Source organism: Bradyrhizobium lablabi (assembly GCF_900141755.1).
Classification (GTDB): Bacteria; Pseudomonadota; Alphaproteobacteria; order Rhizobiales; family Xanthobacteraceae; genus Bradyrhizobium; species Bradyrhizobium lablabi_A.
Genome location: NZ_LT670844.1, coordinates 4,863,511 through 4,978,160 on the forward strand (window position 1 = coordinate 4,863,511; position 114,650 = coordinate 4,978,160).

Below are 114,650 nucleotides of genomic sequence, written 5' to 3' on the forward strand. Positions count from 1 at the left end.
CCCTCTCAATTAATAAAGTCCAATAAGATGTACTTAAATGATATCACGTTGAAGTAGGGACAGCTCGGGAGGCTGTGAACTACTGATGAGTTTAAAGGGCGGCACCTGAATCGGGGAATGAAGGGAAATGTCGGACACCTTAAAAGCAGCACTGATCGCACTTGTAGGTACGGCCATATTGGCTCCGTTAGTAGTTAGATGCCTCGCGTGGTTGGGGGAAAAGCGCTCTCAATTACTGGTAGTTTTGACCTGGAATCAAGCAGGGAAGTGCGACTATCTTGAAGCCATAACGAGCAAGCTGATCCTAGGCAGCAAAGAATTTCGGGAAGCTGCAAGTGTCGACGAAAGTAGGTGGAGGGATCTTAGGATATTTCGAACGTTCTTTTCCGCGCAGTCGTACATGCGGTTTGTTATTCTAAACAATAGCCGCAAGAAGTTGTCTCACCTAACCCTCTTTGACAATGAATGGAGCGACCTTTTTCAAATCGACCAGGGACCGACGATCTCTGTTGAGAGGGGGCAACCAATGGTGCTGGGTGATGTACAACCCGGGAGGGAAATCGTGCTGCACCTATGGTCGTCAAGCAATATCCCCGTTTGGAATCCGGATACCAGAAAGCGGTTTAAGTTCTCAGCTGATGAGTTAGATCGGGTAAAAATCAAAGAGCCCATGCAAGAATTTCTGAAAAGGAGATATCAGCATCGAATTTTGAAGTATTTAGCAATTAGCACCTGGGCGACCTTAGTCGGGTTAAGCGGGCTCGCGTACTTTGGTGGCGACATTCACATTGCTATCAAGTGGTAATAGAATGCATTGACTTTATTACGCGGCAACCGCGCTTATCACTATGTGGGTTCAGGCCGGAAAATCCGGAAGCACAGATCGATAATTCGCCGGACTTCTTCGGATATGAGGCGCGCCCGCTAAGCGGAAGGAGAACACCGTGAAACCGACCGGCCAGACCCTCATTCGTAAGACTATCGCCAGCGGCTTAATCGCGATGGCTTGTTTCGCGTTGACGCCGCGTACAATGGCCCAATCACTCTCGACTGAGGGCATCGTAAAGCTTGCCAACTCAAACATGGAATATTTCAGTCAAGGCAAAGGCGAAGCCATTGTGCTGCTTCCTGGCGGGACCTTGACCGTAGGTTACTTTGACGCCATGGCCACAGCACTCGCTGCGCAGGGGTATCGAGTGATCGGCGTCAACTTTCGCGGGTCCGGGAAAAGTACAGGGCCCAGCGAAGGGGTCACGCTCCAAACCAACGCCGATGATGTTGCCGGTGTCATAACGGCGCTCAATGTTAGTCCCGTTCATCTAGCCGGTAACGATTTTGGAAACCGCGTAGCCCGCATGCTCGCCGCGTCGCATCCGGAACTGGTGCACAGCGTCATCCTTATTGCGGCTGGTGGAAAAATCCAGCCGAAGCCCGAGGCTTCTCACGCGTTGGAGGTCATATTCAACCCGGCGTCCACGGAAGCGGAGGTCCTCTCCGAGATGAAGTATCTCGTGGCCAATGAGGCGGATGCCGCACGAGTGTGGAAAATCTTGAACGCTTCGCGTGACCCTAAGGCTGGTGCCATAGAAGAGGCGGCTGCAAAGGCGACGCCGCTTGCGGCGTGGTGGGCACCCCCGGGAAACACCAAATACTTGATCTTGCAAGGAGCGGACGACCAAATCGCTCCACCGGAGAACGGCGTTTTGCTTCAAAAGGAACTGGGGCCCCGTGCGACCGTAGTGAACGTACCCGGCGCGGCGCATCTGTTGCCGATCGAACTGCCAGCAGTCGCGGCATCTCACATCGTCGAGTTCGTTAAATCTGTTGGTAAGGCGCCCTGATAGCTCGGGCGATTGTGAAAACTGTCCGAAGTCTGTTCAGGGTCAATCGCGTCGTTTTGACCCTCCGCCGACTACTTCCGGTCTTCCCTCGTAAGCAGACATGCTCCGCCTCAACCTGACGGGCTGTAAACGGTTTGAACGCGGCGCTGGAGCGGTCTATAAAAAGCGTCTCGGGGTAATCCGCCGACATCACGATGACACAACGATGCGAAACTAAAATCAGGTCGAAAAACACGAGAAGTACCTGATTTTATTGAATAAGTTAGCGGTCGTAGTTCAATGGCAGAACGGCAGCTTCCCAAGCTGCATACGAGGGTTCGATTCCCTTCGCCCGCTCCAGGCCCCACCGGGTAGGGGCAGGCAGACCTGACCCCCGCTTTCGACGGCAGGGCCGGAAGGCTGTCATGCAATCCGGTGACACGGCCACGCTGATCCGGACAAGTGCATTTACCCGATCTTACAGACTTGTCCGTTAGGGTCCCCCGCGATCGCGGTATCTCCGCCGTTGCGGTGTGGTTAACAATGTTCAAGATTTACACGTGCATTGCCTACGCCCACGATTTGAGGCTGGTCGGTCTTGCGGCCCTGGTGTGCGTGCTGGCGTCATTTGCGGCGATCAACCTGCTTCGCCATGCCCAAAAATCCTCAGGTCAGACGCGGGGCATGTGGCTGGCCGTGTCCGCCATATCTACCGGCTTCGGCATTTTTGCAACGCACTTCATCGCGATGCTCGCATTCACGCCGGGAATCCCGAGCGGCTACAACGTTGTTTTAACCATGCTGTCGCTGGTGGCGGCGATCTTGCTGACCGGCGCAGGGCTCGCGGTGTCGCTGACGCCGAACTGGCGCCACGGGCCGTGGCTGGGCGGCGCCATCGTTGCCGGGGGCATCGCAGCGATGCACTACACCGGGATGGCCGCATTTGAAATCGAGGGCACCATCCTGTGGGATCCCGTGCTTGTCGTCACATCGATCGTGCTCGGCGCGGCAATCGGCGCGGTCGCACTTCCCGTCGGTCTTCATGGCAAGGAAGAGAAGTGGAAGATCGGCGGTGCCCTGCTGCTGACGCTGGCGATCTGCAGCCACCACTTCACCGCGATGGGCGCGGTGTCGATTATTCCCGATCCGACCATCGAGGTTTCGCCATCGGCACTTCCCGCTGGACTGCTTGCGATCGGGGTGGCGATCGCGAGCGTCGCCATTATCGCCCTGGCGCTGGCGGGCGTCGTGCTCGATATCCGCGATCAAAGGCGTTCGGAACTCGAGGTCGAGCGGATGCGCGATCTCGCCGATGCTTCGGTCGAGGGGCTTCTGGTTTGCGACGGAGAGGCGATCGTCTCGGTCAACACGAGTTTTGCGCATCTCGCCGGATTGCCGGCCGCCACGCTCGTCGGCGAAAAGCTCGAGTACTGCTTTCCGGACCAGGCCGCGCGCACTGAGCTATTGTCGGGATCGAACAAAACGGTTGAAACGGCGTTGCGCCATCTCGACGGCTCGACGACCCCGGTCGAATTGATCCTGCGGTCGATCGTTTACGCCGGACGGCCGCACCAGGTCATCGCGGTCCGCGACCTGAAGGCGCGCAAGGACGCCGAGCAGCATATCTATTTCCTGGCGCATCACGATGCGCTGACCTCGCTCCCGAACCGCAGCCATTTCAATGCGCGGATCGACCAGGAGATCGCGGCATTGACGGCGGGCAAAAGCCTCGCGGTGCTGTGTCTCGACCTCGACAAGTTCAAGGAAGTCAACGACCTGTTCGGACACACCACCGGCGACAAGGTGTTGCAGATGGTCGCTTCACGCGTCACCGCGGTGCTCGGTGAACGGCAGATGATGGCGCGTCTCGGGGGCGACGAGTTCGCCATCCTGATGCCTGATGTTGCAAATCCCGCCGCCGCCAGCCGGCTTGCCGAGACTATCCTGGAAGCGCTGCGCGCCTCGAGCGATGCCGCGGACACCCGCATCGCGACCTCTATCGGCATCGCGCTTTGTCCCGACGACGCGGCGGACCGTCACTCGCTTCTTACCCACGCCGATACCGCCCTCTACCGCGCCAAAAACGAGGGCCGCAACACCTATCGCTTCTTCGAGGCAAAAATGGGCGTCGAGGTTCGCGAGCGCCGATTGCTCGAGCACGATCTCCGTCATGCCATCGCGCGCGACGAGTTGCGGCTGGTGTATCAGCCGCAGAAGGTGGTCCTGAGCGACACCATCAGCGGCTTTGAGGCATTGCTGCGCTGGAGACACCCGACGCGCGGCGAAATCTCGCCGGCCGTTTTCATCCCGATCGCCGAGGAGACCGGCGCGATCCTGCAGATCGGGGACTGGGTGTTGCGAACCGCCTGCCGCGAGGCCGCCAGCTGGACGCAGCCGTTGAAGATTGCCGTCAACGTCTCGGCGGTGCAGCTCTACAACGCAAGCTTCGTCGGGGAATTGCACCAGATATTGCTCGACACCGGCCTGCCGCCACGCCGGCTGGAGATCGAGATCACCGAGACCGCGCTGGTTCGCGATTTCAACCGGGCGCTTGCCATGCTGCGGCAAATCAAGGCGATCGGTATCGCCATCGCGATGGATGATTTCGGCACCGGCTATTCGTCGCTGTCCAATTTGCGCGCGTTTCCGTTCGACCGGATCAAGATCGACGGCTCCTTCATCAAGTCCGTCAATTCCAACGGTCAGGCCGCGACCATCGTGCGGGCGGTATTGGGGCTTGGCCGTGGACTCGGCCTTCCCGTGATCGCCGAAGGCGTCGAGACCGCCGCTGAGCTGAAATTCCTGCAGGACGAGAGCTGTACCGAGGTGCAGGGATATTTGCTCGGCCGTCCGGCCGCAATCGGCAGCTTCCGCCACTACACTCACGGCGACGTCGCTTTGGACGAGAGCGACGATGTTACCATGCGGCCGGCGCAGCGCGCCTGAACCGGAAAATCGGGTACCATCTCACCCGTGGTGGGTGCGATGATGACGGTGCCAGCGCGGTTGCACATACGGCTCCACGGACGCATTGCCGCTCTGCCAGCCGCTGCGATAGGAGCCGGGGTAGGTGACGGGATTGCCGGGGCCGTAGTTTTGGCAATTCGCATTCGGGTAGTACTGCGCGCAATAGCCGGGTTCTTCGACAACGGGTTGCGCCAGCACCGGCGTGGCAAACGCAGCCGCGGCAACCGCGGCGGCGCCGATCAATGCGAATCTCATCTCTGTCTCCTGCATCGGTGTGAGCACAGAAGATGGGAACGCGTCTTCCGTTTCGCCAATTGGCTTTTGGCTCGCTCTTTGAAACGTGATAGCCGGTCCACCCGAGTTCACGCGAGTGAAATCGGCCCACCCGCGCGCAGCGGGCACCGCCGCCCCGGCATGACCGGGGCAGCCGCATCGCCGTTCGCCGTTCGTCATGCGCCCTGCGGCACCTGATCGAGAAATCCGGTGATGCTTCGGATCTTGCCATCCTGCACCACCGCGAAATCGGTGCCCTTGATCGGACTGTCCGCGCCCTCCGGTCCGAGGCCCCAGGAGAAGCGGACATGGTCGCCATATCCGTTGGGCTGGCCGAGCAGCGTAAAACGGAAATCCGGAAAGCGCTGCTGCACGTCCTCGATCAGCGCGTCGACGCCGTCATGGCCATCGCCTGACATCAGCGGGTCGATATATTTTGCGTCCTTGGTCCAGTGCTGGCTGAGGATCTCGCGCCGGCGGCTTGGCGTCCGCTCGTTCCACAGGTCGATATAGCGGCGGGCGACGATATTCATATCGGTCATGTCTCTCTCCTTCGATGTTAGCCGGATCGACCGGCTGACCGACTATCGAAGGTTCGCGCGGCGTGATCGATTACCTCTGAGGTCAAGGATTTCGTTTGTCGCCGTCACGGAAACTTGCGGAAAAATTCCCGCGCGGCCCGAATCCGCACATTTGGATGCCAACGCGGCCTATCTTTCCGCATCCGTTGCGCGTACGGTCGCTCTGTCGCAAGACGATGGCGCTGAAACTTAGAGCGGACTGCGGGCAGACCCGGGGGCAGTACCCGGCGCCTCCACCCTAGCAGCTTGAGCTTAAAGGTCTCATTTTCGATGAGATCGATTTTGTCGGAAGGCAAAATCCCTGGGCTGCTACGGCGGGGGCGAAACAGGATCGATGGTCGCGAAGAAGCTCTGAATTGTGCCCGGCATGATACCGCCGTTATCGGGTCAAAAACCTAAATGCAAACGATAACGTTGCATTGAACGAAGTGCGCCTCGCGGCGTAACCTGTTCGGGGTTGGTCCACCTGGCAACAGAACGGCCATCGCCGCGTCAACCCTCGGGTTGGCGCGGCTTTGTTTTGTGGCGATAGCAGCGCTCGTCACGATGATCGTGCAGCCCTCGATTTCCTATCCTACGGCCTTCGCCGCCGCCCTTCCCGCGTTGCGGCCCGAAAACAGGCAGCCGCCGAGAAACGTGCCTTCCAGCGAGCGGTAGCCGTGCATGCCGCCGCCGCCGAATCCTGCGGCTTCGCCGGCGGCATAAAGCCCCGGCATGATGTTGCCGTCGCTGCCGAACACGCGGGCGTCGAGATCGGTCTCGAAACCGCCGAGTGTCTTGCGGGTCAGGATGTTGAGCTTTACGGCGATCAGCGGGCCATGCGTGGAATCGAGAATCCGGTGCGGCTTTGCGGTGCGGATCAGGCGGTCGCCGATATATTTCCGCGCATTGTGGATGTTCATCACCTGCGCGTCCTTGACGTAAGGATTGGCGATCTCGCGGTCGCGCGCCTCGATCTGGGCCTTGAGATCGTCGAGCTTCAACAGATTGTCGCCGGCAAGCGCGTTCATGCCGGTGACCAGATCGGCAAGGTTGTCGCGCACCACAAAATCCGCGCCATGGCGTTTGAAGGCTTCGACCGGCGCCGGCGCGCCCTTGTTGGTGGCGCGGCGCGCGGTCATCAACCAACTCTTGCCGGTCAAATCCGGATTCTGCTCCGAGCCTGAAAGGGCAAATTCCTTCTTGATGATGCTCTGTGTCAGCACGAACCAGGAATAATCATAGCCGGTCGACATGATGTAATGCAGCTGGCCGAGCGTGTCGGAGCCGGGATAGAGCGGCGAGGGCAGCCGCTTGCCGTGGGCGTCGAACCACATCGACGACGGTCCCGGCAGGATGCGGATGCCGTGGCGCGGCCAGATCGGTGACCAGTTCCTCAATCCCTCGACATAGTGCCACATCCGGTCGCGGTTGATCAGCCGGGCGCCGGCTTCCTCCGTGATGCCGATCATCCGGCCGTCGACATGTTCGGGCACGCCGGAGATCATGTTCTTGGGCGCATCACCAAGACGCTTCGGCCAGTTCTGCCGGACCAGCTCATGATTGCCGCCGATGCCGCCGGAGGCAATGATCACGGCCTGGGCGCGCAACGAAAAACCGCCGATGATTTTGCGCGAAGAGCTTTTGCCCCGCGCGACGTTATCGGGCTCGAGGATCGAGCCGGTGATGCCGTCGACGGTGCCGCCTGTGATCGAGAGCGCATCGACACGGTGGCGGAATTTGAAACTCAGCACCCCACGCGCCTGCGCCTCGCGCGCCCGCCGCTCGAACGGCGCGACCACGCCCGGGCCGGTGCCCCAGGTGACATGGAACCGCGGCACCGAATTGCCGTGGCTCATCGCGTCATAACCGCCGCGTTCGGCCCAGCCGACCACCGGGAAAATACGGTGACCCATCGCGCGCAGCCATCCGCGCTTTTCGCCGGCCGCGAATGCCACATAGGCCTGCGCCCAGCGCCGCGGCCAAAGGTCTTCGTCGCGGTCAAACCCCGCCGAGCCCATCCAGTCCTGCAGCGCCAGCTCAAAACTGTCCTTGATGCCGAGCCGGCGCTGTTCCGGGCTGTCGACCAGAAACAAGCCGCCGAACGACCAGAAGGCCTGGCCGCCAAGGCTTTGTTCGCCTTCCTGCTCGACCACGATGACGCGTTTGCCGGCGTCGGCGATTTCGGTCGCGGCGACGAGGCCCGAAAGGCCCCCGCCGACCACGATTACGTCTGCATCGTCAGCCATCGTATTTCCCCCGGTCCCGAACCGATTGAAGACCGCGGCGTTTGCCGCGGTCAACGGCAAACGCTGCCTTGCGCGCCACTCCAACGCTTAAGGAAATATTAACTTGTTCCGCTTTGGGACTTTTCGCGCCAAGGTGCAGCGCGCCGGCAACACTCAATTTGAATTTGTTTTGAGCCATCGTTTGCATCTGGACAAAAACACATTCTCGCAACAGGCTGGCAACCATCTTGCATCACGCAGAATCGGGTTCGACAGGTTTCAACCGGGGCAGGACATGAAATTTGCGACGGGGTTGCTCGCGGCGGTTCTCTTTCTGGCAGGGGTTTCGGCCAGTCATGCGGTGGTCCGGATCGGCGAGGATCGCGGCGGTCGGATCGGCACCTACGTCGACAAATATCAGGGCCTGCGCAGTTCCGGCGAAACCGTCATCATCGACGGCCTGTGCGCCTCGGCCTGCACCATCGTGCTCGGCGCGGTTCCCCATGACAAGATCTGCGTAACCTCCAACGCCACTTTGGGATTCCACGCGGCGTGGGACTTTGGCGCCAATGGCCGCGCCATCACCAACCCCGAAGCCACGCAGATGCTGTATTCGATGTATCCCTCGCAGGTCCGGCGCTGGATCGCCGCGCGCGGCGGGTTGACCCCGCACATGATCTTCCTGCGGGGCAGGCAATTGATGAGCATGTACAAGCCCTGCTATCTCGATGCGCAGGCGTCCGCGCCGCGGTCGTCGCGCCGCGACCGCAATTCGCCTCAGCAGGACGTGATCAGCCCCGACGCGGGCGTGCTTGCCCGGCAGCCCGACTAGCTCTATCTGAATAGCACAAGCAGGTGAGCGGCAACGCCGCTTAACACTGTCGGTTCAGATGGTTGCCCATGGCCCAGCCTATTTCCACGCAGCAAGCGCCCGCCGTGCTGAGCTCGCGGAGGGTCGCGCCGGCGATCGTGGCGGGCGGAGCAGCTCTCGGCGCCGCCGTCCTGCTCGGTGCGCTGGCGCTCTGGTTCCATTATGGTACGGCGGTGTTCTTCGCGACGATCGCCTCAGGCATCTCCGCCTGCTTCTGATCCTGCAACAGGAAATCTTATGACAGATCGGATGATGGACCGGACCACCCGCCCGCTGGTCATCGTCGCGGCATTCTCCGGCAGCCTCTTGGTTGGACTGGTGCTGATCCTGTGGGCGCTCGGGGGATTGCGGCATGTCGCAGCCCCCGCCGCGATCGGCGGCCCATTTCAACTGACCGACCAGGCCGGCCAGACCGTGACCGACAAGAACCTGCAGGGCCGCCCGACCCTGATCTTCTTTGGCTTCACCCATTGCCCCGACGTCTGCCCGACCTCGCTGTTCGAGATTTCCCAGGTGCTCAAGGCGCTCGGCAAGGATGCCGACCGCGTCAACGCCTATTTCATCTCGGTCGATCCCGAGCGCGACACCACTTCGGCGATGAAGGATTATCTGTCGAGTTTTGACCCGCATCTGGAGGGCCTCACCGGCAATCCGGATGAGGTCGCGAAGGTGATTTCCGAATTCCGCGTCTATGCCCGAAAGGTGCCGCTGAAGGACGGCGACTACACCATGGACCACACCGCGCTGATCTACCTGATGGATCGCGACGGCAAGTTCGTCGCGCCCTTCAACCTCAAGCGCACGCCCGAGGAAGCCGCGGCCGATTTGAAGCGGTATCTTTGAGCGGGCGCGGCTACGTCGTTCTCCCCTCCCTCCACGCGCATCGCGCGTGGCGGGGAGGGGTCGGGGGTGGGGGTGGCTCCGCAACCTCGCTGCGCGCAGGAGAGCGAACGGAGAGACCCCCCACCCCCGACCCCTCCCCACCGCTTCGCGGGGGAGGGGAGAAGAAGAGCCGCAGTTTCGAGGCCGACAAACGATGCTCGCCTTATCGGGTGGATGGTCTATAAGGCCGTCGACTTCCAGACAAAACCGCCGGTAATGCGCCTATATTCACGCTCACAGCTCAACCTAAGATGGCTCCGGACCGTCCGCGCCGCGGCGGCATTGTCGCTTGGCGCGCTCGCTTGTGCGGCCCTTTCCGGCAGCGCGGCGTACGCGCAAAACATCGCAAAACCCGGCGCCGAGGCGGCGCCGCAAGCCGTTCCCGGCTTCTGGGACCCGAGGCGCCGCCCGGACCGGCCCGATCTGTCACGCATCTCGGTGATCAGGTTTCTGACCGAGACCGACTATCCGCCGTTCAATTTCACCGGCCCGGACGGCAATCCCGCCGGCTTCAATGTCGATCTGGCGCGGCAGCTTTGCGAGGAAATCAAAGTCACCTGCACCATCCAGATGCGCCGCTTCGAGACCTTGCTCGATGCGATCGCCAGCAACCGGGGTGACGCCATCATCGCTTCGCTCGCGGTGACGCCGCAGCTGCGCGCCCGCGTCGATTTCACCGATCCCTATTACCGGGCGCCGGCGCGGTTCGTGTCGCGGCGCGACGCCGTGATGCCGGAAATCCGCCCCGAATATCTCGAGGGCAAGAAAGTCGGCGCCGTCGCCGGCTCCGCGCATGAGGCGTATCTGAAGGCGATGTTCACCGACGCCGAACTGCATTCCTATCCCAATGACGACGCGCTGCGGCTGGCGCTTCGGCGCGGCGAGGTCGACTTCATCTTTGGCGATGCGATCTCGCTGGCGTTCTGGATCAACGGCACTGATTCCGGCGAATGCTGCGCGTTCTCGGGCGGGCCGTTTGTCGAGAGCCGCTATTTCGGCGAAGGCATCGGGATTGCCGTGCGCAAGGGCAACGATCTGTTGCGCCAGGCGCTGAACTGGGCGCTGTTCCGGGTCTGGGAAAAGGGTCGTTACACTGATTTATGGCTGCGCTATTTTTCGGTCAGCCCGTTTTAAATACTGTCGTCCCGGCCTTGAGCCGGGACCCATGACCCCAAATCTCAGCGGAGAGCAGGCCGCGGCCCCAGCCGAGCGTAGCGTTGACATCGGTGGTTATGGGTCCCTGCTTTCGCTGGGACGACGGCTGTAATTTTGCATTTGTTCGCGGAGACGTTTAGTTTCCGCGACCCGGAGAAAGCCATTTCGATGTCTACCAACGATCCCGCCAGTCCGAGCGATCTGCGCGCGCTCGCCGAACAGTCCAACGCCTGGCCATTCGAGCAGGCGAAGGCGATTGTCGCGCGGCTGAAAAAGAAGCCAAAGGACGAGGTGCTGTTCTCGACCGGCTACGGTCCCTCGGGCCTGCCGCATATCGGCACATTTGGCGAGGTCGCGCGCACCACCATGGTGCGCCACGCCTTTCGCGTGCTGACCGAAGACAAGATCAAGACCCGGCTGATCGCGTTCTCAGACGACATGGACGGCCTGCGCAAGGTGCCGGACAACGTGCCGAACAAGGAGATGCTGTCACAATATCTCGGCAAGCCGCTGACCACGGTGCCCGATCCGTTTCATACCCATCCGAGCTTCGGCGCGCACAACAATGCACGGCTGCGCGCGTTCCTCGACACCTTTGGGTTCGATTACGAATTCGCGAGCTCCACCGAATATTATAAGTCCGGCAAATTCGACGCGGCGCTGCTGCGCGTGCTGGAGCGGCTCGAGCAGGTGATGGCGATCATGCTGCCGTCCTTGCGCGAAGAGCGCGCGGCGAGCTATTCGCCGTTCCTGCCGATTTCTCCGCGCACCGGCGAGGTGCTCTATGTGCCGATCGTCGAGCACGATGTGAAGGCCGGCACGATCTCCTATGACGATCCCGACACCAAAGAGCGCATGACGCTGCCGGTCACCGGCGGGCATTGCAAATTGCAGTGGAAGCCGGATTGGGCGATGCGCTGGTACGCGCTCGGCATCGATTATGAAATGGCCGGCAAGGATTTGATCGACTCGGTAAAGCTGTCGGGCAAGATCTGCTCCGCGCTCGGCGGCCTGCCTCCGGAAGGATTCAATTACGAGCTGTTCCTCGACGACAAAGGTCAAAAAATTTCAAAATCGAAGGGCAACGGGCTGACCATCGACGAATGGCTGCGCTACGCGTCGCCGGAATCGCTGTCGCTGTTCATGTATCGTGAGCCGAAGTCGGCCAAGCGGCTGTACTTCGACGTGATCCCGCGCAATGTCGATGACTACCAGCAATTCCTCGAAGGCTTTCCACGCCAGGACGCGCGCCAGCAGCTCGGCAATCCGGTCTGGCACATCCATGCCGGCCATCCGCCGGTAGCCGACATGCCCGTGACGTTCCAGTTGCTATTGACGCTGGTGTCGTCGTCGAACGCGGAGAACGCCGCGACGCTCTGGGGTTTCATCGGGCGCTATCGTCCCGGCGTGACGCCGCAAACCCATCCCAAGTTAGATGCGATGGTCGGCTACGCCATCAACTATTATCGCGACTTTGTCGCGCCGACCAAAAAATTCCGCGAGCCGACCGAACCCGAGCGCGCCGCGCTGCAGGACCTTCGCGATGCGCTGTCGCAATTGCCGGCGAGTTCGACCGCGGAAGAAATCCAGAACGTGGTCTACGAAATCGGCCGCCGCGAGCCGTTTCTGGACGCGGTGAAGAAAGGCAAGGATGGCCGGCCCGGCGTCTCGCTCGACTGGTTCAACATGCTTTATCAGGTGCTGCTCGGTCAGGAAAAAGGCCCGCGGTTCGGTTCGTTCGTCGCGGTCTATGGGTTGCAAAATTCGGTCGCCATGATCGACGGCGCGCTGGCGCGGTCGGGGTAGCACTCTCCGTCGTCCCTGCGAACGCAGGGACCCATAACCACCGGCGCTCGTTGTTGCAAAGGGCGTCTCCCACATCGCGATATGGCAAGACCTCGCGGTATGGGTCCCTGCTTTCAGGGACGACGCTGGAGGGACTGGCCCACTCGGCAAATTGAGATGGGAGGCCCGCAGCAATTTCAGCCACGGCTGTTCGAGATTGCGCTACAATACCGAGCATCAAAACCGCTTAAGCCTCCGTTGAGGGGCCAACAACAGGGGAGCATACCCATGCAGTTCAGGGTTTCGCCGAAGACGCTGGAAGATTGCAGCGCTGAGGAATGGCAGGCGCGGCTTGATCTCGCGGCGGCGCATCGGCTCGCTTACATGCACGGTTTCAGCGAGGGCATTTTCAATCATCTGACCTTTGTGGTGCCGGGCCGCGGCGACCGTTACTACCAGATTCCGTTCGGCATGCATTGGTCGGAGGTGACGGCGTCCTCCTTCATGGAAGTCGGCATCGACGACGGCAAGGTCAAGCGCGGCGATGGCGACGTCGAACGCTCCTGCTATTGCATCCATGCGCCGATCCACAAGGCGCTGCCGCAGGCCAAGGCGGTGTTCCACACCCACATGCCCTATGCGAGCGCGCTGACGCGGCTGGAAGACCCGCGCATCAAGGAGATCGGCCAGACCGAGGTCGGGATGTCCGGCGAGATTGCCTATGACGATGAATATACCGGCCCGGCGCTCGATCCGTCTGAAGGCGCGCGGCTGGCAAAAGTCATCGGCGACAAGACCGTGTTGTTCATGGCCAATCACGGCATCTCGACGGTCGGCGAGACCGTCGCCGACGCCTATGACCGGCTCTATTACATCGAGCGCGCCGCGCAGGTTCAGATCTACGCGATGTGGACCGGGCAGCCGCTCAAGAAACTCCCCGAGCCCGTGGTCGAAAAGACCAAACGCGATATCGGCGGCAACAGCCTGTACAACGGACCAACGCCTGCGCAGCGCCACTTCGACGCGTTAAAGCGCATCCTCGACCGCAAGGAGCCGGATTACGCGACGTAGGTCTTATTGTCGTCGTCCCTGCGAAAGCAGGGACCCATAACCACAGGCGTGCGAAGCTTTGAAAAGCTGGGGCCGCCACTTCACGCAACAATTGCTATCGGTGGTTATGGGTCCCGGCTCGCGCGGAGCCTGTCATCGGGCGGCGCTTTGCGCCGACCCGTTGGCTTGGCCGGGACGACACCGAGGATGATCTACTGGCTCACCCACACAATCCTCGCGATCCACGCGACTTCACCGGCCGCCAAGGTGCGGTCGACATGGCTGGGATTGAGCGACTGCAGCTCCAGCGCCTTCGCGGTGCGGCGTTTTAGTTCCTTCACCATCACCTCGCCCGCTCGCGTCTTCACCACCACGCGGTCGCCGCGGCGGATCGGTGTGCCCGGCGATACCACGATGATGTCGCCGTCGCGAAAGGCCGGGCGCATCTGGTCGCCGGAAATTTCCAGCGCGTAGGCGTGCTCGTCATGGGCCGACGGCAACGCCACCTGGTCCCAGCCCTTGCCGCTCGGAAAACCGCTGTCGTCGAAAGTGCCGTCGCTTGCCGCCCGGGCGAAACTCAATCGCGGCACCGACTGCGCGGTCCGCGCGCCGTCGCCGATCAACTGCACAAAATGGTCGATCGAGCTGTTGGTGGCGGCCAGCGCCTTGGCGAGTGATTCGGTGGACGGCCAGCGTTCGCGGCCGTCGACGGTGATGCGCTTGGACTTGTTGAAGGTGGTGGGATCGAGGCCTGCGCGCTTGGCAAGGCCGGAGGGCGATAGGCCTGAGCGTTCGGCAAGCCGGTCCAGCGCGGTCCAGACCTGGCCGTGGGTCAACACGCGCTGGGCTTTTGGCTGCTTGGCCATCCGGTAATGCCGTCAAAAAGCTAGGAATTATTACCTCAATAAACCGGCTTTCGGCATCCACCGCAAGGGGCGAAGGCCGCCCTTGAAGTGCGCTGGTCGCGCCGATACGGTCGCTGGCCGATCCCGAGATTTCGGGAAAAGCCCAAGAGACTCAAAGCCCCAGCAGGACTCTGGATAAGTTGCGGAAAATCTACAAAATCTGTCCCGAGCCGGCCTGGCGCGAGGCCGAGCGGCAGGGGGTGTACCGCGGCAGCGCCGACGATGCGCGCGACGGTTTTATTCATTTTTCCGCGGCCTCGCAGGTGGCGGAGACGGCGCGCAAGCATTTTGCCGGCCAGACTGGGCTGTTGCTGATCGAGGTCGATGCCGATGCTTTGGGCGAGCGGCTGCGCTTCGAGCGCTCGCGCAACGATGAACTGTTTCCGCATCTCTATGGCGACCTCGATCCCGGCGCGGTGATCAGTGTGCGCGAGATGCGCGCGCGCTCCGACGGCACCCATGACATCCCGGAGCTTAAGCCGTGATCCGCGCCTTCGACGCCTTCTCTCTGCCGCTACTGCGCTGGTTCGATCCGGAAGACGCGCATCGCCTGGCGATCCAGGGCCTGAAATTACTGCCGCCGGTGCGGGCGCGGCCGGACGACGCAAAGCTGGCGGTGCGGGCGTTCGGGTTGAATTTCCCCAATCCGATCGGCATGGCCGCGGGTTTTGACAAGAGCGCGGAGGCCCCGGATGCGCTGTTGCGGCTCGGTTTCGGTTTCGTCGAAATCGGCACTGTGACGCCAAAACCGCAAACGGGAAATCCGCGGCCGCGGCTGTTTCGCCTCGAGCGCGACGAGGCCGTGATCAATCGCATGGGGTTCAACAATGACGGCGCCGCCGCCGTGCTGCGGCGCCTCGCCGGGCGCGCGCATCTGAAAGGCATCATCGGCGTCAATGTCGGGGCGAACAAGGATTCCGCCGACCGCGTCGCCGATTACGTGAAACTGATCGAGACCTTCGCACCGGTGGCGAGCTATTTCACCGTCAACGTCTCCTCGCCGAACACGCCGGGCCTGCGCAATCTGCAGCAGGCCGCGGCCCTCGACGATCTGCTTGCAAAAGTGATCGATGCGCGCGAACGCGTCCGGCAAAACGCCGGCGATTCGCCGGTGCTCTTAAAAATCGCGCCCGATCTCAGCCTCACCGAGCTCGACGACGTCGTTCATATCGCCCGCTCGCGCCGCGTCGACGGCATGATCGTCGCCAACACCACCACGATGCGGCCCTCGACCTTGCGCGAAGGGTTCCGCGCCAAGGAGCAGGGCGGTTTGTCGGGGCGCCCATTATTTCGACTGTCGACCCGAATGGTGGCCGAAACGTATGTCCGCGCCGAGGGCGCGTTTCCACTGGTAGGTGCCGGCGGCATCGATTCCGGCGGCGCGGCGCTGACCAAAATCCGCGCCGGCGCCAGCCTGATCCAGCTTTATTCGTCGCTGATCTACAAGGGGATTGGGCTGGTCGACGACATCAAGAACGATCTGGCGTCGACGCTGTTGCGCACCGGACGCGACTCGCTGTCCGAAATCGTCGGCGCCGACGCGGCGACGATCACGGCCGAGGACTGGCCGGTGTGATAGTTGATCCGTCCCAGGCGTTTGGATCACCTCTCCCCGCTTGCGGGGAGAGGCATAGGCCGCCCTTGGCGGCCGGTCCTTAGAAGAACGCCGAAGCGTAGCTTCGGCTATGTCGCATCGAAGACGCGATCCGGGTGAGGGGGACCCTCCGCGAGTCCGAGTATGCCGATAGAGCCCCTCACCCCGACCCTCTCCCCGCGAAGAGCAGGGAGAGGGAGAAGTGGTCCATTCCGCTTCAATCGGACTTTGTCACTTCTTAAACGAGGCCTTCAACAGCGCGGGATAGCGCAGCGCCTGCAACCCGCCGCGCGCGGCGTAGAGGGCGAGCATCGCGCCCCACAGGCCGGTATTGCCGAACGGGCGCAACGCGAGCCAGGCGGCCAGGAAAATTACCAGCGACAGCACCATCAGATTGCGCATGTCGCGCGCCCAGGTCGCGCCGATATAGATGCCGTCATAGGCAAAGGCGAACACGGCAAGCAGCGGCGCCAGCACCACGAACCACAAGACCTCACGCGCGCCGCGCCGGACCGCTTCGCTCGCGGTCATGATATCGATCAGGTTGGTGCCGAACAGCGCATATGTCGCGGCCACCGCGAGCGCAAAGCCGAACCCCCAGAACAGCACCAGGCGCACCGCCGACGCGAACCCGCTTTGGTCCCGCGCGCCATAGGTGCGGCCGCAGAGCTGCTCGGCGGCATTGGCAAGTCCGTCGAGGAAGAAGGCCGTGACCAGCAGGAAATTGTTGAGCACGGCGTTGGCCGCGAGCGTGACGTCGCCGGAGCGCGCGCCTTGCGCGGTGAAAAACAAAAACGCCGCGATCAGCGCGGCGGTGCGGATCATGATATCGCGGTTGACGGCGAGCATGCGCAACAGTTTTGCACGGTCGAGCAGCGCCGCGCGCGGCACAGGAGGCTGTCCGTAGGTGAGACGCCGCGCGATCAGCAAGCCCAGCACGAGCCCGGCCGCTTCCGCGACCACGGCCGCGATCGCGGCACCCGCGATGCCGGCGTTGAGCACCGATACCAGCAGCATGGTCGCCGCCACATTGATGAGGTTGATCGCGATCTGCACGCTCAGTGCCAGCTTTGCGCGCGCCTGTCCGATCAGCCAGCCGAGCACGACGTAATTGGCGAGCGCCAGCGGCGCCGACCAGATACGGATGACAAAATAGGTCTTTGCCGCGCGCGTAACCCCTTCGCTGCCGCCCATCGCTTGCAGCAGAACCGCGGCGAGGGGTATTTGCAAGACGATGAGGGTCGTCCCGATCAGCGCCGCAATGACAAGACCCCGGATCAGCAGCGCGCGCAATTCCTGCGTTTCGCCCGCGCCAAGCGCCTGCGCGGTGAAGGCAAGCGTGCCCATGCGCAGGAAGGCGAACAGCCAGAACAGGCAGTCGAAAATCACCGAGGCGATGGCGACGCCGCCAAGCAGCGTGGCGTCGCCGAGCCTCCCGATCGCGATCGTCGAGATGATGCCGATCAGCGGCGTTGTCAGGTTCGTGACCATCGCGGGCCCTGCGATGGCGAAGACCTGCGCGGTCGTAACCCGTTGTGGGGGAGCTAACACACCTTGCCTACGCGCGAACTAGATCACGATCCGACTGGGTCGGATCGTGATCTCATTTCTTTGTTTGAGCATGATCTTTCCGGAAAACCGGTACCCACTTTTCCGGATCATGCTCTATCTTCCGCGCGGCGCGCCGAACATCCGCATCAAGAGCCAGACCGGAAACACGATCACCGCGCCAAGCAGGAAGTAGCGCCACAGCCAGTTGACGGCGTCAAAGCCGAGATTCCACAGCCGCTGGAACAACAACCGGATGCTGTTGACGATATTCCAGGGATCGAAGCCGATCGCCGCGAGCACCACCCCGACCAGGATGGACAACAGGATCAGCCGAAACGCTACCGTCAGCGGCGAGCCGCCGAGAAAACGATAGAGGCCGTCATTGGCTGCCGGCAATTCCCTGGTCTCGTTTTGCATCGATCGTCTCCCGCGCGGACTGGCCCGCGCACTATAGTATGGCGGAGGGCAGATGGGGAACCCGTCCGTTGGCGTCAATGGCCGGTAGAACGTATTCCGATTGGGTCGAATCATGACCGCATCCCCCGGCCGCATGGTTCGAGACGCGCGGCGTTGCCGCGCTCCTCACCATGAGGGGTTAGACCTCATCCTGAGGAGCGGCCTCTTGGCCGCGTCTCGAAGGATGAAGCCACTGAAAGGCAAAAGGCCCTAGCTGCCAAATCAAACCACTCGCTCGGTTTTCAGCATCCGCTCCAGCGTTTCCAGCCGGTCGGCCTCGCGCGGCGGCTTGTCCCAGCGCAACCGGCTGATGCGCGGAAACCGCATCGCGACGCCGGATTTATGTCGCGAGGAGCGCTGCAAACCCTCGAAAGCCACTTCCAGCACCAGCCCCTGATCCGGCTCATGCACCACATGGCGGACGGGACCGAATTTTTCGGTGGTGTTGCGTCGGACAAAACGGTCGATCTGCAGCAGCTCCTCGTCGGTAAAGCCAAAATAGGCCTTGCCGACCGGCACCAGCTGCTCGCCATCATCGCCCGCTGTCCAGACGCCGAACGTATAATCCGAATAATACGACGAGCGCTTGCCGTGACCGCGCTGCGCGTACATCAGGACGGCGTCGATGATGTGCGGATCGCGCTTCCATTTCCACCATTGGCCTTTCGGGCGCCCCGGCAGATAGGGCGCATCGCGGCGCTTGAGCATCACGCCCTCGACGGCTTCGGCATCGTCGCCGGCGCTGGCGCCGGCCGGATTTTTCCGGGCCGATGTCAGCGCTTCCCAGCTGGCAAAAGCAATCGTCGGCGACAGGTCGATCCTCGCATCGTCGAGTTTTGTCACAAAAGCCTCGAGCCGCTTGCGGCGCTCGGCGAACGGTAGCGTGCGCAGATCGGCGTCGCCCTCGCCGAGCAGATCGTAGGCGCGCAGATGGATCGGATAATCCTTTGTCAGTTTCGGCGAGACCAGTTTGCGGTTCAGCCGCTGCTGCAGCACGTTGAAACTCTGCACCCTTCCGTCGCGGACCACCAGCAATTCGCCGTCGATGGCGCCGGGCAGATGTAATGACGGCAGCAGGTCCGGAAAACTCTTGGTGATGTCCTCGCCGCTGCGCGAATAAAGCCGGGCCTGCATGTTTCCGCGCTCGTCGCGGCCGCTCACCGCCTGCACACGGATGCCGTCCCATTTCCACTCCGCGATGAAATCGGCGGCGTTAAGACCCGTAAAATCCGCATCCTCGATCGCATGCGCCAGCATCACGGGGCGGAAGGGCGTGGGGTCGAGATTGACCGGTTTTTCGGCGCGGCCCTCGAGCCACGCGAACAGGTCGAGATAAGGCGGCGTAAGCCCCGGCCACATCAATTCGATTTCATGCGGGTCCTTGTCCCCAAGCTCGGCGGCCGCGGTTTTTGCCAGCCGCGCCGAAATGCCGATCCGCATCGCGCCGGTCACGAGTTTTAACAGCGCCCAGCGGCCGGTCTCATCGAGCTCGTCGAGCCAGCGCGCGAGTTGTCCCGGCAGTTCGGTCTTGCCGAGCGTGCGCAGGGTGGTGACGACTTCGGCGAGCGTCGGCGGCGGTGGGTTGTTGTGGCCAGCCACAGTGCGCTCCCCTCCCCCCGCGAGCGAAGCGAGTGGTGGGGAGGGAGCCTGCCCCGGACTTGATCCGGGGTCGGGGGTGGGGGGTCTCTCCGCGTGCTCTTCTGCTCGCAGCGAGGCTGCGGCGCCACCCCCCACCCCCGACCCCTCCCCACCGCTTCGCGGGGGGAGGGGAGAAGATTTCGGCCACATCAGCGCCACCGTCTCCGAGAGATCGCCGACATAATCATACGACAGCGCGAATAGCACGGGATCGGTGCGCGCCGCGATCAGGTCGCGGATCAGGGCCGGCTTTGCGTGCTTGAACGACAGCGCGCCGGTCAGCGCCGCGAGCGCGTAGCCGCGATCGGGATCCTCGACTTCGCGAAAATAGGCGGTCAAGAGCCGCAGCTTGTTGTTGCGGCCGGGCTCATAGGCGAGGCGGTCGAGCAGCTGCGCAAAGCGGTTCATGCCTCGGAATCCTCGCCCGGCGGCAATGTCTCGCCTTCATCCTCATCGCCATAGCCGACCAGATCGAGCGGTCGCGCGGCAAGACCCTTGGTCGTGCACCAACGCACCAGCGCGTCTTCCTGGCCGTGGGTGACCCAGATCTCGCCGGCGCCGGTGGCGTCGATCGTCGCGGTCAATCCGTCCCAATCGGCGTGATCCGAGATCACCAGCGGCAGTTCGACGCCGCCCTGGCGGGCGCGGGCGCGGACCCGCATCCAGCCAGACGCGAACGCGGTGACCGGGTCGGGGAATCGTCGCGTCCAGATATCGGCGGTCGCCGTCGGCGGCGCCAGCGTGATGGTGCCGGCGAGATCGGCCTTCTTCATGCCTTTGACGGCGCGCAGCTCGCCGAGCGCAACGCCGCGGCTCTCGTAATAACGCGTGATCTTTTCCATCGCCCCGTGCAGGTAGACCGGCGCGTCGTAGCCGGCCGCGCGCAACAGCGCGATCACGCGCTGCGCCTTGCCGAGCGAATAGGCGCCGACCAGATGCGCCCGCTCCGGAAACAGCGCCACCGAGTCCAGCAATTTCCTGACCTGAAGCGCCGCATCGCCGTGGCGGAACACCGGCAATCCAAAGGTGGCCTCGGTGATGAAGACGTCGCAGGGCACCATTTCGAACGGTACGCAGGTCGGGTCGGGTGCGTCCTTGTAATCGCCGGAGGCGACGATGCGCTTGTCCTGGCAGGTGACCGCGATCTGCGCCGAGCCCAGCACATGGCCCGCGGGGTGAAATGTTACGCTGACGTCGCCGAGTTTTATCTGTTCGCCATAGACAATCGCCTGCGTGCTTCCGGCGAAATTGTCGCCATAGCGCAGCCGCATCATGTCTAGCGTCTCTTGAGTGGCCAGCACCGCGTCATGGCCCGGCCGGGCGTGGTCGGAATGGCCGTGGGTGATCAGGGCACGCTCGACGGGGCGTACCGGATCGATATGGAAGCCGCCGGGCTTGCAGCAAAGGCCGGCGGCAACGGGCATCAGGATGTCTTGCGGACGCATGCCGTTTATATAGGCTGGCTCGAGGTTCGTTCGAGTCTTCCCCCCCCCGTCACTTTGCAGCCTGCAGTCAGTCCCTAAAGATGCCCGCGCGAATATTTCTGTCTTCCGGCGATCTAGTAGCCGACCGGCGGTTCGATTTTGCGCGCGACCTGCAGCTCAAGGGCGACCTCGTCGCCGCCGCCGATCTGTTGCTGCAGGCGATTGAGCTCGCGCCCGGCTTTGCCTCGGCCTGGTTCACGCTCGGCCAAATCCGCGAACAGCTCGGCGAGTCCGAGGCGGCGATCGCGGCCTATCGCAAAGCGGGCGAGGCCGATCCCGATGACAGGCACGGCGCCAGCCTGCGGCTGATGCGGCTCGGGGCCGAAAAATTGTCGGCGATGCCGCAGGCCTATGTGCGCACGCTGTTCGACCAATACGCGCCGAAATTCGAAACCGCCCTCGTCGACGATCTCGGCTATCGCGGCCCCGCGCTATTGTTCAAGGCAGTGCTGGCCGCGCGTCACGCGGTGCGCAAGCCGGCCTTCTTCAAGCGCGCCATCGATCTCGGCTGCGGCACTGGGCTAGCGGCCAGCGCCCTCGCCAGGGAAGTCGATCATTTCATCGGCGTCGATCTGTCGCCGCGCATGATCGAGAAGGCGCGCTCGACCGGGCTTTATGCCGAGCTTGAGGTCGCCGACATGCTGGAGGGCTTGCGCGGCAGGCGGGACGCCAGCACTGAGCTGATTCTGGCCGCCGACGCGATGGTTTATGTCGCCGATCTCGCGCCCGTGCTCTGCGAGGCGAAGCGCGTGCTGGTGCCGGGCGGCCTGCTGGCGTTCACGGCGGAAACCCATGATGGCGAGGGCGTCATGATCGGCGAGGGGCTGCGCTATGCGCACGGCGCCAATTACGTGCGTACATCGATCACGGATGCCGGGCTGACGCTGTCGCAACTCGAAGAGCTGTCGGCCCGCAATGAGGACAATGCGCCGGTGCCCGGGCTTGTCGTGGTCGCGGCCAAGACCTGAGAGCGGCAACTTCGCTATTGCCGAGGCGGCGGGAATGTAGATCAATGCATTCAAACAAGAACAATGCGCCATAGGGAGAAACAATGAACCATCTTCAAGCAAATTCCGTCGCGCGGGCAATTGCTGTTGTCGCGCTTGTTTGCACCGCCAGCGCTGCTTTCGCGGGCGAGAAGAAATACGATCCGGGCGCGAGCGACACCGAAATCAAAATAGGACAGACCGTGCCGCACAGCGGCCCGGGCTCGCTCTACGGCGTGCTCGGGCGGATCGGGGAAGCCTATTTCCAGATGCTGAACGACAAGGGCGGCATTAACGGGCGCAAGATCAAATTCCTCACCATGGATGATTCCTACAGCGCGCCGAAGGCGGTGGAAGCCACACGGCGGCTGGTGGAGCAGGAAGAGGTGCTGGCGCTGTACGGTTCGCTCGGCACCGCGCCGCAGACCGCCGTGCACAAATATCTCAATTCCAAGGGCGTACCGCAGCTTCTGCTCAACACCGGCGCGTCGAAATGGAACGATCCGAAAAACAACAAATGGACCATGGCAGGCCTGCCGCTCTATCCGACCGAGGCCCGCATCCTTGCCAAATATGTTTTGAGCGTGAAGCCGAACGCCAAAGTCGCGATCCTCTACCAGAACGATGATTTCGGCCGCGATTTTCTGGGGCCGTTCAAGAAGGTGCTGGCGGATGCCGGCGGCAACGCCAAGGTGATCGCGGAACAGACTTACGATCTCACCGATCCGACCGTCGATTCCCAGCTCATCAACCTCGCCAATTCGGGCGCTGACGTCTTCTACAATATCTCGACCGGCAAGGCGTCGTCGCAGTCGATCCGTAAAGTGGCGGAACTCGGCTGGAAGCCGTTGCAACTGCTGTCGGCCGGCTCGACCGGCCGCTCGATCCTCTCTGCCGCGGGTTTTGAAAATGCGGCCGGCATCGTGGCCATCCGCTACTCCAAGGATGCCGGAGTGTCGCGTTGGGAAAAGGACCCCGACGTGATGGCGTTCGAGGAATTGCGCAAGAAATATCTGCCGACCGTCGACCCCGACAACACCATCGCCTTCGCAGGCTATGGCCAGGCGGTGACCATGGCGGAAATCCTGCGCCGTTGCGGCGACGACCTCACGCGCGAGAACGTCCTGAAGCAGGCGTCGAACCTCAACGGCTTTCACTCGCCGTTTTTCCTGGACGGCATCACCTACAGCTATACGCCCGACGACTACACGCCGATGAAGACGCTCTATATCTCGATCTTCAACGGCAAGGACTGGGATATTTCCGACCAGCCGGTGACGGAATAAGGCTCTTCTCCCTCTCCCCGCTCTTCGCGGGGAGAGGGCCGGGGTGAGGGGCCGCCTCCGCAAATTCCGAAGATAAACGATCGCGGAGAGTCCCCCTCACCCGGATTGCTTCGCAACATAGCCGAAGCTTCGCTTCGGCGTACTTATCTGAGGACGGCCGCCGAAGGCGGCCTATGCCTCTCCCCGCAAGCGGGGCGAGGTAAGGCCAGCGCGCCGATTTGGTTGTGCCCCTCGACGAAACCGCCGCGACGGCATACCTCTTGGCGCGTGCCGCCCAACATCCAGACCGCTCTTCCGATTGAGCCAGCCGAGCTGCTGCCGGACCGCTTTCGCCAATGGTTCACGGGCCGCGGATGGTCGCCGCGCGAGCACCAGCTCGAGTTATTGGCAAAAGCCCGCGACGATCGCTCGGCGCTGTTGATTGCGCCTACCGGCGCCGGCAAAACCTTGGCCGGATTTTTGCCGACGCTGGTGGAGCTGAGTGCGGCTTCTCCTCTAGCGCGGTCTGCTCCCCACCCCCCGCGCAGTGGTGGGGAGGGGTCGGGGGTGGGGGGTGGTGCCCCAACCTCGCTGCGAGCGGCAGAGCGCGCGGAGAGGCCCCCCACCCCCGACCCCTCCCCGCCACGCGCTGCGCGCGTGGGGGGAGGGGAGAACACCGCGCTCGCTGCGCCATCACTACCCCGCACTCTCATCTCCACCGGCCGAAGCGTGCAGAAGAGCCGCGGCCTGCACACGCTCTACATCTCACCGTTGAAGGCACTCGCGGTCGATATCGCGCGCAATCTGGAAGCGCCGGTTGCCGAGATGGGGCTGCCGATCAAGATCGAAACCCGCACCGGCGACACGCCGGTTTCGCGGCGGCAGCGCCAACGGCGCTATCCGCCGGATATCCTGCTCACCACGCCCGAGCAACTGGCGCTGTTATTGTCGTCCGACGACGCGCCGTTTTTATTCTCCTCGCTCAAGCGCATCGTGCTCGACGAATTGCATGCGCTGGTCACTTCAAAACGCGGCGATCTGTTGTCGCTCGGCCTGGCGCGGCTGTGGCAACTTGCGCCGCAGATGCGCGCGATCGGGCTGTCGGCGACGGTTGCGGAGCCGGAATCGCTGGCGCGGTTTTTGGTCCCGCAGCACGAGGGCACGAACAAAGCCGCCGACATCGTGGTCGCCGGCGGCGCCGCCGCGCCTGTTGTCGAGATGCTAGACACCCGCGAAAAATTGCCCTGGGCCGGCCACAGCGCGCGCCACGCGCTTAATGAAGTCTACGAACTGATCAAACGCAACAAGACCACGCTGGTGTTCGTCAACACCCGCAGCCAGGCCGAGATGCTGTTCCAGGATCTCTGGCGCATGAACGACGACGGGCTTGCGATCGCGCTGCATCACGGCTCGCTCGATGTAGCCCAACGTCGCAAGGTCGAGGACGCGATGGCGGCCGGAAAATTGCGCGGCGTGGTCTGCACGTCCTCGCTCGATCTCGGCGTCGACTGGGGCGACGTCGATCTCGTGATCAATATCGGCGCGCCGAAGGGCGCCTCGCGGCTGATGCAGCGGATCGGCCGCGCCAATCACCGCATCGACGAAGCTTCGCGCGCCGTTCTTGTTCCGGCAAATCGCTTCGAGGTGCTGGAATGCGCGGTCGCGATCGACGCGATTGCGGAAAATGCGCAGGACACCCCGCCGCTGCGCGTCGGCGCGCTCGACGTGCTGGCGCAGCATGTGCTCGGCCGCGCCTGCGGCGAGCCGTTTTTCTCCGACGAGCTTTTTGCCGAAGTGCTGACGGCTGCACCTTATTCAAATCTCTCGCGGACCGATTTCGACGACGTGGTCGATTTCGTCGCCACCGGCGGCTACGCGCTGAAGACCTATGAGCGTTTTGCGCGCATCAAGCAGGACAAGCAGGGCCGCTGGCGCGTCGCCAATCCCCGGGTGCGGCAAAGCTATCGTCTCAATGTCGGCACCATCGTCGAGGAGGCGATGCTGAAAGTGCGGCTGGTGCGCTCGCGCGCCGGCGGTTCGGGGTCGACCGGTGCATTGGGGCGCGGCGGGCGGATGCTGGGCGAAATCGAGGAATATTTCATCGAGGGATTGGTGGTCGGCGACACCTTTGTCTTTGGCGGCGAGGTGGTGCGCTACGAGGCGCTGGCCGAAGACCAGGTCTACGTCTCGCGCGCCAACGACAAGGACGCAAAAGTGCCGTCCTATATGGGCGGCAAGTTTCCGCTCTCGACTTATCTCGCCGAGCGGGTACGAAACTTGCTGGCCGACAGGCCCGCCTGGGGCGGCTTGCCCGATCAGGTGCGCGACTGGCTGTCGTTGCAGGCGCATTTCTCGCGCGTCCCCGGCGTGCGCGAGCTCGTGGTCGAAACTTTTCCGCGCGGAAATAAACATTACCTGGTCTGCTATCCCTTCGAGGGCCGGCTCGCGCATCAGACGCTCGGCATGCTGTTGACGCGGCGGCTGGAGCGCGCCCGCGCCCGCCCGCTTGGCTTCATCGCCAATGAATATGCGCTTGCCGTATGGGGGCTTGGCGATATGTCGTTCATGATCCGGCAAGGAAAACTCGATCTCAACGCGCTGTTTGATTCCGACATGCTGGGTGACGATCTCGAGGCCTGGCTTGCGGAATCCGCATTGATGAAGCGCACCTTCCGCTCCGGCGCGCTGATCTCCGGATTGATCCCGCGCCGGTTCACCGGGGAGGAAAAAACCCGGCGCCAGGTGCTGTTCTCGACCGACCTTATTTACGACGTGCTGCGCAAGCACCAGGCCGATCATGTGCTGCTGCGCGCCGCGCGCGCCGACGCCGCGACCGGGCTGCTCGATCTTCGCCGGCTTGGTGATATGCTGGCGCGAATCAAAGGGCGAATCACCCACCGGGAACTCGACCGGGTTTCGCCGCTCGCGGTGCCGGTGATGCTGGAAATCGGCCGCGAGTCAGTTTATGGCGAAGCATCCGACGAGCTGTTGGCGGAAGCCGCCGACGAACTGGTCAAAGAGGCGATGTCGTAGAATAAAATGTTGCGCTCCGATCCATCAACATCGTCATGCCCGGGCATAGCAGTCTGCCTTGCGCAGACTGCGTACACTTGTCTGCGCTCCCGGGCATCCACGTCTTTCTTTCTCGCGAAGCAAAGACGTGGATGGCCGGGACAAGCCCGGCCATGACGAGCATTGCCGTCGATATCGCCTGTCGTCCTTCATTGAACGTTGCTGGTGTGGATCTGGTCGCCGATCTCTCCGGCGCCCTGTTCTGGGAACAGCAAAACCTGCTCGTCGTCTCCGATCTGCATCTGGAAAAAGGCTCGAGCTTCGCCGCGCGCGGCGTGCTGCTGCCGCCTTACGATACGGCCGCGACGCTCGGCCGCCTCGCCGCCGTGATCGCGCGGCACGACCCGCGCATGGTGGTCGCGCTCGGCGACAGTTTTCACGACCGCGACGCCCATCGGCGGCTGTCCGCGGCGGACCGCGACGCCATCGCAAGCTTGCAGGCGAGGCGCGACTGGATCTGGATTTCGGGCAATCACGATCCGGCGCTGCCGACCGATCTCGGCGGCGTGGTCGCGACCGAAGTGGCGATCGGGCCCATTGTCTTTCGTCACGAGCCGACTGGTGCCGCGGGCGAAATCGCCGGTCATCTGCATCCGAAAGCGCGGGTGTCGACGCGCGGCCGTTCGATGGAGCGCCGCTGTTTTGCGTCAGACGGCGAGCGCGCGGTGATGCCGGCATTCGGCGCCTATACCGGCGGCCTGAGCATCCGCGACGCGGCATTTGCAAAGATATTCCAGACGCTGGGCTTCATGGCCCATGTGCTCGGCGACGTCAGGCTGCACACCATCGCGGCGTCGCGGTGCCATTGAGCGATCCTGGATTAGCGGCGAGGTGTTTTCATCTCTCAGCTAGAGCATGAACCCATAAATGGCGGACGTCCGCTTAGGTGCCCATTCCGGACTCAATTCGGACATCAAGTGAGGTCCGAAAAGTGCCAATTTCGGAAGTGGCAAGCCTCATTCGACCACCTCGTCGGCCAGCGCCAGCACCGTCGGTGGAATTTCGAGACTGATCGATTTCGCAGTCTTGAGGTTGAGCACGAATAAATAGCGTGTCGGTTGTTCGAACGGGAGATCGGCAGGCTTCGCTCCCTTGAAGATACGATCAACCATGGAGGCGGCGCGTTCGAACGATTCTCGCAAATCCGGCCCATAGGACATCAAGCCGCCCTCGCGAACCAGTGGGTCGTACTCGTAGATCGCCGGCAGCCGGTGCACGGCGGCATAGTCGAACACGCGCTTGCGGTTGAGCATGGTTAGGGAGTCGGAAACCATCAGAATGGCGTCCGGCGGCTCGCGATCCATCACCGCGAACGCCTCGTTGAAATCGTCCGGTTCACGCACGCCCACCGCCTGCACGTCGACCACCATCGCTGCGGCCGCCTTTGCCGACGCGTCGTAGCGCAGCGACATCCCGAGGTCGTCCTTGTTCCACAACATCGCAACGCGATGAAGTTTCGGCAACAGCTCCTTGAGCAAACTCAGCCGCTTGGTGCTGAGCGTCGTCGCCACGTCCGAGATACCGGTGATATTGCCTTCCGGCCGCGCAAGGTTGACGACGAGGCCGGTCGCAACCGGATCGCCGACGCCGAACGCCACGACCGTGGTAATCCCTGCCGCCTTGGCCGCTACGGCCGTTGGATAGCCAAAGACCACGATGAGATCGACCTCGGCTGCCTTCAATTCCTCCATCAGATGCGCAAGCTGGACGGGCTGCCCAGCCGCCCCACGCGGTCCCTCGAAGGCAAGATTTTGTCCGGGCGTATAACCAAGCTTCGCAAGTCCGCCGAGCAAAATCTTCGCGAAAGGGTCGGATTCAGGCAAGAGTCCGCCGGGGCTGACGAGCGCGAGACGATAGACCTTGCCCGGCGTCTGCGCGATGGCCACACGGCGCGCTATTACCACGGTGCCGACCAGGGCGATGAAATCACGCCGTTTCACGAGCGCCTCCGTAATGATCACACGGTTACGATTCTAGCAGGCTATTGCATCGTAGGGCGCGAAATCGCAAGCGGCGGAAGTGCATTCGTAAAGTATGTGACGTCCGAAACGGGTCAAAAGCGCCGTTTTGACAGTGCGCCGATGACTTCCGGTCTACCCCTGCCGGCTCAACCGGTCGACGCAACACAGGCGCTAAATCTCTCTGCTGGGGTTTCAAATTGCAAGGTCTCACGTGGTCGTTCGTTTAGCTGACGAGCCACTTTGTTCAGGTAGGCTTGTGAGTGCACCGACAAGTCGGTGCCCTTCGGAAAGTACTGTCTCAGCAGGCCATTGGTGTTCTCGTTCGACCCGCGCTGCCACGGGCTTTGCGGATCGCAAAAATATACGTCGATTTTGGTCGCCAACGTAAAGCGACGATGATCCGTAAGTTCCTTTCCCCGATCCCAGGTCAGGGACTTATACAGCTCCTTTGGTAGCTTCTTCGCCTGCTTGATGAGCGCGGTGACGACCGTTCGGGTGTCCTTACCGGCCACCTTGGCCAACATCACGTAGCGCGTATGACGCTCGACCAAGGTCGCGATGTAGCTGTTGTTCGGCCCGGACAGCAGATCGCCTTCCCAATGGCCAGGCACCGCTCGATCTTCAACCGCCGCCGGTCGCTGGCGGATTGAGACGATATCCTTGATATGCCCCCGTCTATCGCCATCCGGATCGACCGGCTTGGAGCGACGCATCGAGCGCTTCGATCGAAGATGACTAAGCAGCTCTTTCTTGAGCACGCCACGGGTTTGTACAAATAAGCTGCGGTAGATCGTCTCGTGTGACACCTGATTACACTCGTCTTCAGGATGCGTTCTCTTCAGCCAGCCGGCTATCTGCTCGGGTGACCAATCCAATCTGAGCTTCCCCGCGACAGCTCGCCGTAGCCGCGGACTGCTCGCCAATTTACAGCATTTTGGACGACGAGCTCGCGCCCAGGCATTCTCATCTGCAAGTGCCGCTCGGTAGCGGTCATAGCCGCCATTACGGTTCATTTCCCGGCTCACCGTCGAGGGTGAGCGGCCAAGCAACTTGGCGATCGATCGGGCCGATCGATGTGCCGTAACACCTCTGGAAATCACCTCGCGTTCCGCGAGCGTCAATGCCAGCCTGGAGCGACGCCGCTCGGCAGGACGAATCCCACCATGCGGAGCCACCAAAAAATAGATCGACGATGACTGCTTACCAAAAGCGCGTCCGATCGCCTTTAGCGACTCCCCGCGCTTCCAGCGATCCCATAACTCCGTTTTCTCTGCCGCAGTAAACCCTCTATGAAATTTGTGAGCCATCAAACCACACTCCATCTCTCCTTTAAGATAAAGTGTTGCGTCAACCGGTTGAGACCACCCCCGATAAACAGACATTCTCGGTGTTCGTCTGCATGTTTCAAAAGTGCCACCACCGGACTCTTGCATCGCAGCAACTGCTTTCTATTCGATCACCTCATCGGCGAGTTGCTGGAGCTGCCACGGGATTTCGAGGCCAAGGGCCTTCGCGGTTTTGAGATTGATAATAAGCTCGAACTTGCTCGGCCGTTCGATGGGCAAATCGCCCGCTTTTGCCCCGCGCAGGATTCGATCAGTGTAACTTGCCGCGCGCTTGAACATCGAGGGAAGGTCCGGGCCGTACGCCATCAGCCCGCCAGCCTTCGGAAATGTGGTGAAGCCACTGATCATCGGCAAGCGAGCCTTCAAAGCCAGATCAACGATCAGTGCGCGCTGGGTGAGAATCATCGGCGAAGTGAGGACGATCAGCCCTTGCACGTGTGCGTGCACGGCGTGCTCGATGGCATCCCTGATGTCTTTTGCTTCTCGGACTGGCAACAATTCCGGCTTTACGCCCGACGCTTGAATCGCCGCCTCCGTCGCGCGAAGCTGTGCTGTCCCCAACGTTGCGTCCCAGAGGACCGCCACATCGGCGAGTCGTGGCATGGCTTCCTTGAGAAGCTCAATCTGTTTGCCGCCCAGTTCGGGAAGACCGAGAAATAGCCCGGTCAGATTACCTCCCGGGCGAGGAATACTTTGCGCCCATCCGTTGGCTACCGGATCGTCTTCCAGATCAATACCAATTGTGGGGATGACGCGCGTAGCTCTCATGACGGCGTCGACAGCGTGCGGGTTCGCAGCAAAAATGACGTTGCATTGGAGGCCGACAAGCTCCCGAGCTAATTCTTCAACGCGCTCTGCGCTCGCGCCATGGTACCGCGTTTCCAGAATCACCGTCTGACCAGGGACATAACCCAGTTCGCGCAACCCTTCGAAGAATGCTTGAAAATTTTCCTGGGTGCCAGCTCCGATAATGCCGATCTTTGGAAGCTTGCGCTCCAACGGTTGGCCTCGCGCCACCGGCGCCCACGCAGTTGCAGCGCCTATTCCGGCCAGAAAATCCCGCCGCCGCATGTGCCACTCCAAGGACTACCAAGTGGGATTGCTAAACTAGCACTTTGTCGTGGAGCTGTGTGAGGGCAAAGGGCATTTGCCGGGGTCGTGCGCGACAAGCGTGCGTCAACTCGTGAGGTCCGACTTGGGTCAAACTGACAAGAACTCAGTTCGAGCACATGTTTTCCGCTTTACCCCTCAAACTCGGACATTGCTCGATGCATTCGGCATGTCTCAAAAGGGCCAGGAGCGGTCATTCAAGGAAGTAGGGAGCGGATTAGCTTGCCGTGCTTTGAGTCCTGTATCAGCGAGTGAGGCTATCGATGACGGCCCCACTCGCAACGCACCCAGCGATGCCGATTGCCGAGCGCCAGCAATGCACCGCAATCCTCGCGTCGCCCACCCCCGCCCTAAGGTTTAGCCCCGCGCAGCTGGAACGATCATGACCAGGTGCTCGTTGATTTGACTCTGTGGCAAGGAGGCCGAGGTATGAGGATAATGACCGCGTTCGCTCTCGGAACGGCCCTGGTACTGTGTAACCTGGGGACGTTTAGTGCCGCAGCCCATGCGCGGAAGGCCAAAGTCGTTCGTGAACCACGGGTGAGGCTTATCGTCGTCAGGGTGCCCGTAGTAAGGCCAACTCCTTACTGGGATTCCTATATTGTTCCACGATATCGTTATCGCCCTCAGGACGACCGGATCGATCCATACGGCCCGCCCGTAGTGCCGATGGTGCGCTATGGGGCTCAAGAGGAAACGCTGCCCGGTTTTGCCGGTACCGCATTTCCTCGTTAGCAACGTTCGACGCGACGTTGCGATTGCGGGGACTATCAAGCTGCTGCAAGAACCACCTGTTCTGCCGCGGAACTGAATAGGAGGCCGAGATACAAGCGCGCGATGCTGGCGTTGTGGCTGATGACCGCTTTGGCTCATTCGCGTCGATTTTGGCATGTCCGCGGCATGTCCGGTTAGGGGGGTGATCTCGGAAATGCCGGTTGCCCCGTTTTGCCAAACGACGAAAAATTGCCCGACGGGCAAATCAGCAAGAACCTGTCCAGCCCCGCTGACAAAAATATTTCGCTTAACCCGTCGGGCAAATCACCTCTACAAGCTCGCCCCGTCCCACCCGGATGAGGGGCGGATCGCGAGTCGTCACGAACGCGCGGTGGGATGCGATGGACGCGACAGCGTCGGGCGCGCAATGGGATCGCAGGGCGGGTCTTCCCGTGAGCGATCGGCCGGCGCGCGGACGAACGATGCTGCTAACCGCCTTCGCCAGAACTCGCCGGACGGCACGAGGCCCGGCAAGACCTTTGGCGTGAGATGGTCGCGGACGGCGAAGTCGTGTGGTCCTGGCGCCCCGATGCTGGCGTCAAGTCTTGCGGAGATGCATTCGGCCCAACCGGGTTTGAGATGTATCATCGATCCGCAAGGCGACGGTGGCAAGAAAGCCCGGTCACCGGGGAGAGCACGAAGTAAGCCGTAAACCATTCGCGCGGGGAAAGCCGGAGTGATCCGGTTGAACCTGTGGTCCACTCGTGCGCTTTTTGTGCGCACGACCGCGGGTGCAATCGGCATCCGGCTTTCCCTGCGCCCTCTGTTTGCGAAGGAGGGTGAAGTTGATGCAAGCCTCGGGCGCATCGCGCCGCGAGAATGCGGACGCATATCCTCTTGCTGTTTGAAATTTGAATCCGACGTTTCAGACCTCTCCCCGCCTGCGGGGAGAGGTCGGATTTTACGCGGAGCGAAAAATCCGGGTGAGGGGGACTCTCCGCGAGACCGGTGATGCCGATAGAGCCCCTCACCCCAACCCTCTCCCCGCGAAGAGCGGGGCGAGGGAGCATACCGTCTTCGTGATTAGCTACGCCGCCTTCGCCTGCACATTGTCGCAAAATTCCGCCAGCCGATCGGCGAGCCGCAGTGTCGCCGGGCTGGCATCAGGCGACGCCACCAGCGCCACTTCCGTCCGGTCGATCGGCGCAAAACCGTCCTTCGCGGTCAGGACACGATGATCGGCCTGAACCGCGATCTCCGAGAGGATGCTGAGACCCATTCCGGCGGCGACTGCGGCCTGGATGCCGGCGAGGCTCGACGACGTATAGGCCATGTGCCAGGGGCGGCCGGCGGTTTCCAGCGCATGGATCGCGCCCGCCCGATAAAGGCAACCGACGGGAAAGCCGATCAACGGCACCGAGCCGATTTTTGCGTCGATCGGATGGCTCTTGCTGGTGACCCAATGCACGCGCTCGGACCACACCGCGATGCCGCCTTTTTCGCCGGCCGCGCGTTTGAACAGCGCCAGATCGAGTTCGCCGCGTTCGAGATCGCGCTTGAGATAGGTGCTCTGGTCGGCGCGCACGTCGAGCCGCAGGCCGGGATGCGAGCGCGAAAATGAAGCGAGCAATTTCGCCAGCCGATAGGCGGCGAAATCCTCGGGGATGCCCAACCTGACGGCGCCTTCATTGCCGGGCCGCGTCACGACATCGCGGGCTTCTTCCGCAAGCGACAATAGCCGCCGCGCATAGGACAACAGCCGCTCGCCGGCCTCGGTCGGCGTCACGTCCTTAGCCGTCCGGTTCAACAGCGGCTGGCCGACATCCTCCTCCAGCCGCTTGATCTGCTGGCTGACGGTCGACTGGGTGCGGTGAACGCGCTCGCCGGCGCGGGTAAAGCCGCCGGAATCCACCACCGAGACAAAGCTGCGCAGCAATTCGAGATCGAGCATTGGAGGGACCTATTTTAGGCCTATTCATATTTCCACTGGAAATCAGTCTATCATTTAATTTCCAAATATCAAGGCGCGGCCCTAGATCAGGGGCCAAGGAGATTCCCCAAGGAAAATTCCAATGTCCGTCGCGCCCTCGATCGCAGTTCCCCGCACCACTTTCAATCCACTGCCGATCTATATCGCCCTGTTCTGCCTGCTCTGGAGCTTTGCCTTTGTCGCGGGAAAAATCGGCGTCACATCGTGCCCGCCGCTGATCCTGCTCACCGCGCGGTTCTCGCTGGCCGGAATCCTGATCCTCGCGATTTCCGCGTTTCGCGGCGAGGGCTGGGGGTTGTCATGGCGGGATACCCTGGTGTTCGCGCTGATCGGCGTCGCCAACAACGCGCTCTATCTCGGCCTCGGTTATACCGGGCTGAAGACCGTGTCCGCCGGCCTCGGCGGGTTGATCGTCAGCGCCAATCCGGTTTTCACGGCCGGCCTCGCCGCGCTGTTCCTCGGGGAGCAACTGACCGCGCGCAAGGTCGCGGGGCTGTTGCTCGGGATCACGGGAGTGAGTTTTATCGTCTGGCACCGCATGTCGGTCGGCACCGACAGTCTGCACGGCGTCCTCTTCACGTTGGCCTCGCTGGCCTCGATCGTGCTTGGCACTATCCTATTCAAGGTGCTGGCGCCGCAGGGCAGCCTCTGGATCGGCAACGGCGTGCAGAATCTCTCCGCGGGCATCGTGCTGCTGCCGTTCGCGATGAATTTCTCGAGCGTCGATGACATCGTGCCGAGCGCGCCTCTGTTCGGCGCCTTTGCGTTCCTGGTGCTGGGCGGATCGATCCTGGCCTATCGGCTGTGGTTTCATCTGCTGCGAGTGTGCGGCGCGACCGCCGCGAGCGCCTATCATTTCCTGATGCCGCCATTGGGCATGCTGTTCGCCTGGATGGTGCTCGGCGAGCATGTCGAGTTCCGCGATTTGCTTGGGATTGTCCCGGTGGCGCTCGGCATCTATCTGGTGACGCGTCCCGCAGCAGTGCCGCAATAAGAAAACGCGGCCATAAGAAAAAGCGAGATCGAACATGAGTTCCCTTCGCATAACCCTGATCGGCGGTCCCACCGCGCTGATTGAAATCGACGGCTTTCGTCTCCTCACCGATCCGACCTTCGATGCGCCGGGCGCGTATCAATTGCCGCATGTAAGACTCGAGAAATTGACCGGTCCCGCGTTAGCGGCGGGACAGGTCGGTCCGGTCGATGCGGTGCTGCTCAGTCACGATCAGCATTCGGACAACCTCGATCATTCGGGCAAGGACTTCCTCCGTCAGGCCAAGCGCGTCCTGACCACGGAAGCCGGCGCAAAACGGCTCGGCGGCCATGTTGAGGGACTTGCGCCGTGGGCGACTACCGAATTGATGGGCAAGGATGGCCGTTCCCTGACCATCACCGCGACGCCCGCGCGTCACGGGCCGGCCGGCATCGAGCCGTTGTCCGGCGACGTCATCGGCTTTGTGCTGAGTTCGAAAGAGCGCTCACCGGTCTATATCAGTGGCGACACCGTGTGGTTCGACGGCGTCGCCGAGGTCGCGCGGCGCTTCAAGGCCGGCGTGGTGCTGCCCTTCGCCGGCGCGGCGCAGACCCGCGGTCCCTTTCACCTCACGATGGATACCAACGACACCATCGAGACCGCGCGCGCATTTCCGGATGCGGTGATCGTGCCGCTGCATACTGACGGCTGGGCGCATTTCCGCCAGAGCGCGAGTGATTTGCGCGCGTCGTTCGACACGCTCGGGTTTGGGGCGCGGTTGAAACTGCTGGAGCCCGGCGTCGCGACGGTGATCGAGCCGCCACACCCACCGGCCTCATCCTGAGCCACACGCACCGGCCTCATCCTGAGGAGCGCGCTCTTGCGCGCGTCTCGAAGGATGGCAACAGGGGTGCAAGCGTCCATCCTTCGAGACGCGGCCAAGTGGCCGCTCCTCAGGATGAGGAGCGGTATTAGTCCTTCCTGAACACGATGGACGCCATCCACCCCGTCATCAGCGCCATGAACGCCGTCACCAGCCCATAGCTGAAACCGTTCTGGCGGGCGGTGGTGGCGACGAACTGCTCGAAGCCGACTTTGACGATATCGAACGCGGTTTCGGTATGCGTCACCAGCGCGCCGTCGGAAAACAGTTTTATCTCGACGTCATAGGTCCCGATCGGCACCTCGGCCGGCAGCGGAATGCCGGTGCGGAACAAGGTCGGCGTCAGAAACGTCACCGCCGAGGTCGCCTCGCGATAGAGCCCATGCTCGGAGCGCAGCCGCACGAAGGCGCTGCGGAACGCATCGTTCGGCACGACGTCGGCATAGTCAGGCCCGACGCGCTGGGTCAGCAGCACATTGTTGAGGCCAAGCTGCTGGCGCCGCTGCACTTCGGGCGAGGCGATGGCGTCGAATGGCCGGTTGGAAAACAGCGCCAGATAGGTCGGCACCTGCAGGAACTGGCGGTAATCGGTGTTGACCCAGATGCCGAATTTACGCTCCTTGCGGCGCGTCACCATGTCGGCGCGGGGGCCGGCGACGGTGACGACAAGATCGTAATTGGTGCGCGTCGCAGGGGTGTTGGCGTCCTTTTCGACCGAGCCGAACAGCACGAGCTCCTCGCCGGAATAGTTCGGCGTCACGGTGACGCGGTGGTTGGAGACCGACACGATCAGCCGCTCGGCGTGCGCCGGAAGCGGGGCCGACGCCAGGCCCAGCGCGAGCACGACACCTGCCGATGCGAAAGGCCAGCGCGCAATCATCCGGTGCCTCCGATTTCCCGGATGGTGAAGAGATCGTCGGGGCGGATCACGAGCTCGATCGCGAAGCGGATTCCGACCGCGAGGATCAGAAGCCCGAGCAACAGCCGCAGATGCTCGCCGCGAATTTTCTGCCCGGCGCGGGCGCCGAACTGCGCGCCGGTGACGCCGCCGATCATCAGGATCAGCGCCAGCACCGCATCGACCAGATGATTGGTGATCGCGTGCAGCATGGTGGCGAACACCATGGTGACCAAAGTCAGCACCATCGAGGTGCCGATTACCGTGGAGGTCGGCACCCGCAACAGATAGATCATGATCGGGACCAGGATGAAGCCGCCGCCGATGCCCATCACCGCGCCGATGAAGCCGATGATCACGCCGACGGTGATGACCGGGATCACCGACAGATAGATCTTGGAGCGCTTGAAGCGCACCTTCAATGGCAGGCCATGGATCCAGCCATGGCTGCCCGAGCGCCGCATCGGCACGATCTTGCCACGGCGCGCGCGCAATAGCGCGCGGGTGCCTTCCCAGAACATCAATGCGCCGACGGTGGTCAGCAGCACCACGTAAGACAGCGCAATCATCAGGTCGAGCTGGCCGAGCGAGCGCAGATACGTGAAGGTGAACACGCCGAGCGCGGTGCCGACGGTGCCGCCGCATAACAGCACCAGCGCCAGCGCCGGATCGATGGCGCGGCGGCGCCAGTAGGTCAGCGCGCCGGAAAACGACGAGGCCGCGATGTGGCTGGCGACGGAGGCGACCGCAACCGCCGGCGCGATGCCGATGAAGATCAAGAGCGGCGTCATCAGAAACCCGCCGCCGATGCCGAACATGCCGGACACGAAGCCGACCGCCGCGCCCATCGCAAGGATGAGGAAAACATTGACCGGAAGGTCGGCGATCGGGAGGTAAAGCTGCACGCGCGGCTCGCTTCGAAGGTTAGCCCTGAGGCGGGCCGAAACCCCTCACGGCACTATTTTTGATGAGCGGCGTCGCTCGCCTGCCGCGCCTCTGCATAACCGAAATCGCCCGCTTGAGGGACTAAAGAATCCGCAGGGAGCGGGCTTTTTTGACGCGGGCCGCCGCTCACCTACAGGTGTGGTGAATAATTCAGATTAACGGGTCGCCTTAGGGCTTCCGGATCGGGTCGGTCACGAGGTTCATCGCCGCGGCTTCCTTGGTGCCAAGCCAGCGGACGTCCCTGTTTTGAGACATAGCCTGCACGACGGCGGAGGACACGCCCATCTTCGTCATATAGTTCAACAGGAACCCTGCAACCCGCTGAGTGTCGGCAACGGGGTCGCGCATCGGAGCCGTAGCCTCAAACTGGTGGACCCCCAGCATAGAGCCCTCCACGCCATAGCGTATCTTGCCGCCGGCATAGACCAGCACGCAGGCGCTGGCACAATAGGCGGGGCGGACCTGGCCCGACCCATCGGCGACGCCGACCGCAGTCACCAGTCCGCGCGATCGAATGATTTCGCCCATGATCACGGCCTGATTCAAGTCGCCGCCCGGAGAAGACAGCAACACCGCGTCGCCGGCATCGAGATGGCCTTCATTGAGCCTGTCCCGGAACCAGTTCGCGGTGGCGGCGCCGATTTCCCCGCTGATGGCGAGCGCGCGCCGGCCATGGCCCGAGCCGTCGAAATCGGCAAGGGGGATCAGCGCCGAAGTCATGCGTGGGGCGAGATATGATTCCTTCCAATAGGCCCAGGCCTCCGGCCGCGACAGGTCCCGGTAGGCCCGGATGCCGACGCCACTCGCCAGGAGAACAAACATCACAGCTGACCACCAATGCCGCTTGATGCCGATGGCAGGGGGTCGCCGCGCTGCAGGCTGGTCTGTAGGCTTGCGCGGCGGTGCTACCCGAGGTCCGGTCGGCGACCTCTGGTATTCATCTCTCTCGTCCTGACGATCATCGAAAGACAAATGACCCTCTCGGCAGTCAAGCTGTCCCGGACGTCGAACCTCCGGGCAGTTATCGCGTGCGCGCTCAGTGAGGCGCTTGTCTACACGGCTTTATCGCTGGGGTATATGACGGCAATGCCGGGCGGCATCGCCAATGGGATCAGCGCGCGGCGGCGGTGCGCTTGGCTGAAGCCGGCTTCGCGGCGGGCTTTGCAGCCGGCTGCGGCGGCGCCGCGTCCCATCCGCCGGCCGGCGTTGCGACGTTGACGGCGTCGTCGGGCTGGGGTTCTGCGGTAAAGGTCTGGATCGCGAGCTTGGCCGCCGCCAGCGACTGGGCGTCGAGGCGCTTGGCAATATCGTCGCGCTTGCGCCCGGCATCCACGTCGCCCTGCGCCGCCGCCAGGCTGAACCATTTGAAGGATTCGGCGAGGTTCTGTTCGACGCCGATGCCGCGGGCATAGAGGATGCCGAGGTTGAACTGGCTGTCGGCGACGCCGCGGTCGGCCGCCTTGCGGAACCATTGCGCAGCGTCCTTGTAGTTGGCGCCCTTGTCGCCGCCGTCGGCGTCGAGCACGGCCAGATTATGCATCGCCTTGGCGTTGCCGCGCTCGGCCGCCTGGATGTAATAGCGCCGCGCGGTATCGACGTCCTTTTTCACGCTCATACCTTTTTCATAGAAGGTACCGAGCCTGAAGATCGCCGGCACGACGCCTGCCTCCGCCGCGCGGTCATACCATTTCGCGGCCTCGTCGTAATTCGGAGCGACGCCCTTGCCTTCGGCGAAACGCACGCCGATTTCGTAGGCCGCGGTCGGATCGCCCTTCAGCGCGGCCGCGCGCAGCACCGGTCCGCCGATCGTATCCGGCAGTCTTTCGGTCGGCGGCACCTGCGCCATCGGGAGTTTGCCTTTCGCCGACGCCGCAGCGCCGGTCGGAAGCGCGCTGGTGACATCCGTGGCGGACGACGGCGCGGCGTCCTGCGGGATCGCGGCCGATGCGGTGCCGTCGAAAAAGTTGGGGGCGGAGTTATTGAGCGATTGCCGTCCGATCGGCGTCGGCGAGGTCATCGACGGCGACGCCGGGCCCGGCGTCGCCGGCTTGGCGCTGTCAGGCGCGGGCGATTGGTCCGGGGCTTGCGGCTCGCTCGAATTCTCCATGGCAGGCGGCTGCGGCGACACGCTGCCGCCGTCGAGCAGCGACATCGTCACCTTAAAGGCGCCCAGTACGATCACGACCACGCTGGCGCCGACCAGGAGCGAGCGGATCTTGGAGGTGATGTTCGACGGTTCCTTGGCCTTGTCGCCGGCGACCTTGAGCGGACGGCCGGCCTTGTCGGTGGGCGGCGCGGCCGCGGCGGCCTGGGCGGCGCGGCGTGCGGCGGCGATGAAGCTTGCGGTAGAGACCGGTCCGGGCGGCGGGCTCGCCGGAATTCCGCTGATCGCGCTTTCGGAGGCCGCGATGCGTTCCGATGGCGAAGCCGCGCGCCCGACCGGCCTTGTGCCGGGCTCAAGCGGGTGATCGGGCGGCAGATCGGGCTCGATCGCCGCTCGCGAGGGCGCGGCGCTATGCGGCTCCAGGATTTCACTGATGGCGCGCGGCGGCACCGGAGCTGCGGCCGGCACCGATGGCGGCGCGGCATGAAATTCGCGCGGGGCGGCGGCGAAAGGCGCCTGCGCCGAGGCGGGATTGGGCAATTCGGGTCTCTGTTCCGCGGCCATCGGGACCGGCGGCGCCTCGATCTCCGGCGCTTCGAACTGCGGCGCTTCAGCCTGCGGCGCTAGCGCCTGCTGGGCCACGGCCTGCGGCGCGGCGGCGCGCGGTGCCGGCGGCATTTCCGGCGGCGGCGCAACCGGCGCGGTGCGAACCGTGCGCAGATCGCCTTCGATCATCGCCAGCCGATCAACCACATGGCCGAGCGTGTTGTGCACGGCTTCGAGCGAATCCTGGGTGTGGCGGTCGGTCTCGGTCTGGCTGTAACGGATGTCGGACAATTCGCGCTTGACGATGTCGATCAGGCCAGAGTCCGCCGGCTCGGGAGCGCTGCGCTGGCTGGTTTCGGCAAGCGCCGCAACCGCCGCATGCTGGCGTTCCAGATGGCGCAGAATGTCCTGCAGCCCGTCCTCGACCCGGCCGAGATTGCCGGCGCGGTGATCGCTGGAGGCTTCCAGCCGTTCCAGCAGATAAGACACCCGCTGTTCGAGATGGGCGAAGGCCGAGGCGCTGTCATTGCCGACCGGCATCCGGTCGAGGCGGTCGGACAAAGCGCGCAGCGCACCCTCGATCTGCTCGGAATTTTCGCGTTCGCGCGGCCGCTCGCGGCTTTCCAGCGTCGAGGTCAGCGCCGCGATGCGCTGCTCCAGGATCGCGAAGGAATCGCTGTTGCCCTCGGAGCGGGAAATCTGGTCGACCTTTGCCGACAGCGTGCGCAAATCGTCGCTGAGCCGGACCAGCGCGTCGTTGGAAGCGACATTGGAGACGATGGCGCGCAGCGCTACGATGGCGCCTTCGAGCTGGCGCACTGTCGAGGGATCGTCGTTGGCGCGCAGGATCAGGTCGAGCTTGGCGCCGAGATTGCGGATCGCCTCGTCGTAGCCGGCCAGTTGCTCGGCCGGGGTCAGCGAGCGCAGCACTTCGCGGATTTCAGAAAGCGCGCGCTCGATGCCGGCCAGCGCCTTGGCGTCGATGCCGCTCTGGCGGCTGTCGTCGATGCGGCGTGCCAGCGAGCGGACTTCGTTCTCGATCGATTCGATCGCCCGGCGCGGCATCGCTTCGGTGATGGCGTGACGGATTTCCGCGAGTTCGCTGCGGAACGCGGCGATCGATTGTTCTGTCCCGTCGGGGCGCTGCAGCGCCTCGATCTGGCTCGTGATCTTGAACAGATGGCGCTCGAGCGAGGAGAAATCCGGACCCGGTGGCGTTGCCGGCGGCATCGGCATCGGAGGGGACACTGGCATCGCCGGTGCCAGCGGCATCGCCGGCGCGATCGGCGGCGCGGCGCGCGACGGCATCTGCCGCGGTGGCGCGTCAAGTTCGTTCTGGCGCGCGGCGATTTCCGCGATCGCCGAGTCGAACGACGCAGGGCTCAGCGGCGGGGAGGGGCGATAGACCTGGCTGGCCGCGCCCTCGACCATCTCGGACTGGCGCTGCCTGTCCTTGAGCTGGGATTGTCTTGCGGGCGCGGGGTTTGAAATCTGCGACAGCCGGGCGTCGAGGCGCGAGATCGCGTCGTTCAACTGACGGGCGACGCCTTGTTCGCCGCCGCGCGGGGCGTCGTTGCGCGGAGCATCGCTGCGCGGAGCATCGCTGCCCGGCTTGGGCTGCGAGATCTGTTCGATCTGCCGGGTGATGGCGTCAAGCCGCTGATGGATATCGGCGACGTCGCGGCTTTCCTGGCTCGGCATCAGCGGCCGCTGATCAGCCACCCTTTGATCTGACATGGCGCGAAAGTTCGGAGGGGTGGATTCGCCGATGGAGGAATTGAGCCAGTCGTTCAGCGACATGCCGGCGCGCCGTGCGGCGGCCTCGGCCCGCTCGCGGACAGATGGATCGATGCCTTCAACACTCCACGATACGCGCGAATTCATGATTCCGTCCGGTTTCGACTCCGGCGCCCCACCTAGCGCCTTCAGCCTCCCCGCGCGTCCCTGGAGGAGAGACAATCGAATTCCGCGCAGGTCGTCTGCCTCTGCTGCTGACTTTTTCGCGTTACGGTAAAGAACCGGTTAAGGAATTGGCCGGCCGGCCCGGAAAGTTGCCCTAAATCCCCGAAATCGATCGAGGTTCCGTCGGCGCCGGACGCAAGGCTCAGCCGTTGTGTTCGCGTTGGTTTGCGTTGATCGGCGTGACATTCGCCCCGATGGCGGTGGCCGAGAGGGTGTGGAGCGCCTCTTCGCACCACTCCACCACGGCCCGCTCGTGACGAAGGCCCAGGCGAAGCCCGAGCAGCTTGCCGGTATCTGCGGGCGATGTGGCGCCGTCAGCGAAGCGCTTTCGCAGGATGCGCTCATAGCGGGCGAGGCGGTCGCGATGGTACTCCAGCCGCGCCATCAGGTCGGCGCGCAACGGGTCGATGTCGACGCTGTCGAGCGCGTACAGCCGCACTAGCAGGTCGTCCTTGATCGACGGCGGGCTGCTCGGCCGGGCCGCCCAGTGCCGCAAGCTCGCTTTGCCTTCGGCGGTCAAGGTGTAGACCAGTTTGTTGGGCTTGCCCGACTGCACGACCTCGCGGCCCTGAACGTGGCCGCGATCGCGCAGTTTGGTGAGCTCGCGATAAATCTGCTGGTGGTCGGCCTTCCAGAAGAACCCGATCGACGCATCGAACGTCTTGGCGAGCTCATAGCCCGTCATCGGACGTTCCGTCAGGCAGACCAGGATCGCGTCACCGAGCGCCAAAACGCCAACCCTCCGTCCTTGCACCCCTCGTATTCTTGACTTTATGCATAAAGGCGCATATGCGTCAACGTGCATAAGCTTTGGTCTCGCTCAAAAATGGAAAAGCCATGCCGCTTCCAGCCTCGCTGCAGGGTCGACTTGAGCTGCCGGTACTCGGCGCGCCGCTGTTCATCGTGTCGGGGCCTGAACTCGTCATCGCCCAATGCAAGGCCGGCATCGTCGGCTCGTTTCCGGCCCTGAACGCGCGCCCGGTCGAGAAACTCGACGAGTGGCTAACGCGGATCGAGAACGAACTCGGCGAATACCAGGCGCTGCACCCGGAGAAAAAAGTCGCGCCCTACGCGGTCAACCAGATCTGCCACGTCTCCAATGACCGGCTAATGCAGGACATGGAGACCTGCGTAAAGCATCGCGTTCCCATCATCATCACCTCGTTGCGGCCGCCGTCGGAAATCGTCGAGGCCGCGCATTCCTATGGCGGCGTGGTGTTCCACGATGTCATCAACGTCAAGCACGCGCGGAAAGCCGCCGAGCAGGGTGTCGATGGTCTGATTCTGGTTTGCGCCGGCGCCGGCGGACATGCCGGCACGCTGTCGCCATTCGCGCTGGTGCGCGAAGTGAAGCAATGGTTCAAGGGCACCATCCTGTTGTCGGGCGCGATCGCCGACGGCTGGAGCATCGCGTCCGCGCTCGCGCTCGGCGCCGATCTGGCCTATATGGGCACCCGCTTCATCGCGACCGAAGAAGCCAATGCCGATCGGGCTTACAAGAACGCGCTCACCGCGCATGCCGCGCACGACATCGTCTATTCGAACCTGTTCACCGGCGTGCACGGCAACTATCTCGGGCCGTCGATCGCGGCCGCAGGCCTCGATCCCAACAATCTGCCGGTCGCCGACAAGTCGAAGATGAATTTCGGCTCCGGCGGCAACATGAAGGTCAAGGCGTGGCGCGACATCTGGGGCTCCGGACAGGGTATCGGGCAGATCACGGACGCGCCGCCGGTCGCCGAACTGGCGGAGCGGCTGAAGCTCGAATTTGCCGACGCCAGCGGCGATTTTGTAAAGCGGATCAGCGCTTGAGCGCTTGAACAAAACGCGATGTCGGGCAGCCGCAAATGCGGCCGGAATTTCACGCAACGGGAGACGTCCGATGAGCATGACCGGCCTTGAGAAGTGGTACGGCTACATGAAGTCCCACGACGACGCGGCGCTGTGGGATCTGCTTGACCCTGACGCGGTGTTCGAAAGCCCCGTCGTGCACACGCCGCAGCGCGGGCGCGACATCACGTTCAAATATCTTTCGAGCGCGGGCAAGGTGCTGGGCGGCGCGGGTTTTGTCTATACCGGCGAATGGCGGAGCGATGCCGGTGCGGTGCTCGAGTTCGAAACCGAGATCGACGGAATAAAACTCAACGGCGTCGATATCATCCGTTTCGGCGACGATGGCCGCATCACCCATTTCAAGGTGATGGTGCGCCCGCTCAAGGCGATCAACCTGCTGCACCGGCTGATGGGAGAGCAACTGGCGAAGTAGTGACGTGAATTTGCTCAAAGGCTGCTTCGAAAACTGCTTTGGGCCACCGGAATCGGCTAAGGTCCATTTCTGGACCTTAAGCAATTGCGGCTCTGCAAAATCTGCCCTAAACGAAGCCTGCTGAGCAGGCCCCGAGAGGACATCATGCCGATCTACAAAGCCCCGGTAGAAGACGTCAATTTCCTGCTCAACGACGTGTTTCAGATCGACCGCTACGACAATCTTCCCGGCTTTTCCGACGCCTCCGCCGATGTGCGCGAGGCGATTTTGTCGGAGGCCGCAAAACTCAGCGAGGAAGTGCTGCAGCCGCTCAATCGTGTGGGCGATATCGAGGGCTGCACCCGCCATGACGATGGCAGCGTGACCACGCCGAAAGGTTTCAAGGAAGCCTTCAAGCAGGTCGCCGAAGGCGGTTGGCTCGGGCTGTCGGCGCCGACTGAATATGGCGGTCAGGGCTTGCCGGTGACGCTGAGCCAGGCCGTCAACGAATTCCAGATCTCGGCCAACATGGCGTTCTCGATGTATGCCGGCCTGACCATGGGCGCGACCGCGGCGCTCGTGGTGCACGGCAAGCCCGAACAGAAGAAGATGTTCGTGCCGAAGATGGTCGCCGGACAATGGACCGGCACCATGAATCTCACCGAGCCGCAATGCGGCACCGATCTCGGCCTGTTGCGCACCAAGGCGGTCAAGCAGGCCGACGGCAGCTACAAGATATCAGGGACAAAAATCTTCATCTCCGCCGGCGAGCATGACCTCGCAGAAAACATCATCCATCTGGTGCTCGCCCGGATCGAGGGGGCGCCCGCCGGCATCAAGGGCGTGTCGCTGTTCGTGGTGCCGAAGATTCTTGTGAATGCCGACGGGTCGCTCGGCGCGCGCAATGGCGTGTCCTGCGGCTCGATCGAGCACAAGATGGGCATCCACGGCAATTCCACCTGCGTGATGAATTACGACGGCGCCATTGGCTGGCTGATCGGCGAGGAAAACAAGGGCATGCAGGGCATGTTCGTGATGATGAACGAGGCGCGGCTCGGCGTCGCCGTGCAGGGCCTGGCGCAATCCGAAGTCGCCTATCAGAACGCGGTCGCCTATGCGCGGGATCGCCTGCAGGGCCGCGCGCTGACGGGGCCGAAGGCACCCGAAAAACCGGCCGATCCGATCATCGTGCATCCCGACGTGCGCCGCACGCTGCTCACGATCCGCGCCTTCAACGAGGCGGCGCGCGCGATGGTGGTGTGGACTGCGCTCAAAAGCGACGTCGCTCATCGCTCCCCCGACCCCAAGGATCGCCAGGAGGCGGACGACCACATGGGGCTGATGACGCCGGTCATGAAGGGCGTCTTGACCGACGTCGGATTCTCCAACGCGGTGCTGGCGCAGCAGATGTATGGCGGTCACGGCTATATCGCCGAGCAGGGCATGGAGCAGTTCGTGCGCGATGCGCGCATCGCCATGATCTATGAGGGCGCCAACGGCATTCAGGCGCTCGATCTCGTCGGGCGCAAATTGCCGCGCGACGGCGGCCGCGCCGTGATGACTTTTTTCGGCGAGGTCGCGGCCTTCGCCAAGGATCACGTCACTGAGGAGGGGATGAAGCCCTATGTCGCTCCCTTGAGCGCAGCCCTTGGCCATCTGCAGCAGGCCACCACCTGGCTGATGCAGAACGCGATGACGAAGCCGGACAATGCAGGTGCTGCCGCCACCGACTACATGCAATTGTTCGGCCTCGTCACCTTCGCCTATATGTGGGCAAAGATGGCAAAGGTGGCGCTGGACAAGATTGCGGGCAGCGGCACCACGCCCTATCTGACCACCAAGCTCGTGACCGGCCGCTTCTTCATGGAACGGATGCTGCCGGAAACCTCACTGCACCTTGCGCGCATCCAGACGGGATGTGCGACCACCATGGAATTGGCGGCGGAAGCGTTCTGACCGGTGGCGCGATGTCGGCAGCCGAGGCGATCCTTGCGGAGTTTCGCGCCTTCGGCGTCGGCCGTCGACGCGACATGTTTTGTGCTCGATCAGCGTTCGACATCGTCGACCGCTGCGCGCGCGATGGAGTTGGCGTTCTCGGCATCGAGGGATTTTATCTGACAGACAAGATGACAATGCCGCAGCCCGATCATATCCTCGACCTCAGCGTCAATCCGCGCGCCTATGATGCTGCCCGCCATTTTCTTCGCTTGGGCGAAGGACTGCCTCTGTTCTACGAGTTCACGTTGGACGATGATGCGGTGAAAGGATCCGTTTAGCCCGCATTATGACGTTCTCGACATTTAGCGTCCCGCACCTACGCGATGGCCATCAGGAGACCTAAGATGCCCGAAGCCTATATCTACGATCACGTTCGCACGCCGCGCGGCCGCGGCAAGCAAGATGGCGCGCTGCACGAGGTGACCGCGCTGGCGCTCGCCACCGTGCCGCTGAAGGCGCTTAAAGAGCGCAACAATTTGAAGGAAGACGTCGTTGACGACGTCGTGCTCGGCGTGGTCGATCCGGTCGGCGAGGCCGGCTCCGACATCGCGCGCTTCGCGGCGATCAAGGCCGGTCTCGGCGAAGCCGTCCCCGGCGTTCAGATCAGTCGCTTCTGCGCTTCGGGCCTCGATGCCGTGAATTTCGCCGCGGCCCAAATCATGAGCGGCCAGCATGAGCTTACCATTGGCGGCGGCGCCGAATCGATGAGCCGCGTCGGCATCGGCGCCTCCGGCGGCGCCTGGCCGATGGACCCTTCCATTGCGGTGCCTGCTTACTTCATGCCGCAGGGCGTCTCCGCTGATTTGATTGCGACTAAATACGGGTTTTCGCGCGACGATGTCGACGCCTATGCGGTGCAGAGCCAGCAACGCGCCGGAAAAGCCTGGGACGAGGGGCGCTTCAAGAATTCGGTGGTGCCGGTGAAGGACGTCAACGGCCTCACCATCCTCGCCAAGGACGAGCATATGCGCCCGACCACGACGATGCAGTCGCTGGCGTCGCTTCAGCCTTCATTCGTGACCATGGGTCAGATGGGCGGTTTTGACGCGGTGGCGATCCAGTCGCACCCGGAAATCGAGCGCATCAACTATGTGCATCACGCCGGCAATTCCTCAGGCATCGTCGACGGCGCCGGCGCGGTCCTGCTCGGCAGCAAGGAGGCGGGTAGCAAGCACGGCCTGAAGCCGCGGGCGAAAATCCGCGCCTTTACCAATATCGGCTCCGAGCCCGCGATGATGCTGACCGGCCCGGTCGACGTGACCGAAAAGCTGTTCGAACGCTCCGGCATGAAGAAATCCGACATCGACCTGTTTGAATTGAACGAGGCCTTCGCTTCGGTGGTGCTGCGCTACATGCAGGCTTTCGACATCGACCCCGCCAAGATCAACGTCAATGGCGGCGCGATCGCGCTCGGCCATCCGCTCGGCGCAACGGGGGCGATGATCTTGGGGACCGTGCTCGATGAGCTCGAGCGCACCAACAAATCGACCGCTTTGGTCACGCTGTGCATCGGCGGCGGCATGGGCACCGCGACGATCATCGAAAGAGTCTAAGCGACCGTAGGGTGGGCAAAGCGGAAGCGTGCCCACCATTCCAGATAACAAGCCGATAGATGGTGGGCACGGCGCAAAGTGCGCCTTTGCCCACCCTACGCAGTGATCGAATTGGGAGCACCAAATGGCCTTCAAGAATTTCAAGATCGAGACCGACGCCGACGGCATTGCGCTCGTCACCTGGGACATTCCCGGCCGTTCGATGAATGTGCTGGATGAGACCACGATCACCGAGCTTGAGGAAATCGTGAAGCAAACTTCCGCCGACGCTGCCGTCAAGGGCGTCGTCGTCACCTCGGGCAAGGAGGCGTTCTCCGCCGGTGCTGACCTCTCGATGCTGGAGGGCATGAACCGCCGATATACCGACCTCTTGAAAGCCAAGGGCGAGGTCGCAGCCAACCAGATGCTGTTCGATGAAAGCAGAAAGTCCTCGCTGGTGTTTCGATCCATCGAAACTAGCGGAAAACCTTGGGCGGCCGCGATCAACGGGCTCGCGCTCGGCGGCGCCTTTGAGCTCACGCTGTCCTGCCATTACCGCGTTGCCGCCGACAATCCGAAGACGCGTCTCGGCCTGCCCGAGGTAAAAGTCGGCCTGTTCCCCGGCGCCGGCGGCACCCAGCGCGTGCCGCGCATCGTGCCGCCGCAGGATGCGATGCAGATGCTCCTAAAGGGCGAGGCGGTCAATCTCGCCAAGGCCAAGGCCCTAAAACTGATCGACGCCATCGTCCCCGCTTCCGATCTCATCAAATCGGCAAAAGACTGGATCAAGGGCGGCGGCACGGCTGTCGCGCCCTGGGACACCAAGGAATTCAGGCTGCCGGGAGGCCCGGTCTATTCGAAGGCCGGCATGATGATGTTCCCGGCCGGCAACGCGATCTTCCGCCGCGAAACGTTTGATAATTATCCGGCGGCGCGCGCGATCATGCAGTGCGTTTACGAAGGCCTGCAGTTACCGATCGATGCCGCGTTGCGGGTGGAGTCGCGCTATTTCACGCAAATCCTGCGCTCCAAGGAAGCGGCGGCAATGATCCGCAGCCTGTTCCTGTCGATGCAGGAATTGAACAAGGGCGCGCGGCGTCCGCAAAACGTGCCGCCGACCAAAGTGAAAAAACTCGCGGTGATCGGCGCCGGCTTCATGGGCGCCAGCGTCGGCTATGTCTCGGCGCGCGCCGGCATCGACGTGGTCCTGATCGACCGCGATCAGGAGAGCGCCGACAAGGGCAAGGGCCACGCCAAGGCCGTGATCGACGATCTGATCAAGAAGGGCCGCGCGAAGGAAAGCGATAGCGATGCAATCCTGTCGAAGATCACCGCGACCGCTGACTACAACGCGCTGAAGGATTGCGATCTCATCATCGAAGCCGTGTTCGAGGATCGAAAAGTAAAGGCGGAAACCTACGCCAAGGCGCAGCCGCTCTTGAAGAGTGATGCGATCTTTGCCTCCAACACCTCGACCTTGCCGATCAATTCGCTGGCCGAGGAATTCAAGGACCAGGGCAAGTTCATCGGCATTCACTTTTTCTCGCCGGTCGAGAAGATGATGCTGGTGGAGATCATCGTCGGCAAGAACACCGGCGATGTCGCGCTCGCGACCGCGCTCGACTACGTGCGCGTGATCGGCAAGACCCCGATCGTGGTCAATGATTCCCGCGGCTTCTTCGCCAACCGCTGCGTGCTTCGTTTTACCGCCGAGGGCCTGGAAATGCTGATGGAAGGCGTGCCGCCGGCGATGATCGAGAATACCGCCAAGATGGCGGGCATGCCGGTCGGGCCGTTGTCGCTGTCCGATGAGGTCGCGCTCGATCTCGTACTGAAGATCATGAAGGCCACAGAGGCCGATCTCGGCGCCAACGCCATCGACCAGGCCCAGAAGAAACTTCTGGTCGAGATGGTCGAGAAGCAGGGCCGTTTCGGCCGCAAGAACGGCAAGGGCTTTTACGATTATCCGGAAAAGGGCAAAGGCCAGAAGAGCCTGTGGTCGGAATTGGGCGGGCTGCAGCCAAAACATCTCGATCCCGATACGCTCGACGTCGAAGAATTGAAGCAGCGCTTTCTCGTCGTGCAGGCGGTGGAAGCCGCGCGCACAGTGGAGGATCACGTCATCACCGATATGCGCGAAGCCGATGTCGGCTCGATTCTCGGTTTTGGTTTTGCCCCGTTCACCGGCGGCACGCTGTCCTATATCGACTTCATGGGCACCAAGAATTTTGTCGCGCTGTGCCACAGACTGGAAGCCAAATACGGCTCGCGCTTCACTCCGCCGAAATTGTTGGAAGAGATGGCGGCCAAGGGCGAGACGTTTTACGGCCGCTTCCCGCCGAAGAAGCTGGCGGCGTAAAAAATTCGCGCGAGCCCCCATGCGCCGATCTCTTCGCCTCTCCCGCGTGCGGGGGAGGCCGACGCGCGAAGCGCGGCGGGTGGGGGCTCTCTCCGCGAATTCCAGCATCCGCTATGCGGCAACGCCCCCACCCCGGCCCTCCCCCGCAAGCGCGGGAGGGGGAGAAGAATACACGACAACAAAAAAAGCCGGATCGTCGATCCGGCCTTTTCTCATCAACCGTCAAGAAAACTCACGCCGCCTTCATCAGGCCTTCCTTGGTCAGCGCTTCCTGGACCATCGGGCGCGCGCCGACGCGGGTCTTGTAGGCCAGCAGGTTCGGCATTGCCGACAGGTCAAATTTCATCCGGTCGGCCCAGGCCAGCATCGTGAACAGATAGCCGTCGGCGACGGTGAACTGCTTGCCCATCAGATAATCCCGGCCGGCAAGCTGGCTGTCGATATATTTGAACTTGCCCATCACCCGGTCCTTGAAAAAGGCCTTGGCGTCGTCCGCCAGCACCGGCGAGAACAGCGGGCCGAAATTCTTGTGCACTTCCGAGGTGATGAAGTTCAGCCACTCCAGCAGCTTGTAGCGCTCGGCGCTGTCGCGGGCGGGTGCGAGGTTCTTGGAGGCCGCCTTGTCGGCGATCATCTGCACGATGACCGGGCCTTCGGTCACCAATTCGCCGCTGTCGAGGGCGAGCGCTGGCACCTGGCCCTTGGGATTGACCTTCAGGTAGTCGTCGCCGTTCTCGAGCTTCTTGGCCTTGAGATCGACCTTGACCAGGTCGTAGGGCAGACCTGCTTCCAGCAGCGCGATGTGGGGGGAGAGCGAGCAGGCTCCCGGCGAATAATACAGTTTCATCGGAATTTTCCTTCCCTTGGATTATTGGGTATGGGAGCTAGAGCCTCGTCGGGGCTGATCGGGTCAGAACCGACCGGGCTCTAAATTCGCATTTTGACGCGTTTTCTTCACGCGAACCGGTACCTACCTCGCTTGAAAACGCCATTAAATGACTAAATGCATCTGCATGAAAGAGTCAAGATTGATGCAGCTGCATTTAGTGCGGTAGACTGACCGGTGACATCTATAGGCCAGACCATGAAACGCAAACCATCGACCGAGGCGACCGCCGCCTGGATTCGCCTGATGCGGGTCCAGAGCCGGGTGCTGGACGCCGTCGAGCAGGAGCTGAAGAAAGCCGGTTTCCCGCCGCTGGCCTGGTACGACGCGCTGCTGGAGCTTTCGCGCGCGCCGACCGGAGAGATGCGCCCGGTGGAGCTGGAAAAGCAGATGCTGATCCCGCAATATTCGACCTCGCGGCTGATCGACCGGCTGGTCGACGAGGGCCTCGCCGCGCGGCGCGAATGCAAGATCGACAAGCGCGGCCAGTTCGTCGAGATCACGGAAGCCGGGCGCGAATTGCAGAAGAAGATGTGGAACGCCTATTCGGCCGCGATCGAAAAGCATGTCGGCTCGAAACTGTCCGATGCGGATGCTATAAAGCTCTGCGGTCTGCTCGACCGGCTGGGCTGCTCGTGCGGCGAGGCGCAAATGGCAGCCGCAAGAGACGGCGCGCCCGCACGATGATATTGCTTTTGCCCACTGCATCCCCGGACCTGATGGTCCAGGGATGCCCCCGTCACCGCGCGCGTTCGGTCGAAGCGCCCTTCATCCGGAATTTTCATGGCGCGTGACCAGATCGATATGACGCCGCTGCAATCGCGCAACGAGTTGGTGGCGTGGCTGGAAGCGGGCGTCAAGCCGCCTTCCGAGTTCCGGATCGGCACCGAACACGAAAAGACGCCGTTCACGCTGTCCGGCCATCAACCGGTGCCTTACGAAGGCGCGCGCGGCATCGGCGCGCTGCTCGAAGGCATGCAGCTGCTGCTCGGCTGGGAGCCGATCATGGAGCGCGGCAACATCATCGGGCTCTACGACGTCACCGGCGGCGGCGCGATTTCGCTGGAGCCGGGAGGACAGTTCGAATTATCCGGCGCGCCGGTCGAGACCGTGCACCAGACCCAGTCGGAACTGATGGCGCACTTAGCGCAGGTGCGCGAGATCGCAGAACCCCTCGGCATCGGCTTTCTCGGGCTCGGCATGACGCCGTCTTGGACGCGGTCGCAGATCCCGGTGATGCCCAAGGGCCGCTACAAGATCATGACCAGTTACATGCCGAAGGTCGGCCAATACGGCCTCGACATGATGTACCGGACCTGCACCGTGCAGACCAATCTCGACTTCTCCTGCGAAGCCGACATGGTCAAGAAACTGCGGGTCTCGGTGGCGCTGCAGCCGGTCGCGACCGCTTTGTTTGCCAATTCGCCGTTCACGGAAGGCCGGCCCAACGGCTTTCTGTCGTTCCGCTCCGAGATCTGGCGCGAGACCGACAGCGCGCGATCGGGGATGATTCCATGGGCGTTCGAGGACGGCATGGGGTTCGAGCGCTGGGTCGACTATGCGCTCGACGTGCCGATGTATTTCGTCAAGCGCGGCGAAACCTATATCGACGTCGCCGGGTCGTCGTTCCGCGATTTCTTCGCCGGCCGACATCCGGCGTTTCCCGGCGAGCGGCCGACGCTGTCGGACTGGGCCAATCATCTCTCGACGATTTTCCCCGAGGTGCGGCTGAAGCGTTATCTGGAAATGCGCGGCGCCGACGGCGTGCCGTGGGGCCGGCTGCCGGCGCTGCCGGCGTTCTGGGTCGGCCTGCTCTATGACGATCTGAGCCTCGATGCCGCATGGCAGATCGTCAAACACTGGAACGCGCATGAGCGCCAGGCGTTGCGCGATGACGTGCCGCGCCTCGGCTTCAAGTCCAGGGTGCGGGATCGCTATCTGTTCGAGATCGCCAAGGAGTGCCTGGCGCTGTCCTATTCCGGCTTGCGCCGGCGCGGCCGGGTCGATCATGCCGGCCGTGACGAGACCCGGCATCTCGAGCCGCTGGAGCGCATTATCGACAGCGGGCGCACGCCCGCCGAGGAGATGCTGGAAAAGTTCAACGGCCCTTGGCACGGTTCGGTGGAACCGGCCTATGATGAATACGCGTTCTAGATCAGTCCATTGAACGGCTTTTGCCAAAGGCGGCCTTCGATCCGGCACTGACGCCGTTCATCCACCGTACAGGTTCGCGGCGATCAAATGGCAGACGCGAACGCCGGGCGCGTCTAATTAGTTGAAAGCAATAGCGAATGTGGGGAGGCCGCCGGCTCAGGGCGTGTTTGGTGCTATCAGCTGTCCTGGCGGCCGCTATCGCCGTGCGCCCGGCGCATGCCCAGGCCAATTTCGATCGGCCGGGAAGCGACTATCAGAGTTCGCCGGTCCCCTCCGGCGATCCGGCCGATTGCGCCTTGATGTGCGAGCGCGACCGCCATTGCCGGGCCTGGAGTTTCAACTACCCGACCGACAGCACCATCGGGGCGGTGTGCTGGCTGAAGAACAGCGTGCCCGCGCGCGTCCAGGACAATTGCTGCGTCTCAGGCGTGCGCGGCGCCGGCGTCGTCGAGCCGCGTACCGGGTCTGAGGAAGTTTCGATCGACCGGTTCGGCGGCGACTACCGGAATTTCTGGCTCAAGGGCAGCGAGGGCGAGGAAGTCTGCAAGGCCGCCTGCACCGAGGACAACAAGTGCCGGGCCTGGACCTACGCGCGCCCGGGATATGTCGGCAAGGAAGCGCATTGCTTTTTGAAGAAGGAGATAAAACCGCCGCGTCGCAAGGCGGGGTTTATTTCGGGGGTGGTGAGGTAAGTGCACGATTGTATACACCGTCATTGCGAGGAGCCAACGGGTCGCGCGAACGCGCGCCCGATGACAGGCTCCGCGAAGAAGCAATCCAGCTTTCACTCCCCGGATGAAAGCTGGATTGCTTCGCTTCGCTCGCAATGACGGGGTTGACGTCATGCCGTGTTGGCCTCCACGACCGTAATCTCCGGCCACAGCGACTTCCAGCGCTTCGCCTTCGCCGCATAATTCGCCGCCGAAAAGTTCGGCCCGGGATTGGGCCGCACGATCATGGCGGCGATGTCGTCGAATCCATGCGGCGCGTAAACATCAAAACCGTCCTGCGTGCGGCGGATTCCAACTTGCGTGTTCGTGGTCAGGAAGCGGTCGATGCCCTGCGTCGAGGATCGCAGCGCCGGATAGGGCAGGTCATGCTTTTGCGGATACCAGAGATGGACCCGCGCCTGATTGCGCACCTCGATCGGGACGCCGAGTTTTGCAAGTCGGCCCTGCACTTGCCGGATCACTTCGTCCTCGGCTTCCCAGGAGGTATCGGGATCGAAATAGAAAATGTCGTAATCGGCGATGCCGTAATCGACCGCGCGTTGTGTCTGCACATTCCACACGGTCTGCACCAGGCATCCCGACACGAGCCACGCATCCGGCAGCGCGAGGCGGAACAATTCATCCGCGATGATTTCGTTGACGGGGTTGCGAATGACCGCGGCGAGGAATTGGTCTCTGTTCATGGCCACCGCGAAGACTTCCTCACCGTCATTGCGAGGAGCGTTTGCGACGAAGCAATCCAGCTTTCGTTTTCCCGGCGCTAAAGCTGGATTGCTTCCGCCTTCGCTCTTCGAGCTACGGCGGACAAGTCGCGGAGCCTGTCATCGGGCGCGCGTTCGCGCGACCCGTTGGCTCGCAATGACGGATGCTATTATTCCGCCGCCCCAACCGCCTTCTTCGACGCCAGCGCCCGCCATTGCCGGCGCAGCAACGGCTCGACGGTCGCGCGGTTCGCCTTCGACAGGCGGATCAGCACGATCGGATAATCCTTGTAGTGGTCGGTGAAGTAAAACGCCTTCGGCTGGCTTTCCACCAGCATGTCGCGCTCATCCTGGGGCACGCCCGGCATCACCAGGCTGTCGCCGTCTTCCTTGAGCCGCGCCAGCATTTTCTTACGGACTTTTAGGGCCGGCGTGCCGTAGGAGGTGCCGTCCTCGACCTCCGGCCAGGAAAGCGCGATCTTCCGCACGTCGTCGAAGGTCATGGCTGAGCTTTTCCCCCTCATCCTGAGGAGCATCGCGAAGCGATGCGTCTCGAAGGATAGGCCACGGGCCTCATGGTTCGAGACGGCGCAAGAGCGCCTCCTCACCATGAGGGTTGCGTTTAATGCACCGAGGTAAAGAACCGCGCGACGCGGAAACCGGACAGCCAGGTCCAGACCGGCTGGCTGCGGATGCCGAGATCCCAGGACCCGACCACGGCGTCGGCGCGGCCGACCAGATTGTCCATCGGCAATAGCCCGACGCCGCCCTGGCGCAGCGGAACGCGGCTGTCGGCGGAATTGTCGCGGTTGTCGCCCATCACGAACAAATGGTCCGGCGGCACCGTCACCTCAGCCGTGTTGTCGAGCCTTCCATTGTCGCGCAATTTGAAAATCGCGTGGCTGACGCCGTTCGGCAGGGTCTCGATATAGCGATACGCCGGTTCAACGCCGCCATTGTCGTCTTCGGCTTCCCCGATGCCGTCCGCCTTCAGCGACGCGGCATGGTCATTGATGAAGAGCTGGCCTTGCCGCATCTGGACGCGGTCGCCGGGCAGCCCAACGACGCGCTTGACCCAGGCTTGCGACCGGTCGCCCGGCCAGCGGAACACCACGACGTCGCCAAGTTTCGGCGGTTCGCCGAACACGCGTCCGGTTTCCGGCAGGTTGATCTGGATCGGCAGCGAGGCGGTGCCGTAGCCGTAGGGATATTTCGACGCCAACAGCGCATCGCCGATCAGAAGCGTCGGCTCCATCGAGCCGGACGGCACATAAAACGGCTCGGCGAGCGCGCCCTTGGCGACGAAAACCGCCAGCACGATCGCGCACAGCTGGACCAGCTGGCCGCGCCAGGTCGAGGCCTTCGCGGCGACAGGTTGCTTTTCGATGCTGCTCATCAGCCGGTGCCTCCAACAGTAATCCGTTCCATCCGCAGCGTCGGCTGGCCGACGCCGACCGGCACGCCCTGGCCGTTCTTGCCGCAGGTGCCGATGCCGGTATCGAGCGCGAGATCGTTGCCGATCATGGTGATGCGATGCAGGTCGGTCGGCCCGTTGCCGATCAGCATCGCGCCCTTCAAGGGCGCGCCGACCTTGCCGTTCTCGATCTTGTAGGCCTCGGTGCACTGGAACACATATTTGCCCGAGGTGATGTCGACCTGGCCGCCGCCGAAATTCGCGGCATAGATGCCGTTCTTTACCGAAGCGAGGATTTCCGCCGGATCGCGTCCGCCCGCGAGCATATAGGTGTTGGTCATGCGCGGCATCGGCACATGGGCATAACCCTGCCGGCGGCCGTTGCCGGTCGGCTTCATGTTCATCAACCGGGCGTTCTGGCGGTCCTGCATGTAGCCGACCAGGACGCCGTCCTCGATCAGCACGGTGCGGTTGGTCGGCGTGCCCTCGTCGTCGATCGACAACGAGCCGCGACGCGAGGCCATGGTGCCGTCGTCGACCACGGTGACGCCCTTGGCCGCGACCTGCTGGCCCATCAACCCTGCGAAGGCCGACGTCTGCTTGCGGTTGAAATCGCCCTCGAGCCCATGGCCGACCGCCTCATGCAGCATCACGCCGGGCCAGCCGGCGCCCAGCACGACATCCATTTCGCCGGCGGGCGCCGGCACCGATTCGAGATTGACCAGCGCCTCGCGGATCGCGCCGTCGGCGGCCTCGCGCCAGGCCTTGGTGTCGATGAAGCGCGCATAGCCCTCGCGGCCGCCATAGCCCTTGCTGCCGCTTTCCTGCCGGTCGCCTTGGCCGGCGACCACCGAAATATTGACGCGCACCAGCGGGCGGATGTCGCGATAGGTCTCGCCGTCGGGGCGCATGATTTCCACCACCTGCCAGGTGGCGCCCAGGCTAACGGTGACCTGCCGCACCCGCGGGTCCTTGTCGCGGATGTAGGCGTCGATCTCGCCGAGCAGTTTTACCTTGCTCTCGAAGCCCGGCGCGTCCAGCGGATTTTCGTCGCTATAGAGCCGCACATTGGTGTGCGCGGGCGCCGGCGCAAAATTCCCGCTATAGCCGCCGCGCACCGCTGCCACCGCATCCGCGGCCCGGATCAAGGCCGGCAGCGAGACATCGGAGGAATGCGCATAGCCGACCGCGTCGTCCTTCACCGCGCGCAGCCCAAAACCCTGCGAGGTGTCGTAGGTCGCCTGTTTGAGCCGGCCATTGTCGAACATCAGCGCTTCGGTCTGGCTGTATTCGAGGAACAACTCGCCGTCGTCGGCGCCGGTCAGCCCGCGGGCCACCTGATGACGCACGGAATCGCGGTCGAGATTGGCGCGGTCGAGAAGCGAGGTTGTGGGGGTCATGAGGGCTCCAATGCAGGTGTTCCGTCGTCCCTGCGAACGCAGGGACCCATAACCACAGGATTCAGTGAGTTAAGCAGAGACTCGCCGAGAGCTCATCTTACAACACGGTAACCTGTGGTTATGGGTCCCTGCTTTCGCGGGGACGACGGGAGAAAGATAGGCACGATCGCGGGAAAAGGGGAGGGCCTGCCAAGGGTTCACCCGGGGCACAATGCCTCAGGGCAACCTGTCATACCCCTTGCTGAACCAGTTCAAGCTGAGCGGGAAGTCCCTGTGGCCGTAGAAGCGCGCGGGAAACGCTGCTGCGCCGGGCCCGGAATGATGCTAAACATCCAGCCATGAACTATCAGGACATCATTTCCATCGAGCCAGGCAAGCGTGGCGGTCGTGCTTGCATCCGTCATATGCGGATTGCGGTCGCGGACGTGCTTGGTTGGCTCGCCGCCGGCCAGACCCATGCGCAAATACTTCAGGACTTCCCCGAACTGACCGAGGACGACATCCGGGCTTGCCTTGCGTATGCTGCCGACCGCGAGAGGCGACTTATCACCGCTTCGACATGAAGCTGTTGTTCGACCAAAATCTCAGTTTCAAGCTATGCCAAGCTATCGCTGATCTTTTCCCGGAATCGAATCACGTTCGGCTTTTGGGGTTATCGGAAGTTGGCGATCGGGTTCTATGGGATTACGCGATGGCAAATGGCTTCACGATCGTGTCTCAGGACGTCGATTTCGCGGAAATGGCGGCCTTGCTGCGCTCGCCGCCCAAAGTGATCTGGTTACGCCGGAAACCAATCGACAACGACTATTTCGACGCTGATACGGCGTCACGCCGAACTCATCGTGGCTTTCGGAAACGACGACGACGCAACATGCCTCGAGATTTATTAGCTTGGCGCCGTGCCTCACGGCAGTTTGTCATACCCCTCGCCGAGCCCGTTCAGGCTGAGCGGAAAGCCGATCCCCTCTTCGGGGGTCTCGAAAATGATGAAAGTCGCGGTCTTGGCGCTGCGCAGCTGGCCGAGCAGCTTGTCGTCCATCACCACTTCGGCGACGCAGCCGTTGGGCAGGCATCTGACAAAACCCGCGCGGCCGACATCGACATTATCGAGTTTCAGGCCGAGCCCCGAGGGCAGCAGCACGCCGAGCGGCGCCACCACCCGCATCAGCTTGCTCTTCTGGTCGGCGGTTTTCAGCACGATGACGGTAAGTCCCGCATTGGAGCGGTCTTCCGCTACCACGCTCTGAATCAGGGCGCATTGCTCGGCCTGCGCGCCGGGCGGGGTGTCGCAGCGGATTTGCCAGTCGCCATGGACCGAGCGTACCGCGCCCTGGGCGTGGGCCGATTCCGTCAGGCCGAACAACAATACGACGACGAGCGCGCCGCCGACCAAGCGGCTGAAACCGACGGCAAATGGATTGCGGGCAATGCTTCTCGGCCAGTATTTCCAAGGCCCCATCGGGGTCGATCCTTTGATATTCACTGCAGCTGTCGCTTTAGAACACTGCATTGATATAGCAATGACGGCGCCTTGAAGGCGATCTTCCAGCCAAATTCAATGCAAACCTTACGCCGGGCAATCCCTTGCGCGGGGATGGCTGCTCCTCAAGACAAGCGAATCAGGTTCCTGTGGAGCGCCTCTTCTGTGCCTACATCGGGCAATCCGCCTGTCAAGCGGCCACGATCGGCAAAACGGAGGGTTTTGCCTGATTTCACGGGAAAATGTGACAGCCATATCATTGCCGGCGACCCATTGCTCCGCGCCCTACTACTGCATTGCGATAGGTCAAGAATTATGGTTTGAGAGGCTGGATTTCGGCGTTCTAGCGATCTGGCCAGGTATCTCGCAAGGTACATCCCAAGGCCGTTTGTCAGGGGGCGGATCGTGCGGCATTTCCAGCCATCCGGCGGAATGCCTTGGGGTATTATCAAAGGAGCGCGGGCGGCATGAAGATGTCGAAGGGCCAGATGGGCCGGCGGTTGCTGGGATTGGCGGTGGCGGGCGTTGCGCTTGTCGCCGGCGGGACGGCGTCAGCCGAATTGGGGCAGCCGGCGCCGTGGGAATTCAGGCTGCAGCAATCGGCCTCGCCGGTGATGGACAACATCACCTGGTTTCATAATTTCCTGACCGTGCTCATCTTCATCATCACGCTGTTCGTTCTTGGACTGCTGATCGCGGTGGTGGTCAAGTTCAACGCCCGCGCCAACCCGATCCCGTCGCGGACCACCCACAACACCCTGATCGAAGTGGCCTGGACGCTGATTCCGGTTTTGATCCTGGTTGGCATCGCCGTGCCGTCGTTCCGGCTGCTGTTCCTGGAGCTCGACATTCCCAAGGCCGATCTGACAATCAAGGCGACCGGCAAGCAGTGGTACTGGAGTTATGCCTATCCCGACAACGGCAAGTTCGAATTCGATTCGCTGATGGCCAGCGACAAGCAGCCCCGGCTGCTCGGCGTCGACAACGAGATGGTGGTGCCGGTCAACAAGATCGTCGTGGTCCAGACCACCGGCGCGGACGTCATACATTCCTTCGCGGTGCCGGCGTTCGGCATCAAGATCGACGCCATCCCCGGCCGGCTCAACGAAACCTGGTTCAAGGCCACCAAGACCGGGGTGTTCTACGGCCAGTGCTCTGAATTGTGCGGCAAGGATCACGCCTTCATGCCGATCGCCGTGCGGGTGGTGAGCGATCAGGAATTCGCGGCCTGGGTTGAGACCGCGAAAAAGAAATTTGCCTCCAACCCGGCGAACTCGTTCGCCTCGGTGGGCGCAGCCGCGCAGTAAGCCGAAAGCTTTAAGGCGCGCTAATTTGGGACAAGGGCGACGGGACCGCGAGGTCCGACAAGGACTGCAAGGCAGGATCTGAAAATGGCAACTTCCGCAACGACGCACGACGATCACGCACATGACGATCACGCGCACGACCATCCGACCGGATGGCGGCGTTTCGTCTATTCGACCAACCACAAGGACATCGGCACGATGTACCTGGTGTTTGCGATCATCGCCGGTGTCATCGGGGCGGCGATGTCGATCGCGATCCGCGCCGAATTGATGTATCCGGGCGTGCAGATCTTCCACGAGACCCATACCTACAACGTGTTCGTGACCTCGCACGGCCTGATCATGATCTTCTTCATGGTGATGCCGGCGATGATCGGCGGCTTCGGCAACTGGTTCGTGCCGCTGATGATCGGCGCCCCCGACATGGCGTTCCCGCGCATGAACAACATCTCGTTCTGGCTGCTGCCGGCGTCCTTCGCGCTGCTTCTGATCTCCTCCTTCATGGAGGGCGAACCGGGCGCCAATGGCGTCGGCGCGGGCTGGACCATGTACGCGCCGCTCTCGACCTCGGGCCATCCGGGACCGGCGGTCGATTTCGCCATCCTCGCGCTGCATCTGGCCGGTGCCTCGTCGATCCTCGGCGCCATCAACTTCATCACCACGATCTTCAACATGCGCGCGCCGGGCATGACGCTGCACAAGATGCCGCTGTTCGTGTGGTCGATCCTGGTGACGGTATTCCTGTTGCTGTTGTCGCTGCCGGTGCTCGCCGGCGCCATCACCATGCTTTTGACGGACCGTAATTTCGGCACCACCTTCTTCTCCGCCGAAGGCGGCGGCGACCCGGTGTTGTTCCAGCACCTGTTCTGGTTCTTCGGCCACCCCGAAGTCTACATCCTGATCCTTCCCGGCTTCGGCATGGTCAGCCAGATCGTCTCGACGTTCTCGAAGAAGCCGGTGTTCGGCTATCTCGGCATGGCCTATGCGATGGTCGCGATCGGAGGCATCGGCTTCGTGGTGTGGGCGCACCACATGTACACGGTCGGGATGTCGTCGGCGACGCAGGCCTATTTCGTCGCCGCCACCATGGTCATTGCGGTGCCGACCGGCGTAAAAATCTTCTCGTGGATCGCCACCATGTGGGGCGGCTCGATCGAGTTCAAGACGCCGATGCTGTGGGCGGTCGGTTTTATCTTTTTGTTCACCGTCGGCGGCGTTACCGGTGTGGTGCTGGCCAATGCCGGCGTCGACCGCGTGCTGCAGGATACCTACTACGTGGTCGCGCATTTCCACTACGTGCTGTCGTTAGGCGCGGTGTTCGCGATCTTCGCCGGCTGGTACTACTGGTTCCCGAAAATGTCCGGCTACATGTATTCCGAGACCATCGGCAAGCTGCACTTCTGGTTCACCTTCATCGGCGTCAACCTGGTGTTCTTCCCGCAGCACTTCCTCGGCCTGTCCGGCATGCCGCGGCGCTATGTCGACTATCCCGACGCGTTTGCTGGCTGGAACCTGGTGTCCTCGATCGGCTCCTACATTTCGGGCTTCGGCGTCCTGATCTTCATCTACGGCCTGATCGATGCGTTCATGCGCAAGGAACAGGCGGCCAACAATCCCTGGGGCGCCGGCGCCACCACGCTGGAATGGACGCTGTCGTCGCCGCCGCCGTTCCATCAGTTCGAAGTGCTGCCGCGGGTACAGTAATCGAGAAACGCGGCGCCGGACGGCGCCGCGGCTCTTTTTAGATAAGTGAGACCATCTTGTCGGTTGTCGATCACAACGCCATCGAATTGTCGCCGCGGATTTCCGAGGCCGATGTCGCTGACTATGTCGCGCTGCTGAAGCCGCGGGTGATGTCGCTGGTGATTTTCACGGCGCTGGTTGGCCTCGTGATCGCGCCGGGCCATTTCCACCCGGTGCTCGCCTTCACCTCGCTGCTGTGTATCGCGGTCGGCGCCGGCGCTTCGGGCGCGCTGAACATGGCGCTCGAGGGCGACATTGACGCCAAGATGACGCGCACCGCCAACCGGCCGATCCCGCGCGGCCGCATCACCCCGCCGGAAGCGATGACGTTCGGCCTGACGCTGGCTTTCTTCGCGGTGATGACGCTCGGCATCCTGGTCAACTGGATCGCGGGCGCGCTACTGGCGTTCACGATCTTCTTCTACGTCGTGATCTACACCATGGCGCTGAAGCGCTGGACCGCCCAGAACATCGTGATCGGCGGCGCCGCCGGCGCGCTGCCGCCGGTCGTGGCGTGGGCGGCGGCGACCGGTTCGCTTTCGGTCGAGCCGCTGTTATTGTTCCTGATCATCTTCTTCTGGACCCCGCCGCATTTCTGGGCCTTGGCGCTGTTTCGCAGCGACGATTACGCGCGCGCGGGTGTGCCGATGCTGCCCGTGGTCGCCGGCCCCGATGCGACGCGGTTGCAGATCCTGCTCTATACGGTCGTGCTGGTCGCGGTCGCGGCAGCCCCCTGGCCGCTCGGCTATTTCGATGCGGTCTATGGCGTGGCCTCGCTCGTGCTCGGCGCCTTCATGCTGGCGCTCGCGGTCAATGTCTACCGCCGCCGCGAAGGCACGCCGGCGCTGCGCGCGACGCGAAGGCTGTTCGCGTTCTCGATCTTTTATCTGTTTGCGCTGTTCGCGACCTTGCTGATCGAGGTCGTGGTCCGCGCCATCGCACCCTTGGTCTGGTAGGGGGCGCATGGCGACGCAATGGACGACAAAGATAGGCCAGATGGAATCGTCCTCACCGAGGCGCAAAAGAAAAGCCGTCGCCAGCGTTCGATCGCGATTGCGCTCGCGCTCGGCGTCCTCGTCCTGTTGTTTTTCGCGGTCACCATCGTCAAAGGGCCGGCCGTGTTGAACCGGCCGCTCTGATTGAAGCCAGTATGATCGAAATCGTATGATGGACATGGAGCCGACCAATAAGCCAACGCCAACCACGCCGCGCCTGACCCGCGACGTGCTGGTGGCTGCGATCTGCGGCGCGGTGGTGGCGCTGATGGTCGGCGCGTCCTATGCGGCGGTGCCGTTTTACAATTGGTTCTGCCGCACCACCGGCTTCAACGGCACGACGCAAGTCGCAACTTCGGCGCCTTCTTCCGCGCCGCTCTCGCGAAAAATCGCGGTGCGCTTCGATTCCAATGTCGCTCCCGGGCTGCCGTGGAAATTCGAGCCCGAGCAGACCGAGATCGAGGTCAATATCGGCCAGGTCGTCACCGTGTATTACACCGTGACCAACCAATCGGCGCGGACCACGACCGGGCAGGCCGCCTATAATGTGGCGCCGCTGACGGTCGGCGCGTATTTCCAAAAGCTCAACTGCTTCTGCTTCACCGAACAGACCATGGCAGCGGGCGAGAAGCGCGAGATGGCGGTGGTGTTCTATGTCGATCCTGAGCTGGTCAAGGACAGCGACAATGACGGGCTGAACACCATCACGCTGTCCTATACGTTCTATCCCGTGCGCGATCCCGCGCCAAAGCCTGTGGCCGCGAGCGAGCCGGACAAACGCAAGGGGGCCCTTTGACCGTCGTGTGCTGGTCCATCGCGATGGTCAGTGCGAATTTGGGGACAGGATTGATTTTTGAGACGAATGCGTGCCGAATGGCAGGGCACCGCTAACGGAGAGACTTAAAATGGCTACGGCGCAAGTCAAGCATCACGACTACCACCTCGTCGATCCCAGTCCGTGGCCGATCGTCGGATCGATCTCGGCCTTCATCATGGCGGTGGGTGCGATCCTGTGGATGCACCACATGACGGCGGCTGCGCCGATCGTCTTCGGCATCGGCGTCATCGGCGTGCTCTACACCATGGCGAGCTGGTGGACGGACGTGATCCGTGAGGCGCAGTACAAGGGCGACCACACCCGTGTGGTGCAGATCAGCCATCGCTACGGCATGATCCTGTTCATCGCCTCCGAGGTGATGTTCTTCGTCGCCTGGTTCTGGGCCTTCTTCAACTCGGCGCTGTTTCCGGCCGATCCGGTTCACGCCACCCGCGAGGCGCTGTTCGGCGGCGTCTGGCCGCCCAAGGGCATCGAGACCTTCGATCCCTGGCATCTGCCGCTCTTGAATACGCTGTTGCTTTTGACCTCGGGCACCACGGTGACCTGGGCGCACCACGCGCTCCTGGAAAACGACCGGCGGGGCCTGAAATACGGCTTGATCCTGACGATCATTTTGGGCGCCACCTTCACTTGCGTGCAGGCCTATGAATACAGCCACGCGGCGTTCTCCTTCGCCGGCAACATCTATGGCGCGACCTTCTTCATGGCGACCGGGTTCCACGGTTTCCACGTGCTGGTCGGCACCATCTTCCTGATCGTGTGCCTGGCGCGCGCCTATGCCGGCCATTTCACCCCGACCCAGCATCTCGGCTTCGAATTCGCCGCCTGGTACTGGCATTTCGTCGACGTGGTGTGGCTGTTCCTGTTCATCTCCATCTATGTCTGGGGCCACGGCGCCGAAACCATGGCCCACGGCGCGCATTGATATCGATCCACTGTGCTACAAGGGGCGGCCGAAAGGGCCGCCCATTTTGTTTCTCTTCTTTCTTCCCTTCTCCCCCTGTGGGAGAAGGTGGCCATAGGCGGCCTTTGGCCGCCGTCCTTCAATAGGACGCCGATGCTTCGCATCGGCTATGCAAAGTCCGCGCGGGATGAGGGGTCTGCATCCGCGGAGAGAGACCCCTCACCCGCCTTCGCGGAGTTTATCATCGGGCGGCGCTTCGCGCCGACCCGTTGGCGAAGGCACCCTCTCCCACAAGGGGAGAGGGAAAGGAACGAGCATGCCTGACCAGACCCTGCCCACCGTCACCGAGAGCGCGCTACGCGGACTTGCCTGCAAATGTCCGCGCTGCGGCCGGGGCAAGCTCTATGCAGGCTTTCTGACCCTGCGGCCGAAATGCGAAGCCTGCGGGCTCGACTATGCCTTCATCGATACCGGCGACGGGCCCGCGGTCTTCATCATCATGATTGCCGGCGCCATCGTCGTCGCCTGCGCGCTGATCGTGGAAGTAAAGTACCAGCCGCCGTTCTGGCTGCATGCGGTGCTGTGGCTGCCGCTGATCCTTGTGACCACGCTGTTGCCGCTGCGCTCGATGAAGTCGCTTTTGATTGCGCTGCAGTTCCATCACAAGGCCGCCGAAGGCCGGCTGATCGACCGCGAGCGGAAATGACCGGGATCGAGGCGCGACGGCGCAACGTCGCCGGTTTTGCCATTTTTACGTCGGTGATGCTGATGGTGTTCATCGGCCTCGGCGTGTGGCAGTTGCAACGCCGGGTCGAGAAGCACGCGCTGATCGCGGCCCTGACCGAACGGCTCGCCGCCGCGCCCGCGCCGCTGCCGACGCCGTCTGAATGGACCGCGCTGACGCCGGCCAAAGACGAATTCCGCCGCGTCAGCTTTGCCGCGACCTACGAACCGCTTGCGGACGCCATGGTCTATAGCTCCGGTTCGAGCGTGCGCGAGGACATTTCCGGTCCCGGCACCTGGGCCTTCCTGCCCGCGCGATTGGAAAACGGCGCGACCGTTGTGATCAACACCGGCTTCGTGCCCAACACGATGCAGGACCGCGCGGTCGAGGATCGCGCGGTAACGCGGTTGATCACCCATCAGCCGGTGATGCTGACCGGCTACCTCCGCTTCCCGGAAGCAGGGGGCATGCTCACGCCATCGGAAAATCCGGCAAAACGGCTGTGGTTCACCCGCGATCATCTGGCCATGGCGCGCGCGCTCAACTGGCAAGACGTCGCGCCGTTCTACATCGATCTGGAGCAGCCGGTGCCTGCGAACGGCATTCCAAAACCCGGCCCGCTCGAAGTCCACCTCAAGGACGACCACATGCAATACGCCATCACCTGGTTTACGCTTGCCGCGGCCGTGGTGATTGCGTTCGGGGTGTGGGCGAGAGGGCAGGCGCGCAGATGAAGTGTCGGGAAACGAGGGAAGAACGCCATTTCCGGCCTCGCCCTCATCGTGGCATGTCGGTGCATGTCCGCGTGCCAAGGATTAGTCTCCGGGAGATCGAACCATGAGCCATAGTCCGACCTCGCGCCCGGCCCTGATTGTCGTCGACGTCCAGCGCGCGTTCGATCAATGGGAGGCGGCGAGCAGGCGGCGAAACAATCCGCAGGCCGTTGCCCGGATCGTCGATCTCCTGAACGCATTCAGGGCGTGCGGCGCGCCGGTCTTTCACATTCGCCATCAAGGCACACATCCGAATTCCTCCTTCCTTCCGGATGGGACCGGCTATCCCGTCAAGGACGAAGCGCGCGAGCTCGCGGGAGAGCCCGTGATCGTCAAACAAGTGAACAGCGCTTTCATCGGCACCGATCTGGAAGCCCGGCTGCGCGCGGCCGGCATCAAGACGCTGGTGATCTGCGGCGCGACGACGAACCACTGCGTGGAAACCACCACCCGGATGGCCGGCAATCTCGGATTTGACGCGAGATTGGTGCGCGACGCGACCTGGACGTTCGACCGGATCGGACCCGATGGCGACGCCCATTCGGCCGAAGAGATCCACGCCATGACGCTCGCCAATCTCAACGGCGAGTTCGCCCGCATCGTGTCGGCAGCCGAGGCCATCACGGCGCTGCGCGACGCATAGGGTGATTCACCGCGCCTGCGAGGCGTGGTAACAGGTGTTGAGTGCCACGCGCCCCGCGCGAAAGCGGCCAGCAGGGACCGGATCACGATGACCGAAACGCCAACAGCTTCCTCGCTAGCGCATTTGCCGGTGACCCTCCAGGACGTCGAGGACGCCGCGGGCGTGCTGGCGAGTTTTGTCAGGCGGACCAGCTTCGAGCATAGCCGCACGCTGTCCGATATCACCGGCGCCGACATCTGGCTGAAATTCGAAAACCTGCAGTTCACCGCGACCTTCAAGGAGCGCGGCGCGCTCAACCGGCTGGCCGCGCTGTCGCCTGAAGAACGCCAGCGCGGCGTGATCGCGGCCTCGGCCGGCAACCACGCGCAGGGCGTGGCTTACCATGCGGCCCGCCTCGCAATCCCGGCGACCATTGTCGTGCCGCAGGGCACGCCGACCGTGAAGATCGAGAACACCCGCCGGCATGGCGCGACCGTGATCGAAGGCGGCGCCAATGTCGAGGAAGCCGCTCACCTCGCCATCGAGCATGGCCGCAAACAGGGTCTGACCTTCATCCATCCCTACGACGACGCTTTGATCATCGCCGGCCAGGGCACCATCGCCATCGAGATGCTCGCCGCGGTGCCGGACCTCGACGTCCTGATCGTGCCGATCGGCGGCGGCGGGCTGATTTCGGGCATCGCGGTCGCCGCCAAATCGCTCAAGCCCGACATCGAGATCATCGGCGTGCAGGCCGCGCTCTATCCTTCGATGTACAATCTCGTCAAAGGCGAGCAGTTGCCGATGCGCGGCGACACGCTGGCCGAAGGCATCGCGGTCAAGGCGCCCGGCCGCATCACGTCCGAGATCGTGCGCGCGCTGGTCGACGATATCCTCCTCGTCAGCGAAAGGCAGATCGAGGAGGCGCTGAGCCTCCTGATCACCATCGAGAAGACCGTGACCGAAGGCGCCGGCGCCGCTGGCCTCGCGGCGGTGCTCGCCAACGAAGCCCGCTTCAAGGGCCGCGCGCTTGGCCTCGTGCTGAGCGGCGGCAATATCGACACACGACTATTGTCCGGCGTGCTGACCCGCCAGCTCGCGCGCGAGGGCCGGCTGTCGCAGCTCCGATTCGACATCGTCGACCGGCCCGGCCAGCTTGCGACCGTGCTCGCCGTCCTGAGCAAATGCGGCGCCAATATCGTCGAGGTCTACCATCAGCGTATCTTCACCGAGCTGCCCGCCAAGGCCGTACTGCTCGAGGTCGTGATCGAGACCCGGGACCGCGCCCATCTCGCCTCCACCATCGCCGACCTGCGGGCGGCCAACATTGATGTGGATGTTGGGGAACACTGACGGGGTGCAAAGCCTCGCTGCGTCGTTCATGTTTGCGCAGCACAGAAGGCTCATCTAAGGGCGACCTCGTTAACGCCGCCGTGAAGTTGTTGGTCGAATGGTTTCACGGCCGGTTGAGGCGAGGGGCCAGCGTTTAGCAACCGCGACAAATGCCTTTGATCATGCGATCGAGCGCGGCGTTCTCCTGGTTGACTGGATCATTCGGATTCATCAGGTTTTTCTCCGAAGGTACTTGATCAGCGCGCGGCTGGCGGTGCCCGACGGGCGCCTCCGGTATCAATTGCTGGTTCGAGCTCATCATTGGAGCTGGGGCTGGATTTGGCGGACCAGGCGTCTGCGCAATGGCCGAGGTGCCGACCAGGGCCAGCAACGCTATCGTCGTGATCAACTTGCGCATGACGGGTCTCCCTAATTGGGCCCCCTCTCAACGATCTCGTTGCTGGGAAGTATGATCGCTAGGCGCGGCAAGCCTCACGTTTTGTTCAGATGCTCCAGGGTGCGTCGGCGCATGCGCCTCTGTCGCGCGTATCGCCGAACATTTCACGATCGCGGGAAGGAAACTGCTCACCGCTCACGCTAAATGGATTGGACGTCGCGACGGGTGCGACGTCAAACTGCAGCATGGGTCGGTTCTATTCATCTGAGCGGTGCGAGCACTGCGGTGGCTTGATGGTGCTGGTGATGCCGGTGGACGGCAAAGGGCCGGGAGCGCTTCGCTGCTGGGAATGCGATCGGATTGATCCGCTGCAGATGCCATGGACGACGGCATGGTTCGCCGGCGAGCTTCGCCCTCCAAAGTAGATTCCGGCTCCCATCGCGCTTAAGAACAGTTTGATGGAATGGAAGATACGATGCGGTCGTCGATCGGCGAGAATAGCGCGAAGGTTCCCTCTCCCGAAGGGGAGAGGGGAACATCCTGCACGCGCACATCCAACCCTATTCGAGTGCCGTAATGAATGTGCGTCGCTTCACGCGCATGATTGAGATCCAATCCTCGGAAGTCGCCATCCTATTCGATCACCTCGTCGGCACGGCCAAGCAACGTCGCTGGCAGTTCGAGGCCAAGCGCTTTCGCTGTCCTCAAGTTGACCACCAGTTCGAATTTGGTCGGTACTTGAACCGGCAATTCATTTGGCTTCGCGCCCCTAAGAATGCGATCCACGTAAAGCCCTTGTTGGAGATAAAGGTCCGAGAAATCCGGTCCATACGAGAGTAAGCCACCGTCAGCAGAAGCGGAACGAAATGGATAGACTGCCAGGACTTTATGGCGGGCTGCCTGCTCGATGAGGCGTGCCCGATGAGACCCCATAAAGCTATCCGCCATCATGACGAGACCGCCACCGGGTTCGCTGCTCAGCGCCGCGATTGCCGCCTCGATGTCGGCGTCGCTGCGAACCGGAGTTGCAAGCGGTGTGATCGCGAGCGACCGCGCGGCGGCTTCGAACGGGCGAAGGAAAAATGATCCGCCTCCAGGAGCCGCGTCGGGATTGAACAAGCCTGCCGCCCTCACGAGCCGAGGATCGATTTCTTTGAGCAGATCAACCCACTTGCCCGCTATGGAAGCTTCATAGTTGATGAACCCGGTGATATTGCCGCCGGGCCGCGCCAAGCTCGCAACAAAACCTTCACCGACAGGATCGGAAACAACAACGAAAACTGTCGGGATCATTCGAGTTTCTCGTTGTACCGCGGCCGTCCCGGGCGTGGAATTAGTTGCGATCACATCGGGTTGCCACGCGACCAATTCTTTCGCAAATTTCTGGATGCGCTCAGCGTCGGTGCCAGTCAGGCGAACTTCGATGTGTATGTTGCGGCCGTCCGTCCAGCCGAGCTCTTGTAGTTTCTGCACAAATAATTTGAGGTGCAACTGTCCCACGGGGTCACTTTCAACCATTAGCACGCCGACCCGTCGCATGGCGCCAGCCTGTTGCGCGCGCGCCGCCAGCGGCCACGCTGCCGCGCCTCCGACGGCCGCGATGAACGTGCGTCGCTTCACGCGCATGACAGACATCCACCCCTTCAACTCTTGCGCTTCATCGCCTCATACGCCAACCGCTTGAACTCGAATGCAAATGGATGAGCAAAGCCATCTGACGCCGGGTATGTGTGCTTCCTCGAAAACGCAGCTTATGTCTTTGGCGCTTCGCGCATCACGCCCGGTCGATCGGCGCAATGTCGCAAACGGACGAGCGCAGGCCGATCGAGCCGCTGATCGGATCTGCATGTTGGTCCGAAACCAGGCGGTTGTAGTTCGCGCCGGCATCCGCGAGCGAATCGAACGCCGGCAGGCCCAGCTCATCATTGCCCTGCCACCAGCCATATTGGGCGCTTACTACCCGCCGGTCCAGGCTGTGATCGAATTTCGCACGCATGCGGGCGCGCCCGTTTTGGGTGCGGATCTCGACCCAGTCGTCTTCGCCTATGCCTCGTTCCGCCGCGGCATCCGGATGCATGCTGACTTCCGGATCGGGCGAGCGGCGACGTAACGAAGGGACATGGCGGTGTTGACTGTGGCAGTAATGAACGACTTTGGCCGAGGTCAGGACCAGCGGGAACGCGTCGTTGCCCGGACGGCGCGGCGACATGGCGGGCTCGACGAACTGCGGCAGCGGGTTTTCGCCTGCCTCGCGAAAACTCTCCGAGAAGATCTCGATTCTACCGGTTGGGGTTTTGAATCCCTCCTTGCGATAGCGAAAATAGTGCGGCTCGCCAGCAACGCTGATGCCGCCGGGCTGCGCGCGCAAATCATCCAGCGTCAATCCGAGCGGTGCGATGATCGCATTGAGCCCGGCGTTGATGTCGCCATCCCAAAACAGATCGCCAAAACCGAGACGCTTGGCCAGTTCGAACACGACATAGCCGTCGGAGGCGGATTCGCCTGCGCTGGGAATGACCGCCTGCCGCAACTGGACGAGATTTTGCGCGGCCTGACTGCCTTCAAATCCGACCCGCAACGCTTCGCGCTCCCAGGGCGTATTGATAGGAAGGAAGATGTCGGCGAAACCTGCGGTCGGCGTCATAACCACGTCGGTATGGACATGGAAATCGAGCTTGGCGAGCGCCTGGGCGCCCCGATCGCCGTTGGCATGGCTGAGGATGAAGTTTTTCCCGAAATCGAACAGGCCCCGGATCGGATACGGCTTGCCGTGAAGGATAGCTTCATACAGCACATCCGAACCGATCCAGCGGTCGCGGCCCGGGCCGAGCGGCGAACGCTTGAGCTCGATGCATTTGGCGCGCTGCGCCGCTGATAGGAACTCGCCGCCGCTGACGTCACGAGCGGGCGGGCGGGCATATTCGACGTTGCCGCCCGGTGCATCGAAGCTGCCGGTCAAGGCCATCAGCGTCGATATCGCGCGATCGGTCTGGGTTGCGTTGGTGTGCTGTCCGACACCCGACCACGCATAGTAGCTGACCGGGCCTGCCTCGAAGAGCAGTTTTGCGGTTTCCGTCACCTGTGCGGCCTTGACCCAGGCGATGGTCTCGACTCGATCGGGCGGGTACTCGTTACACAGGTCTCGATACAGGCCGAAGGCTGTTCGGCAAGGGAGCGACGCGCCGGTCGGCGACAAAAACTCGACCGATACATCAAGCTCCGGGATAACCGGTTGGAGATAGGCGCGCTGCGAAGCGGAATAGCCAACAGGCAATCCCGCGCTCGCATCCCATGCAACGAAATCATCGCCGCTAGCGCCAGAGGGCGGCGCGGCGAGATCCTCAGCGCGCAAGAATCGGTTGGTATCCTTGCGGACCAACAACGGACCATTGGTCCAGTCGCGGACAAATTGGACGTCGAACCAGCCGTTCCGGATCATCTCTCCGGCGATCCCAAGCGCCAAAGCGCCGTCGGCGCCCGGTCGCACGCGCAACCATTGATCCGCACGCATGGCAAAGCCCGCGCGCCGGGGATCGATCACGATGAGGCGCGCGCCGCGGGTTCGCGCCGATCGAACCGCTGTCGCGTGATCGAGCCAGGTTGCGCTCGGGTTGTGCCCCCACAGCACGATGCAGCCCGACTTTTCGAAGTCGGGCGACGCGATCGAACGCCCGAACGTAAAGGCATGAGCGTGGTCCTTGTGCCAATTGCAGATCTCGGTGCCATAGGCCACGTTGGGGCTGCCGAAGGCGTTCATGAAACGCTCGATCCAGCGCAGGTCATCCGAGATCGGGGTGCCGCTCGGCGTCGTCAGGCCGAAGGCGATCGCCTCCGCACCCGCCTCTCTGCGAATGCGATCGAGTTCGGACGCGGTCCGGTCGAGCGCCTCCTCCCATGTGATCCGTTGCCAGCCCGGGTCGGCATCGCCCTTCGGCCGTGTGCGCCTGAGCGGATAAAGTTGCCGCTGCGGGCTGTACACGATCTCGGAGGCCGCGCGGCCCTTGATGCAGAGCGATTGACCGGTGGGATGGTCCGGATTTGGTTCCTGGCCAATGAAGCGGCCTTCGCGCGTCACCAGGATAGCGCCGCAGCGCGACTTGCAGAGCGCGCAAAATCCCGGCGTCCTGATTTCCGTCTCGCTATCTGCTTTCAAGACCGCACCTCGATCGTTGCTTCGTGCGCCGCTGGCCAACTGATCAAACCAAGTGATCAAAACAAGTGATCAAGGCGCGTCGTTGAAGCCGTTCCGTCCAAAAACCGTGGCCTTCAACCGTGGCCAGCGCAATCATAGCCTTTGGCTATGACAATCGACAAGTTTTGTTCGTATGCAAGCTCCGCCGCAAAAGCGGTGCGAAAGCTGCCTCGGGCGCGGTGAAATCAGCCCCGGATGTTGCTACGCTGATCCTGGCAACGTTAACTGGAGCCGTTGGATGAGTCGCACCCACCGCTCCCGACCGCTCCATCATGTGGAAGCCCCAACCTACGGCGACGTTCCGAATCCAGACAGGGAGACAGGCCATGGTGAAACCGTTTCCGTCGAAGACCCACATCGGCAACCACATGCTGCATCCCGAAACGCTGATGCTGAACTACGGCTACGATCCGCAACTGTCGGAAGGAGCCGTCAAACCACCGGTCTTCCTGACCTCGACCTTCGTCTTTAGGACCGCCGAAGACGGACAGGACTTTTTCGATTTCGTCTCGGGTCGGCGCGAGCCGCCCGAAGGGATGGGCGCGGGCCTGGTTTATTCGCGGTTCAATCACCCCAACAGCGAGATCGTCGAGGACAGGCTCGCCGTCTACGAGCGCACCGAGAAATGCGCGCTGTTCTCATCCGGCATGGCGGCGATTGCGACCACGATCCTTGCGTTCGCCTGCCCTGGCGACGTCATTCTGCACTCTCAACCGCTCTATGGCGGGACGGAAACTCTGTTTGCGAAGACGCTTGCGGGCCTCTCCATCGGCGCCGTGGGTTTTGCCGACGGCATCGACGAAACCGCAGTCAGGCTGGCGGCGGGCGACGCCATGCGCAAAGGCCGGGTTGCGATGATTTTCATCGAAACCCCGGCCAATCCCACCACCGGCTTGGTCGATATTGCGATGGTCCGCCGCGTCGCCGAGATAATCGGCAAGGCCCAGGGGCACACGCCGATCGTCGCGTGCGACAATACATTGCTCGGGCCGGTGTTTCAGCGGCCGATCGAACACGGCGCGGATCTTTCGTTGTACTCGCTGACCAAATATGTCGGCGGTCATTCCGACCTGATCGCGGGCGCCGCGCTCGGGTCAAAAGCCATCATGAAAGACGTCAAAGCATTGCGAGGCGCCATCGGCACTCAACTGGACCCGCATTCCTGCTGGATGATCAGCCGGTCGCTCGAAACACTGAGCATCCGCATGGAAAAAGCTGACAGAAACGCGCGATTCGTAGCGGATTACCTGCGCGGCCACGCCAAAGTGGCGAAAGTCCATTACCTTGCTTACCACGACGAGTCTTCCCCCGCCGGCCGTGTGTTCGCGAGGCAATGCACCGGCGCGGGTTCTACGTTCTCGTTCGACATTGTGGGTGGCCAAGCCGCCGCATTCAAATTCTTGAATGCGCTGCAAATCTTCAAGCTGGCGGTGAGCCTGGGCGGCACCGAGTCACTTGCCAGCCTGCCCGCAAGCATGACCCACTCCGGGGTTCCGGCTGACGTCCGCCAAAAAATAGGCGTTCTCGACTCCACGATCCGGCTGTCGATCGGCATCGAACACCCGTCCGATCTGATCGCGGACATTGCGCAGGCTTTGAACGAGGCATAGTTGCACTCGTTGCGTGACGACCGGTGCAAGAACCGACAACAGCCTTTGACAGCGGAAGCGTGGGTCATAAGGCTAGCTGCCATCGCTCGTGGCCGAGGCTTTCGCCTTCGGTTATGCCCTTTCCCCCGTGGCGAGGCGGAGACCCGATAACACCAATTCGCGGTGCTCGGGATTAGTAAACATCTGTCCAATGACGAGCCATGGTCCGCCGGGACCAATGGCGTGGCGAGCCGCGAATTCACGCGCCTCGCTCAACCGCCCCATCTGCGCGTAGCACGAGGCGAGAAACCACAGCGTCAGGGTATAGGTCGGCAGCTCGAGGAACGAAGCCTCCAGAACGGCTGCCGCTTTGTCGAAACGCGGTTGGAAGAAGTGGCAAATGCCCATGCCTGTCAAATGAAATGCCCGCCGCATGGTGCGAGGGTCAAGTCGCAACGACATCTCGAAATGTTCTATCGCAAGATCGGGTTCACCGGAAACGGTTCGGATCCAGCCGCTCCATAACCAGCCGAATGCGTGGCTCGGATTACGGGCGAGCGCACCATCGACCCATCGCTTCAGGAGGTTGGGGTCTTCGCCGAGATTCAACAAGGCGCCGGCCGCACTGGTAACGGTCATGGGGTCGTCGGGTGCGGCTTCGCGAGCCCGTCGTGCCAAAACCCTGCCACGCTCACTTTCGACCGCGGCGCCTTCGCCCCATCCGCTCAGGAAATTCTGGGAATGACAAAGCGCCAGCGATGCCAGCGCCGGCCCATATTGCGGATCGCGCTCGATCGCCTGTTCGAGGAGTACGATGGCCTCCGCGATCGGCTCGCGCGCCCACGCACGAATGTGCGGAAGCGCACGCAGATACAAATTATACGCGCTCATATCGGCGGTGGGGCGATCCGCGGCGAGCTTGATTTCCGCATCCAGCAGCAGCGGATCGATGATCCCCGCCACGCTCGAGGCGACCTTGTCCTGGAGCTCGAACACCTCTTCCAGCGCGCCCTCGAATCTCTCAACCCATAGATGGAAGCCGGTCGAAGCGTCGATCAGCTGCCCCGTGATCCGCAGCCGCGAGCCCGCTTTTTGCACGCTGCCTTCCAGCACGTAGCGCACGCCAAGCTCGCGCCCGACCTGCCTGATGTCGACCGCCCTTCCCTTGTAGGTGAACGACGAATTGCGCGCGATCACGAACAGCGACTTGAAGCGCGATAGCGCAGTAATGATGTCTTCCACCAGACCGTCGGCAAAATAGTCCTGCTCGGGATCGGCGCTCAGGTTCTGGAACGGCAGCACGGCGATCGATGGCTTATCGGGAAGCGCGAGCGCGGGACCCTGGCCGGCGGGCGAAGCTGCTTGCGCGCCGGCGGAGCTTTCACCGCCAAGCTTGACCCGCCACGCCCGCATCAGCTCGGCAATGTTCTTCAGCGCCTGCGGCCCAAGGTCGTCGCAGGCGATGTCGACCTTGCCGCGGACCTGCCGATAAGCGTCATCGGAGAGGCAAACCCCGCCCGGCTCGGCGATGCCCTGAAGACGCACGGCGGTGTTGACGCAGTCACCGAAAATATCGTTCTCGTCGATGATGATTTCGCCGACGTGGACGCCGATGCGGAATTCGATCCGCCTTGTCTGCGGCACACCGGCATTGTTCTCCGCCATTTCGCGCTGCACGCCCACAGCGCAACTCACGGCATCGACCAAACTGCCAAACTCGACCAGCATGCCGTCGGTGGTGGTCTTCACGATGCGCCCGCGATGCGCGGCGATAGTGGTGTTGACGAGGGTCTTTCTGATTTCCTTCAGCCGGGCCAGGGTGCCTTCGACGTCGGCGCCCATGAGGCGCCCATGCCCGGCGACATCCGCCGCCAGCACTGCCGCAAGTCGTCGCTCCACGCGCTCGCCGGCCAAGAAGTCCCCCCAAAAATCCTCTGAATCGGCCCGCAATATCAAAGCACGTTGGCCGATCCGCAGCTAGGGGCGAGGGCTTTCAATTGGCGAGGAATGTCCGGTTTGAGTCAAAAGCCGGCGAGGCTATCCGAGCCGCCGTTCTTGCAACGCGGCGACGACGTCCGGCGCGGCTGCGGTGTTGTGAATCCCCAGCGTTTCCGAGGGATACTCGCCAAACAGCAGGCGATAATAGCGGGAGAACCGTCCCAATTCGATGAAGCCGTGTTGCATCGCCACCTCGGCAACCGTGACTTCCGCAGGCGCACTCTCTCTCAACGCCGAATGAACCGCACACAGCCGCTTGTGACGCAGAAAGGTCACCGGCCCCAAACCAAGGACGTCGTAGAAAGCGCGATGCAGGCTCCTTCGTGAGACATTGAACACAGCGCAGATCTCCGAAATGTGCACCGGCCGAGCACCAACGGAGTTGAGATAGTTCTCGACCTCTCGAACCAACCGCATCGCCGACGGCAAAGGGCCGCCGGTATCAGGAGGCAGCGAATGAAGGATCGTGCCCGTCAGGGCGTCCACGATCGATCGTTTCCAGAAATCGGCCGCGGCGTCGGATAATGTTGCCTGCTGTTCCCAAAGGCATGACGCGATCAGAGGCAATCTGCGCGTCGCAGCCAGACCGATCACTGAATCCGACCGGAAATGATTCTTGTCGCGCCAGCTTGCAAGGTCACTCAGCCGCGGTTCGCCTCGGAACACAGAGGCGACATCGGCCAGATCGAGGCGAATCGCGGCGTAGGCCGAGGCGCCATGGAAGCTTCCGTCGTGCTCGGTATTGGGCGGCATCACCAGGACATCTCCCGGCCGCATGTCGAAGGACCAGTGGGTGACGCGGTCCTTGGCGCTCAGAAGCATCCCGATCACAAGCTTGTCGTCGCTCGGCGCCCGCTGGGTCCGAACGCCAACCGAAAACGAACCTATGCTGAGGGAGAAGTCCCCGATCCCGAGATGGGTCAGCGAACCGCGAAATTTTCCGCGTCCGAGCTGCATCACGTCGACATGGGTGCCCTGGATCGCCCGATGAAGACCTTCGAAACCATCGAGGTTGCAGCTGTTGACCGAAAGAAGCCGGCTCATTGCCTTTCCGATCCTTCATTGCATCGGAAGCTTGTCAGCTTACTCGTTGCGACAAAATGCGGTGCCATGATGTTGCTTCAAGGGTTTTCCCCAACTTGACTTGAATTTTCCGAAAATGGCGATCCGCGTCGGGAGAGATGATCGATCTCAGCGTGGCATGTCGGACCCGGAATAGCTGGCTTTGCGGATTGGCACAAACTGCACATCACATTCGCAATAAGGTAGTCTAGCCTTGAGATTCGCTGATGCTCGCGCGGTGGCCGTACAATTTGTGGTGTTAGGCGCCACGGGGACGATTGCGCGCTCGAAGCGTGCAAAAGATGGGGCAGAGAGGCTGACGGGTTGCATCGGCTGCGCGCGCTTGCGGCGCCGCGGGGAATTGCAACGGCAAGGGGCCTGACAATGCTCTCAACAATCAACTCCGCTTTAAGCCGGACCCAGGGTTTCTGGGACGTCTGCTCGTAACGGCCTGCGTCTGGAGGGGACGTCATGACGCTGTTGCGGGCCGACATCGAGCGGAAGGATTGGCAGTCGCAGGATAGCGACATGGTCTGGATTCCCGGCGGCACGTTCCGCATGGGCTCCAACGATCATTATCCCGAGGAAGCGCCGGCTCATCGGGTGATGGTGGACGGCTTCTGGATCGACCGCACGCCGGTGACTAACCGGCAGTTCGGGCAATTCGTCGAGGCCATCGGATACGTCACATCAGCGGAAATTTCGCCCGATGGCGGGGATTACCCCGGGGCGTCGCCGCACATGTTCTATGCTGGCTCTTTTGTCTTCGCGCATCCGCCGTCGACCTTCGATCTTCGCGACTGGAACCAGTGGTGGTCCTTTATGAAGGGTGCCGATTGGCGGCATCCCTACGGCCCGAGGAGCAGCATCAGCGGACTGGACGATCATCCCGTCGTGCACGTCGCCTATTCGGATGCGCTGGCCTATGGGCGATGGGCAGGCAAGGATTTGCCAACCGAGGCCGAGTGGGAGTTCGCCGCGCGCGGCGGACTTGACGGCGCCGAGTTCGCATGGGGCGATGAATTCACGCCCGCTGGCGTGCACATGGCCAACACCTGGCAGGGCGAATTTCCGCTGCACAACCTCCATCTGGACGGATACGACCGTACCTCGCCGGTGACGGCCTTTCCCCCGAACGGCTATGGCGTTTGCGACATGATCGGCAATGTCTGGGAGTGGACCGCGGATTGGTACGCTCCCAGACATCAGGCCGATGCGCGAGAGGCGGGCTTCCTTCCCGAAAACCCGCGCGGCGGGCGGGTGGAGGAGAGCTACGATCCCCGTCTGCCCGACATCAGGGTACCGCGCAAGGTCCTTAAAGGCGGCTCGCATTTGTGCGCGCCCAGTTATTGCCGTCGCTACCGGCCGGCGGCGCGACATGCCGAGCCGGTCGACACATCCGCGAGCCATTTGGGTTTTCGGTGCATCATTCGAGCAGGGAGGAAGTCATGAGGTGGCGCGACAATCCTCTCCCGAGTGCCGAGGCACGCGCCCTAGAGCGCGATGACTTTTCTTCGAATCGTCATCCCGCTCTATCTTTTTTGTTTGAGCATGATCTTTTCGGAAAACCGGTACCCACTTTTCCGGATCATGCTCTAGCGTTGGCTCGGTCAGACTGATCCGTCCGGTGGCCGGCACCAACGACGTCAATCCGTTCCGATCCGCGACTGGCGCCGAAGGCCGTCCGGGAATGGGGGGCAGATGACGCTGAACGATCCAAAGACTTCGGCGAAAGGCGGGCCTCGTCGGCTCGGCTTCAAGACCTCCATCATCGCGCTGTTCGTCGCGATCGTTCTCGTCATCGGCCTGACCCTCGTCTATCTCAGTTTTTCGCGGATTACCGTGATCACCGACGCCGCCGCCAGCAAGTTCATCGGCGAGGTGGCCGAATTGTCGGCGGACCGGATCGGATCGCAATTGAAGCTGGTCCGCGACAACCTCGCGATATTGAACGCACTGCCGCCGATCCAGTCCGCGGAGATCGAGGACAACCCGCGGCTGAACGCGTTGCTCGCGGCGATGCTGAAGAACAACGACCAGCTGTTTAATCTCTATGTGGGCTACGACGACGGCTCGTTCATCGAGATGGATGCGATCGGTGGTTCGGGCCGGGAAACCCGTGCAAGGCTGGAGGCGCCCGAACAGGCCGCATTCCGCCTGGTCGTGATCTCGAGGTCCGACCCCGCCGGGATAAAATCCAGAAGGCTGTATCTGACCGACAGGCTGGAGCTGGTCAGGGAATTGCCGGGTCCGCTCGACTACGATCCGCGCGAACGGCCCTGGTACAAGGACGCCGATCGCCGCGACGGCAGTTGGCTGACCGGGCCGTATGTATTTTTCGCGACCGGAAAGCAAGGCTACACCGTGCAGTTGGCGCTCGAGCAGGGCAGGGGCGGCGTGGTCGCGGGCGACCTGTTGCTGAATGTGACGCAGGAGCTCTTGAAGCGCGAACAACTGACACCTTCCGCCGTCGCGTTCCTGTTTGACGACGACGATCGCATTCTGGCCCATCCAAAAATGTCGGAAATGCTGGGACGGGAGGTTTCGGGCAATATCCCCCGCCTTCGCGAGACCGATATGGCGGGAGTGCTCAAGGCGATCCGCGCCTGGCGCGAAGGCGGAATTTCCCAGCAGTTCTTCCACGACCCGGCGGGCCGGCTCTATGCCGCGGCGTTCCAGGCGATCCCGCATTCCGGCCCGGCTAATCTGCGCGTCGCCGTGGTGGCGCCGGTCGACGAGTTCTTTGCCAGCATCCTTTCCGAGCGTGGACGGCTGTTTGCCATTGCGCTCGGATTCGTCGCGCTCATGCTGCCGATCGTCTTTCTGATCGGTTCGCTGTTGTCCCGGGCGCTGCGGACGCTGGCCGACGAAACCGACAGAATTCAAAGGTTCGAATTTTCCGCCGCGCCACCGGTGCATTCGATGATTCGCGAGATCGATGACCTCGGCCGTTCGGTCGCCACGATGCGGACGGTGGCGCAGACGTTCTCGCGCTTCGTGCCGCGGCGATTGGTGGAGAAGCTGATCGAGACCGGAACGCCGCTGCAGCTTGGCGGCGTGCGGAGGGAAGTCACGTTGTTGTTTTCCGACGTCGTGAATTTCACGGAGATTACCGAGAAGGCCGACCCCGCGAGGGTGATGCAGTATACCTCGCGCTACTTTGCCGCCATGTCGCAAGAGATCATGCGACATTCCGGCACCGTCGATAAATTCATCGGCGATGCGATCATGGCGATCTGGAACGCGCCGGCCGACGACCCGGATCACGCCGCCAACGCCTGTGCGGCCGCGCTCGCCGCTCTGCGCGCCAACGACCGTTTGAATGCCCAATTCGAGCGCGAGGGATGGCCCGCCTACCGGACGCGATGCGGTCTGCACATCGGCGAGGCCGTCGTCGGCAATATCGGTTCGGAGGACCGCATGAACTACACCGCGCTGGGCGCCACAGTGAACCTAGCGGCGCGCCTTGAAGGGCTCAACAAGAGCTATGGCACTTCGATACTGGTCAGCTCGGCGCTGCGGCAGCGCGTGATGTCCAGGTTTCTGTTCCGCAGCGTCGATCGTATCAGTCCGAAGGGTTTTGCCGAGTCCTTCGAAATCTACGAATTGAGATGCGAACGCGGGAACGACCACGCGGCGCAATGCGAATTGTGCCGCGAATGGGAGCTCGTCTATTCCGCGCTGCGCCATGGGCCATTGGCGGCGGCCGAAGTGGAACTGACGGCGTTTCTCGCGAAATATCCGGACGACGGGGTCGCGCGGTACCATCGCGACTACCGGCCGTGAAGGCCGAAGCCGATCCCGCACATCGCACCGTGGCCACCGCGTCGCTGACATGATCGGAATGCCTCCTTCGGGTCAAAAACGCCGTTTTGACCGTCGCTCGGCCACTTCCGCTCTACCCCGATGAACGGACGTTCTCGTCGGCCGCTGGCATGTCTCAAACGTGCCAAGAGGCGATAACTGCGCGCCCGCATGAGGTTCTAACGGAGCCAACCGTCCCTTGGCGGCTGCGCTCGCCTTGAAACCAGCCACTAACGTTGCCGGAATTAAAGGGTCAGCCGGGTCGATAGACAGTAAAACCTAAGACAAGCAGGACCACGAAAATAATAAGGAGTGCGTCGAACAGTGCTCCCGCAACGTCAGCGGATACGCTAGATCGGTTAGCGACGCCCGATAGGCCTGCTGCAATCGACACCACGAGAAATAAGAGCACCCACTTGGAAATCGCCATTGCTATTCTCCAACGTGATGCGTTTCCGGCTCCGAACTCTCAAAGAGAGCCCCGTCGGAACGGGGCAAGGTATAGGGGGACTCTATTGCAGGGTGTCTAGTGGCATCACCGACACCGCTATTCCAGCTTCGTTGTAAATTGCCACGCACATACCTCGGTGACGAAAATTAGGATTTGCGGCGAGCATTGGCCGCGCCAAGCGGTTACCAATTTCGAACAGATCTTCCTTCTCAGCCCACTCCTCGTGAGGGACGGACTCGAAGCTGGTCAGATCAGTAATGCTGAGGGTGAAGAGTTGCATTTCAACCTCCACGCCAAAAACGCTAGCTGTCATGCGCGGTTCCATAAGCACACCGCAAAATTCCTAGACTCTGTCGGGTACCGGACAATGAGCTGACATCGTCAACGCCGCCTGTCGGGTCCGCTACGTGCCGATACTGTTGCAAAAGTCGAAAATCGAACGACTCTGAAAATCTCGCGAAAGCCGATGTTTGGACCTATCGGCCGCTGCAATGCTCGCTAGGGCGGATACGAAGGTCCGTGGTCGTGTTTGTGTAAAACGATGTGGTCCCCTCGCATCGCTGCGATCGGAACGCATCAGCGGCCCTAAAAAATTTCGTTCGTCAGCCCGAAGAGACTTTTTCAACAGTATCTGTCCAAAGCCGAAGTTTTGTTGCCTCAAAGTGATGTCAGCTTTGGCTCGAACGGCGGACATTGCTCGACGGGACCGACAAATTGGAAGCGTGCTAACTCCGGGGCTGCAACAAGGCACGTCGTTGAAACGGCTCAGGATTCGTCAGCATGTCTTAAAAGGTGCCAATCGCGGAAGTAACGGCATTCACGCCAGTCTTGTGCTAAATAGGACCATGCGGGGAAGGAGCACGGGGTGCGGCAGAATCTGCGAATACAGGTTCAGCATGAGCTGTCCACCGGCATCGACCTGACGCGGTGGGTTGGCTCGATCGGGCTCGCTGTCGCGGTCGGCATCGTATATTTCGTGGCAGCGCGGCTCAGCCTTGCTCTGCTGACCAAACCCGAGGGTGTTGCCGTTTTCTGGCCTGCCGCGGGTGTGTCCGCCGGTGTCCTGATCGCTCTCGGGTCGGCGGCGCTATGGCCGGTCGTTGTCGGCACCATGGCCGCGACCATCGTGGCTAATCTCTCTGGCGACCGCAATCTCTGGAGCGCTGTTCTCTTCGGCCTATGCAATGCAGGGGAAGCCGTGCTCACGGCATCGCTCATTTGGCATTACTTCGGTTCGGATTTCAGACTGAGCAAGTTACGCAACGTGCTGGGATTGGCAGGGGCGGCGATTATCGGGGTCGCTGTCTCCGGGATCGGCGGGGCTCTGACATTCAAATTGTTTCACAGCACGACGACGCCGATATTGACGATTTGGCAGCACTGGTTCGCATCGGACGGACTGGGGATAATCACGGTTGCACCGTTGCTGATAGAGCTTGCCTCAGCTTCGCGTGACCGGCCGCCGCTGAGCGAGCTCGTCGAAGGTGCTTTGGCGGTCGCAGCGCTGGCCCTGGTGAGTGGACTTGCCATTTTCCTGCGGTCGGAGCTGTTGGCGACCGTTGGGCCGGTCGCCGTGTTGTTCGCGCCGCTGTTGTGGCTTGCGGCTCGTTGCCGGCCGGTTTTCGCCGCCGCCGCCGCGTTCATTGTCAGCCTTTCAATCGTTTGGACCACCACCTTTGGTATTGGCTATTTCGGTAATCCCGGTCTTTCCATAGACGAGCGCGTCCTGGCGGCCCAGGTCAGCATTCTCCTTGTGACGATCGGCGCATCGGTTCTCGCCGCGCTGTTTGCCGAAATCCGGGACAAGAGGAGGTTGGCCGAAGCGGCTCTGCACGCCAGCGAAACACAACGCTATCTCATCGAAACCGAAAGACTGGCGGCGCTCGGCGGCCTGGTCGCAGGCGTTGCGCACGAAATCTCAAGCCCGATCGGCACCAGCCTCACGGTCGCATCGACGCTGGCGCACCGCAGCGCCGACTTCACAGACCAGATAGCCTCAGGCCAGGTGCGGCGCGCCTTGCTCGTCGATTTCGCCGACGGCTGTCGCGGCGCCGCAGAACAGCTCGTCGCGAACTTGCAGCGCGCTGGAGGGTTAATTCAATCGTTCAAGCAGGTCGCCGTCGATCGCAGCAGTGATGATCGGCGCGCCTTCGACCTCAAACTCGCAACCGAGCAGGTCATCGCGAGTGTGCGATCGCGCCTAGTGAAATCTCAATCGTCACTCGCCATCGAGATGCCCTCCGATATCACGCTGGACAGCTACCCCGGCGCTTACGGGCAGGTGCTGACCAACCTCATCTTCAACGCCGTCGCTCACGGCTTCACCGATGGGGCTGGCGGACAGATGCTGATCAAGGCGCGCCGCCTCGGCATGGACCAGGTCGAGATCACTTTCTCCGATGACGGCAGCGGCATTCCGGAAGAAGTTCAGCGCCGCGTTTTTGATCCGTTTTTCACCACCGGACGCGCGCAGGGCAGTACCGGCCTCGGCCTGTACATCGTCTATAATCTCGTGACGCAACAGCTCGGTGGCAGGATCGCGCTCGTCTCAGCGCCGGGAAAGGGAACGAGCATTAGCATGACACTTCCCGTGCTCGCCCCCGGTTAGAAAACATGGTCGACGGCGCAATATGAGGTTTGGCGCCGTTCCGCTTTCGATCATCGCCACCTCCGGACTGTGGCTCTACATCATCTACCTCGGCTTCGCGTTCGGCCATCCGATGGCGTTCGCTGACGGCCAGGCCGCCTTTCATGAGAACACCACGATGTCGGCGCGGTTGCTCTCCGCGCTGACACTGGAACGATTCGGCAAGCTCAATCTGACCGACGTGAGTCCGGCCGGTCTCGACCAGTGGTTCACGCTGCTCTTCTTCGCGCTGATCGGATGCTCATCCGGGAGGCGCCTTGCGTGCGACAGCTGTCTGTTGCCGGCGCGTTAGACGGCCATAGGTCAGGACGCTGTCGCCTCGACGGGCAGCGTGAATTGAAAGGTCGCACCCCGTCCGGTGTTGGGGCTCGCCCACAAATGGCCGCCGTGAGACGCGATGATCCGCCGACTTATGGACAGTCCCATGCCGGTGCCTCGCGGTTTCGTGGTGAAGAATGCCTCGAAAATGCGCTCGGCTTCATCGATCGAAAGCCCGATGCCCGTATCACTCACCGAAATCAATAATTGACCATCCTCGGTCCTCTTCGATGCGATGCTCAGTTCACCACATGTGTCTTGCATCGCCTCGATGCCGTTGAGCATGAGGTTCATCAAGACCTGCTGCAGCTGGACGCGGTCTGCTGTCGTCGTCGGAAGCTCCGGATCGAGGTCGGTGCGGATTGAAACGGCGTTCCGATTCGCCGTATGGCCCAGCAACACGCTCATCTCTCGAACGATTTCGTTGAGGTCGACCAATTCCCGCTCCGGCGTGCCCCGCCTGTAGAGCGAGCTAACGCGGTCGATGATGCCGCCGGCGCGCGCCATGGCCGCGACCATTGCCGAGGCAGCCCTCGATGCTTGTGTCACGTCGGGTGCGTCACGACGGAGCCAGTTCATGCAGGCCTCGCCGTTGAGGGCCGCAGCGGCAATCGGCTGCTTGATTTCGTGAGCCAGCGAGGCGGCCAGCTCTCCCATCATGCTGACGCGATTCATATGTGCGAGATCCGCCTCGAGCTGGCGCAATCTTTCGCGCTCTTCTTCGGCGCGCTTGCGGTCGGTAATATCCATTACCGCCCCGACGAAGACGAAACTCTCGGGATCTTCGCCGGTTGAGGGATTAGCCACGGCTCGAACGTATTTGACGGAGCCATCGGCCATCAGCAGGCGATGCTCGGCGGTAAACTCGCTCCTCTCGATCGAGGCGCGGTCGATGATTTGCCGCAGTTGCATCCGGTCGTCCGGATGAGTTCGGTCAAGCACGATCTGCACGGTCGGCTCTGTTGTTGGCTCGCATTCGAATATCCGATAAGTCTCATCGGACCAGTAGATTTTCCCGCTCGCCGGGTCCCAGCCGAAGCTCCCGGTGTTGCTCAATCGCTGCGCCTCCGCCAGATACGTCTCACTCCGGCGAAACGCCTCCTCGGCCTTCTTGCGTTCGGCGCGTTCTCGGGCGTCGCGCAGCGCGCGTTGCACGGAGGGCACCAGCCTCGACAGTCGCGACTTCACAACATAATCCGTGGCCCCAGTTTTGACCGCCTCGATCGCCACTTCTTCGCCGAGCGACCCGGAAACGAAGATGAAGGGCAGATCGGCGCGGGCATCGAGCGCAAGCTTCAATGCGGAAAGGCCGTCGAAGGAGGGAAGTTTGTAATCCGCGAGAATGAGGTCGATTCCGGCGTTCTCAAGACCGGCGACGAACTCGGCGCGCGTTTGAACGCGGGTTACTTCACAGACAAAATGATTGGCTTCAAGGAGCGCTTGAATGAGCTCCGCGTCATGGGCGTTATCCTCCAGCAACAGAACCCGAAGAGGAGATGTCACTTCTTCACGCTGCCCGGCGGCGGCTCGTTGATGACCGCCCAGAAAACGCCGAGTTCCTTCACCGCGTTGACAAACTCGTGAAAATCGACCGGCTTTACGACATAGGCGTTCACCCCGAGGCTGTAGCTTCTCATCATGTCCTTCTCCTCATGGGATGACGTCAGCACCACCACGGGTACCATCTTCAGGCGCTCGTCGGACTTGATCTGCTGCAGGACCTCCAATCCACCGACCTTCGGCAGCTTTAGATCGAGCAGCATGACAGCGGGGTTTCCGGTGGAGCGCGTGTTGAATTCCCCCCGGCAGTAGAGGTAATCCAGGGCTTGTTGTCCGTCGCGGGTAACCACGACCTCGTTTGCCAGGTTATAGTCCGTCAGCGCCGTAAGCGTCAGCTCCACGTCGTTCGGGTCGTCCTCGACGATCAAAATGCGTCCCAGTGTGGTCATGGAGCGTTCGCCCTCCTCTCCGCTGCATCTTGGGCTTTCGGAAGCGAGAAGTAGAAAGTCGCGCCTTGATCTACCGCTCCCTCGCCCCGGACCTTGCCGCCATGGCGGTGGATGATGCGCTGAACGGTGGCCAGTCCTATTCCGGTGCCTTCAAACTGTTCAGGCAGATGCAGACGTTGAAAGACGCCGAACAGCTTGTTGACGTACTGCATGTCAAAGCCTGCGCCGTTGTCCCTCACGAACACCTCGACTTCTTCTTTATTTTTATTGCAGTCCACACAGCCAATCTCGATTTCAGCCGGCCTTCGCATGCGTGTGAATTTAGCGGCGTTGGAAACAAGGTTGACAACGACCAGCTTCAGCATGGAACGGTCTCCGTAACAGACCGGAAGCGCGCCGATCTTCCAAGCAATGTCGCGACTCTTCATGTCCTGCCCGATTTCCGCGACCACCTCCTTGACGAGCTGCTCCAGGTCCACCTCCGTCTCTCTGGTCTCGGCACGCCCGATCCTGGAAAACGCCAGCAGGTCGTCGATCAGGTTGCCCATTCTTTTTGCTGAGTCGAGAATCGTTCGTATGAATCGCTGACTCTTCTCGTCGAGCAACGACGATGCCTGTCTTTGCAGCAGCTCCGAGTACCCGACCATGTGGCGAAGTGGTGCCCGCAGGTCGTGGGAGACGGAATATGCAAAAGATTCCAATTCCTTGTTGCTCGCTTCGAGCTCGGCAGCCCGTTTGCCGAGTTCCCGATTGAGTTTGCGAATTTCGTCCTCTCGGTGCCTGCGCTGTTCCACTTCGACCTGAAGGTTGTCGCGCGCTTGGCGAAGGCTGTCCTCGATTCGGCGTCGGACGGCGCTGAACGAGGCAACGATGACCGACCATGCGACGAAAACGAAAAAATAAGGTAGATCTCTACGGGAAATGTAGAAGGAATAGATGGGCTCCGCAAAGAAGTAGGCAAAGCAGGCCGAGGACAATAGAACGGCCAGCACGGAAGGCCCGGCTCCTGCATACCAAGTGGTGAAGGCGATGGCCACCGTAAGAACCGGCAGCTCCACGTCTCGGAACTGGTAATATTGCAACGCGAACGCCACCCCAAGCGCGATCGCGACGGAAACGACTGCAAAGCCGTAGCGCAGGATCGGTGAGTGGATTCTCTGAAATTCTTGGTTCCAGTACGCCAAGTTGCGCCTCACTCCGACATGGGTTGGTCCTTCCGCAAGCTCGGTCATCGTGACACTTTGCTACCGATGGCTCTGGCTCTGCCGGGAGCGGGCGCAACGCAGTGGCCAAGCGATGTCAGAATGTAACTGTGGTCCCACCCCGTCAGGACACCGCGGATCCTCACGCGTTCCATGGCGGCTCCGGCAAAGGACCAACGCGGCGTCCTCATGAAGGGTGTGGGCCGATCGCTCCATCCGAGGATCCCTCGCTCCGGCAGCCGCCGTATCGCCGGCATCAATCCCCGATCGCCCCCGAGCCGGTGCCTATAGCGTCACGGGTCCTGGCCCGCAGCAGCCCCGCAAGCCGCCAGCGACGGCTGGTCACAATCTTCGGCGCGTATTCTTCGACGGGATTACGGTATAGGATTCACGCTCCGCCCGCCACTTGAAATCGGGCTGATGTCGCGCGCGTAGGGAGAGCTACGCCCTTGATCAGCGCGGTCAGTCGGTCGGGGCCGCCCCGGCGGAATTCCGATTGAGAAAAAATTCTCCTTTGCGATCAAACTGATTTGCCCTGTCCAGTCCTCTCCGAAAAAAGATTCCCGTTTCCCGCCACCCCAAATCACCTCTATATCCCTCGCCATCCCGTCCCGCTTTGAGGGGCGTATCGCGATCGTCACGGACGTTGGAACGGGATGCGGTGGACGCGGCAGTGCCCGCGCACGGTTTGATTTCAGGGCGGGCCGATGAGGCCTGTGAGCGATCAGGGTGTGCGCAGACGAACGGCGCTTTCGCGGACGGCAAAATCGTGTGGTCCTGACGCCTCGACGCCGGCGTCAAGTCTGCGGTGGTGTTGCGAGCCCGACCGGGCGGACAAGACCTTTATCCGCAGGCGACGGTGACAAGAAAGCCCGATCGCCGGGGAGAGCACGAAGGAAGCCGTTAAAACCATTGCGTGCGGGAATGCCGGGTTGTTCCGGTGGACCTGTGGTGACTAACGCGCGTGTTACTACACTACACGCGCGGCTGCGGGTGCATCGGCGCCCGGCATTCCCCACGCCCTCTTGGGCGGACAGTTCATGCATCACCCGGGCATATCGTGCCGCGGGATCGCGGACCCGCGCCGGAAGCGGGTCTTTTGACTATTCCGGCATTTCCCCTTCGGTTGAAAACGCTTTATGGTGCCGCGCGGCTTTGCCATCGGCAAACTTGGATTATCAACCAATATCAAAGGCTTAGAGCTCGACCTAAGCCTTTGGAGGGCGGTTTGACTCGGTACATTTCAACGAGGGGTGAGGCCCCGGCCTTGGGTTTCTGCGACGTCATGCTGACCGGGCTTGCCCGCGACGGCGGCCTCTACGTGCCCGAAGCCTGGCCGCAACTTTCGTCCGAGACCATCGCCGGATTCTTCGGCCGGCCCTATTGGGAAGTCGCGGTCGATGTGATCCGCCCGTTTGTCGGCGGCGAAATTTCCGACGCCGATCTCGGGCGGATGGCGAACGAGGCCTATGCGACGTTCCGCCATCCGGCGGTGGTTCCGCTGGACCAGATCGGGCCCAACGAGTTCTTGCTGGAGCTGTTTCACGGGCCGACCTTGGCGTTCAAGGACGTCGCGATGCAGTTGATCTCGCGGCTGATGGATCATGTGCTGGCGCAGCGCGCGCAACGCACCACCATCGTGGTCGCGACCTCAGGCGATACCGGCGGCGCCGCGGTCGAAGCGTTTTCCGGGCTCGAAAATGTCGACCTGATCGTGCTGTTTCCGCACGGCCGCATTTCCGACGTGCAGCGGCGGATGATGACGACGTCAGGCGCATCCAATGTCCACGCGCTCGCCATCGAAGGCACGTTCGATGATTGCCAGGCGATCGTGAAGGGCATGTTCAATCATCACGGTTTTCGCGATTCGGTTTCGCTCTCAGGCGTCAACTCGATCAACTGGGCGCGGATCGTCGCGCAGGTGGTGTATTATTTCACGTCTGCGGTCGCGCTCGGCTCGCCGGCGCGGACGGTGGACTTCACCGTGCCGACCGGGAATTTCGGCGACATTTTTGCAGGCTTCGTGGCAAAGCGCATGGGGCTGCCGATCCGCTGGCTGCGGATCGCCGCCAACGTCAACGACATCCTGCCGCGCACGCTGAAGACCGGCATCTATGAAGTGCGCGAGGTGCACGCGTCCGCTTCGCCCTCGATGGACATCCAGGTCTCCTCGAATTTCGAGCGGCTGTTGTTCGAGGCCGGCCGGCGGGACGCCGGCACGGTTCGAAGGCTGATGGCATCGCTCAAGCAATCCGGACGTTTCGTATTGCCGGATGCGACGCTGGCCGCTATCCGCGAGGAATTTGACGCTGGGCGCGCTGACGAGACCGAGACCGCTGCCGCGATCCGCGCCGCCTGGCGCGAGGCCGGCGATCTCGTCGATCCCCATACCGCGGTAGCGCTCGCGGTCGCCGATCGCGACACTTCGGACTCGAAGATCCCCAACATCGTCCTGTCCACCGCGCATCCGGCGAAATTTCCCGACGCGGTGGAGGCGGCCTGCGGCGTGCGCCCGCAATTGCCGGCCTGGCTCGAGGGCCTGATGACAAAACAAGAGCACATCAAAATCATGAAGAACGATCAAGTCGAAGTCGAACAATTCGTGCGCGCGGTCAGCCGCGCCGCGAAGCAAGGAGTTGCCGGATGAGCGTCGATGTCACCAAGCTTCCCTCAGGTCTCACGGTGATCACCGACACCATGCCGCATCTGGAAACCGCGGCGCTCGGGGTGTGGGCCGGCGTCGGCGGCCGCGACGAAAAGCCGAACGAGCACGGCATCTCGCATCTCCTGGAACACATGGCGTTCAAGGGCACCACGCGGCGCTCTTCGCGCGAAATCGTCGAGGAGATCGAGGCAGTCGGCGGCGATCTCAATGCCGGCACCTCGACCGAGACCACCGCCTATTATGCCCGGGTGATGAAGGCCGACGTGCCCTTGGCGCTCGATGTGCTGTCCGATATTCTCACCAATCCCTCGTTCGTGCCGGACGAACTGGAGCGCGAGAAGAACGTCATCGTCCAGGAAATCGGCGCGGCGCAGGACACGCCCGACGACGTCGTGTTCGAGCATCTCAACGAATTGTGCTACCCGGATCAGCCGATGGGCCGCTCGTTGCTCGGGACCGCAAAGACTCTGAAGGGTTTTAACCGCGACACCCTGCGCGGCTACCTCTCGACGCATTATCGCGGCCCGGACATGGTGGTGGCAGCCGCCGGCGCGGTCGATCACCAGCGGGTGGTCGAGGAGGTGACGCGGCGGTTTGCGAGTTTTGAGGGCACGCCCGCGCCGAAGCCGCAAGCGGCGATGTTCGGCAAGGGCGGCTCGCGCGTGGTGCATCGCGAGCTCGAACAGGCGCATCTGACGCTGGCGCTTGAGGGCGTGCCGCAGACCGATTTGTCGTTATTTTCCTTGCAGGTCTTCACCAACACGCTCGGTGGCGGGATGTCGTCGCGGCTGTTCCAGGAAGTGCGGGAGAAGCGCGGTTTGTGCTATTCGATCTACACCTTCCACGCGCCCTATACCGACACCGGGTTTTTCGGGCTCTATACCGGCACCGACCCCGGCGACGCGCCCGAAATGATGGAGGTGATCGTCGACGTCATCAATGACGCGGTCGAAACCCTGACCGAAGCCGAGATCGCGCGCGCCAAGGCGCAGATGAAGGCCGGGCTTCTGATGGCGCTGGAGAGCTGCAGCTCGCGCGCCGAACAGCTTGCCCGCCACGTGCTGGCCTATGGGCGCCCTCTGACGGTGGAAGAGCTGGTTGCCCGGATCGATGCCGTCAGCGTCGAATCGACCCGGAACGCCGCGCGGGGCCTTTTGTCGCGCAGCCGGCCGGCCGTGGTGGCGCTTGGCAGCGGAAGGGGTCTGGACACGGCGGTGTCTTTTGCGGAAGGATTGACCCGGTCGAAGGCCAAGGCGCGCCTGCATTAGAGGCGGCGGCGTCCTTGGCGTTTAAGGGTTCGGGCAGCGGAGAGTAAACAAGATGGCCCTGTTTCGGCTTCCATCCAGCGGACCGGCGGCGCTCGCCCCGCGCGGCCATGGCCTGTTGCTGCGCGCCCCGCAGATGTCGGATTTCCTGCAATGGACGCATTTGCGCGAATCGAGCCGCGAATATCTGACGCCGTGGGAGCCGATCTGGCCGTCCGACGATTTGACCCGCTCCGGCTTCCGGCGGCGCCTGCGCCGCTATGCCGAGGACATCGCCGCCGACCGCTCCTATCCGTTCATCGTGTTTCGCGAGATCGATGGGGCGATGATCGGCGGCGTCACATTGGCAAATGTGCGCCGCGGCATCGTGCAGGCCGGCACCATCGGCTATTGGGTCGGCCAGCCGCATGCGCATCGCGGTTACATGACGGCGGCGCTGCGGGTGCTGTTGCCGTCTTTGTTCGGCGAGCTCAATCTGCACCGCATCGAGGCCGCCTGTATCCCTTCCAATGGGCCTTCGATCCGGGTGCTGGAGAAATGCGGTTTTGCCCGCGAGGGGCTGGCGCGGCGCTATCTCTGCATCAACGGCGTCTGGCAGGATCATCTGCTGTTCGGCCTGCTGCATGAGGATTTTCGCGGCTAACTCTTAAGCCTTAAGATTGTGCAGCGCGCCTTGGGTTCGCCGCCATTGCGCTGTTATAAGCCGTCCGGGGTGAGAAACCGAAAGGGTGCCAGGGACATCGATGGGTGACGAAGCTGTGATAACGAGGGCTGCTCGGTCGAGCAGGTCTTCCAGAAGCGCGATATTGGCCGTGGTATCACTTGGACTATGTTGCAGCATGTTTTCCTCGCCGGCGTCGTCGCAGTCGATTACCGATCGCTTCAAGAGTTTGTTCGGCGGCGGTTCGGACCAACCCGCCCAGGAGGGGACTGCGGCTCCGGCCCCGGGCCCCGAAAGCCAGCCGGATCTGAACTGCCCGTCTGTGGCCATTCGCGCCGGTGCGTCGACCTACGCGGTGGCCGCGCCCGGCAAGCAGCCGGTCGGCGACGATGTGCGCTTTCAGGCGACGATCACCCGCACCTCGCGCGATTGCCGGCAGACTGGCGACCAGATCACGGCCCGCATCGGCATTCTCGGCCGCGTCATCGCGGGGCCGGCCGGAAATCCGCCGACGGTCGAAATCCCGCTTCGCGTCGCCGTGGTGCAGGGCGGCATTCACGAACAGACCATCACCACAAAAGTCTACCACACCACGGTGTCGATGGATTCCGACAGCGTGCCGTTCAGCCTGGTGGCGGAGGACGTGGTCTATCCGGTGCCGCCGGGCGCGACCGGCGACAGCTACATCTTCTATATCGGCTTCGATCCGCAGGCGCTGGCGCCGGAGCGGCCGGCTAAACCCGCGAAGAAAAAGAAGTAGCGCCGGTGTCGAAACAAAAAGCCGGCGCGATCATTTCGCGCCGGCTGTTGTTTTTACCCCCGGGGGACCGTCAGTTCAGCTTTTCGCGAACCTCGGCAATGCCCTTGGCGAGCAGTTCGTCAGCGACCGGGCCCTTGACCGATTGCGACAGGATGTTCGAGGCAGCGGTCACCGCGGCTTCGGCGGCGGCGGCGCGGACGTCGGCCAGCGCCTGGGCTTCGGCGAGCGCGATCTTGCTCTCGGCGGTCTTGGTGCGCCGGGCGACAAAATCTTCCATCTTGGTCTTGGCTTCCGCCGCGATGCGCTCGGCATCGGCCTTCGCCGAGGCAATGATGTCTTGGGCCTCACGCTCGGCGCTCTCGCGGCGGGCCTGATATTCGGCCAGCAATTTTGCCGCCTCTTCCTTCAGGCGGCGCGCGTCGTCGAACTCGGCCTTGATACGGTCGCTGCGATGATCGAGCGCGGTGAGCACCGTGCGGTGGATGCCGAAATAGGCGAACACGCCCATCAGGATGACGAAGGCGACGGCGACCCAGAATTCCGGTTCGGCGAACATTCTTTGTTATCCCTTCAAGGACGCGTCAACGGCGCCTTCCACCGATTTGCCGTCGGGGACTATGCCGGTGAGCCGCTGCACGATCGCGGCGGCCGCCTCCGCGGCAATGTTGCGGACGTTGCTCATCGCCGCTTCGCGCGTCGCGGCGATGGTTTTCTCGGCTTCGACCAGCTTGTGCGTCAGCCGCTCTTCCAGCGTCTTGCGCTCGGCGTCGGAGGCCGCGTTGAGCTTTTCGCGGGTCTCGGCGCCGATCGCCTGCGCCCGGGCACGCGCCGCCGCGAGCTCACCTTCATAGGCTTTCAGCGCCGCGTCGGTCTCTTCCCGAAGCTTCTGCGCCGCGGCCAGATCGCTCTCGACCGCCTTCTGACGCGCGTCGAGCACGCCGCCGACGCGCGGCAGCGCAACTCGCGAGACGATCAGATAGAGCGCGACGAACGCGATTGCGAGCGACACCAGCTGAGAAGCAAACGTGTCCTTCTCAAACGGCGGAAACGGGGCCTTGTGGCCGCCCTCTGCCTCGGTGTGGGCTGTCGCGCCCTTGGCGTCGCCATGACTTTCAGCCACGGGCTACTCCTGTATCGGCTTTATCTGTGTCAGAGCGCGAACAATAGCAGCAGCGCGATCAGCAGCGAGAAGATGCCGAGCGCTTCGGTCACGGCGAAGCCAAAGATCAAGTTGGCGAACTGGCCCTGGGCTGCGGACGGATTGCGCACCGCGGCGGCGAGATAGTTGCCGAAGATGATGCCCACGCCGGCGCCGGCGCCACCCATGCCAATGCAGGCAATACCAGCGCCAATGTACTTCGCGGCAATCGGATCCATGAAACGAACTCCTTGTTGAGGTTTGGTGAGACCGGCCTGATCAGTGGCCCGGATGGATAGCATCGTTGAGGTAGATGCAGGTAAGGATGGCGAAGACGTAGGCCTGAAGGAACGCGACCAGCAGTTCGAGCGCGGTCAGCGCTATGGTCAGGCCCAGCGGCAATACCGCGCCGAACCAGCCGACGATGCCGAAAGCCGCGAGCATGGTGACGAAGCTCGCGAACACTTTCAGCGCGATGTGGCCTGCCAGCATATTCGCGAACAGGCGTACCGAATGAGAAACCGGCCTCAGGAAGAATGATATCACCTCGATGAACACGACCAGCGGAAAGATGTAGATCGGCACGCCGGACGGCACGAACAGTTTGAAGAATTTCAGGCCGTTTTTGTAGAGGCCGTAGAACAGCACGGTGAAGAATACCAAAAACGCCAGCGCGGCTGTGACGATGAGATGGCTGGCAATGGTGAATTGGTATGGAATGATCCCGACCAAGTTCGAGACCATGATGAACATGAACAGCGAGAACACCAGCGGGAAGAACTTCATGCCTTCCGAGCCGGCGGTGCTTCTGATGACGCCCGCCACGAATTCGTAGCTCAGCTCGGCCATCGACTGAATGCGGCCGGGAACAAGCTGCCGTCCGGCGGAGCCGCCGATCATCAGCAGCGAGATCACCGCGACCGAAGCGAACATATAGGCCGACGAATTGGTGAACGCGATTTCCTGTCCGCCAATGTGACCGATGGTGAAGAGCTTGTGGATTTCGAACTGATGAATCGGATCGGCGGCCATTCTTGTCTCAGTCTATCGGTTTCGCGATTTCTCGCGGATCATATCGAACGTTCAGTTGCGCATCGAAATGCACGCGTCAGAGCCGCTCGGACTGCTTCGCCATCACGCCCGCCGCCCGCATCACATTGATCACGCCGGCGACAAAGCCAAGCAGCAAGAATACGATGAGGCCCCAGGGCGAGGTCGACAGCAAGCGATCGAAACCCCAACCGAGAGCCGCTCCGACAAGAACGCCGGCGACCAGTTCGGAGGAGAGGCGAAGCCCGACAGCCATGGCGGATGCCTTGGCCTGAGCCGCGTCCTGCTCGTTTCCGGACGGGTCAGTCCCGATTTTTCGGCCGTCCCGAATTGCGGACAACCGGTGATCCAGACTTCCGAGCCTTGCGGAAAGCGCAGCTTCGTCAGGCGATTTATCGCGACTTCCATTTCCGCTGTCTTTCGTGCCTTCAGCCATGCTGCAGAGACCCGAAACGAAGCTTGCGTTGATGGAAATGACGCCCCGTCACCCTCAAAAGCCGCGCGGACCATACTGACCGCGTTTAACCGAGTCAAGATTGCGTCATAACCATCTACTGCGTTGATTCAGTTCATTTTCTTCGCGCTAACGTGATCCCGCGGTGACGCGATCACGCAGTGCAACAGCCGCGCGCATGATCGGCGAATCTCCGGTGCCGTGTTTTCCTCGCTCTTGACTAATTCATAACCAAATGGTTATGGGATTATATGCACAGCACGCCCGACACGGTTTTGAGGACTCATGGCGCCAATTACGGCCGGCAGAAATATTTCGCCGCCCTGGAGCGGGCGGCAGCGGAGACGTGAATGCAAACTTCCCTCGTGTCGCGCTTTCATCCGCTGCTGGTGATCTTGCACTGGCTGGTGGCCGTCCTGATCGTCGCCATGTTGGGCATCGGCTTTTTCAAGCTCGAGGCGATGCCTAATACCGATCCGGACAAGATCGATATTTTGCGGATCCATATGGCGGTCGGAATGTCGATCCTGGCGCTCATGGTCATCCGTTTCATCGTCCGCACCTGCACGCGCAAGCCCGCCGATGCGACCACGGGCTATCCCGCCCTGGACCGGATCGCGCCGGTCACCCATTATGCATTTTACATGCTGGTCTTGCTGATGGCCGGGAGCGGGCTTGCCACGGCGATCTTGGCCGGGCTCAATCGAAGCGTGTTTCAGGGAACCGGCGAGCCGCTGCCGCCGAGCTTTGACGCCTATCCAAGCTTCGTGGCGCATGGCTATTTCGCGCTGCTGCTGGCCGGTTTTGTCATCCTGCACGTCGTTGCCGCGCTCTATCACCACTTTGTCAGAATGGACGGGCTGTTCCGCCGGATGTGGTTCGGGCGCCGTTGAAATGATCCCGCTGGCTTTGCGGACCTATGTTCAGGATCGATCTTGCATCACGTGAGCGGCTCTGTTGGGATGGATGCCGATATCCTTTCTCCCCGGAGGCCGCATGTCACGTCAGGTCGATTATTATTTTTCGCTGCAATCGCCGTGGGCCTATATCGGGCACAAAATGTTCCGGGACATCGCGGCCACCTACGATATCAAAATCAACCACAAGCCGGTGGTGCTGGTCGATCTGTTCTCGGAGACCGGTGGTTTGCCGTTACTGAAGCGCCATCCGGTGCGGCAGCGTTACCGGATGGTCGAGCTGCAGCGCTGGCGCGACAAGCGCGGCCTTAAGTTTCACCTTCAGCCGGCGAATTGGCCGTTCAATGCGCGGCTCGCCGACGGCGTGGTGATCGCGGCGCTCGAGGCGGGTCACGATCCCGATCCGTTTCTGCGCCGCGCCTTCCCGGCGGTGTGGGAAGACCAGCTCAATCTGGCCGACCCGGCGACGCTTGCGAAAATCGCTGACGATGCCGGGCTGCCCGGCAAAGCGCTGGTCGAGCGTTCGGGCTCGGACGAGATCAGCGCGGCCTATGAGCAAAACCGGCAGGATGCGCTGGCGGCCGATGTGTTCGGCTCGCCGGTCTATGTGCTCGACGGCGAGGTATTCTGGGGACAGGACCGGATCGAATTGCTCGCGGACGCGTTGAAGTCCGGCCGTGCGCCCTATCGCTCGCAGGTGTAAGATCGGATGGGGGCTACGTTACCGGTTTTGAGGCGGAGCAATCCCATGATGATATCGCCCTCGAAATTCTCCACTTCCGTCGCGGCCGCCGCGATCGCTTTCTGTCTCGGCGGACTTGGCGCCGCGCTAGCGGAATCGACTGCGGACACCGAGAACGGCCGCTACGCGCTGGCGGAGGTCAATGACGGCGTGATCAGGCTCGATACCCGCACCGGTGCGGTCTCGACCTGCAGCAACAACGGCACCGGCTGGGCCTGCTATGCCGTGCCCGACGAGCGCGCCGCGCTCGATACCGAAATCGGCCGGCTGCAGGCCGACAACGAAAAGCTGAAAGCCCAACTCGCGGCGCGCGAACCGACGGTGACCGGAAAGATCGACGAGCCGCTGCCGAAAACCGACTCCTTGAAAAAGCCCGAGCCGAAGATCGCCGAGGGCGAGCGCAAAATCGAAATCCCGCTGCCGAGCGACCGCGACATGGACCGCATGATGTCGTTCCTCGAGCAGGCGTGGCGGCGGCTGTTGGACATGGCCAACCGCGTGCAGAAGGATGTCTCGGGGAAGATTTGACACGGCGTTGTTGGACGCTTCCGCGCGTCGTCCCTGCGGAAAGCAGGGACCGATAGCCACCGCAGTGAGTTGTTGGAAAGCCGTCTAGCACCAGCGCCAAATTGCGCCAGCACGGCGTATGGGTCCTGCTTTCGCAGGGACGACGTATAGAGAGATAAATCGTGACTCCGACCTCGCGCTCTCCACTATCCACTGTCAGCGCAGCCAGCATCGTGACCTCGCTGCTCACGATCCAGACGCCCGGGCGTGGTTTTGTCGATCTTACCGCCGAGGTCGCGAAATTTGTCCGTGACGCCGGCGCGCGTGAGGGCGCGGTGACGCTGTTCATCCGCCATACCTCGGCGTCGCTAACGATCCAGGAGAACGCCGATCCCACCGTGCTCGCGGATCTGACGACGGCGCTCGATCGCCTCGCGCCGGAGCACGCCGGATGGCGCCACGACACCGAGGGTCCCGACGACATGCCCGCGCATGTCAAGACCATGCTGACGGCGAGCTCGCTCCATGTCCCCGTGCTGAAAGGTGAACTCGCGCTGGGTACCTGGCAGGCGATCTACCTGATCGAGCATCGCTCGCGTCCGCATCGCCGCGAGATCGTGCTGCAATTTTTGGGGACCACTTAAAACAAAACCGGCCGCGGAACGTGTCCCGCGGCCGGCGATCTGATGTAGCAACGCCGGCGGTTGTCGCCGCCGGCAAAACCGTCAGTTCGACCTGATGTCGACGTCCTTGGTTTCCGGCAGGAACAGGAAGCCGACCACCGCGGTGATCGATGCGAAGATGATCGGATACCACAGGCCTGCGTAGATATCGCCGGTCGAGGCCACGATCGCGAACGCGGTCGCGGGCAACAATCCGCCGAACCAGCCGTTGCCGATGTGGTAGGGCAGCGACATCGAGGTGTAGCGGATCTTGGTCGGGAACAGTTCGACCAGCATCGCCGCGATCGGGCCGTACACCATGGTGACGAAGATCACCAGGATGAACAACAGGCCGATGATTGCCGCGACCTGCGGACGGAAGATGTCGAACGGGTTCGACATCTTCACGATGCCGGCGTCGCCCGCTTTGGGATAGCCCGCCGCGGCAACCGCTGCGGCGATGGCCGGGTTACCGGCTTTCGCATCGGCGTAGGGCACTTCCTTGTCATTCACCATCACCTTCACGCCGGAGCCTGCAGGGCCGTAGCTGGTCGTATACTTGACCGACGACGACGCCAGGAAGGCACGGGCGGTGTCGCAGGGTGCTGTGAACACGCGGGTGCCGACCGGGTTGAACAGATCGCCGCAGAGTGCGGGATCGGCGACGACCACGACCTTGCCCGCTTCGATCGCCTTTTCCAGCGCCGGGTTGGCGTTGGTCGTGATCAACCGGAAGATCGGGAAGAACGTCAGCGCCGCGATCAGGCAACCGGAAAGGATGATCGGCTTGCGGCCGATCTTGTCCGACAGCGCGCCGAACACGATGAAGAAGCCGGTGCCGAACAGGAGCGACCATGCGATCAGGAGGTTCGCCGTATAGCCGTCGACCTTCAAGATCGATTGCAGGAAGAACAGCGCGTAAAACTGGCCAGTGTACCACACCACGCCCTGGCCCATGGTGCCGCCGAGCAGCGCGAGCAGGACGATCTTGCCGTTGCTCCAGTTGGCAAAAGCTTCGGTCAGCGGGGCCTTTGAGCTTTTGCCCTCGTCCTTCATCTTCTGGAACACCGGCGATTCGTTCAGCCGCAGCCGAATCCAGACCGATAAGCCCAGCAGGACGACCGACACCAGGAAGGGAACACGCCAGCCCCAGGCGGCGAAATCAGCTTCGCCGATCGCGGTGCGGGTGAACAGGATCACCAGCAACGACAGGAACAGGCCGAGCGTCGCCGTGGTCTGGATGAACGAGGTGTAATAGCCGCGTTTGCCCTGCGGCGCGTGCTCCGCCACATAGGTCGCGGCTCCGCCATACTCGCCGCCGAGTGCCAGACCTTGCGCCAGGCGCAAGGCAATCAAAATCACCGGCGCGGCAAAGCCGATCGTCGCCGCGTTGGGCAACAGGCCGACGATGAAGGTCGACAGACCCATGATCATGATGGTGACGAGGAAGGTGTATTTGCGTCCGACGATGTCGCCGATCCGTCCGAAAACGATGGCGCCGAACGGGCGCACCAGGAAGCCGGCGGCAAACGCCAGCAGCGCGAAGATATCGCGGGTTCCCGGCGGATAGGCCGAGAAGAATTGCGCGCCGATAATGGGGGCGAGCGATCCGTAAAGATAGAAATCATACCATTCGAAAACGGTACCGAGCGATGAAGCGAGAATGACGAAACGTTCGTCGTTCGTCATGCCGCCTGTTCTAGCTGGCGCTGCAACCATTGTGGACATTTTGGATCGCTCCCCGGGATCGTTGATGCAAAGCGTGTCCCATGCACCGGACTTTGCCGGGTTGACCCATGGGCTTCGCCTCACGGTAACATCGCCGTGAAACCTCTCCCAATAAGACTTTTGGCCCGCTCCGCTATATCATGAAGCTATGTGGCGAGGACACGACGCGCGTTCCCGCGCGATCGATGCCTGGCGATCCGACCTATTGCGACGCACAAACCGGGTTAACCGCTTCGCGCGAAGGCGATATTGCGTGCTTGCAAGCGCTCGCCCGGCAGACGACAATTACCTTGAAAAACTCGCTTGGCAGGCCCCACAAAGCGGTCACGGGTTTGCCGCAACCGTTTTGCAAGAGATTGATGACTGCCGCTGCCAACACCCGCCTCGTCATTGCCGATGACCATCCGCTGTTCCGCGACGCGTTGCGGCAGGCGGTGGCAAGCGTCGTGACCTCGGCGACGATCGACGAAGCGGGATCGTTCGAGGATTTGACCGCGCTGCTCGAACAGGATTCCGAGGTCGATCTGATCCTGCTCGATCTGGCCATGCCGGGGATCTCGGGCTTCTCGGGGCTGATCTATCTGCGCGCGCAATATCCGGCGATCCCGGTCGTCATCGTATCCGCCAGCGACGATGTCGGCACCATCCGCAGGTCGCTGGATTTCGGCGCCTCCGGCTTCATCCCGAAGCGGTTCGGGGTCGAGACGCTGCGCGACGCGGTCGCGAAGGTGATGGACGGCGATGTCTGGGTGCCGCCGGATACCGATCTCTCTTCGGCTGCCGATCCGGACATGACACGGCTGCGCGACCGGCTGGTGACGCTCACGCCGCAGCAGGTGAGGGTCTTGATGATGCTGTCGCAGGGGCTGCTCAACAAGCAGATCGCCTATGAGCTCGGCGTCTCGGAAGCAACCATCAAGGCCCACGTCTCGGCGATCCTGCAAAAGCTCGGGGTCGAGAGCCGGACGCAAGCCGTGATCGCGGCCGCGAAAATCGCCGGCGGCCAATGGCGGCAAGGCACGCCGCCGGCGTAGTAACGCTTGATGGTCGGTTCACCTCGCCCCGCTTGCGGGGAGAGGTCGGATTCGCGCGATAGCGCGAATCCGGGTGAGGGGGACGCTCCGTATGCGTTGTGCTTCCGTATTCGCGAATAGCAGCCCCTCACCCCAACCCTCTCCCCGCGAAGAGCGGGGCGAGGGAGAAGCACAGTCCCTACTCCGCCGCCACCATCTGCTGCGTCCGCCACTGCCCGAGCAACGCCCGCAGCGACGCCGGTTTGACCGGCTTGTTGAGGACCGCGATGTTCTCCTCGCGGGCGGCGGCGCGCACATGCGGGCTGCGATCGGCGGTGATCAGGATCGCCGGAATGTTTTCCCCAAAACGACGGCGGATGTCGCGGATGGCGGCGACGCCGTTGCCGCGGTCGAGATGATAGTCGACCAGCAGGCCGGTCACTTCCGTGCCAGACGCCTCGATCGCCTCGATGGCGGCGTCTGGGTCGGCGACCGCGATGACCTCGGCGTCCCAGGCGGTCAGCAATGTCCTCATGCCGTCCAGGATCGCCGCATCATTCTCGATGCAAACGATCATCGAGCCGCTCATCGGCGTCCGCGACAACGGCGTCGCGGTAGTGACGGCCGCGGTATAGTTGATCGCTTTCGCGGTCGGTACCGTGACCGAGAAAGCCGAGCCGCCGCTGGCATTGGAGGCGATCGCGATGCCGTGGTTGAGGACGCGCGCCAGCCGCTCGACGATCGATAGCCCGAGCCCTAGGCCGCGCGCGATCCGCGCGCCCTGTTCGAGGCGATGAAACTCCTTGAAGATCTCGCCGCGCTTCTGCACGGGAATGCCGACGCCGGTGTCGTAGACGCCGATCTGCAGTGATTGGCCGCGGCGCCGGCAGCCGACCAGCACGCGGCCGTGCGGGGTATATTTGATGGCGTTGGAGATCAGGTTCTGCAACAACCGCCGCAGCAGCAGACGATCGGATTCCACCGGCAGCGAACAGGGCACGAAGGCCAGCTTCAATCCCTTGGCGCGCGCGATCGGCGCGAATTCGATCTCCAGCGACCGCATCAGGTCGCTCATCTTGAAGCTCGTGATCGCGGTCGACATCGCGCCGGCATCGAGCCGCGAGATGTCCAGGAGCGCGCCGAGGATTTCCTCGATCGCTTCCAAGGAATCGTTGATGTTCTCGACCAGCCGGGAGTCTTCGCCGCCGGATTGGCGTTCGACCAGGCTCGTCACATAGAGCCGCGCCGCGTTCAAAGGCTGCAAGATGTCGTGGCTGGCGGCGGCGAGAAAACGCGTCTTCGAGATGTTAGCATCTTCCGCGGTGCTCTTGGCCAGCGCCAGTTCAGAGTTCAGCCGCGTCAGCTCCTCGGTGCGGTCGCGCACCCGTTTCTCCAGCGTGGCATTGGCGCGTTCCAGTGCCTCGGCCGCCTCAAAGGAGGGGGTGACGTCGGTGAAGGTGATGACGAGGCCGCCGCCGGGCATCCGGTTGGTGCGTACTTCGATCACCATGTGACGGTCCGGCAGCCGTTCCAGATAGGGCTCGCCTTCGGTGGTGTAGGCGTTAAGCCGCATTTCCATCAGCGCTTCGCTGTCGCCGAAGCCCGGCGGACTGATGGCGCCCATGAATTCAAGGATCTCCCTGAGCGGAATTCCGATTTGCACGAGGTGCGGCGGAAGTCCCAAAATTTCGCCGAATTGACGGTTGGAGCAGATCAGCTGCAGATCCGCATCGAACACCGCGATGCCCTGCCGCACATGGTTCAAGGCGGTCTGCAGCATCTCGCGATTGAAATGCAGCGCGGCGTGCGAATCATCCAGCAGCTTCAGCGCGGCCTTGGCGGAGACGGTCCGCTTGCGCAGCAATAGCGACATCACGAGCCGCGAGGACGCCGCCCCGATCGAGGACGCGATCAGGTGCTCGGCATGCTGCAGCAGCTCGAAATCGGCCGGCGCTCCAGGCTCGAGGCTGGTGCGGTGCTGGGTGGCAAATGCCTCGAACGAAAGCCGGGCGCGTTCGGGGCCGAGATACTGCGCTACCGTGCTCTGGATGTCCTGCACCGTCACGGTGGTGCGCCAGCGCCGGAAGGTCGGCGCCATCGGCGCCAGCGCGCTCGGCACGAACAGGTCGGCCTGCAACCGTTCGATCGCGGATGGCTGGCGCGCCAGCGACAGCACGACATAGGTCAGCAGGTTGAGCGAGAGCGACCACAATACGCCATGCAGCAGCGGCGGCAGATCGGCGCCGAACAGCGCCTGCGGACGCAGCGCCTCGATGCCGAACGGGCCGTGCTGCAACATCATCAACCCGGCGGTGTTGCCGTCGAGAAAGCTCGGCATAAACAGCGTGTAGGCCCACACCGCGCCGCCGACCAGCATGCCGCCGATAGCCCCGCGCGCGGTGGCGTTGCGCCAGACGAGGCCGCCGAAAAACGCCGGCGCGAGCTGGGCGATCGCCGCGAACGACAACAGGCCGATCGCCGCCAATTGCGTGTTGCCGAGCGCACGATAGTAAAAATACGCCATCACCATGATGGCGAAAATCGCAAAGCGCCGAACTCTTAGCAGGAAGTCGCCAAAGTCCTTCTGGCCGGCACGCGATTGCGCGCCGCGCTGCAGCACCAGCGGCACCACGATATCGTTGGAAACCATGATCGAAAGCGCGACGCATTCGACGATCACCATGGCGGTCGCCGCCGACAGGCCGCCGACAAAGACGCCGACGCTGAGCAGCGGCGCGTTTGCCTCGATCGGCAGCGCCAGCACGTACATGTCGCTGTCGACCGCGCCGAACGGGAAGGTGATTAACCCAGCGAGCGCGATCGGAATCACGAACAGATTGATGGCGATCAGATAGAGCGGAAACAGCCAGCGCGCCCGGCTCACTTCGGCATCCGAGGAATTCTCCACCACGCTGACGTGAAACTGGCGCGGCACCAGCACGACCGCGCAGAACGACAACAGCACCATGGTGAGGAAATTGCCGATCGACGGCACGTAGTTGATGGCGCGCACCGCTTCCGGGGTCTTCATCGCGCGCTCGATCAATTCGACCGGCGTGAACATCCAGAACGTGACGAAGGCGCCGGCGGTGATGAACGCCACCAGCTTGACGATGGATTCGGTGGCGACCGCCAGCATCAGGCCGTGCTGATGTTCGGTCGCGTCGGTCTGGCGGGTCCCGAACAGCACCGCGAATACCGCCATCGCCAGCGTGACCATCAGTGCGATGTCGCCGATGATGGGAATGTGGGAGAAGTGCTGGTCTTCGCTCAGAATGGTTTCAAGCGAGGAAGCCACCGCCTTGAGCTGCAGCGCGATATAGGGAACCGATCCGATGATCGCGATCAGCGCCACGGTTGCGGCAACCGCCTGGCTCTTGCCGTAGCGCGCCGCGATGAAGTCGGCGATCGAGGTGATGTTCTGCGATTTCGCCAATTGAATCACGCGGCGGAGCAGCGGCATGCAGAGCCCGATCATCAGGATCGGGCCGACATAGATCGCGAGAAAGTCGACGCTGGTGCGGGTGGCAAATCCGACCGAGCCGAAGAAGGTCCAGGAGGTGCAATAGATCGCCAGCGACAAGGGATAGATGAACGCACTGGCGCGGCCGCGCTGCATCGGCGAGAGGCGGTCGCCATAGCTCGCCACCAGGAACAGGAACCCGATGTAGCCGAACGCGGCCGCAATCACGGCCCAGTCGTGCAGCATCGCTGCTTACTCCGTTAAACGTTAGGCGCGCCTTGATCGGCGCCGCGACAGAAGTCGCTGCATTAAGGAGTATAGCCGGATTGGACCGGCAACGCATTGTGCGCCGCCGTCCAAGAGCGGGATTTCGGGGTTAACGCTACTCGGCCGCCAGCGATTTCTGGTGCAACGGCAGGCCGAGACGTTCCCAGACCAGCACCAGCGCTTCGGCAAGCTGATCGATCAGGCCGTCGTCGTGATAGGGCGAGGGCGTGATGCGCAGCCGCTCGGTGCCTTTTGCGACCGTCGGATAGTTGATCGGCTGGATATAGATATGATGCTCTTCGAGCAGGATATCGCAGGCCCGCTTGCACTTTTCGGGGTCGCCGACGAACAGCGGCACGATATGGGTGTCGCTCGACATGACAGGCAGGCCGGCGGCGGTCAGGATCGCCTTGACCCGGGCGGCGCGATCCTGGTGGCGCTCGCGCTCCCAGTTCGAGATTTTGAGGTGCCGGATCGCAGCCGTCGCCGCCGAACAGATCGCCGGCGGCAGCGCGGTGGTGAAGATGAAACCGGGCGCATAGGAGCGCACCGCGTCGATGATATCGGAGCTGGCGGCGATATAGCCGCCGAGGCACCCGAACGCTTTCGCAAGCGTGCCTTCGAGAATATCGATGCGATGCATGACGCCGTCGCGCTCGGCGATGCCGCCGCCGCGCGGGCCATACATGCCGACCGCGTGAACCTCATCGACATAGGTCATCGCGCCATAACGCTCGGCGAGATCGCAGATCTTTGCGAGCGGCGCGATATCGCCGTCCATCGAATAAAGGCTCTCGCAGGCGATCAGTTTTGGCCGGTCTGGCCCCGCGGCGCGCAGCAACTCCTCCAGATGCGCCATGTCGCTGTGGCGGAACACCTGGCGCTCGCAGCCGGACTGGCGGATGCCTTCGATCATCGAATTGTGGTTGAGCGCATCCGACAGGATCAGGCAGTTCGGAATCAACTTGCCGATGGTCGCAATGCCGGTCTGGTTCGAGACATAGCCTGAGGTGAACAGCAGCGAAGCTTGCTTGCCGTGCAGGTCGGCCAGTTCCTGCTCGAGCTGGACCAGCGGATGATGGGTGCCGGCGATGTTGCGGGTGCCGCCGGCGCCGGTGCCGACGCGGGTCGCGGTCTCTACCATGGCGCCGACCACCTTGGGGTGCTGGCCCATGCCGAGATAGTCGTTGGAGCACCAGATCACGACGTTCTGCGGCCCCTTCGCCGAATGCCAGACCGCGTGGGGGAACCGTCCGGCGATGCGCTCGAGATCGGCAAACACGCGATAACGCCGCTCGTCATGCAGGCGGTTAAGGGCGGCACTGAAGAATTGGCTGTAATCCATCGCAAGACCTGGAACGAAGCGTGAGGCCGGGGGGCGGCGCGAGCCCTTTTTAGAGCGTTTCCATCATTAATGTCGAGGAGGAAACAAGGTGTTGATCGGGATCAAGTTTTGGTGCGCCCATCTAGCAATCCGATCCTGCCTACGCACAGGGTCGGACGCGCCGGAACGATCCAAATGGATTAATTTACGGGTTTGTGAAACATCTGTTGCATATTTGGCGCTGATGGTTAAGATCGGGCATGGATCAGGGCCCGTTGACCGAGCAGATCATTAAGGCGTTCGACACCATGTCGGTCCAGCTTCAGGCCGGTGCCCGATACGTGCTCGACCGGCCTCGCGACGTGGCCCTGCTGTCGATGCGCGAGCAAGCGCGCCAGGCAGGCGTACAGCCCGCGACCATGACCCGCCTTGCCAAGCATCTCGGCATGGACGGCTATGACGACGTGCGCGAGCTCTATGCCGCGGCGGTGCGCGAGGGTGATCTCGGTTTCGCCGGCAAGGCCGGCGTCCAACTCGTCAGCCAGAAGCTGAAAGGCGACAAGGCGCTGGCCGCCGACATGTTGACGTCGATCGCCGGCCAGATCGAGCGCCTCGCAACCGCTGTCAGCCTCGAGCGTCTTGTCGCCGCGGCCAAGACGCTCGCTTCAGCGCGGCGGATCTACTGCCTCGGATTGCGATCGAGCCATTCGATCGCCTGGCATCTTCACTATGTGCTGACGCTGGTCGGTGACCGCTCGGTCCACATCGACGGGATTGCGGCAACCGGGGCCGATGTGCTCGCAAGGGCCACCAGCCGCGATGTTCTCCTTGTCGCAAGCGTGCTGCCGTATACGCGCCTGACCGTGGAATTGGCGGAATACGCCGTCGAGCAGGGGATGGCCGTCGTCGCCATCACGGACAGCGAGGTCGCGCCGCTGGCGCAGATTGCGCAGCATGCCGTCGTCGTTCCGACCGACAGCCCCTCATTCTTTCACGCCATGTCGCCGGCCTTTGCGGTTGCCGAAGTGCTTGGCGCCGTCATCGCCGGGCGCGGTGGCGACGAGGCGCTCGCCACGCTCCGGCACACCGACGAGCACCTGGCGGCGCTCAATACCCATCTCAAGCCGAGAGGCGGCAAGAAACCGTCATGACCCATATTCTTCACCGCTCCGCGAATGCCGTGATGCCGGTCGCAGTCGGCGGCAAAGGCATCGAACTGTTCGACCGCAATGGCAAGAGCTACCTCGATGCATCCGGCGGCGCGGCGGTGTCCTGTCTCGGTCACGGTCACCCGGACGTGCTCGCGGCACTCCACCGCCAGCTCGATACCCTTGCCTATGCGCATACCGGCTTCTTCACGACCGAGATCGCCGAGAGACTGGCGGATCGTCTGGTCGAGGATGCCCCGCCGGGCCTCGACCATGTCTATCTGGTGAGCGGCGGATCGGAGGCAATCGAGGCGGCGCTGAAGATGGCCCGGCAGTATTTTGTCGAGAAAGGCGAGAGCCAGCGCCGGCACATCATCGCACGGCGTCAAAGCTATCATGGCAACACGCTGGGAGCGCTCGCAGCCGGCGGCAATGAATGGCGCCGCGCGCAGTTTCGCCCGCTGCTGATCGAAACCCACCATATCGACCCCTGCTATGCCTATCGCCAGCAGGAGGCGGGCGAGAGCGATGCCACCTATGCGGCGCGTGCCGCCCAGGCGCTGGAGGACAAGATCCTCGAACTCGGATCCGATCAGGTCATCGCCTTCGTGGCGGAGACCGTCGTCGGCGCGACCTTGGGCGCGGTGCCGCCGGTCGCCGATTATTTCAAGCGGATCCGCGCGATTTGCGATCGTTACGGCGTGCTGCTCATTCTCGACGAGGTGATGTGCGGCATGGGCCGCACCGGGACGCTGCACGCCTGCGAACAGGATGGCATCGCCCCTGACTTGATTGCGATCGCCAAGGGACTCGGCGGCGGCTATCAGCCGGTCGGGGCGGTCTTGCTCAGCAAGCAGATCTACGACGCCTTCTCCGGGGGCTCAGGCTTCTTCCAGCACGGCCACACTTATATGGGTCATCCGATGGCCGCCGCCGCAGGCCTCGCAGTGCAGGAGGTGATTCGCCGCGACGGCCTGCTTGCCAATGTGGTCGCCATGGGCGGCCATCTGCAGCGGCGCCTGGAAGAGCGCTTTGCCAACCACCATCACGTCGGCGACATCCGCGGACGCGGCCTGTTCCGCGGCGTCGAGCTGGTTTCCGATGGCGACACCAAACAGCCCTTTGCTCCCGAGTTGAAGCTGAACGCGCTGATCAAGCGCGAAGCGATGGCGCGCGGCCTGATGGTCTACCCGATGGGTGGCACGATCGACGGCGTCCGGGGAGACCATGTTCTGCTCGCTCCGCCGTTCATCGTGAACAGGGAGCAGGTGGATATGATCGTCGAACGTCTCGGCGATGCAGTCGATGCGGCGGTCGCATCGGTCAGCTGAAGCCGGCGTGGAAGCGCGCCGGCCGAGAGGCGGAACTTTGGAAGAGGGATAGGATCACCATGACGAAACTCGTCAGGGGCCTTGTGGCCTCATGTCTTCTGCTTGCTTTCAGCCCGCCACTCGCTTCGGCGCAAAGCCTCGGTCCGGCCTTACAGAAAATCAAGGATGCCGGCACGATCACGATCGGCAACCGCGACTCCTCGGTGCCGTTTTCCTATCTGGATGACAATCAAAAGCCGATCGGCTTCTCGCTCGATCTCTGCAGTCTCGTCGTTGCCAAGGTGAAGGCGAGGCTCGGCTTGCCCGACCTGAAGACAGCCTACCAGGCCGTCAATTCATCGAACCGGATCCCCCTCGTCAAGAACGGGACCGTCGATATCGAATGTGGTTCGACCGCCAATACCATAGCGCGCCAGCAGGAGGTCGCTTACTCCGTGATTTTCTATGCGCCGCAGTTCAAATGGATCGCGCTGAAGTCGTCTGGCTTGAAGACGACCGACGATCTGAAAGGCAAGACGGTCGCCGTGACCCAGGGCACCAACACGGCGCAGTTCGTCGCCAAGCTCAACACCGATAAAGGCCTCGGCATGAAGATCCTGCAGGGCAAGGATCACGCCGAATCCTTCCTCCTCGTCGACACCGGCCGTGCCTCGGCCTTCATGGAGGACGATATCCTTCTCGCCGGGCTGAAGGCGACTTCGGCAGCTCCCGACAATTTCGCGTTTCTTGCCGATGCGTTCCCGAGCGATCCCTACGGCGTGATGATGTCGAAGGGGGATCCCGAGTTCAAAAAGCTGGTCGATGATGCGCTGACGGAAGCGATGAAGTCGGGCCTCTACGACAAGCTCTACGCCAAATGGTTCGAAAGCCCGATCCCGCCGAAGAACATCAATTTGAATTTCCCCCAATCCGACAAGCTCAAGGAATTGGTCAAGGTCCCGAGCGACAAGGCGAACGGCCAATGACCGGTAAGAGGCGGAGCGTCGACCTATCCTTTCTCCCTCTCCCCGCTCTTCGCGGGGAGAGGGTTGGGGTGAGGGGCTGTCTCCACGAACGCGGAACCAGAACGTATGCGGAGACTCCCCCTCACCCGGATTCGCGCTGTCGCGCGAATCCGACCTCTCCCCGCAAGCGGGGCGAGGTGGATCCGAGCCGTGCGCCGGTTCAACTAGGTGCACCTTAGAAGGCGTCGCGGATGTCGCTGCTGTTCGAACCGACACCCGACGGCGCAGGACGATATCTCGACTGGATCCTGAGCGGCCTCGGCTGGACGCTCTCGCTCGCGCTCGGTGCCTGGACCATCGCGCTTGTCGTGGGCACGCTTGTCGGCGTCGCGCGCACCTTGCCGAAAGGAATCCTTCCCAGGTTGGGGCGGGTATACGTCGAGGTCTTCAGGAACATTCCGCTGCTGGTGCAGATGTTCTTCTGGTACTTCATTCTGCCTGAGTTGCTGCCGGTTCGTGTCGGCATGGCGATCAAGCAGATAGACCCGCCGTGGGGAAGTTTTGTCCCGGCCCTGATCTGCCTCGGTCTCTTCACCGCCGCCCGGATCGCCGAGCAAGTCCGTGCCGGGCTGCAGGCTCTGCCTCGCGGACAGATCCAGGCCGCCTCCGCGCTCGGCTTCGGCCGGGCCGGCATGTACCGCCTGATCCTTTTGCCCCAGGCGTTCCGGATCATCCTGCCGACGCTCACCAACGAGTTCATGACCATCTTCAAGAACACCTCGGTGGCGCTGACGATCGGCCTCGTCGAACTGACGGCGACGGCGCGGGAGATCAACGAAAATACCTTCCGCACCTTCGAGGCGTTCGGCGTGGTGACGATGGTCTACCTCGCGATCGCGCTGATCGCCTGGCAGATCATGCATCGCATTGAACGGGCCATGCGATCGCCGAGCTTTGCCAGCGGGAGTTCGCGGCCATGATGGTCGATCTCTCCGCGATCGCCGCGGCGCTGCCTTTTCTGCTGCAGGGACTTTGGTTCACGGTGCAGATCACGCTGGTCGGCGTCACCGGCGGCATTGTTTTCGGAAGCCTGATTGCGGTCGCGCGATTGTCGCCGAACCCGCTGATCTCGACGCCGGCGACGGCCTATGTGAACCTGATGCGGTCGATCCCCCTGATCCTCGTGATCTTCTGGGTGTTCTTTCTGGTTCCCTGGGCGATCGGATGGGTGACCCGCTCTGGCCGACCGGTTGCGGTCGGCGCGTCGCTGACGATTTTCGTGACCTTCGTGCTGTTCGAGGCGGCCTATTACGCCGAGATCGTGCGCGCCGGTTTCCGCTCGATCTCGCCCGGACAATATTCGGCCTGCGATGCGCTCGGGCTCTCCAAATTCCATGCTTACGTTTACATCCTGTTTCCGCAGGCGATCCGCAACGTGCTGCCGATCCTGTTGACCCAGACCATCGTGCTGTTCCAGGACACCTCGCTGGTCTACGTCATTTCGGCAACTGATCTCCTGGGCGCCGCGACCAAGATCGCGCAGCGCGACGGCCGGCTGGTCGAAATGTATCTGACCGTCGGCATCATCTATTTCGTGCTCTGTTACGCGGCTTCCCAGTTCGTCAAGGAGCTGCAGGGCCGTCTTGCTTACGGAGGGCGATGATGATGATGATGATCGAGATCAGCAATGTTTCGAAGTCCTATGGCGCGTTCAAGGTGCTGAAGAATTGCTCCGCCAGCATCGGACGCGGCGAGGTCGTGGTGATCTGCGGGCCTTCCGGCTCCGGTAAAAGCACGCTGATCAAGACCGTGAACGGGCTCGAGGCGATCGACTCCGGGGAGATTAAGGTCGGCGGCTTTCGGCTGACGCCGGGCGTTACCAACGTCGCGGCGTTGCGCCGGTCGGTCGGGATGGTGTTTCAGAGTTTTGAGCTGTTTCCCCATCTGACTGTTTTGAGCAACGTCACCATCGCGCAAACCAAGGTGCTCAAGCGGTCGAAAGCTGCCGCCGAGGAGAAGGCGCGCTCCTTGCTCGAACGCGTCGGGCTATCCGCTCACATGACAAAACACCCGGCGCAATTATCGGGCGGACAGCAACAGCGCGTGGCGATTGCCCGCGCGCTGGCGCTCGATCCCGACGTTATGCTGTTTGACGAGCCGACCTCCGCGCTCGACCCGGAAATGGTCAACGAGGTTCTCGATGTGATGACCGGCCTTGCCCGCCAGGGCATGACCATGGTTTGCGTCACCCACGAGATGGGCTTTGCGAGGGGCGTGGCGAACCGGATCCTGTTCATGGATGAGGGCGAGATTGTCGAAACCGCCGACGCGGCCAGGTTCTTCGACAATCCTCAATCAGACCGCGCCAGGAGCTTTCTGGCAAAGATTCTCAAGCATTGACCGCCGCTGGCGCGCGATTAACCGGCGCTTTACCATGTTTGCGGTACTTTTTTTGATCGAAGATTCCGATAAGGGCTCACCCTATGGCGTTCGGCGCAAATCAGCAGCTCCGTGAGGACATATGGGATTATAGATACAAGTCTTCGGCCGCCGAGAACGAAAACATATTGCGTTTTGACCAACCGGCCGCAAAGAACGCCGCAAGGGACTATGGCACAACGGCGCTCAACCTGGTGCACCAGGCTGCCGAAATCTTCAGTGGCATGGAAAATCATGCGCGCGAAACGGAAGCTCGCGCCCAGTCGCTGTGCGAAGGTTTCGCCGAGAAACTGCGACTTGCAGAAAAGCAAAGAGACGCCGCGGAGCGGGCGCGCCGCAAGGTCGTCAACGAACTCAATTGCAAGCTTCAAGATGTATCGAGAGCGCTGCAGCAGGCCCAATCGCGTATTGTGGCCGCGGAAGAACACGCGATCGCGGCCGAATTTCGCGCGCAAGCGGCCGAGGCCCAGCTTTACAAAGCCAATCGGGAACTCGCAGCCGTTGAGGAGGCTATCCGCAAGCGGCTTCTCTAAGCCTACGTCCTCACGTCGTCCGGAAACGCAGCACGCCGTCGGCTTCCTCGGCGGTCAGGCGGCCCTCGACCAGCATGTAGTTGACGTGGGCGATCAATTCGCCGGCGGCAAAGCCCATCTGGTGCACGTCGAGGACATGCTTATGAAACACCACCGGCACCAGTTCCTTCGAGGTTTGCGGTACCTCGCGGCAGGCGTCGGCGATCAGCCGGCAGCGTTCCTCGTGATGGTCGGCCAATTGCTTGATGCGTGTCTTCAAGCCGTAGAACGGCACGCCGTGGCCGGGCAGCACGATGACGTCATAGGGCAGCGTGGTGGTGAGGCTCGCCAGCGACGCCAGATACTCGCCGAGCGAGTTCTGGTCGGGCTCGACCGCCCAGACGCTGACATTGGGCGAGATCTTGCTCAGCACCTGATCCGCAGAGAGGAATAATTTGTCGGCGGCGCAATACAGCATCACCTGGTCCAGCGCATGGCCGCCGCCGGTGATCACTTTGAAGCGCCGCGTGCCGATCGAAATCTCGTCGCCATGGGAGATGCGGCGATAGGACGGCGGCAGGATCGAAACCCGCTTCAGATAATCCTGGCCGCGGCTGAGCAGATTGTCGGTCAGGTTCTCGTCCATGCCGTGACGGCGGAAGAACAGCCGCTGCGCGTTGCGGCGCTCTTCGGTGCCGCGGTTCTGATGATAGACCGACTGCAGATATTCGACCTGCGACATATAAAGCGGGCAGTCAAAGCGCTCGACGATCCACCCCGCCAGGCCGACATGGTCGGGATGCGAATGGGTCACGATCAGCCGCGTGATCTTGACGTGCTTGAGCGGGCCCTCGAACAGGGTGGTCCAGGCCGCGATCGACTCCTCATTGCCAAAACCGGAATCCACCATCGCCCAGCCGTCGCCGTCGGCGAGCAGATAGATGTTCACGTGGTTGAGGCGGAACGGCAGTTTTAGGCGGACCCACAATACGCCGGGCCTCACCTCTACCACCTGATCGGGGCCGGGATGCTGTTCCCAGGGGTATCGCAGTGCCTCGGCCGAGGACTGAACCGTGTCTGTTTTCGAATGCATCGTTTCGCGTCGCAATTTTCTCCTACCGGCTTAGCCGTACAATCGGCGCGGCGCCAGCCGAAAAAATAGCTGCGGCTCTGGGCAAAACACATGGATGCCCGTCATTCCGGGGCGATGCGCAGCATCGAACCCGGAATCTCGAGATTCCGGGTCTGGTCCTTCGGACCATCCCGGAATGACGGAGTCCGACGGCTTGTCGCTTACGCTACTACGCAGCCCGAATATTCGACAGGAACGCGTCGATCTCCGAGCGCAGCACCTCGGCTTCGCGGCGCAGTGCGCCGGAGGCGCTCAGCACTTCGCCCGCGGCCGAGCCGGCCTCAGCGGAGGCGGTCGAGACGCCGACGATGTTGCTGGAAACCTCGGATGTGCCGCCGGCGGCGTGCTGGATATTGCGGGCGATCTCGCGCGTCGCCGCCCCCTGTTCCTCGACGGCCGCGGCAATCGCGGTGGTCACGTCGTTGATCTCGCCGATGGTCTGGCCGATGTTCCTGATGGCGCCGACCGCCGAATTCGTCACCTGCTGCATATTGGCGATTTGCGAGCGGATTTCGTCGGTCGCCTTCGCGGTCTGGTTGGCGAGACTTTTCACTTCGGAGGCGACCACTGCAAAGCCGCGGCCCGCTTCGCCGGCGCGCGCCGCCTCGATGGTGGCGTTGAGCGCGAGCAGGTTGGTCTGCGAGGCGATGGTCTGGATCAGATCGATCACGACGCTGATGCGGCCGGCGTTTTCGGCGAGCCCCTGCATGGTGGCGTCGGTGGCGCCGGCTTCGTCGACCGCCTTGCGGGCGATCTCCGCCGAAGTGACGACCTGACGGCTGATTTCGTTGATCGATGAGGATAGTT

103 protein-coding genes, 1 tRNA gene, 1 other RNA gene and 1 pseudogene (1 of these 106 running past the window's edge) are annotated in these 114,650 nt (G+C 62.4%); 62 read left to right on the plus strand and 44 right to left on the minus strand.

Annotated features, from left to right (window positions below; genetic code table 11):
- The first annotated feature begins 127 nt into the window (after window positions 1-127).
- The 4 genes from B5526_RS22600 to B5526_RS22615 all read left to right on the plus strand — a co-directional run bounded on the left by B5526_RS22600 (window position 128) and on the right by B5526_RS22615 (window position 4,766).
- Window positions 128-805, plus strand: a complete 678-nt coding sequence (locus B5526_RS22600) for a hypothetical protein (protein ID WP_079541789.1) — start codon at window positions 128-130, stop codon at window positions 803-805.
- A gap of 139 nt (window positions 806-944) precedes the next feature.
- Window positions 945-1,841 carry an alpha/beta fold hydrolase gene (locus B5526_RS22605; RefSeq protein WP_154071390.1) on the plus strand — a complete coding sequence of 299 codons (897 nt, stop codon included), beginning with the start codon at window positions 945-947 and terminating at the stop codon, window positions 1,839-1,841.
- Between the two features lie 265 nt (window positions 1,842-2,106).
- Window positions 2,107-2,180, plus strand: a tRNA-Gly gene (locus B5526_RS22610).
- Between the two features lie 183 nt (window positions 2,181-2,363).
- The gene (locus tag B5526_RS22615; RefSeq protein WP_079541793.1) at window positions 2,364-4,766 is read left to right on the plus strand and encodes a bifunctional diguanylate cyclase/phosphodiesterase; all 2,403 of its coding nucleotides are present in this window, start codon (window positions 2,364-2,366) and stop codon (window positions 4,764-4,766) included.
- Between the two features lie 21 nt (window positions 4,767-4,787).
- On the opposite strand, the gene B5526_RS22620 is transcribed toward B5526_RS22615, so the two are convergent.
- Both B5526_RS22620 and B5526_RS22625 read right to left on the minus strand, forming a co-directional pair.
- Window positions 4,788-5,042 carry a hypothetical protein gene (locus B5526_RS22620; protein ID WP_154071391.1) on the minus strand — a complete coding sequence of 85 codons (255 nt, stop codon included), beginning with the start codon at window positions 5,040-5,042 and terminating at the stop codon, window positions 4,788-4,790.
- Window positions 5,043-5,236: 194 nt separating this feature from the next.
- Window positions 5,237-5,602, minus strand: a complete 366-nt coding sequence (locus B5526_RS22625) for a nuclear transport factor 2 family protein (RefSeq protein WP_079541797.1) — start codon at window positions 5,600-5,602, stop codon at window positions 5,237-5,239.
- Between the two features lie 165 nt (window positions 5,603-5,767).
- On the opposite strand from B5526_RS22625, the gene ssrA reads away from it, so the two are divergent.
- Window positions 5,768-6,130, plus strand: a transfer-messenger RNA (tmRNA) gene (gene ssrA / locus B5526_RS22630).
- Window positions 6,131-6,210: 80 nt separating this feature from the next.
- Here ssrA and B5526_RS22635 read toward each other — a convergent pair.
- A complete protein-coding gene (locus B5526_RS22635; protein WP_079545194.1) occupies window positions 6,211-7,869 on the minus strand; it encodes an FAD-binding dehydrogenase in 1,659 nt (552 codons plus the stop codon).
- Window positions 7,862-8,095, minus strand: a complete 234-nt coding sequence (locus B5526_RS37825) for a hypothetical protein (RefSeq protein ID WP_154071392.1) — start codon at window positions 8,093-8,095, stop codon at window positions 7,862-7,864. Before B5526_RS37825 ends, B5526_RS22635 begins: the two co-directional genes overlap by 8 nt.
- Window positions 8,096-8,143: 48 nt before the next feature.
- Here B5526_RS37825 and B5526_RS22640 point away from each other — a divergent pair, with 48 nt between their 5' ends.
- From B5526_RS22640 to B5526_RS22665, 6 genes are all read left to right on the plus strand, one after another.
- Window positions 8,144-8,680, plus strand: coding sequence for a hypothetical protein (locus B5526_RS22640; RefSeq protein WP_079545195.1), 537 nt, complete (start codon window positions 8,144-8,146; stop codon window positions 8,678-8,680).
- Window positions 8,681-8,748: 68 nt separating this feature from the next.
- Window positions 8,749-8,937 (plus strand): hypothetical protein, encoded by a 189-nt coding sequence (locus B5526_RS22645; RefSeq protein WP_079541799.1) that lies wholly within the window; start codon window positions 8,749-8,751, stop codon window positions 8,935-8,937.
- 34 nt (window positions 8,938-8,971) lie between these two features.
- Entirely contained in the window at window positions 8,972-9,562 is a 591-nt protein-coding gene (locus B5526_RS22650; protein ID WP_079545196.1) for an SCO family protein, read from the plus strand.
- A gap of 255 nt (window positions 9,563-9,817) precedes the next feature.
- On the plus strand, window positions 9,818-10,735 hold the full coding sequence (locus B5526_RS22655; protein WP_079545197.1) for a transporter substrate-binding domain-containing protein: 918 nt from the start codon (window positions 9,818-9,820) through the stop codon (window positions 10,733-10,735).
- A gap of 189 nt (window positions 10,736-10,924) precedes the next feature.
- Window positions 10,925-12,562 carry a lysine--tRNA ligase gene (locus B5526_RS22660; RefSeq protein WP_079545198.1) on the plus strand — a complete coding sequence of 546 codons (1,638 nt, stop codon included), beginning with the start codon at window positions 10,925-10,927 and terminating at the stop codon, window positions 12,560-12,562.
- Between the two features lie 267 nt (window positions 12,563-12,829).
- Complete coding sequence (locus tag B5526_RS22665; protein WP_244562033.1) at window positions 12,830-13,612, plus strand: class II aldolase/adducin family protein; 783 nt, start codon at window positions 12,830-12,832, stop codon at window positions 13,610-13,612.
- Window positions 13,613-13,803: 191 nt separating this feature from the next.
- On the opposite strand, the gene B5526_RS22670 is transcribed toward B5526_RS22665, so the two are convergent.
- The gene (locus B5526_RS22670; RefSeq protein WP_172842086.1) at window positions 13,804-14,457 is read right to left on the minus strand and encodes a S24 family peptidase; all 654 of its coding nucleotides are present in this window, start codon (window positions 14,455-14,457) and stop codon (window positions 13,804-13,806) included.
- A gap of 179 nt (window positions 14,458-14,636) precedes the next feature.
- Here B5526_RS22670 and B5526_RS22675 point away from each other — a divergent pair, with 179 nt between their 5' ends.
- Both B5526_RS22675 and B5526_RS22680 read left to right on the plus strand, forming a co-directional pair.
- Window positions 14,637-14,981 carry a DUF952 domain-containing protein gene (locus tag B5526_RS22675; RefSeq protein ID WP_079541801.1) on the plus strand — a complete coding sequence of 115 codons (345 nt, stop codon included), beginning with the start codon at window positions 14,637-14,639 and terminating at the stop codon, window positions 14,979-14,981.
- Window positions 14,978-16,072 (plus strand): quinone-dependent dihydroorotate dehydrogenase, encoded by a 1,095-nt coding sequence (locus B5526_RS22680; RefSeq protein ID WP_079541803.1) that lies wholly within the window; start codon window positions 14,978-14,980, stop codon window positions 16,070-16,072. The genes B5526_RS22675 and B5526_RS22680 overlap by 4 nt, the downstream gene beginning before the upstream one ends.
- A 249-nt stretch (window positions 16,073-16,321) precedes the next feature.
- Here the strand turns inward: B5526_RS22680 and B5526_RS22685 are convergent, their stop codons facing one another.
- The 4 genes from B5526_RS22685 to B5526_RS22700 all read right to left on the minus strand — a co-directional run bounded on the left by B5526_RS22685 (window position 16,322) and on the right by B5526_RS22700 (window position 21,180).
- Complete coding sequence (locus B5526_RS22685) at window positions 16,322-17,581, minus strand: MATE family efflux transporter (RefSeq protein WP_154071393.1); 1,260 nt, start codon at window positions 17,579-17,581, stop codon at window positions 16,322-16,324.
- Window positions 17,582-17,755: 174 nt separating this feature from the next.
- The gene (locus tag B5526_RS22690) at window positions 17,756-18,058 is read right to left on the minus strand and encodes a DUF6460 domain-containing protein (RefSeq protein ID WP_079541807.1); all 303 of its coding nucleotides are present in this window, start codon (window positions 18,056-18,058) and stop codon (window positions 17,756-17,758) included.
- 261 nt (window positions 18,059-18,319) lie between these two features.
- Window positions 18,320-20,143: an ATP-dependent DNA ligase gene (locus tag B5526_RS22695; protein WP_079541809.1), complete on the minus strand. Its 1,824-nt coding sequence runs from the start codon at window positions 20,141-20,143 to the stop codon at window positions 18,320-18,322.
- Window positions 20,140-21,180, minus strand: coding sequence for a ligase-associated DNA damage response exonuclease (locus tag B5526_RS22700; RefSeq protein WP_079541811.1), 1,041 nt, complete (start codon window positions 21,178-21,180; stop codon window positions 20,140-20,142). The genes B5526_RS22695 and B5526_RS22700 overlap by 4 nt, the downstream gene beginning before the upstream one ends.
- 80 nt (window positions 21,181-21,260) lie before the next feature.
- Here B5526_RS22700 and B5526_RS22705 point away from each other — a divergent pair, with 80 nt between their 5' ends.
- The 4 genes from B5526_RS22705 (at window position 21,261) to pdeM (ending at window position 27,351) form a co-directional block, all read left to right on the plus strand.
- Window positions 21,261-22,187 (plus strand): class I SAM-dependent DNA methyltransferase, encoded by a 927-nt coding sequence (locus B5526_RS22705; RefSeq protein WP_079541813.1) that lies wholly within the window; start codon window positions 21,261-21,263, stop codon window positions 22,185-22,187.
- Between the two features lie 83 nt (window positions 22,188-22,270).
- Window positions 22,271-23,491 carry an ABC transporter substrate-binding protein gene (locus tag B5526_RS22710; protein ID WP_079541815.1) on the plus strand — a complete coding sequence of 407 codons (1,221 nt, stop codon included), beginning with the start codon at window positions 22,271-22,273 and terminating at the stop codon, window positions 23,489-23,491.
- A 267-nt stretch (window positions 23,492-23,758) separates the two neighbouring features.
- Window positions 23,759-26,503, plus strand: coding sequence for a ligase-associated DNA damage response DEXH box helicase (locus B5526_RS22715; RefSeq protein WP_079545201.1), 2,745 nt, complete (start codon window positions 23,759-23,761; stop codon window positions 26,501-26,503).
- A 152-nt stretch (window positions 26,504-26,655) separates the two neighbouring features.
- Entirely contained in the window at window positions 26,656-27,351 is a 696-nt protein-coding gene (pdeM, locus tag B5526_RS22720; protein WP_154071394.1) for a ligase-associated DNA damage response endonuclease PdeM, read from the plus strand.
- Window positions 27,352-27,498: 147 nt separating this feature from the next.
- Here pdeM and B5526_RS22725 read toward each other — a convergent pair whose 3' ends face one another.
- The 4 genes from B5526_RS22725 to B5526_RS22745 all read right to left on the minus strand — a co-directional run bounded on the left by B5526_RS22725 (window position 27,499) and on the right by B5526_RS22745 (window position 33,624).
- Window positions 27,499-28,482, minus strand: a complete 984-nt coding sequence (locus B5526_RS22725) for an ABC transporter substrate-binding protein (RefSeq protein WP_172842087.1) — start codon at window positions 28,480-28,482, stop codon at window positions 27,499-27,501.
- 167 nt (window positions 28,483-28,649) lie between these two features.
- Complete coding sequence (locus tag B5526_RS22730) at window positions 28,650-29,810, minus strand: IS30 family transposase (protein WP_079544668.1); 1,161 nt, start codon at window positions 29,808-29,810, stop codon at window positions 28,650-28,652.
- 141 nt (window positions 29,811-29,951) lie between these two features.
- Entirely contained in the window at window positions 29,952-30,920 is a 969-nt protein-coding gene (locus tag B5526_RS22735) for an ABC transporter substrate-binding protein (protein ID WP_079541821.1), read from the minus strand.
- Window positions 30,921-32,760: 1,840 nt separating this feature from the next.
- Window positions 32,761-33,624, minus strand: a complete 864-nt coding sequence (locus B5526_RS22745; RefSeq protein ID WP_079541825.1) for a LysR family transcriptional regulator — start codon at window positions 33,622-33,624, stop codon at window positions 32,761-32,763.
- 121 nt (window positions 33,625-33,745) lie between these two features.
- Between B5526_RS22745 and B5526_RS22750 the strand changes: the two genes are divergently transcribed.
- Together B5526_RS22750 and B5526_RS22755 are read left to right on the plus strand one after the other, a co-directional pair.
- Window positions 33,746-34,657: a DMT family transporter gene (locus tag B5526_RS22750; RefSeq protein WP_079541827.1), complete on the plus strand. Its 912-nt coding sequence runs from the start codon at window positions 33,746-33,748 to the stop codon at window positions 34,655-34,657.
- 34 nt (window positions 34,658-34,691) lie between these two features.
- Window positions 34,692-35,480, plus strand: coding sequence for an MBL fold metallo-hydrolase (locus B5526_RS22755; RefSeq protein WP_079541829.1), 789 nt, complete (start codon window positions 34,692-34,694; stop codon window positions 35,478-35,480).
- Window positions 35,481-35,607: 127 nt separating this feature from the next.
- Here B5526_RS22755 and B5526_RS22760 read toward each other — a convergent pair whose 3' ends face one another.
- The 5 genes from B5526_RS22760 to B5526_RS22780 form a co-directional block, all read right to left on the minus strand.
- The gene (locus B5526_RS22760) at window positions 35,608-36,399 is read right to left on the minus strand and encodes a TIGR02186 family protein (protein ID WP_079541832.1); all 792 of its coding nucleotides are present in this window, start codon (window positions 36,397-36,399) and stop codon (window positions 35,608-35,610) included.
- Window positions 36,396-37,322: a sulfite exporter TauE/SafE family protein gene (locus B5526_RS22765; protein WP_079541834.1), complete on the minus strand. Its 927-nt coding sequence runs from the start codon at window positions 37,320-37,322 to the stop codon at window positions 36,396-36,398. Before B5526_RS22765 ends, B5526_RS22760 begins: the two co-directional genes overlap by 4 nt.
- Window positions 37,323-37,530: 208 nt before the next feature.
- Window positions 37,531-38,184: a hypothetical protein gene (locus B5526_RS22770; RefSeq protein ID WP_349642784.1), complete on the minus strand. Its 654-nt coding sequence runs from the start codon at window positions 38,182-38,184 to the stop codon at window positions 37,531-37,533.
- A 289-nt stretch (window positions 38,185-38,473) separates the two neighbouring features.
- Window positions 38,474-41,896, minus strand: a complete 3,423-nt coding sequence (locus B5526_RS22775; protein ID WP_079541838.1) for an SEL1-like repeat protein — start codon at window positions 41,894-41,896, stop codon at window positions 38,474-38,476.
- Window positions 41,897-42,116: 220 nt separating this feature from the next.
- A complete protein-coding gene (locus B5526_RS22780; protein WP_079541840.1) occupies window positions 42,117-42,704 on the minus strand; it encodes a PadR family transcriptional regulator in 588 nt (195 codons plus the stop codon).
- Window positions 42,705-42,811: 107 nt separating this feature from the next.
- Here B5526_RS22780 and B5526_RS22785 point away from each other — a divergent pair, with 107 nt between their 5' ends.
- From B5526_RS22785 to B5526_RS22810, 6 genes are all read left to right on the plus strand, one after another.
- Window positions 42,812-43,786: an NAD(P)H-dependent flavin oxidoreductase gene (locus B5526_RS22785; protein ID WP_079545202.1), complete on the plus strand. Its 975-nt coding sequence runs from the start codon at window positions 42,812-42,814 to the stop codon at window positions 43,784-43,786.
- Window positions 43,787-43,862: 76 nt separating this feature from the next.
- Window positions 43,863-44,240: a nuclear transport factor 2 family protein gene (locus tag B5526_RS22790; protein WP_079545203.1), complete on the plus strand. Its 378-nt coding sequence runs from the start codon at window positions 43,863-43,865 to the stop codon at window positions 44,238-44,240.
- A 144-nt stretch (window positions 44,241-44,384) separates the two neighbouring features.
- Window positions 44,385-46,175 carry an acyl-CoA dehydrogenase C-terminal domain-containing protein gene (locus B5526_RS22795; RefSeq protein WP_079541842.1) on the plus strand — a complete coding sequence of 597 codons (1,791 nt, stop codon included), beginning with the start codon at window positions 44,385-44,387 and terminating at the stop codon, window positions 46,173-46,175.
- Between the two features lie 11 nt (window positions 46,176-46,186).
- Window positions 46,187-46,495: a hypothetical protein gene (locus tag B5526_RS22800; protein WP_079541844.1), complete on the plus strand. Its 309-nt coding sequence runs from the start codon at window positions 46,187-46,189 to the stop codon at window positions 46,493-46,495.
- 66 nt (window positions 46,496-46,561) lie between these two features.
- Window positions 46,562-47,770 (plus strand): acetyl-CoA C-acetyltransferase, encoded by a 1,209-nt coding sequence (locus tag B5526_RS22805; protein ID WP_079545204.1) that lies wholly within the window; start codon window positions 46,562-46,564, stop codon window positions 47,768-47,770.
- A 124-nt stretch (window positions 47,771-47,894) separates the two neighbouring features.
- A complete protein-coding gene (locus B5526_RS22810) occupies window positions 47,895-50,108 on the plus strand; it encodes a 3-hydroxyacyl-CoA dehydrogenase NAD-binding domain-containing protein (protein WP_079541846.1) in 2,214 nt (737 codons plus the stop codon).
- A 232-nt stretch (window positions 50,109-50,340) separates the two neighbouring features.
- Here B5526_RS22810 and gstA read toward each other — a convergent pair whose 3' ends face one another.
- Window positions 50,341-50,955 (minus strand): glutathione transferase GstA, encoded by a 615-nt coding sequence (gene gstA, locus B5526_RS22815; protein ID WP_079541849.1) that lies wholly within the window; start codon window positions 50,953-50,955, stop codon window positions 50,341-50,343.
- Between the two features lie 237 nt (window positions 50,956-51,192).
- Between gstA and B5526_RS22820 the strand changes: the two genes are divergently transcribed.
- The 3 genes from B5526_RS22820 (at window position 51,193) to B5526_RS22830 (ending at window position 53,840) form a co-directional block, all read left to right on the plus strand.
- Window positions 51,193-51,681 (plus strand): MarR family winged helix-turn-helix transcriptional regulator, encoded by a 489-nt coding sequence (locus B5526_RS22820; protein WP_079541851.1) that lies wholly within the window; start codon window positions 51,193-51,195, stop codon window positions 51,679-51,681.
- Between the two features lie 96 nt (window positions 51,682-51,777).
- On the plus strand, window positions 51,778-53,148 hold the full coding sequence (locus tag B5526_RS22825) for a glutamate--cysteine ligase (RefSeq protein ID WP_079541853.1): 1,371 nt from the start codon (window positions 51,778-51,780) through the stop codon (window positions 53,146-53,148).
- A 137-nt stretch (window positions 53,149-53,285) separates the two neighbouring features.
- Complete coding sequence (locus tag B5526_RS22830) at window positions 53,286-53,840, plus strand: PAN domain-containing protein (protein ID WP_079541855.1); 555 nt, start codon at window positions 53,286-53,288, stop codon at window positions 53,838-53,840.
- A 149-nt stretch (window positions 53,841-53,989) separates the two neighbouring features.
- Here the strand turns inward: B5526_RS22830 and B5526_RS22835 are convergent, their stop codons facing one another.
- The 4 genes from B5526_RS22835 to tldD form a co-directional block, all read right to left on the minus strand.
- On the minus strand, window positions 53,990-54,562 hold the full coding sequence (locus tag B5526_RS22835; RefSeq protein WP_079541857.1) for a nucleotidyltransferase family protein: 573 nt from the start codon (window positions 54,560-54,562) through the stop codon (window positions 53,990-53,992).
- Between the two features lie 188 nt (window positions 54,563-54,750).
- Window positions 54,751-55,083, minus strand: a complete 333-nt coding sequence (locus B5526_RS22840; RefSeq protein WP_079541859.1) for an MmcQ/YjbR family DNA-binding protein — start codon at window positions 55,081-55,083, stop codon at window positions 54,751-54,753.
- A gap of 119 nt (window positions 55,084-55,202) precedes the next feature.
- Complete coding sequence (lepB, locus tag B5526_RS22845; RefSeq protein WP_079541861.1) at window positions 55,203-55,976, minus strand: signal peptidase I; 774 nt, start codon at window positions 55,974-55,976, stop codon at window positions 55,203-55,205.
- The gene (gene tldD, locus B5526_RS22850; RefSeq protein ID WP_079541864.1) at window positions 55,976-57,394 is read right to left on the minus strand and encodes a metalloprotease TldD; all 1,419 of its coding nucleotides are present in this window, start codon (window positions 57,392-57,394) and stop codon (window positions 55,976-55,978) included. Before tldD ends, lepB begins: the two co-directional genes overlap by 1 nt.
- 338 nt (window positions 57,395-57,732) lie before the next feature.
- Between tldD and B5526_RS22855 the strand changes: the two genes are divergently transcribed.
- A complete protein-coding gene (locus B5526_RS22855) occupies window positions 57,733-57,957 on the plus strand; it encodes a DUF433 domain-containing protein (RefSeq protein ID WP_079541867.1) in 225 nt (74 codons plus the stop codon).
- Window positions 57,954-58,142 (plus strand): annotated as a pseudogene (locus tag B5526_RS39085) (DUF5615 family PIN-like protein); the annotation flags it as partial. The gene B5526_RS22855 and the pseudogene B5526_RS39085, both read left to right, overlap by 4 nt.
- 156 nt (window positions 58,143-58,298) lie before the next feature.
- Here the strand turns inward: B5526_RS39085 and B5526_RS22865 are convergent.
- The gene (locus B5526_RS22865; protein WP_079545205.1) at window positions 58,299-58,853 is read right to left on the minus strand and encodes an invasion associated locus B family protein; all 555 of its coding nucleotides are present in this window, start codon (window positions 58,851-58,853) and stop codon (window positions 58,299-58,301) included.
- A 488-nt stretch (window positions 58,854-59,341) separates the two neighbouring features.
- On the opposite strand from B5526_RS22865, the gene coxB reads away from it, so the two are divergent.
- The 10 genes from coxB (at window position 59,342) to B5526_RS22920 (ending at window position 68,133) form a co-directional block, all read left to right on the plus strand.
- Window positions 59,342-60,181 carry a cytochrome c oxidase subunit II gene (gene coxB / locus B5526_RS22870; RefSeq protein WP_079541869.1) on the plus strand — a complete coding sequence of 280 codons (840 nt, stop codon included), beginning with the start codon at window positions 59,342-59,344 and terminating at the stop codon, window positions 60,179-60,181.
- 84 nt (window positions 60,182-60,265) lie between these two features.
- Window positions 60,266-61,885 (plus strand): cytochrome c oxidase subunit I, encoded by a 1,620-nt coding sequence (gene ctaD / locus B5526_RS22875; RefSeq protein WP_079541872.1) that lies wholly within the window; start codon window positions 60,266-60,268, stop codon window positions 61,883-61,885.
- A 56-nt stretch (window positions 61,886-61,941) separates the two neighbouring features.
- Window positions 61,942-62,880: a heme o synthase gene (locus tag B5526_RS22880; protein WP_079541874.1), complete on the plus strand. Its 939-nt coding sequence runs from the start codon at window positions 61,942-61,944 to the stop codon at window positions 62,878-62,880.
- Between the two features lie 18 nt (window positions 62,881-62,898).
- Window positions 62,899-63,063: a CoxF protein gene (locus B5526_RS22885; protein ID WP_079541876.1), complete on the plus strand. Its 165-nt coding sequence runs from the start codon at window positions 62,899-62,901 to the stop codon at window positions 63,061-63,063.
- Window positions 63,064-63,091: 28 nt separating this feature from the next.
- A complete protein-coding gene (locus B5526_RS22890) occupies window positions 63,092-63,715 on the plus strand; it encodes a cytochrome c oxidase assembly protein (RefSeq protein ID WP_079545206.1) in 624 nt (207 codons plus the stop codon).
- Between the two features lie 109 nt (window positions 63,716-63,824).
- Window positions 63,825-64,682 carry a cytochrome c oxidase subunit 3 gene (locus tag B5526_RS22895; RefSeq protein ID WP_079541878.1) on the plus strand — a complete coding sequence of 286 codons (858 nt, stop codon included), beginning with the start codon at window positions 63,825-63,827 and terminating at the stop codon, window positions 64,680-64,682.
- 295 nt (window positions 64,683-64,977) lie between these two features.
- Entirely contained in the window at window positions 64,978-65,367 is a 390-nt protein-coding gene (locus B5526_RS22905) for a DUF983 domain-containing protein (RefSeq protein WP_079541882.1), read from the plus strand.
- Complete coding sequence (locus B5526_RS22910; RefSeq protein WP_079541884.1) at window positions 65,364-66,119, plus strand: SURF1 family protein; 756 nt, start codon at window positions 65,364-65,366, stop codon at window positions 66,117-66,119. Before B5526_RS22905 ends, B5526_RS22910 begins: the two co-directional genes overlap by 4 nt.
- A 103-nt stretch (window positions 66,120-66,222) precedes the next feature.
- A complete protein-coding gene (locus B5526_RS22915; RefSeq protein ID WP_079541886.1) occupies window positions 66,223-66,801 on the plus strand; it encodes a cysteine hydrolase family protein in 579 nt (192 codons plus the stop codon).
- 87 nt (window positions 66,802-66,888) lie between these two features.
- Window positions 66,889-68,133, plus strand: coding sequence for a threonine ammonia-lyase (locus tag B5526_RS22920; RefSeq protein ID WP_079541888.1), 1,245 nt, complete (start codon window positions 66,889-66,891; stop codon window positions 68,131-68,133).
- Window positions 68,134-68,266: 133 nt separating this feature from the next.
- Here the strand turns inward: B5526_RS22920 and B5526_RS22925 are convergent, their stop codons facing one another.
- From B5526_RS22925 to B5526_RS22935, 4 genes are all read right to left on the minus strand, one after another.
- On the minus strand, window positions 68,267-68,530 hold the full coding sequence (locus B5526_RS22925; RefSeq protein ID WP_079541891.1) for a hypothetical protein: 264 nt from the start codon (window positions 68,528-68,530) through the stop codon (window positions 68,267-68,269).
- Window positions 68,531-68,615: 85 nt separating this feature from the next.
- Window positions 68,616-68,756, minus strand: coding sequence for a hypothetical protein (locus tag B5526_RS38705; protein ID WP_210199626.1), 141 nt, complete (start codon window positions 68,754-68,756; stop codon window positions 68,616-68,618).
- Window positions 68,757-69,142: 386 nt separating this feature from the next.
- Window positions 69,143-70,144 (minus strand): ABC transporter substrate-binding protein, encoded by a 1,002-nt coding sequence (locus B5526_RS22930; protein WP_079541893.1) that lies wholly within the window; start codon window positions 70,142-70,144, stop codon window positions 69,143-69,145.
- Window positions 70,145-70,283: 139 nt separating this feature from the next.
- Window positions 70,284-72,662 (minus strand): molybdopterin-containing oxidoreductase family protein, encoded by a 2,379-nt coding sequence (locus B5526_RS22935; protein ID WP_079545207.1) that lies wholly within the window; start codon window positions 72,660-72,662, stop codon window positions 70,284-70,286.
- Window positions 72,663-73,027: 365 nt separating this feature from the next.
- On the opposite strand from B5526_RS22935, the gene B5526_RS22940 reads away from it, so the two are divergent.
- Window positions 73,028-74,311, plus strand: coding sequence for a cystathionine gamma-synthase family protein (locus B5526_RS22940; protein ID WP_079541896.1), 1,284 nt, complete (start codon window positions 73,028-73,030; stop codon window positions 74,309-74,311).
- Between the two features lie 111 nt (window positions 74,312-74,422).
- Here B5526_RS22940 and B5526_RS22945 read toward each other — a convergent pair whose 3' ends face one another.
- Entirely contained in the window at window positions 74,423-76,204 is a 1,782-nt protein-coding gene (locus tag B5526_RS22945) for an adenylate/guanylate cyclase domain-containing protein (protein ID WP_079541898.1), read from the minus strand.
- A 123-nt stretch (window positions 76,205-76,327) separates the two neighbouring features.
- Window positions 76,328-77,041, minus strand: coding sequence for a helix-turn-helix domain-containing protein (locus B5526_RS22950; protein WP_349642785.1), 714 nt, complete (start codon window positions 77,039-77,041; stop codon window positions 76,328-76,330).
- A 36-nt stretch (window positions 77,042-77,077) separates the two neighbouring features.
- Between B5526_RS22950 and B5526_RS39610 the strand changes: the two genes are divergently transcribed.
- The 3 genes from B5526_RS39610 (at window position 77,078) to B5526_RS22960 (ending at window position 81,136) form a co-directional block, all read left to right on the plus strand.
- On the plus strand, window positions 77,078-77,431 hold the full coding sequence (locus B5526_RS39610) for a hypothetical protein (RefSeq protein ID WP_349642743.1): 354 nt from the start codon (window positions 77,078-77,080) through the stop codon (window positions 77,429-77,431).
- A gap of 390 nt (window positions 77,432-77,821) precedes the next feature.
- Window positions 77,822-78,802, plus strand: coding sequence for a formylglycine-generating enzyme family protein (locus B5526_RS22955; RefSeq protein ID WP_244562034.1), 981 nt, complete (start codon window positions 77,822-77,824; stop codon window positions 78,800-78,802).
- A 249-nt stretch (window positions 78,803-79,051) separates the two neighbouring features.
- Entirely contained in the window at window positions 79,052-81,136 is a 2,085-nt protein-coding gene (locus B5526_RS22960; RefSeq protein ID WP_079541903.1) for an adenylate/guanylate cyclase domain-containing protein, read from the plus strand.
- A gap of 530 nt (window positions 81,137-81,666) precedes the next feature.
- Here the strand turns inward: B5526_RS22960 and B5526_RS22970 are convergent.
- A complete protein-coding gene (locus B5526_RS22970) occupies window positions 81,667-81,918 on the minus strand; it encodes a hypothetical protein (RefSeq protein ID WP_154071398.1) in 252 nt (83 codons plus the stop codon).
- 552 nt (window positions 81,919-82,470) lie between these two features.
- On the opposite strand from B5526_RS22970, the gene B5526_RS22975 reads away from it, so the two are divergent.
- Both B5526_RS22975 and B5526_RS22980 read left to right on the plus strand, forming a co-directional pair.
- Window positions 82,471-84,213, plus strand: a complete 1,743-nt coding sequence (locus B5526_RS22975; RefSeq protein ID WP_079541909.1) for an ATP-binding protein — start codon at window positions 82,471-82,473, stop codon at window positions 84,211-84,213.
- Window positions 84,214-84,235: 22 nt separating this feature from the next.
- Window positions 84,236-84,544: a hypothetical protein gene (locus tag B5526_RS22980; protein WP_079541911.1), complete on the plus strand. Its 309-nt coding sequence runs from the start codon at window positions 84,236-84,238 to the stop codon at window positions 84,542-84,544.
- A gap of 11 nt (window positions 84,545-84,555) precedes the next feature.
- On the opposite strand, the gene B5526_RS22985 is transcribed toward B5526_RS22980, so the two are convergent.
- From B5526_RS22985 to B5526_RS22995, 3 genes are read right to left on the minus strand one after another with little or no spacing between them, the layout of a single operon-like run.
- Window positions 84,556-86,073 (minus strand): sensor histidine kinase, encoded by a 1,518-nt coding sequence (locus tag B5526_RS22985; protein ID WP_079541913.1) that lies wholly within the window; start codon window positions 86,071-86,073, stop codon window positions 84,556-84,558.
- Window positions 86,070-86,519 (minus strand): response regulator, encoded by a 450-nt coding sequence (locus B5526_RS22990; RefSeq protein WP_079541915.1) that lies wholly within the window; start codon window positions 86,517-86,519, stop codon window positions 86,070-86,072. Before B5526_RS22990 ends, B5526_RS22985 begins: the two co-directional genes overlap by 4 nt.
- Complete coding sequence (locus B5526_RS22995) at window positions 86,516-87,751, minus strand: PAS domain-containing sensor histidine kinase (RefSeq protein WP_079541917.1); 1,236 nt, start codon at window positions 87,749-87,751, stop codon at window positions 86,516-86,518. The genes B5526_RS22990 and B5526_RS22995 overlap by 4 nt, the downstream gene beginning before the upstream one ends.
- A 1,198-nt stretch (window positions 87,752-88,949) precedes the next feature.
- Between B5526_RS22995 and thrC the strand changes: the two genes are divergently transcribed.
- The 4 genes from thrC (at window position 88,950) to B5526_RS23015 (ending at window position 93,072) form a co-directional block, all read left to right on the plus strand.
- Window positions 88,950-90,368, plus strand: a complete 1,419-nt coding sequence (thrC, locus tag B5526_RS23000) for a threonine synthase (protein WP_079545209.1) — start codon at window positions 88,950-88,952, stop codon at window positions 90,366-90,368.
- Window positions 90,365-91,654 carry a M16 family metallopeptidase gene (locus B5526_RS23005; protein ID WP_079541919.1) on the plus strand — a complete coding sequence of 430 codons (1,290 nt, stop codon included), beginning with the start codon at window positions 90,365-90,367 and terminating at the stop codon, window positions 91,652-91,654. The genes thrC and B5526_RS23005 overlap by 4 nt, the downstream gene beginning before the upstream one ends.
- 52 nt (window positions 91,655-91,706) lie before the next feature.
- Window positions 91,707-92,294 (plus strand): GNAT family N-acetyltransferase, encoded by a 588-nt coding sequence (locus B5526_RS23010; protein ID WP_079541921.1) that lies wholly within the window; start codon window positions 91,707-91,709, stop codon window positions 92,292-92,294.
- Window positions 92,295-92,490: 196 nt separating this feature from the next.
- Window positions 92,491-93,072: a hypothetical protein gene (locus tag B5526_RS23015; RefSeq protein WP_172842089.1), complete on the plus strand. Its 582-nt coding sequence runs from the start codon at window positions 92,491-92,493 to the stop codon at window positions 93,070-93,072.
- 70 nt (window positions 93,073-93,142) lie between these two features.
- Here B5526_RS23015 and B5526_RS23020 read toward each other — a convergent pair whose 3' ends face one another.
- The 5 genes from B5526_RS23020 to B5526_RS23040 form a co-directional block, all read right to left on the minus strand.
- Window positions 93,143-93,628 (minus strand): ATP F0F1 synthase subunit B, encoded by a 486-nt coding sequence (locus B5526_RS23020; RefSeq protein WP_079541926.1) that lies wholly within the window; start codon window positions 93,626-93,628, stop codon window positions 93,143-93,145.
- A gap of 6 nt (window positions 93,629-93,634) precedes the next feature.
- Window positions 93,635-94,192: a F0F1 ATP synthase subunit B' gene (locus B5526_RS23025; RefSeq protein ID WP_079541928.1), complete on the minus strand. Its 558-nt coding sequence runs from the start codon at window positions 94,190-94,192 to the stop codon at window positions 93,635-93,637.
- A 29-nt stretch (window positions 94,193-94,221) separates the two neighbouring features.
- The gene (locus B5526_RS23030) at window positions 94,222-94,449 is read right to left on the minus strand and encodes a F0F1 ATP synthase subunit C (protein WP_079541931.1); all 228 of its coding nucleotides are present in this window, start codon (window positions 94,447-94,449) and stop codon (window positions 94,222-94,224) included.
- A gap of 40 nt (window positions 94,450-94,489) precedes the next feature.
- Window positions 94,490-95,242, minus strand: coding sequence for a F0F1 ATP synthase subunit A (locus B5526_RS23035; protein ID WP_079541933.1), 753 nt, complete (start codon window positions 95,240-95,242; stop codon window positions 94,490-94,492).
- Between the two features lie 76 nt (window positions 95,243-95,318).
- Window positions 95,319-95,696 (minus strand): AtpZ/AtpI family protein, encoded by a 378-nt coding sequence (locus tag B5526_RS23040; protein ID WP_079541935.1) that lies wholly within the window; start codon window positions 95,694-95,696, stop codon window positions 95,319-95,321.
- Window positions 95,697-96,064: 368 nt separating this feature from the next.
- Between B5526_RS23040 and B5526_RS23045 the strand changes: the two genes are divergently transcribed.
- The 4 genes from B5526_RS23045 (at window position 96,065) to B5526_RS23060 (ending at window position 98,524) form a co-directional block, all read left to right on the plus strand.
- The gene (locus B5526_RS23045; protein WP_197688361.1) at window positions 96,065-96,607 is read left to right on the plus strand and encodes a cytochrome b; all 543 of its coding nucleotides are present in this window, start codon (window positions 96,065-96,067) and stop codon (window positions 96,605-96,607) included.
- Between the two features lie 103 nt (window positions 96,608-96,710).
- Complete coding sequence (locus B5526_RS23050) at window positions 96,711-97,334, plus strand: 2-hydroxychromene-2-carboxylate isomerase (RefSeq protein WP_079541938.1); 624 nt, start codon at window positions 96,711-96,713, stop codon at window positions 97,332-97,334.
- Window positions 97,335-97,379: 45 nt separating this feature from the next.
- A complete protein-coding gene (locus B5526_RS23055) occupies window positions 97,380-97,901 on the plus strand; it encodes a hypothetical protein (protein ID WP_154071402.1) in 522 nt (173 codons plus the stop codon).
- Window positions 97,902-98,062: 161 nt separating this feature from the next.
- The gene (locus tag B5526_RS23060; protein WP_244562035.1) at window positions 98,063-98,524 is read left to right on the plus strand and encodes a secondary thiamine-phosphate synthase enzyme YjbQ; all 462 of its coding nucleotides are present in this window, start codon (window positions 98,063-98,065) and stop codon (window positions 98,522-98,524) included.
- Window positions 98,525-98,605: 81 nt separating this feature from the next.
- Here the strand turns inward: B5526_RS23060 and B5526_RS23065 are convergent, their stop codons facing one another.
- Window positions 98,606-100,270: an MFS transporter gene (locus B5526_RS23065; protein WP_079541942.1), complete on the minus strand. Its 1,665-nt coding sequence runs from the start codon at window positions 100,268-100,270 to the stop codon at window positions 98,606-98,608.
- A 359-nt stretch (window positions 100,271-100,629) separates the two neighbouring features.
- Here B5526_RS23065 and B5526_RS23070 point away from each other — a divergent pair, with 359 nt between their 5' ends.
- Window positions 100,630-101,304 carry a response regulator gene (locus B5526_RS23070; RefSeq protein ID WP_079545213.1) on the plus strand — a complete coding sequence of 225 codons (675 nt, stop codon included), beginning with the start codon at window positions 100,630-100,632 and terminating at the stop codon, window positions 101,302-101,304.
- A gap of 178 nt (window positions 101,305-101,482) precedes the next feature.
- On the opposite strand, the gene B5526_RS23075 is transcribed toward B5526_RS23070, so the two are convergent.
- Window positions 101,483-104,992: a PAS domain-containing hybrid sensor histidine kinase/response regulator gene (locus tag B5526_RS23075; RefSeq protein WP_079541944.1), complete on the minus strand. Its 3,510-nt coding sequence runs from the start codon at window positions 104,990-104,992 to the stop codon at window positions 101,483-101,485.
- Between the two features lie 136 nt (window positions 104,993-105,128).
- Window positions 105,129-106,358 carry a 5-aminolevulinate synthase gene (gene hemA / locus B5526_RS23080; protein WP_079541947.1) on the minus strand — a complete coding sequence of 410 codons (1,230 nt, stop codon included), beginning with the start codon at window positions 106,356-106,358 and terminating at the stop codon, window positions 105,129-105,131.
- Between the two features lie 239 nt (window positions 106,359-106,597).
- Between hemA and B5526_RS23085 the strand changes: the two genes are divergently transcribed.
- From B5526_RS23085 to B5526_RS39095, 7 genes are all read left to right on the plus strand, one after another.
- On the plus strand, window positions 106,598-107,488 hold the full coding sequence (locus B5526_RS23085) for a MurR/RpiR family transcriptional regulator (RefSeq protein ID WP_079541949.1): 891 nt from the start codon (window positions 106,598-106,600) through the stop codon (window positions 107,486-107,488).
- Complete coding sequence (locus B5526_RS23090) at window positions 107,485-108,816, plus strand: aspartate aminotransferase family protein (RefSeq protein ID WP_079541957.1); 1,332 nt, start codon at window positions 107,485-107,487, stop codon at window positions 108,814-108,816. Before B5526_RS23085 ends, B5526_RS23090 begins: the two co-directional genes overlap by 4 nt.
- A 59-nt stretch (window positions 108,817-108,875) precedes the next feature.
- Window positions 108,876-109,781: a transporter substrate-binding domain-containing protein gene (locus B5526_RS23095; RefSeq protein ID WP_079541959.1), complete on the plus strand. Its 906-nt coding sequence runs from the start codon at window positions 108,876-108,878 to the stop codon at window positions 109,779-109,781.
- Between the two features lie 230 nt (window positions 109,782-110,011).
- Window positions 110,012-110,740 (plus strand): amino acid ABC transporter permease, encoded by a 729-nt coding sequence (locus B5526_RS23100; protein ID WP_079541962.1) that lies wholly within the window; start codon window positions 110,012-110,014, stop codon window positions 110,738-110,740.
- Window positions 110,737-111,423 (plus strand): amino acid ABC transporter permease, encoded by a 687-nt coding sequence (locus B5526_RS23105; protein ID WP_079541964.1) that lies wholly within the window; start codon window positions 110,737-110,739, stop codon window positions 111,421-111,423. The genes B5526_RS23100 and B5526_RS23105 overlap by 4 nt, the downstream gene beginning before the upstream one ends.
- Before the next feature lie 8 nt (window positions 111,424-111,431).
- The gene (locus tag B5526_RS23110) at window positions 111,432-112,160 is read left to right on the plus strand and encodes an amino acid ABC transporter ATP-binding protein (protein WP_079545215.1); all 729 of its coding nucleotides are present in this window, start codon (window positions 111,432-111,434) and stop codon (window positions 112,158-112,160) included.
- Between the two features lie 83 nt (window positions 112,161-112,243).
- Window positions 112,244-112,732, plus strand: coding sequence for a hypothetical protein (locus B5526_RS39095; RefSeq protein ID WP_244562036.1), 489 nt, complete (start codon window positions 112,244-112,246; stop codon window positions 112,730-112,732).
- 10 nt (window positions 112,733-112,742) lie between these two features.
- Here B5526_RS39095 and B5526_RS23120 read toward each other — a convergent pair whose 3' ends face one another.
- Window positions 112,743-113,804: an MBL fold metallo-hydrolase gene (locus B5526_RS23120; RefSeq protein ID WP_079541966.1), complete on the minus strand. Its 1,062-nt coding sequence runs from the start codon at window positions 113,802-113,804 to the stop codon at window positions 112,743-112,745.
- A 208-nt stretch (window positions 113,805-114,012) separates the two neighbouring features.
- On the minus strand, window positions 114,013-114,650 hold the 3' end of the coding sequence (locus tag B5526_RS23125) for a methyl-accepting chemotaxis protein (protein ID WP_079541968.1). Its footprint extends 1,510 nt past the window's final position; 638 of the gene's 2,148 nt are visible here — the last part of the coding sequence; its start codon lies beyond the right edge, outside the window; it ends in the stop codon at window positions 114,013-114,015.

Excerpts from the sequence above, each read along its gene's own strand:
- B5526_RS22600 (WP_079541789.1), top strand. The coding sequence starts at position 128 with ATGTCGGACACCTTAAAAGCAGCACTGATCGCACTTGTAGGTACGGCC.
- B5526_RS22615 (WP_079541793.1), top strand. The coding sequence starts at position 2,364 with ATGTTCAAGATTTACACGTGCATTGCCTACGCCCACGATTTGAGGCTG.
- B5526_RS22620 (WP_154071391.1), bottom strand. The coding sequence starts at position 5,042 with ATGAGATTCGCATTGATCGGCGCCGCCGCGGTTGCCGCGGCTGCGTTT.
- B5526_RS22625 (WP_079541797.1), bottom strand. The coding sequence starts at position 5,602 with ATGACCGATATGAATATCGTCGCCCGCCGCTATATCGACCTGTGGAAC.
- B5526_RS22635 (WP_079545194.1), bottom strand. The coding sequence starts at position 7,869 with ATGGCTGACGATGCAGACGTAATCGTGGTCGGCGGGGGCCTTTCGGGC.
- B5526_RS37825 (WP_154071392.1), bottom strand. The coding sequence starts at position 8,095 with ATGGTTGCCAGCCTGTTGCGAGAATGTGTTTTTGTCCAGATGCAAACG.
- B5526_RS22640 (WP_079545195.1), top strand. The coding sequence starts at position 8,144 with ATGAAATTTGCGACGGGGTTGCTCGCGGCGGTTCTCTTTCTGGCAGGG.
- B5526_RS22645 (WP_079541799.1), top strand. The coding sequence starts at position 8,749 with ATGGCCCAGCCTATTTCCACGCAGCAAGCGCCCGCCGTGCTGAGCTCG.
- B5526_RS22650 (WP_079545196.1), top strand. The coding sequence starts at position 8,972 with ATGGACCGGACCACCCGCCCGCTGGTCATCGTCGCGGCATTCTCCGGC.
- B5526_RS22655 (WP_079545197.1), top strand. The coding sequence starts at position 9,818 with ATGCGCCTATATTCACGCTCACAGCTCAACCTAAGATGGCTCCGGACC.
- B5526_RS22660 (WP_079545198.1), top strand. The coding sequence starts at position 10,925 with ATGTCTACCAACGATCCCGCCAGTCCGAGCGATCTGCGCGCGCTCGCC.
- B5526_RS22665 (WP_244562033.1), top strand. The coding sequence starts at position 12,830 with ATGCAGTTCAGGGTTTCGCCGAAGACGCTGGAAGATTGCAGCGCTGAG.
- B5526_RS22670 (WP_172842086.1), bottom strand. The coding sequence starts at position 14,457 with ATGGCCAAGCAGCCAAAAGCCCAGCGCGTGTTGACCCACGGCCAGGTC.
- B5526_RS22685 (WP_154071393.1), bottom strand. The coding sequence starts at position 17,581 with ATGGTCACGAACCTGACAACGCCGCTGATCGGCATCATCTCGACGATC.
- B5526_RS22690 (WP_079541807.1), bottom strand. The coding sequence starts at position 18,058 with ATGCAAAACGAGACCAGGGAATTGCCGGCAGCCAATGACGGCCTCTAT.
- B5526_RS22695 (WP_079541809.1), bottom strand. The coding sequence starts at position 20,143 with ATGAACCGCTTTGCGCAGCTGCTCGACCGCCTCGCCTATGAGCCCGGC.
- B5526_RS22700 (WP_079541811.1), bottom strand. The coding sequence starts at position 21,180 with ATGCGTCCGCAAGACATCCTGATGCCCGTTGCCGCCGGCCTTTGCTGC.
- B5526_RS22705 (WP_079541813.1), top strand. The coding sequence starts at position 21,261 with ATGCCCGCGCGAATATTTCTGTCTTCCGGCGATCTAGTAGCCGACCGG.
- B5526_RS22710 (WP_079541815.1), top strand. The coding sequence starts at position 22,271 with ATGAACCATCTTCAAGCAAATTCCGTCGCGCGGGCAATTGCTGTTGTC.
- pdeM (WP_154071394.1), top strand. The coding sequence starts at position 26,656 with ATGACGAGCATTGCCGTCGATATCGCCTGTCGTCCTTCATTGAACGTT.
- B5526_RS22730 (WP_079544668.1), bottom strand. The coding sequence starts at position 29,810 with ATGGCTCACAAATTTCATAGAGGGTTTACTGCGGCAGAGAAAACGGAG.
- B5526_RS22735 (WP_079541821.1), bottom strand. The coding sequence starts at position 30,920 with ATGCGGCGGCGGGATTTTCTGGCCGGAATAGGCGCTGCAACTGCGTGG.
- B5526_RS22745 (WP_079541825.1), bottom strand. The coding sequence starts at position 33,624 with ATGCTCGATCTCGAATTGCTGCGCAGCTTTGTCTCGGTGGTGGATTCC.
- B5526_RS22750 (WP_079541827.1), top strand. The coding sequence starts at position 33,746 with ATGTCCGTCGCGCCCTCGATCGCAGTTCCCCGCACCACTTTCAATCCA.
- B5526_RS22755 (WP_079541829.1), top strand. The coding sequence starts at position 34,692 with ATGAGTTCCCTTCGCATAACCCTGATCGGCGGTCCCACCGCGCTGATT.
- B5526_RS22760 (WP_079541832.1), bottom strand. The coding sequence starts at position 36,399 with ATGATTGCGCGCTGGCCTTTCGCATCGGCAGGTGTCGTGCTCGCGCTG.
- B5526_RS22770 (WP_349642784.1), bottom strand. The coding sequence starts at position 38,184 with ATGTTTGTTCTCCTGGCGAGTGGCGTCGGCATCCGGGCCTACCGGGAC.
- B5526_RS22775 (WP_079541838.1), bottom strand. The coding sequence starts at position 41,896 with ATGAATTCGCGCGTATCGTGGAGTGTTGAAGGCATCGATCCATCTGTC.
- B5526_RS22785 (WP_079545202.1), top strand. The coding sequence starts at position 42,812 with ATGCCGCTTCCAGCCTCGCTGCAGGGTCGACTTGAGCTGCCGGTACTC.
- B5526_RS22790 (WP_079545203.1), top strand. The coding sequence starts at position 43,863 with ATGACCGGCCTTGAGAAGTGGTACGGCTACATGAAGTCCCACGACGAC.
- B5526_RS22795 (WP_079541842.1), top strand. The coding sequence starts at position 44,385 with ATGCCGATCTACAAAGCCCCGGTAGAAGACGTCAATTTCCTGCTCAAC.
- B5526_RS22800 (WP_079541844.1), top strand. The coding sequence starts at position 46,187 with ATGTCGGCAGCCGAGGCGATCCTTGCGGAGTTTCGCGCCTTCGGCGTC.
- B5526_RS22805 (WP_079545204.1), top strand. The coding sequence starts at position 46,562 with ATGCCCGAAGCCTATATCTACGATCACGTTCGCACGCCGCGCGGCCGC.
- B5526_RS22810 (WP_079541846.1), top strand. The coding sequence starts at position 47,895 with ATGGCCTTCAAGAATTTCAAGATCGAGACCGACGCCGACGGCATTGCG.
- gstA (WP_079541849.1), bottom strand. The coding sequence starts at position 50,955 with ATGAAACTGTATTATTCGCCGGGAGCCTGCTCGCTCTCCCCCCACATC.
- B5526_RS22820 (WP_079541851.1), top strand. The coding sequence starts at position 51,193 with ATGAAACGCAAACCATCGACCGAGGCGACCGCCGCCTGGATTCGCCTG.
- B5526_RS22825 (WP_079541853.1), top strand. The coding sequence starts at position 51,778 with ATGGCGCGTGACCAGATCGATATGACGCCGCTGCAATCGCGCAACGAG.
- B5526_RS22830 (WP_079541855.1), top strand. The coding sequence starts at position 53,286 with ATGTGGGGAGGCCGCCGGCTCAGGGCGTGTTTGGTGCTATCAGCTGTC.
- B5526_RS22835 (WP_079541857.1), bottom strand. The coding sequence starts at position 54,562 with ATGAACAGAGACCAATTCCTCGCCGCGGTCATTCGCAACCCCGTCAAC.
- B5526_RS22840 (WP_079541859.1), bottom strand. The coding sequence starts at position 55,083 with ATGACCTTCGACGACGTGCGGAAGATCGCGCTTTCCTGGCCGGAGGTC.
- lepB (WP_079541861.1), bottom strand. The coding sequence starts at position 55,976 with ATGAGCAGCATCGAAAAGCAACCTGTCGCCGCGAAGGCCTCGACCTGG.
- tldD (WP_079541864.1), bottom strand. The coding sequence starts at position 57,394 with ATGACCCCCACAACCTCGCTTCTCGACCGCGCCAATCTCGACCGCGAT.
- B5526_RS22855 (WP_079541867.1), top strand. The coding sequence starts at position 57,733 with ATGAACTATCAGGACATCATTTCCATCGAGCCAGGCAAGCGTGGCGGT.
- B5526_RS22865 (WP_079545205.1), bottom strand. The coding sequence starts at position 58,853 with ATGGGGCCTTGGAAATACTGGCCGAGAAGCATTGCCCGCAATCCATTT.
- coxB (WP_079541869.1), top strand. The coding sequence starts at position 59,342 with ATGAAGATGTCGAAGGGCCAGATGGGCCGGCGGTTGCTGGGATTGGCG.
- ctaD (WP_079541872.1), top strand. The coding sequence starts at position 60,266 with ATGGCAACTTCCGCAACGACGCACGACGATCACGCACATGACGATCAC.
- B5526_RS22885 (WP_079541876.1), top strand. The coding sequence starts at position 62,899 with ATGGACGACAAAGATAGGCCAGATGGAATCGTCCTCACCGAGGCGCAA.
- B5526_RS22890 (WP_079545206.1), top strand. The coding sequence starts at position 63,092 with ATGGACATGGAGCCGACCAATAAGCCAACGCCAACCACGCCGCGCCTG.
- B5526_RS22895 (WP_079541878.1), top strand. The coding sequence starts at position 63,825 with ATGGCTACGGCGCAAGTCAAGCATCACGACTACCACCTCGTCGATCCC.
- B5526_RS22905 (WP_079541882.1), top strand. The coding sequence starts at position 64,978 with ATGCCTGACCAGACCCTGCCCACCGTCACCGAGAGCGCGCTACGCGGA.
- B5526_RS22910 (WP_079541884.1), top strand. The coding sequence starts at position 65,364 with ATGACCGGGATCGAGGCGCGACGGCGCAACGTCGCCGGTTTTGCCATT.
- B5526_RS22915 (WP_079541886.1), top strand. The coding sequence starts at position 66,223 with ATGAGCCATAGTCCGACCTCGCGCCCGGCCCTGATTGTCGTCGACGTC.
- B5526_RS22920 (WP_079541888.1), top strand. The coding sequence starts at position 66,889 with ATGACCGAAACGCCAACAGCTTCCTCGCTAGCGCATTTGCCGGTGACC.
- B5526_RS22925 (WP_079541891.1), bottom strand. The coding sequence starts at position 68,530 with ATGCGCAAGTTGATCACGACGATAGCGTTGCTGGCCCTGGTCGGCACC.
- B5526_RS38705 (WP_210199626.1), bottom strand. The coding sequence starts at position 68,756 with ATGCTGCAGTTTGACGTCGCACCCGTCGCGACGTCCAATCCATTTAGC.
- B5526_RS22930 (WP_079541893.1), bottom strand. The coding sequence starts at position 70,144 with ATGTCTGTCATGCGCGTGAAGCGACGCACGTTCATCGCGGCCGTCGGA.
- B5526_RS22940 (WP_079541896.1), top strand. The coding sequence starts at position 73,028 with ATGGTGAAACCGTTTCCGTCGAAGACCCACATCGGCAACCACATGCTG.
- B5526_RS22950 (WP_349642785.1), bottom strand. The coding sequence starts at position 77,041 with ATGCCGCCCAATACCGAGCACGACGGAAGCTTCCATGGCGCCTCGGCC.
- B5526_RS22955 (WP_244562034.1), top strand. The coding sequence starts at position 77,822 with ATGACGCTGTTGCGGGCCGACATCGAGCGGAAGGATTGGCAGTCGCAG.
- B5526_RS22960 (WP_079541903.1), top strand. The coding sequence starts at position 79,052 with ATGACGCTGAACGATCCAAAGACTTCGGCGAAAGGCGGGCCTCGTCGG.
- B5526_RS22970 (WP_154071398.1), bottom strand. The coding sequence starts at position 81,918 with ATGACAGCTAGCGTTTTTGGCGTGGAGGTTGAAATGCAACTCTTCACC.
- B5526_RS22980 (WP_079541911.1), top strand. The coding sequence starts at position 84,236 with ATGAGGTTTGGCGCCGTTCCGCTTTCGATCATCGCCACCTCCGGACTG.
- B5526_RS22990 (WP_079541915.1), bottom strand. The coding sequence starts at position 86,519 with ATGACCACACTGGGACGCATTTTGATCGTCGAGGACGACCCGAACGAC.
- B5526_RS22995 (WP_079541917.1), bottom strand. The coding sequence starts at position 87,751 with ATGACCGAGCTTGCGGAAGGACCAACCCATGTCGGAGTGAGGCGCAAC.
- B5526_RS23005 (WP_079541919.1), top strand. The coding sequence starts at position 90,365 with ATGAGCGTCGATGTCACCAAGCTTCCCTCAGGTCTCACGGTGATCACC.
- B5526_RS23010 (WP_079541921.1), top strand. The coding sequence starts at position 91,707 with ATGGCCCTGTTTCGGCTTCCATCCAGCGGACCGGCGGCGCTCGCCCCG.
- B5526_RS23015 (WP_172842089.1), top strand. The coding sequence starts at position 92,491 with ATGTTTTCCTCGCCGGCGTCGTCGCAGTCGATTACCGATCGCTTCAAG.
- B5526_RS23020 (WP_079541926.1), bottom strand. The coding sequence starts at position 93,628 with ATGTTCGCCGAACCGGAATTCTGGGTCGCCGTCGCCTTCGTCATCCTG.
- B5526_RS23030 (WP_079541931.1), bottom strand. The coding sequence starts at position 94,449 with ATGGATCCGATTGCCGCGAAGTACATTGGCGCTGGTATTGCCTGCATT.
- B5526_RS23035 (WP_079541933.1), bottom strand. The coding sequence starts at position 95,242 with ATGGCCGCCGATCCGATTCATCAGTTCGAAATCCACAAGCTCTTCACC.
- B5526_RS23040 (WP_079541935.1), bottom strand. The coding sequence starts at position 95,696 with ATGGCTGAAGGCACGAAAGACAGCGGAAATGGAAGTCGCGATAAATCG.
- B5526_RS23045 (WP_197688361.1), top strand. The coding sequence starts at position 96,065 with ATGCAAACTTCCCTCGTGTCGCGCTTTCATCCGCTGCTGGTGATCTTG.
- B5526_RS23050 (WP_079541938.1), top strand. The coding sequence starts at position 96,711 with ATGTCACGTCAGGTCGATTATTATTTTTCGCTGCAATCGCCGTGGGCC.
- B5526_RS23055 (WP_154071402.1), top strand. The coding sequence starts at position 97,380 with ATGATGATATCGCCCTCGAAATTCTCCACTTCCGTCGCGGCCGCCGCG.
- B5526_RS23065 (WP_079541942.1), bottom strand. The coding sequence starts at position 100,270 with ATGTCCACAATGGTTGCAGCGCCAGCTAGAACAGGCGGCATGACGAAC.
- B5526_RS23070 (WP_079545213.1), top strand. The coding sequence starts at position 100,630 with ATGACTGCCGCTGCCAACACCCGCCTCGTCATTGCCGATGACCATCCG.
- B5526_RS23075 (WP_079541944.1), bottom strand. The coding sequence starts at position 104,992 with ATGCTGCACGACTGGGCCGTGATTGCGGCCGCGTTCGGCTACATCGGG.
- hemA (WP_079541947.1), bottom strand. The coding sequence starts at position 106,358 with ATGGATTACAGCCAATTCTTCAGTGCCGCCCTTAACCGCCTGCATGAC.
- B5526_RS23085 (WP_079541949.1), top strand. The coding sequence starts at position 106,598 with ATGGATCAGGGCCCGTTGACCGAGCAGATCATTAAGGCGTTCGACACC.
- B5526_RS23090 (WP_079541957.1), top strand. The coding sequence starts at position 107,485 with ATGACCCATATTCTTCACCGCTCCGCGAATGCCGTGATGCCGGTCGCA.
- B5526_RS23095 (WP_079541959.1), top strand. The coding sequence starts at position 108,876 with ATGACGAAACTCGTCAGGGGCCTTGTGGCCTCATGTCTTCTGCTTGCT.
- B5526_RS23100 (WP_079541962.1), top strand. The coding sequence starts at position 110,012 with ATGTCGCTGCTGTTCGAACCGACACCCGACGGCGCAGGACGATATCTC.
- B5526_RS23105 (WP_079541964.1), top strand. The coding sequence starts at position 110,737 with ATGATGGTCGATCTCTCCGCGATCGCCGCGGCGCTGCCTTTTCTGCTG.
- B5526_RS23110 (WP_079545215.1), top strand. The coding sequence starts at position 111,432 with ATGATCGAGATCAGCAATGTTTCGAAGTCCTATGGCGCGTTCAAGGTG.
- B5526_RS39095 (WP_244562036.1), top strand. The coding sequence starts at position 112,244 with ATGGCGTTCGGCGCAAATCAGCAGCTCCGTGAGGACATATGGGATTAT.
- B5526_RS23120 (WP_079541966.1), bottom strand. The coding sequence starts at position 113,804 with ATGCATTCGAAAACAGACACGGTTCAGTCCTCGGCCGAGGCACTGCGA.